Below are 114559 nucleotides of genomic sequence, written 5' to 3'. Positions count from 1 at the left end.
TACTGCTTGATGGCTGCGACACCCAGTCCGCCGGCCGGCTCCAGGATGCTGCGCGTGTCGACGAAGACATCCTTGATCGCGGCACAGACGGCGTCGGTGTCGACCAGGATGTAGTCGTCGACCAGCTCGCGGCAGATGCGGAAGGTTTCCTCGCCGACCAGCTTGACCGCAGTGCCGTCCGAGAAGAGCCCCACGTCGGTCAGCGTGACCCGCTTGCCGGCGCGCACGGAGCGCACCATGGCGTCCGAGTCCTTGGTCTGGACGCCGATGATCTTGATCTCCGGCCGCACGGCCTTGATGTAGGCCGCGACCCCCGAGATCAAACCGCCCCCGCCGATCGCGACGAAGATCGCGTCGATCGGCCCCGGGTGCTGGCGCAGCAACTCCATCGCGATCGTGCCCTGGCCGGCGATGACGTCGGGATCGTCGAACGGGTGGACGAAGCTCAGTCCGTGCTGCTGCTCAAGCTCCAGCGCGTGCCCGTACGCGTCCGTGAAGGACTCCCCGGCCAGCACCACCTCGCCGCCCAGCGCCTGCACGGCGTCGATCTTGACCTTGGGCGTCGTCACCGGCATCACGATGACCGCGCGGCAGCCGAGTTTCTTTGCCGACAGCGCCACGCCCTGGGCATGATTCCCCGCCGATGCGCAAATCACCCCGCGCGCCAATTGCTCGGGCGCGAGATTTGCCATCTTGTTATAGGCACCCCGCAATTTGAAGCTGAATACCGGCTGCTGATCTTCGCGTTTCAGCCAGACTTTGTTGCCGATGCGCTTGGAGAGATTGCGGGCGGCATCGAGGGAGGTTTCCTGCGCGACCTCATACACCTTGGCGTTAAGAATCCGTTGGAGATAACTCTGGTCGGCCGGGAGTAACGCGGGGTGTTGCGCCGATGGGCGCGTCGAGGTGTTCTTGCGCGATGCGCGGCGGGTGCCGGCCATGGAAATCCCTCCAGTTCCCCGTCCCGCGCGGACGCGGCGGGAGTCGGGCGGACGATGATAGCGAGGGTCTGCCCGGGGCGCGGGGACGCCTGAGCGGCGGCGGCTCATGCGCTTTCGCCATTGGAGGAGCGAGCCTTGCGCTGCGGAGCGTGCGCGGACGGACGAAAAAAAGCCCGAGGCTTGTGGCCTCGGGCTGAATCCACCATGGAGGCGGTGGAGGAGACAATCGGTGCGGGGCTGACCCTACAGAGTGGGGTAGCGCTGTCGCATGCCTAGAATTCTAGGGGGATGCATGTTGCGCTGCAATATTTTTCGGGGGGTCCAGCCCTGGAGTCGGGCCTCTAAATGCGCAAAATCACCGCCAGAGTGGGTGACCGTGATGGGCGGTCCCGCAAGAAGTGGGGTCAGATCACCGCCCCGCATGGCTCGAACGGCCCATGGAACGAAGGAACGACGAATGGAATGCACGATCAACTGGATGGGCGCCGACGGCATGAGCTTCATCGCCGAGACCGGCAGCGGCCACATGATCAACATGGACGGCGCGCCGGATGGGGGTGGTCGCAACCTGGCGCCGCGACCGATGGAAACCGTGCTGGCCGGGACTGGCGGTTGCACCGCCTATGACGTGGTGTTGATCCTGAAGCGCGGCCGCCACGATGTGCGCGGTTGCCAGGTCAAGCTGAGTGCCGATCGCGCCGAGGCCGATCCGAAGGTCTTCACCAGGATCCACATGCACTTCGTCGTGACGGGCAAGGGCCTGCCGCAGGCGAGCGTGGAGCGCGCGGTGCAGCTCTCCCACGAGAAGTACTGTTCGGCCAGCATCATGCTGGCGAAGACGGCGGAGATCACCACGTCGGTGGAGATCGTCGAGGTCTGATTCCCGCCCGCCCGCCCGGCGGGCGAGGGCGCACGCTAGAGATGGTGCGCCGTGCGCGTCATGACCTTGGCGGCTAGGCGCATCAAACCCCGTACCGGCGCAGGCAGGTCGACGCCGCCGAGCCCGCGCGCCTCTTCGGCGTGACGGGCCTCCTCTTCCTTCATCTGCGCGACGATCGCTCGCGAACTGTGGTCGCCCGCGGGCAGCCGCTTCAGGTGGCCAGCGAGGTGCGCCTCGACCTGACGCTCGGTCTCGATGACGAAGCCCAGGCTGACCTTGTCCCCGATCAGCCCGGCGACGGAACCGATCGCGAAGGCGCCGCCGTACCAGAGGGGATTGAGCAAGCTCGGGCGGTCGTTCAGCGCACGGAGTCGCCCGGCGCACCAGGCGAGATGGTCGATCTCCTCCTGCGCGGCGTGCTCCAGGTGTTGACGCAGGGCCGCGTCCCTCGTGGTCAGGGCCTGGGCGCGGTAGAGCGCCTGCGCGCAGACCTCGCCGACATGATTGACCCGCATCAGCGACGCGGCGAGCTTGCGCTGCGGCTCATCCAGCGGCTCGTCGGCGGATGCCGCTTCGGGCGCCGGTCTCGCCATCGGCGCGACACCCGCCAGCGTCTTCAGGCTGTGATCCAGCGTGGATATCCACGCGTCCGCTCGAGAAAGTATGCGCGCCGGGCGCTGAGGCTGGGATTCCATCTTGAATGCTCGCGGTGGGCGTGACGCCGCAGTTTAGGAGCGGGGCGTCAAGTGGTTCGGTGGTGCCGGGTGATCCTTTGTGCGAATGCGTGATGACACAATTTTTTAATCCCATACGCGTTGCTTCGATCCAACGAAATCAGGACTTTTACGGGGTGGCTGCTGGTCAGGCGTGATCGGACCTGTTGCAATACACCACAGCTTCATTGCAGGAGCTTGGTTTGCGGGCGATCTACCAACCGCAACCTCATTGAAGATCTAGGAGTCTCTAATGAAGAAATCTCTCGTCGCGCTGGCTGTGCTGGCTGGTTTCGCTGGTGCCGCTGCCGCTCAATCGTCCGTCACGCTGTTTGGCGTGATCGACGTGGCCGCCCGTTACACGAAGGCCAATGGCCAGGACACGAAGCAACTGACGAACGACGGCAGCTCCTCCAGCCGCATCGGCGTCCGTGGCGTCGAAGACCTGGGTGGCGGCCTGAAGGCTGGCTTCTGGCTGGAAGGCGCCCTGGCTGCCGACACCGGCACCGCTGACGCCACCCGCTTCTGGGGCCGTCGCGCTTCCGTGAGCCTGATGGGCGACTTCGGTGAAGTCCGTCTGGGCCGTGGCAAGACCTCGACCCGCCTGGTCGTCGATGATTTCGACGTCTACAGCACCACCGGTCTGGGTGACGTGACCCGCACGTACAGCCTGCTGGGCTCGAACATCGACACGATCAACCGTGCCGACAACCTGGTTCAGTACTTCCTGCCGGCCGACCTGGGCGGCGTGTACGGCTCGTTCGACGTGGCTGCTGGTGAAGGCACCGACGGCAAGAAGTCCTTCGGTGGCCGTCTGGGCTACAAGATCGCCGACTTCAACGTGGCCGGCGGCTACCAGTCGACCGACTCGCTGGGCTCGAAGTTCAAGCAACTGTCGCTGGGCGCCAGCTACGACTTCAAGGTCGTGAAGGTGCAAGGCCTGTTCAGCCAGCTGAAGTTCGGTTCGCGCAAGCAGAACCTGTTCACGGTCGGCGCCGTGGTGCCGGTGACGGCTGCCGGTTCGGTGACCGCTCAGTACACCAAGGCTGAGACCAACGGTGCTGCTGACGCAGTGGTGGCGGCACGCGGCGACGCTCAAGCCTTCACCATCGGCTACCAGCACAACCTGTCCAAGCGCACCGCGCTGTACACGACCGCGTCGATCATCGACAACGACAACTCGAACTTCCGCGTTCAGAACAACGCTGTTGCCGCTGCTCGCGGTGGCAAGTCGGGTGGCCTGGACGTCGGTATCAAGCACAGCTTCTGATCTCCGGATCAGCGCGCTGCGCTACGAAAGCCGCCCCTCGGGGCGGCTTTTTTCGTCTCAACGTTAGCCCGTAGGGAGCCTGTCGCGCAGGTGCCAGGTCTTGCGCCAGTCGATCAAGCACTGTCGTCGCAACGCACTGTTGTAGATTTTGTAGACAGTCTTCGCGGGTTTTCCCTCTGGGAGGGCGTCACAAACTTGACAGGGTTTGCTCGCGTGGGCGATGTGCAACACAAAGCGTCTCCGTCTGGGGGCTTCGCTGAGAATCGATCTCGGCGACCACACCAAACATACAGGAGACATCACATGAAGAAAGCCGCCTTGGCGTTGAGCATCCTCGCAGCGAGCACCAGCGCCGCCTGGGCACAGTCGACCGTGCAGCTCTACGGCATCGTTGACGTAGGTCTGCGCTGGACCAGCAATGCGAACGCCGGAAGCTCCGAGAAGCAGGTGATCCCCGGTGGCATGTCCCAGAGCCGTCTCGGGGTGAACGTGACCGAGGACATGGGCGGCGGGCTGAAGGCCATCGCCAACCTCGAGCACCGTCTGAACTCCGACACCGGCACCGTGGCCGCCGCCGATTTCTGGCGTCAGTCCTGGGTCGGCATCCAGTCGGCCGACTTCGGCCGCCTCACGCTGGGTCGCCAGTACAACATCCTGTTCGACATCTACACGTCGACCTACGCGTCCTTCAAGTACTCGCCCTACATCGAGGCCTACAAGCCCGAGATCGGCCTGTCGATGGGCGCGCGCCAGGACAACATGGTCAAGTACCTGTTCGAGAAGGGCCCCATCCGCGGCGAGGTCCAGGTGTCGGCGGGTGAAGGCAATTCACAGAACAAGTCGTTCGGCGGCCTGCTGCGCTACAACCAGGGCCCCATCGCCTTCGGCGGCGCCTTCCTGCAGGTCGAGGACACCCTGGGCAAGAAGGTCAAGGGCTACACCGCCGGCGGCGCGTACACGAGCGGCCCGTGGTACATCAACCTGTCCTGGGCGACCAACAAGTTCGACCGGGGCGGCTTGCTGGGCGCGGCCTACACGTCCGGCTTGCTGGGCACGGTGCTGAATGCGGCCGCGAATGATGTGAAGAAGCGGGACATGATCTCGGTGGGCGCCGCCTATCAGCTGACCCCGCAACTGAACTTGGGCGCTCACTATTGGTACGCCACGCAGACGCACTACAGCGCTGCTCTGGCCAACACCAAGAGCAAAGGGCACTACGTGGCCTTCGTCGCGGACTACGCTTTCTCCAAGCGCACCGACGCTTACTTCGAGCTGGACTACACCAAGCACGAGGGCGCGGTCCGCTTCGCCAACAACGCCGAGAAGCGTGGTGGTTCGATCGTCGGTATCCGTCACCGCTTCTGATCGTCCTTTGGGAGACGGCGGACCTGACCACCCCGCCGCCGCCTCGCAGCAAACCGCCTTCGGGCGGTTTTTTCGTTCTTGTGCAACGGTCGGGACGACGTCGCGTTCGCGCCGCGTCAAGGGCTAACCCACTTGCCGGTGGGCGTACGCTGCTTGATGATGGTTCCCTTCTGAAGCGCTCCGCCTCCGGGGTCAGGTCGTGCCAGGGCCGATCACAAGTCGCGTCGCCCGAGCCCATGCCGGAGGCCCTCGTCCATGCTGGTTTTCATTCTTCGCCGTCTGGCGCAGGCCGTCGTCGTCATGCTGACGGTGGCCTTCATCGCCTTCATGCTGTTCCAGTACGTCGGGGATCCGGTCAACAACCTGCTCGGCCAGGACGCCACGCCGGAGCAGCGCGAGCAGTTGCGCAAGGATCTGGGGCTCGATCAGAGCTTCATCGTGCAGTTCGCGCATTTCGCCGGCAATGCGGCGCAGGGCGAGTTCGGCGTCAGCCTGAAGCAGGGTCGCAAGGTCTCCGCGCTGATCGCGGAGCGCTTCCCGGCGACGCTCGAGCTGTCTGCGACGGCCGCGCTGATCGCACTGGTGTTCGGCATCCCACTGGGCGTCTACGCGGCGCTGCGGCGCGGGACCTTCGGCTCACAGCTGTTGATGACGCTGTCACTGCTGGGCGTGGCGCTGCCGACCTTCCTCATCGGGATCCTGCTGATCCTGATCTTCGCGGTGCAACTGGCCTGGCTGCCGAGCTATGGCCGGGGCGAAGTCGTGATGCTCGGTGCCTGGAGCACCGGGCTGCTGACCGGCGACGGGTTGCGTCACCTGCTGTTGCCGGGCGTCACGCTGGCGGTGTTCCAGCTGACCTTGATCATGCGCATCGTGCGCGCCGAGATGCTGGAAGTGCTGCGCGCCGACTACATCAAGTTCGCCCGCGCCCGCGGCCTCAGCGACCGGACGATCTACTTCGGGCATGCGTTGAAGAACACGCTGGTGCCGGTCATCACGATCACCGGCCTGCAGCTGGGATCGCTGATTGCCTTTGCGATCATCACCGAGACCGTGTTTCAATGGCCCGGCATGGGATTGCTGTTCATCCAGGCGGTGCAGTTCGCCGACATTCCCGTGATGGCGGCCTACCTCTGCCTGATCTCGCTGATCTTCGTCGTGATCAACCTGGTCGTCGATCTGCTGTACTTCGCTGTCGATCCGCGCTTGCGCGTGAGCGGCGGCGCGCATTGACATGAACGCTCCAGAGCACCTGACCGCCGCCGCGGCCGGCACCTACCAGCGACTCTTCGAGGCGCGCGGAGAGCTTGTTGCGCTGCGCCGCGAACTGCACACGATGCCGGAACTCGGCTTCGAGGAACACCGCACCGCCGCCCGGATCGTGCAGGCGCTGAAGGCCTGCGGCGTCGACGAGATCCACCAGGGCCTGGGCCGCACCGGCATCGTCGCGACCATCCATGGCCAGACGACGCCGGGCACGGCGCCCAGACTTTTCGGGCTGCGCGCCGACATGGATGCGCTGCCGCTGCGCGAGCAGAACGACTTCGCCTGGCGTTCGTCGACGCCCGGCCTGATGCATGCGTGCGGACACGACGGCCACTGCGCGATGCTGGTCGGGACGGCGCGCTACCTGGCGCAGACGCGGCGTTTTGCCGGTACGGCGGTGCTGGTGTTCCAGCCGGGCGAGGAGGGCTATGGCGGCGCGCGCGAGATGATCGCCGACGGCCTGTTCGAGCGTTTCCCGGTGGAATCCATCTACGCGATGCACAACTGGCCGCACCTGCCGCCCGGGAAGATCGGTCTGAACCGTGGCGCGATGATGGCAGCGGCGGACCGCGTGAACATCACGATCCAGGGGCGCGGCGGTCACGGCGCGCATCCGCACCTGAGCGTCGACCCGGTGCTGATCGCCGGCCATGTGATCACCGCGGTGCAAAGCCTGGTGTCGCGCAACATCGCGCCGATCGAGCAGGCGGTCGTCAGCCTCTGTTCGATGCATGCCGGCGAGCCGAGCGCCTTCAGCGTCATCCCCGAGGCCGCGCAGTTGACCGGCACGGTGCGCAGCTTCAAGCCCGAAGTGCAGCAACTGCTCGAGGAGCGGATGACGCGCCTGGTCGAATCGGTCGCCCTGGGTTTCGGGGCGAGCGCCAAGGTCGACTACCAGCGGCTCTATCCCGCGACCGTCAACAGTGCGCGCGAGGCCGACTTCGCGGTGCGCGTCGCGCAGTCGCTGGTCGGCCCGGAGAACGTTGACGACAAACTCGTGCCGAGCATGGGGTCCGAGGACTTTGCCTTCATGCTGCAGGCCCGACCCGGCGCCTATCTGCGGCTGGGACAAGGCGGCCCCTGCGGGCTGCATCAGCCGCGCTACGACTTCAACGACGAGATCCTGCCGCTCGGGTCCGCACTGTTCGCGGCCCTGGTCGAGCAGGGCCTGCCCCTCGCACCGCATTGAGCGGACCTCCGCGTCCCGCCGCCATCGTCCCGACAGCCCGCCCTCCTGATCTCCGAATGACCGCCTCCCTTCCTCCTCCGCCGGCCTCCGGTGCGCCGGCTCCGCGCCCGCCGACCGCGTTGAAGCGCTTCTTCGACGGCGACGTCTGGCACTCGTTCACCCGCTCGCCGTTCGCCATGGTCGCGGCCTTCGTCGCGCTGTGCTGTCTGATCTGCGCGCTGTTCGCGACCTGGATCGCGCCGCACGATCCGTTCGACCTGTCGGCGCTGGAGCTGATGGACTCGCGGCTGCCGCCGGCGTGGATCGAGGGCGGATCGACGAAGTACCTGCTAGGCACCGACGACCAGGGGCGAGATCTGCTGTCCGCGATCATGTACGGCGCGCGGATCTCGCTGCTGGTGGGCGTGGCCTCGGTGATCCTGTCGATGATCATCGGCGTCGGCCTGGGGCTGCTGTCCGGCTTCGTCGGCGGCAAGGTGGATGCGTTCATCATGCGCATCTGCGATGTGATGCTGTCCTTCCCGTCGATCCTGATCGCGCTGCTGATCGACGGCATCGGCCGTGTCGTGTTCAAGGATGCGCACGAGTCGCTGGCTTTCGCGGTGCTGATCCTCGCGATCTCGCTGACCGGGTGGGTGCAGTACGCGCGTACGGTGCGCGGCTCGACGATGGTCGAGCGCAACAAGGAATATGTGCAGGCCGCTCGCGTGATCGGCGTGCAGCCGATGGCCATCATGTGGCGACACGTGCTTCCCAACGTGACCGGTCCGGTGCTGGTGTTGGCGACGCTGCAGGTCGCGTCGGCGATCCTGACGGAGGCGACGCTGTCCTTCCTCGGCGTCGGCGTGCCGCCGACCAGCCCTTCGCTGGGGACGCTGATCCGCGTCGGCAACGACTTCCTGTTCTCCGGCGAATGGTGGATCACGATCTGGCCCAGCACGATGCTGGTGTTGATCACGGTGTCGGTGAACATGCTCGGCGATTGGTTGCGCGATGCGCTCAATCCCCGCCTGCGCTGATTGGATGACGGCCCCATGACCGCCTCTGCTCCCCTGCTGCAAGTCCGCCATCTGCGCGTGGAATTCCCGACCCGGCGTGGCACGCTGCTCGCGCTGGACGACGTGTCCTTCGACATCGCGCCCGGCGAGGTGCTCGGTGTCGTCGGCGAATCCGGCGCCGGCAAGTCGCTGACCGGCGCGGCGATCATTGGCCTGCTCGATCCACCAGGGCGCATCGCCGGTGGAGAGATCCTGCTCGACGGTCGTCGCATCGACAACCTGCCTGCGGACCAGATGCGCCGTGTTCGCGGTCGGCAGATTGGCGCGATCTTCCAGGATCCTCTGACGTCGCTCAATCCGCTGTATACGGTAGGCCGGCAACTGGTCGAGACGATCACGACCCACCTCGGGCTCAGTGCGAAGCAGGCCCGCGCCCGTGCGATCGAGCTGCTGGCGGCGACCGGCATCCCGGCACCCGAGGCCCGAGTGGACCAGTATCCGCACCAGTTCTCGGGTGGCATGCGGCAGCGCGTGGTGATCGCGCTCGCACTCGCGGCAGATCCGAAGCTGATCGTCGCCGACGAGCCGACAACGGCCCTCGACGTGTCGATCCAGGCGCAGATCATTGCCTTGCTCAAGCGTGTGTGCAGGGAGCAGGGCGCGGCGGTCATGCTGGTCACGCACGACATGGGCGTGATCGCCGAGACCTGCGACCGCGTGGCGGTGCTGTATGCCGGGCGCGTGGCCGAGATCGGGCCGGTGCAGGAGGTGATCCATCGCCCGGGCCATCCTTACACGTCGGGGCTGATGGGCTCCATCCCCGCGATGGACGAGGACCGCGAGCGGCTCGTGCAGATCGACGGGGCCATGCCGCGCCTCACGTCGATTCCGACCGGTTGTGCCTTCCATCCGCGCTGTCCGCGGGCCTTCGATCGCTGCCACGAGCAGCGCCCCGAGTTGATGAAGGCGCCTGCGACCCAAGCAGCGTGCTGGTTGCACGCCGCGGATGTCGCTGTCGTGCAGGGAGGCGTCGCATGACTGTGTTGAACGAGACGCCACGCGCGACGGACCCGACGAAATCGGGCGACGGCGAGCGAGCCACAGCCAGCCCCGGTGAGGTGCTGGTTGAGGTGCGTGATCTGGCCAAGACCTTCGACGTGTCGGCCCCGTGGCTGAATCGCGTGATCGAGCGCAAGCCACGGCAGTTCGTCCATGCAGTGGATGGCGTCAGCTTCTCGATCGAGAAGGGCCAGACGCTCGCGCTGGTCGGCGAGTCGGGCTGCGGCAAGAGTACCGTCGCACGCCTGCTCGTCGGGCTCTATGCACCGACGCGCGGCGAGGTGCGCTTTGATGATGCGGACATCGCCACCACGTTGAAGGGACCGGATGCACTGGCCTTGCGACGCCGGATGCAGATGATCTTCCAGGATCCCTATGCGAGTCTCAACCCGCGCTGGAAGGTCCAGGACATCGTCGCCGAACCGCTGCGCGAGCACGGCCTGGTGCGCGACGCGCAAGCACTGAAGCAACGCGTCGGCGAGCTGCTGCAGTCGGTGGGGCTGTCGCCGGTGGACGCGGAGAAGTTTCCGCACCAGTTCTCAGGCGGGCAGAGGCAGCGTATCTCCATCGCCCGCGCGCTGGCGACCGAGCCGGAGTTCCTCGTCTGCGACGAGCCGACGTCGGCGCTCGACGTCTCGGTGCAGGCGCAGGTCCTGAACATCATGAAGGACCTGCAGCGCAAGCAAGGCCTGACCTACCTGTTCATCTCGCACAACCTCGCGGTGGTGCGGCATGTGGCCGACCAGGTGGGCGTGATGTACCTCGGTCGGCTGGTGGAGCAGGCCGACAAGCGCGCGCTGTTCGCGACGCCGCGACATCCGTACACGCGGATGCTGCTCGACGCGATTCCCGACATCCACATGTCGGGTCGCTCTCGCACCCCCGTGCAGGGGGAAGTGCCCAATCCGCTGAATCCCCCGAGCGGGTGCAGCTTCCACCCCCGGTGCCCGCACGCGAACGCGCGTTGCAGCGCGGAGCGGCCACAGCTGCTCGAGTTCCAAGGGATCCGCGTGGCCTGCCACGCGGTGGAGGAAGGGCGGATCTGAGGTCCGCCTCGCGCGGACGCGGCGGCGTCAGTTCGCGGCGCTGGCGGCCGAGGCCGGCGAGGAGGCCGTCGACGCCGACGACGGCGTCGGATGCTTCGCCTGCGGCAACTGGAGCGGTCGCTTCTGGCCACAGGCGCTGACGGCGAGCGCAGCCGCGCACAACATCAGGGTTGTCATGGCCTTGGCGGCGCGGCGGCGGGTCGTCTTGGAGGCAGCGCCTACACTTCGCATCTTCACGTTCTTCATGGGCTCGCAGTCTAGTCTCTCGCGAGCCCGCTCCCGATTGCCCATGACGCCCACGCCACTGACCGATGCCGACTACGACGCCCGCACCGACGCCGTGCTGGCCAGCATCGAATCCGACATCGACACCTGGCTCGACGACGACGTGGTCGACATCGACCAGCATCGCACCGGCGGACTGCTGGAACTGGAGTTCCAGGACCGCAGCAAGATCGTCGTGAACACGCAGCCGCCGCTGCACGAGCTGTGGCTCGCCTCGCGGCGCGGTGGGTATCACTTCAAATTCGTCGACGGGCAATGGATCGACACCAAGGATGGCGTCGCCTTCTTCGCGCGCCTGTCCGAGGAGGCTTCGCATCACGCGGGCAGGCCGCTGGTCTTTTCCGGGAGCTGACTGAGCGAGTCCTGGGCGAGATCGTCCCGACCAGGCGGTCGGGGGAGCTAGCGCTTGAAGAGATCGAGGATGCTCTTCTTCTCTTCCTCGGAGCCGGTGGTCGGCACGTGCTCCTCGTTGCCGAGTGCCTTCACGCCGCTGTTGCCGGCGAATTCGTCGTAGTACCACTCGCCGTTGAAGTTCACCACGCCCTCGGGAGGCTGTATCTCCTGGACCGGCGTGTTGCGCAGGGCGTATTGCATGAACTCGATCCACACCGGCAGGGCGAGCCCACCGCCGGTTTCCCGGTCACCCAGCTTGCGCGGCTGGTCGTAGCCGATCCACACCACCGACACCAACTCCGGCTGGAAACCCGCGAACCAGGCGTCCATCGAGTCGTTGGTCGTGCCGGTCTTGCCGTAGATGTCCGGGCGCTTGAGCGTGGCCTGGGTACGGGCCGCCGTGCCGCTGCGCGCGACTTCCTGGAGCAGGCTGTCCATCAGGTAGGCGTTGCGAGGTTCGATGGCCCGCTGCGAGTCCTCGAACTGCTTGGGTTGCTGCTGGTACAGCACGCGGCCCGCGTGGTCCGTGATGCGCTGGACCAGCTGCGGCGCGATCCGGTACCCGCCGTTGGCGAAGACCGAGTACGCCTGCGCCATCTGCATCGGCGTCACCGACCCGGCGCCCAGTGCCATCGTCAGGTAGGCCGGGTGCTTGTCCGCGTCGAAGCCGAAGCGCGTGATCCAGTCCTGCGCGTACTTCACGCCCACCGATTGCAACACCCGGATCGACACCATGTTCTTTGACTTGGCCAGCGCGCGCCGCAGCGGCATCGGACCGTCGAACTGGCCATCGTAGTTCTTGGGTTCCCAGGGCTGGCTGCCGGTGGTCGTCGCGTCGAAGAACAGCGGCCCGTCGTTGACGATCGTCGCGCCGTTGAACCCCTTCTCCAGCGCGGCTGAATAGATGAACGGCTTGAAGCTCGAGCCCGGCTGCCGCCAGGCCTGAGTGACGTGGTTGAACTTGTTCTTGTTGTAATCGAAGCCGCCGACCAACGCCCGCACACTGCCGTCCTTCGGGCTGAGCGCCACCATCGCGCCCTCGACTTCGGGTAGCTGGGTGATCGTCCACTCGTCCTTGTTGTTCCTGACCAGCTTGATCACACGGATCACCGCGCCACGACGGATGCGGGTCTTCGGGTTGCCCTTGTCGGACAGTCCCGAGGTGGCTGGCTTGAGTCCTTCGCCGGTGATGGTCACCGACTCGCCGCTCTGCAGCGCCGCGATGACCTGCTTCGGACTGGCTTCCAGCACCACGGCTGCCAGCAGTTCGTCGTTGGCCGGATGGTCGGAGAGCGCCTCGGCGATGCGGGTGTCCAGCTCCTTGGGATCGGCCGGCAGGTCCACATAGGCCTCGGGTCCCCGGTACACCTGGCGGCGCTCGTAGTCCATGATCCCGCGGCGCAGGGCGCGGTAGGCACGTTCCTGCTCGTCCGCGTGCAGTGTCAGATAGACATTCAGACCGCGCGTGTAGGCCTCGTCCCCGTACTGGCTGAAGATCAGTTGGCGGGCCAGTTCGGCGACGTACTCGGCGTGGCTGGCGGCTTCCTGCGGCGGCCGGATGCGCAGTTTTTCGGCCTTGGCCTGGGCATGCTGCTCGGGCGTGATGAAGCCCATTTCCAGCATCCGGTCGATGATGTATTGCTGGCGCAACACTGCCCGGCGCGGATTGTTGATCGGGTTGTAAGCAGATGGTGCTTTCGGCAACCCGGCGAGCATCGCCGCCTCGGCGATCGAGAGGTCCTTCAGAGGCTTGCCGAAGTACACCTCGCTGGCCGCCGCGAAGCCGTAGGCGCGGTGCCCCAGGAAGATCTGGTTCATGTAGATCTCGAGGATCTTCTCCTTGGGCAGCGCGCTCTCGATCTTCAGCGCGAGCAGGATCTCGTAGATCTTGCGGGTGAAGGTCTTCTCGGTGGACAGATAGAAGTTGCGCGCCACCTGCATCGTGATGGTCGAGGCGCCCTGGCTCTTGGACTCGCTGACGTTGGCCAGGCCGGCGCGGATCACGCCCAGGTAATCCACGCCGCCGTGCTGATAGAAGCGCGCGTCCTCGATGGCCAGGATCGCGTCCTGCATCAACTTGGGGATCTCTCGGATGTCGGAGTAGCTGCGGCGTTCCTCGCCGTACTCGGCCAGCAACTGACCCTCGCTGGACATCACACGCAGCGGCAGCTTCGGCCGGTAGTCGGTCAGTCCGCTGATGTCGGGCAGTTGGGGGTAGGCGATCGCCAGGGCCATGCCGACCAGCAGCACCACTGCACCCACTCCCGCCAGCACCAGGCCGAAGAGCCAGCCGACCAGCCGCACAAACCAGGGCCGGCGCGGCTTGCCGTCGCCCTGGGGCTTCTTGCGGGTGGAGTTGCTCTTCTCTTTCCTGGATGCGGCGCCCTTGCCCGAATCGGACGGGGCGTCGAAGGAGGGTTCGTTGTCGGAGGAATTCTTCGAGGGCATGGGCCGGAGTGTGCAATCTTGCGTGCCTGGCCGCGCCCTATCAGGGCCTGTACGGGTGACGATGCGGGCCGCGAGCGACGATTATAGGAACGGCCCCCACTGGGGCTTCGCCGGGTCAGTCCGCGACCGCTTGACTGTTACAGGAGTTGTGGGGACTTTCGCGGACACTGCGCGGCTGCCTTTTTCCTCCGCCCGGGACATCCCTCTTGAAGGTGTCCCGGAGGGGATTCGGCAAAGCGGGAATCTGTCGCAAAACCGTTCCGAATGGGGAGTAAAAGGGCCATTTTTTGGCGCTTTACCACCCGTCGGTGGCGTGTATGTTACGCAACGCTGCGTTACTTGCTGTGACCGCTTTGCCTTGGGGCGACAAAGGCTTTGCTGATAGCATTCAAGTAACTTATTAACAAACCGGCGCATGAGCGGCGCGTTGGGGGAACGCATCATGGGGCTGTTGGACCTACTGCGCGGACGTGCGCATCCACCCATGATTGGCCTGGACATCTCGTCGTCCAGTGTCAAGCTTGTGGAATTGAGTCAAAACTCGAATGGCGAATACGTTCTTGAACGTTTCGCCACCGAGCCATTCGAAAAAGGCTGGATTACCGACGGCCAGATCGAGAAATTCGACGAGGTCGCGGACGCCGTCCGTCGGGTGGTCACGCGCAGTGGCAGCAGGACCCGGCAGGCTTCGCTGGCGATGCCGCAAAGTTCGGTGATCACCAAGAAGATCATGCTGCCGGCCGGCCTCCGCGAGGAGGAGCTTGAGCTGCAGGTCGAGGCCGAGGCCAACCAGTACATCCCGTTCTCGCTGGACGAGGTTTCGCTGGACTTCTGTGTCATCGGCCCGAGCCCGACTTCGGTCGGCGACGTCGAAGTGCTGATCGCCGCGTCCCGCAAGGACCGCGTGCAGGATCGTCAGGCGCTGGCGGAAGCTGCCGGCCTCAAGCCGGTCGTGCTGGACATCGAGTCCCACGCGTCGCGGATGGCCGTGGGCCGTCTGGTGGAGACGCTGCCCAACGAAGGCAAGGACGCGCTGGTCGCGCTGTTTGAGATCGGTGCCGACACCACTTCGCTGAAGGTGCTGCGCGACGATGAAATGCTTTACGACCGCGATCAGGCCTTCGGCGGCTCGCAGTTGACTCAGCTGATCTCGCGGCAATACGGTTTCTCCTTCGAGGAGGCGGAGCTGAAGAAGCTCAGTGGCGAATTGCCGGATGACTACGAGACGCAGGTGCTGAATCCCTTCGTCGATTCGCTGTCGCAGGAAATCGGCCGGGCGCTCCAGTACTTCTTTACCAGCACGCCCCATCACAAGGTCCATTACGTGATGCTCGCCGGCGGTACCGCCACCTTGCCTGGCCTCAAGGAGCGGGTGACCGAACTGACGGGCTTCGCCTGCATGGTGGTCAATCCTTTCGAGAACATGGTGCTCGGGTCTGCGGTGCGCGAATCCAAGTTGCGCCGTGAAGCCCCGGCCTATCTGACAGCGTGCGGCCTCGCCATGCGGAGGTTCTTTCAGTGATTCTGATCAACCTGCTCCCGCACCGCGAGGAGAAGCGCAAGCGCCGCAAGGCCGCGTTCTTCGTCGGGCTGGGAATGTCCTTCGCCGTCGGCGTGCTGATCGCCGCCTTCATCTATCTGCTGCTGCAGCAGTTGACCGCCGCGCAGGCGAGCCGCAATGACTATCTGAAGGCCGAGATCACCAAGCTCGACATCCAGATCAAGGACATTGCGACGCTGCGCGCCGAGATCGACGCGTTGCGTGCCCGGCAACGCGCCGTCGAGAACTTGCAGAGCGATCGCAACACTCCGGTGCACCTGCTCAACGAACTGGCGAAGTTCACACCCGAGGGTGTGTTCCTGCAGTCGGTGCGCCAGGTCAACAAGGCGGTGGTGATCGCTGGCGTGGCGGCGTCGAACGAGCGTGTATCCGAGATGCTGCGCAATCTGAGTCGCGCCGAGTGGGTCGAGAACCCCGATCTCGTCGAGATCAAGGCGGCTCCCGTGAATCCGCGTGATCCGCGCCGGCTCTTCGATTTCTCCATCAAGGTCGGGATCAAGAGCGCGACGCCGGAGCCCGCGGCCGGCGCTGCCAGCGGCCCCGGCACCAAGCCGGCCACGAACGCCCCGGCGAAGAAGGCGTGAGGACCCCATGGCAAGCTTGAAAAACCTGGACCTCAACGCCTGGTTCGCAGACTTCTCCGGTCAGTTCCAGAACCTGAACATGCAGGAGCCGGGCCAATGGCCGCCGGCGCCGCGTTATGCCGCCTTCGTCGTGGGGGCGCTACTGACTGTGGTGCTGGGCTGGTTCGCCGTGCTGTCGGACGAGCAATCGGCGCTGGACGCTGAGGTCCAGAAGGAACCGCAGTTGAAGGAAGACTTCAACAACAAGCTGACGCAGGCAGTGAACCTGCCCGAGCTGCGCAAGCAGAAGAGTCAAGTCGAGGAGTACGTCCTGCAGCTTGAAAAGCAGCTGCCGGGCAAGGCCGAGATGGATGCGCTGCTGTCGGACATCAACCAGGCGGGCTTGGGTCGAGGCCTGCAGTTCGAACTGTTCCGTCCTGGCGGCATCGTCATGCGCGACTACTACGCAGAACAGCCGATCGCGATCAAGGTGTCTGGCCGTTATCACGACATCGGCGCCTTCACGGCGGACGTGTCGAATCTGTCGCGGATCGTGACGCTGCACGATCTGGCGATCGTGGTGCCGGGTGTCTCGTCCAACGCGAATACGCCCCCACGCACGGACACCAATGCGGTGTTGTCGATGGAAGCCACGGCTCGGACCTATCGTTACCTCGATCCGGCTGAGGTCGAGGAACAGAGGAAGGCCGCGGCGGCCGCGGAGAAGAAGAAATGACGCGCTTCATTCGCTCCCGCACAGCGTCGCCCGGCGTGGCGACCCCGGATCGAGCGCCTGTGCGTGCGCTCGGCCTGCTTGGCCTGGCGCTGACAGGTGCGTTGCTGACGGGTTGTACCTCCAGCACTGATGAGCTTCAGCAGTGGATGGAAGAGCAGCGCCAGCAGACGCGCCCGACCGTCAAGCCGCTGACACCGCCGAAGACCTTCCAGCCTCAGCCTTACGAAGCGCAGGCGATGGTCGACCCCTTCAGCACGCAAAAGCTGACGGTGGCGTTGCGGCGCGAAGCCACCCAGCCCAGTTCGCTGCTGGCTGCGGAGATGAAGCGCCGTCGCGAGCCGCTGGAGGCCTTCCCGCTGGACTCGATGACGATGGTCGGCAGCGTCTCCAGGGACGGTCGTCCGTACGCGTTGCTGCGGGTGGACAACCTGCTGTACCAGGCGCGGGTCGGTGACTACATGGGGCAGAACTTCGGCCGCATCACCAAGATCAGCGAAACCGAAATCACGTTGCGAGAAGTCGTCCAGGACGCTGCGGGCGAATGGATTGAACGCACCAGTACTCTCCAGCTTCAGGAGCAGGGACGATGAAGAACACTGTTGTGGAGAACGCTTCGATGAGCGTCCGTACGAGGGAACGAGAAGGGCGCGTCAAGCGCTGGCAAGCCTTGGCCTGCGCGGTGGGCCTGGCAGTTCTGCTGCCGGCGCAGGCCTGGGCGCAGAACATGATCCGGTCGATCAGCGCGACGCAGCAATCCGGTACGGACATTGTCCGCATCGAGTTGGCACAGCCGCTGACCGAAGTGCCGCGCGGGTTTGCCGTGCAGGTGCCGCCGCGTATCGCGCTGGATCTGCCTGGCGTATCGAACGGTCTTGGCCGCAGCGCGGTCGAGATCAATTCGGGCAACATGCGTTCGGCCAACGTGGCGCAGGCAGGGGATCGCTCTCGCGTCGTGCTGAACCTGCGTCAGGCGAGCACCTATCGCGCCCAGCTGCAGGACAACTCGCTGCTGATCTTCCTGGATGGCGCGCCCGCCGCGGCAACCGCTGCCGCTGCCGCCACGACGGTCGCGTCTGACCCGGTGCACTTCGCCCCGAGCCAGAATGCCGCCGCGCAGGGCTTGCAAGACATCGACTTCCGTCGCGGCAACGACGGCGCGGGTCGCGTGGTCGTGAACTTGCCGAGCAGCCAGGTCGGTGTGGACATTCAGCAGCAAGGTCAGAATCTGGTTGTCGAGTTCCTTCGCAGCACGCTGCCGGAACGTCTGCGCCGCAAGCTGGACGTCACGGACTTCGGCACGCCGGTCCAGTCGATCACCGCGACTCAGCAGGGCGACCGCGTGCGCCTGATCGTGACGCCGAAGGGCATCTGGGAGCACAGCGCCTACCAGAGCGACAACCAGTTCGTGCTGGAAGTCCGTCCCCAGAAGGTCGACCCGAACAAGCTCACGCAAGGTCCGGGTTATGCCGGTGACAAGCTGAGCCTGAACTTCCAGAACATCGACGTGCGCGCGTTGCTGCAGGTCATCGCCGATTTCACCAACTTCAACGTCGTCACCAGCGACACCGTCACCGGCAATGTGACGCTGCGCCTGAAGGATGTGCCTTGGGACCAGGCGTTGGACATCATTCTGCAGGCCAAGGGCTTGGGCATGCGCAAGTCCGGCAACGTGCTATGGATCGCGCCGAAGGAAGAGCTGGCCAACAAGGAAAAGGCCGAACTGGAGGCCAAGCAGGCAGTCGCGCAGCTGGAGCCGCTGCGCACGCAGTCCTTCCAGATGAACTACACGAAGGCCGAGGAGGTCGCGAAGGGACTGACCGGTCAGAACAACCAGGGTGGTGGCGGCACCACGCAGACCTCGCGCATCCTGTCGCCGCGCGGTAGCGTGATCTGGGAGACGCGTACGAACCAGCTGTTCGTCAGCGACATCCCATCCAAACTGGAAGAGATCCAGGCGCTGATTGCGAAGATCGACGTGCCGGTCCGTCAGGTGTTGATCGAGGCCCGCATCGTCGAGGCTGACGACAAGTTCGGGCGTGCGCTGGGTGTCAAGCTGGGCGCGAGCGACCTGCGCGGACGTCAAGGTGGCATTCCCGGCTATAGCGTTGGTGGCAGCAACTATGTGACGGTTGGCGGGAACTACTCGGCGGTCGGCTCGGCGACCAATCAGCAGACGGCATACAACTATGCGGACTCGCAGTTTGTGAATCTGCCCGCCAACGTGGCTGGCGATGCCTTCGGCGGTGCGACTGCCGCGAACTTCGCACTGTCGCTGTTCAGCGCCACGGCGAACCGGTTCCTGAATCTCGAAATCTCGGCGCTGGAAGCCGATGGTCGCGGCAAGGTGGTGTCCAGCCCGCGTGTCGTCACGGCTGACCAGACCAAGGCGCTGATCGAACAGGGCGAGGAAATCCCCTATCAGCAGTCGACATCGAGCGGCGCGACCTCGATCACATTCAAGAAGGCTGTGCTGAAGCTGGAAGTCACGCCGCAGATCACGCCAGAGGGCAACGTGATCCTGACAGTGGACGTCAACAAGGACAGCCGCGGCACGCTGACCCCGCAGGGTTATGCGATCAACAACAAGCATGTGCAGACGCTGGTGCTGGTCGAAAACGGCGGCACGGTCGTGATCGGCGGCATCTACACGCAGGAAGACCTGGAGAGCGAGAACAAGGTGCCGTACCTTGGCGACATCCCGCTGCTGGGTAACCTGTTCAAGAACAAGTCGCGCAGCACCGCGAAGACGGAACTGCTGATCTTCATTACCCCGAAGGTGGTGAGCGATCGGGTGACGGCGACCACACGCTGAGCGGAGCCGGCGCCTTGCGCCGGCCGCTCGCGGCATGATGCCAAGCAGCTAAGCGCGTTCGCGAGAGAACAGCCGCCACAAGAGCCGGAAAGGGCCGGTGGCGCGAACGCATTTCAGAGAGGATGCCGTGGCCAGGCAAGTGCCGCGGACGCAGGAGTAGCAAGACATGAAGCGAATCGAACGAGTGGCCAGCGTGGGCGGCAAGTCAGTGGTGATGCGCGGCACCGCCCGCCTGGTGTTGACGGGCACGATGGTGGCAGTGCTGGCTGCTTGCGGCGGCGGCGGTGGTGGCGATGCTGGTACGCCGGTGGTCGGGCCGGGTAGCGGCTCGGGCAGCACCCCGACGACGCCGGTGGTGACTGCGCCGACGATGACGCTCAAGCTGACGTCTGTGACTGTCACTGCCAGCGCCCCGGCCACGGTGACCGCCTCGTTGCGGACCGCAACCGGTGCTCCTGTAGCCAACACGGTGGTGACCTTCACGACCGCTGCGGGTCTGGGCAAGTTCGATTCGACGACGGCCCTGACCAACGACAGTGGCGATGCCACGGTGACGCTGAGTCCCGCGAGCGCGACGACAGCGGGTGCGGACACGATCAACGCAACGGCCACGGTGGCGGGAGCGAGCATTACGGCGAGCAGCGGTTTCCAACTTGCGGCGACCAATGTGACGATTGACTCACTGACCTCCGACTTGGCGCTGTCTGCATTGCCCCCGAACGGTGAGACGACCCTGACGGTCGGCCTGTCCTCCACGGCGATCGGTACGCCCGTCAACGTGTCGTTGACGTCCGCCTGTGTCGTGGCTGGAAAGGGCACGCTGACTCCGACCGGCACAGTCACGACGACCACCGGATCGGCCAGCTTCCGTTTCCGTGACAACAGCTGTGGCAGCTTCCAGGGCACGGACACCTACCAGGCCACCATTGTCGGCAGCACTTCGACGCGTCAACTTGTGCTGACTCTGGGCACGCCACAGGCACAAAGCCTGCAGGCCACGGACACGGCGACGAAGACGATCTACCTGAAGGGTTCCGGCTACACCGAATTCGCGAATGTCACGTTCCGCTTGGTCGATGCCGGCGGCAACGGCGTGCCGAACCAACCGATCGATCTGTCGGCCAACGTCTGGTCGGGCGGCTTGACGTTGGATGGCGTCACCGGAGCGACGATCACCAAGAATACGGACACCAACGGCGACGTGGTGGTTCGCATCAATTCTGGCACGGTGCCGACGCCGGTGCGCGTGGCGGCAACGTTGAAGAACACGACCATCTCGACGGTGTCGAGTTCCCTGTCCATCGCTGTCGGCCTGCCGTCGCAGCTGAATTTCTCGCTCGCCCAAGGATCGGCGAACATCGAGGGCGCGGACCGGGACGGTACGCCAAACACCTATTCGATCATCGCGTCGGATCGACTGGGTAATCCGGTGCCGGATGGCACAGCCATCAACTTCGTGTCGGAGGCAGGTCAGGTGGTGAACACGGTGTTCACGGCCAAGGACACCAACGGCATTTCCCGTGCGACCTCCAACTTCGCTGCGGCGGAACCGCGTCCTGCCGATGGCCGTGTGACGGTGCTCGCTTATGCCCTGGGCGAAGAATCGTTCATCGACAAGAACGGCAACAACGTTTACGACGCGGGTGAGCAATTCCAGAATCTGGGTTCTGTGTTCCTGGATCGCCTGTACAACAATAACTACAGCACGACAGACCAGTTCATCAAGCAGAACGACAGCACCGGGACCGGTGTTTGCGCGAACGATCCGAACAACGTTCTGACAGAGCCGGCCAAGTCGCTGTTCGCGTTCGGTTCGTACACGCCTTACGTGCCGGGCACCTGTGACGCCGGGCAAGGTCGCGCTTACGTCCGGCGCGCGGTCGAGACGGTGTTCTCGACTTCCAAGGCCAACATCGTTTGGGGCCTCAAGGCTCCGGGAAATCTCCGCCAGGCTGCTGTCAACGGAACTTGTCCGGACACGCGCAAGCTGATCGATTTCGGCGCTTTCGCAAAGGGGTCGGGTGTTGATGACAACGGCGCTACGGCGAACTGGTGGGGTTATTCGGATGACGGCCGTGACGCACCGAACTGGGTGACGGTGTCGCGAGTCGGCTCCGGCAACAACGTGCTGTACGGCGGCGCTGCCACGATGTCGCTCTACTTCCTGGTGAGCGACAACAACGGGACCGCGTTCAATCCGATGCCCGCAAGCTCCAAGGTGACGGCAACTGGCAGCGACGGTCTGACTGTGACAGTCCAGGCGGGCAGCTCCACTCCGAGCACGCTTGTGCCTACCGGCGCGACGGTGGACGTGAAGTTCGCGGACGCAACGGATAGCGGCACGGTGTACATCACTGTGACATCGCCCGCGGGCCTGGCCACCACCTTCTCGCAAGCGGTGGCCAAGGCTGGACCGACCGGAACGGCGTGCCCCTGACGATCTCCCTGGTCGGCATGCCCGGCGGTGGCAAGTCTACCGTCGGCCGGTTGCTGGCCAGGCAGCTTGATATCGCCTACGTCGACTCCGACGCCGAGATCGAAAAGGATCTCGGCGGCGAGTCGATCAAGGACTACTTCGCCCGTGAGGGCGAAGCGTCGTTTCGGGACCTCGAATCGCGCACCATCGCGCGACTGCTCGACGGCGCGAACAGTGGCCAGGAGCTCATCCTGGCGACTGGCGGCGGCGCGGTGCTGCGCGAGATCAATCGCGATCGACTCAAGGCGCATTCGACAGTCGTGTACCTTCGCTCGTCACCTGAAGAACTCTTCAGACGTCTGAGGCACGATACCCAGCGCCCCCTGCTGCAGGTGGCCAATCCACTGGCGAAGTTGCGCGAACTCTATGCGCAGCGCGATCCGCTCTACCGGCGTTGTGCGCATTTCGTGCTCGAATCGAGTCGTCCATCGGTGCATGGCTTGGCGAACATGATCCTGATGCAGCTGGAGTTGGCGGGGTTGATCGATCCAGCGCGGGTCGCGGCCACCGTGGGGGCGAGCGAGGCCCCGTACACTTCCGGGAATGACCGCTCCGGCTCCTGATCCCACATCCACCGTCGCCATCGACCTCGACGACCGGCGCTACGACATCCTCATCGGCTCGGGTCTCTTCGACGCTTCGTCGTCCTGGTCCGACTTGCCGCATGCCTCCGCTGCGCTGATCGTCACCAACGACGTGGTTGCGCCGCTGTACCTCGAACGCCTCCAGCGACAGCTCGCACCCCATTACTCGCGTGTCGAGACGGTCATCCTGCCGGACGGAGAACAGCACAAGAGCTGGGAGTCGCTCGACGCAGTCATCGACCATCTGCTGGCCGGCGCGGCCGACCGTAAGACGGTACTGTTCGCACTGGGTGGTGGCGTGGTTGGCGACCTGACCGGCTTTGCGGCCGCGATCTACATGCGCGGCGTGCCGTTCGTGCAGGTACCAACGACCTTGCTGGCGCAGGTGGACTCATCCGTCGGCGGCAAGACGGCAATCAATCATCCGCGCGGCAAGAACATGGTCGGCGCGTTCTATCAGCCGGTCCGTGTTGTCGCTGATCTGGACACGCTTGATACGCTGCCGGAGCGCGAACTCTCGGCCGGTCTCGCCGAGATCATCAAGTACGGACCGATCGCCGATGTGTCCTTCCTCGAGTGGATCGAGGACAACCTGGACGCCCTGCTGGCCCGTGACAAGTCAGCGCTCGCTTATGCAGTGAAGCGCAGCTGCGAGATCAAGGCGTGGGTGGTCGGACAGGATGAGCGCGAGGCCGGCCTGCGTGCCATCCTCAATTTCGGCCACACCTTCGGCCATGCGATCGAGACCGGCCTCGGTTACGGTGCATGGTTGCACGGCGAAGGGGTGGGTTGCGGCATGGTGTTGGCCTCCGAGTTGTCGGCCCGGCTGGGGCTGATGCCGGCGTCGTTCGTCGACCGGATGACGCGGCTGATCGAGCGGGCGCACCTGCCGGTGAAGGCCCCCCGGATGCCGATCGATCGCTGGCTGGATCTCATGCGTGTCGACAAGAAGAACGAGGGCGGCGAGATCCGCTTTGTCGTGATCGAGAGCCTTGGCAAGGCGGGCATGAGGGGTGCGTCCGATGTGCTCGTGGCCGAGGTGATCGCCGCTCACACTGAGACAGGGCCCCGTTGAAGGCTTGAACCGACGATGATGATGCTGCGCGCGCCCTTTGCCTCCGATCCCGCGCGCAGCCGCGGTCGACGGCACGTCGAGGTGTCCGCACCGACGCGCAGCGAGTTCCAGCGCGATCGCGACCGCATCGTTCACAGCACGGCGTTCCGCCGGCTGGTCTACAAGACGCAGGTCTTCCTCAACCATGAAGGCGACCTCTTCCGCACGCGGCTGACGCATTCGCTCGAAGTGGCGCAGTTGGGGCGTTCGATCGCGCGTAGCCTGGCATTGGACGAAGACCTCGTCGAGACCATCGCGCTCGCGCACGACCTCGGACATACGCCTTTCGGTCATGCCGGGCAGGACGTGCTGAACGACTGCATGAAGGCGCATGGCGGCTTCGAGCACAACCTGCAATCGCTTCGAGTCGTCGACAAGCTCGAGCAGCGCTACCCGGCATTCGACGGGCTCAACCTCAGTTTCGAAAGCCGCGAGGGCATCCTCAAGCATTGCGGCAAGCGCGACGCCCAGCGCATTGAAGATCGCGAGCCGGGCGGTGTTGCGGCTCGCTTCCTTCACGGCGGGCAGCCGAGCCTTGAAGCGCAACTCTGCAACCTTGCTGACGAGGTCGCCTACAACGCCCACGACGTCGATGACGGCGTGCGATCGGGATTGGTGACGCTGGAGCAACTGGAGCAGGTGCCACTGGTGCATCGTTACCTGCGCGAGACTTTGGCCGCATACCCGGGGCTCGTGGGGAAACGGCTTCTGGCAGAGACCATCCGCCGCATGCTGTCGCAGCAGGTCTACGACATCATTGACGCCACCCGCACCGCGATCGAGACGGCTGATCCCGTCGATGCTGAAGACGCGCGCACGAAGGGGCCGCTGGTGCGTTTCAGCCCTCAGATGCGCCACGCGAGCACCGAGCTCAAGCGATTCCTGTTTGCCAACCTCTATCGCCATCCCATGGTGCAACAGCAGCGCGACCGCGCCGAGCAGGTGCTGCGGGAACTCTTTCAGCTTTACCTCTCAGATCCGGGACACCTGCCCGCGGATTTCGCTGACGACGAAGACCATGCCCGCGCCTGTTCGGACTACATCGCGGGAATGACCGACCGCTTTGCAATCAAGGAACACGAGCGGCTGACCGGGAAGAAGTTGATCCCAGCATAATTGGGGACAGATTACTGCTGTCCCCCTCATGGCAAGACTCCCACGGCTGGCGCTCGCCGGCCATCTGCATCATCTGATCCACCGCGGGCATAACCTGCAGCCCATCGTCGTCGACGACGAGGACCGAAAGGCCTTGCTTGCTGCACTGCAGGACAGCGCCGCCACTCACCGGGTTGCCATCCACGCGTACGTCGTGATGCCGAACCATCTCCACCTGCTGGCCACGCCCTCCTCGGACGACGGCCTGAGTCGAATGATGCAGGCGCTGGGGCGGCGTTACGTGAGCGCTTTCAATCTGCGCCATGGTCGCCTGGGCACGCTCTGGGAGGGGCGTTTCCGCGCCGCACCGCTGGAGGCCGACAGCTACTTGCTGGCCGTCATGCGCAGCATCGAGTTGAACCCGCAGCGCGCCGGCCTGAGTGGGGATCCCGGCGAGTTTGTCTGGTCGTCGGCCGCGCACCATCTCGGTCGACGGCGTGATCCGCTCATCACAGATGCGCCGGGGTTCTGGGCGCTCGGGAACACGCCGTTCGAGCGCGAACTGGCTTGGCGTCGCTGGCTGGAGGAGGGAGAGTCCGAGACGGAGCGCCAGAAGCTGATCGATTCGGCGCTGAAGGGTTGGCCGCTTGGCTCGGCACGTTTCCTGCAGACGCTTGGCGAGATCAGTGCCCGACCGATGAGCCCGCGCCCCCGTGGTCGACCTCGCAAGGAGAAGACACCGAGGACAATTTGACTCTTCCCTTGATCTGTCCCCAATTAACAGGCGCCAATTCGCCACGCATCCATTTAATCGATACTGACCCCGTTTAGTTGTGCTTGTGCCCTTGCGGTACGCGTCTTAATCTGCGCGGGTTTCGTTTTCGAGTTCAGGAGGCCACCGATGTCGGCAGCTCAAGATCCGCGCACCGCGCAACCGTCGTCCAGTATCACGAGCCCGGCAACGATGCCGGCCAGCGGGCCGTCCACCAATGAGATCCGCGAGCTTGCCGCACACGGCCTCTACGACGGCGCCAATGAGAAGGACGCCTGTGGTCTGGGATTTGTCGCTCACATCAAGGGCCAGAAGGCGCACCACATCGTCCAGCAGGGTCTGAAGATTCTGGAAAACCTGGACCACCGCGGCGCGGTCGGCGCGGACAAGCTGATGGGCGACGGTGCTGGCATCCTGATCCAGATCCCGGACGAGTTCTATCGCGCGGAGATGGCCAAGCAAGGTGTCACTTTGCCCCCGCCTGGCGAATACGGCGTCGGCATGATCTTCCTGCCGAAGGAACATGCGTCGCGCCTGGCCTGCGAGCAGGAACTGGCGCGCGCCATCAAGGCCGAGGGTCAGGTGCTGATCGGCTGGCGCGATGTGCCGGTGGATCGCGACATGCCGATGTCGCCCACCGTGCGCGAGAAGGAGCCGATCATCCGGCAGATCTTCATCGGTCGCGGTCCGGACATCATCGTCCCCGACGCGCTCGAGCGGAAGCTGTACGTGATCCGCAAGACCGCCTCCAGCGCGATCCAGGCGCTCAAGCTGACGCACAGCCGCGAGTACTACGTGCCGTCGATGAGCTGTCGCACCGTCATCTACAAGGGCCTGCTGCTGGCCGACCAGGTCGGGAAGTACTACCAGGACCTGGCCGATCCGCGCGTTGTCAGCGCGATCGCGCTGGTGCACCAGCGTTTCTCGACCAACACTTTCCCCGAGTGGCCACTGGCGCATCCGTACCGGATGGTCGCTCACAACGGGGAGATCAATACCGTCAAGGGCAATTTCAACTGGATGCGCGCCCGCGAGGGCGTCATGAAGTCCCCCGTGCTGGGCGACGACCTCAAGAAGCTGTATCCGATCAGCTTTGAGCACCAGTCCGACACGGCCACCTTTGACAACGCCATCGAGTTGTTGACGATGTCGGGGTACCCGCTCGCGCACGCGGCGATGATGATGATCCCCGAAGCCTGGGAGCAACACGAGTGGATGGACGAACGCCGCCGCGCGTTCTACGAGTATCACGCGGCGATGATGGAACCGTGGGACGGTCCGGCCGCGATGGTCTTCACCGATGGCCGTCAGGTCTGCGCCGCACTGGACCGCAACGGCCTGCGCCCGGCCCGCTACTGGGTCACCGACGATGATCTCGTTGTCCTGGCGTCCGAATCCGGCGTCCTGCCGATTCCCGAATCGCGCGTCGTCAAGAAGTGGCGGCTGCAGCCGGGCAAGATGTTCCTGATCGACCTGGAGCAGGGGCGCATCATCGACGACGAGGAGCTCAAGACCCAGTACGCCAACGCTCGTCCGTATCGCCAGTGGATCGAGAACGTCCGCGTCAAGCTCGACGAGATCCCGGCGCCGGAGGTCACCGCGCCCGTGTTCCCTGCCTCCCTCCTGGACCGCCAGCAGGCTTTCGGCTTCACGCAGGAAGACATCAAGTTCCTGCTCGCGCCGATGGCCGCGAACGGCGAGGAAGGCATCGGCTCGATGGGCAACGACAGCCCGCTGGCCGTGCTCTCCGACAAGAACAAGCCGCTCTACAACTACTTCAAGCAGCTGTTCGCACAGGTCACCAACCCTCCGATCGATCCGATCCGCGAGGCGATCGTGATGTCGCTGAACAGCTTCATCGGCCCGAAGCCCAATCTGCTCGACATCAACGCGGTGAACCCGCCGATGCGGCTCGAGGTCACGCAACCCGTGCTGGACTTCGAGTCGATGGCTCGCCTGCGCGCGATCGAGCATCACACCAACGGCAAGTTCAAGCCTTACGAACTCGACATCACCTACCCGCTGGACTGGGGGCGCGAAGGCGTCGAGGCGCAACTCGCGTCGCTGTGCGCCGAGACCGTCGATGCGATCAAGAGTGGACACAACATCCTGATCATCACGGACCGCCACCTGAGCGCGAACCGGGTCGCCATCCCCGCGCTGCTCGCGCTGTCGGCCGTCCACCATCATCTGGTACGCGAGGGCCTGCGCACGACGGCAGGTCTGGTCGTCGAGACCGGCACCGCGCGCGAGGTGCATCACTTCGCCGTGCTGGCCGGCTTCGGCGCCGAAGCGGTCCACCCCTACCTGGCACTGGAAACGCTGCAGGCGATGACGTCGGAACTTCCGGCCTCGCTGTCGGCCGACAAGGCGGTCTACAACTACATCAAGGCGGTGGGCAAGGGCTTGTCGAAGATCATGTCCAAGATGGGCATTTCGACCTACATGTCCTATTGCGGCGCGCAGATCTTCGAGGCCATCGGTCTGAAGGCGGATCTCGTCGCCAAGTACTTCCGAGGCACGCCGACCCAGGTCGGCGGCATCGGCGTTTTCGAGGTCGCCGAAGAGGCGTTGCGCCTGCACCGCGCTGCCTTCGGCGATGACCCGGTCCTGGAGCACATGCTCGACGCTGGCGGCGAGTACGCGTGGCGCGCCCGCGGCGAGGAGCACATGTGGAGCCCCGACGCCATCGCCAAGCTGCAGCACAGCACGCGTTCGGGCAAGTTCGACACGTACAAGGAATACGCTCAACTGATCAACGATCAGAGCAAGCGTCACATGACGCTGCGCGGCCTGTTCGAGTTCAAGTTCGATCCTGGCCAGGCGATTCCGCTGGAGGAGGTCGAATCCGCCGCTGACATCGTCAAGCGCTTTGCCACCGGTGCGATGTCGTTGGGTTCGATCTCCACCGAAGCACACGCGACGCTGGCAGTCGCGATGAATCGCATCGGCGGCAAGAGCAATACCGGCGAAGGCGGCGAGGATCCGGCGCGTTACCGCAACGAGCTCAAGGGCATCAAGATCACGGCCGGCACGAAGATGTCGGACGTCGTTGGCAGCAAGGTGGTCGAGGCCGACTACGAACTGCAGAACGGCGATTCGATGCGCTCGCGCATCAAGCAGGTCGCGTCGGGCCGCTTCGGCGTCACGACGGAGTACCTGGTCAGCGCCGACCAGATCCAGATCAAGATGGCGCAAGGCGCCAAGCCCGGCGAGGGCGGTCAACTGCCTGGCGGCAAGGTTACCGACTACATCGGCTTTCTGCGCCATTCGGTGCCTGGCGTGGGTCTGATCTCGCCGCCGCCGCACCATGACATCTATTCGATCGAGGATCTGGCGCAGCTGATCCACGATCTGAAGAACGTCAATCCGCGTGCCGACGTCTCGGTAAAGCTGGTGTCCGAAGTAGGCGTCGGCACGATTGCGACCGGCGTGGCGAAGGCCAAGGCGGACCACATCGTGATCGCGGGGCACGACGGCGGGACCGGCGCTTCGCCGTGGAGTTCGATCAAGCACTGCGGCACGCCGTGGGAGTTGGGGCTGGCGGAGGCGCAGCAGACATTGGTGCTGAACCGCCTGCGTGGCCGCGTCCGCGTGCAGGCTGACGGTCAGATGAAGACCGGCCGTGACGTCGTCATCGGCGCTTTGCTGGGTGCGGACGAATTCGGCTTCGCGACGGCGCCGTTGGTCGTCGAGGGCTGCATCATGATGCGCAAGTGCCACCTGAATACGTGCCCGGTGGGCGTCGCGACGCAGGATCCGGTGCTGCGCAAGAAGTTCAGCGGCAAGCCCGAGCACGTGGTGAACTACTTCTTCTTCGTCGCGGAAGAGGCGCGCCAGATCATGGCGCAGCTGGGCATCCGCAAGTTCGACGACCTGATCGGCCGCGCCGACCTGCTCGACACGAAGAAGGGCATCAGCCACTGGAAGGCCAAGGGCCTGGATTTCACCCGCGTCTTCCACCGTCCGGAACTGTCGGCTGACGTGGCCCGCCTGCACAACGACCAGCAAGACCATGGACTGGATCGCGCGCTGGACGTCAAGCTGATCGAGAAGTGCCTGCCCGCGTTCGACAAGGGCGAGAAGGTGCGCTTCATGCAGGAGGTGACCAACGTGCGCCGCACCGTTGGCGCCATGTTGTCGGGCGAGCTGATCCGCCGCCGTCCCGAAGGACTCGACGACCAGACCATCTTCATCCAGATGGAAGGCACGGGTGGTCAGAGCTTTGGCGCCTTCCTTGCGCCGGGCATCACCTTCTACCTGATCGGCGACGCCAACGACTACACCGGCAAGGGCTTGTCTGGCGGTCGTATCGTGGTGCGGCCGTCGATCGACTTCCGCGGCGATGCGACGAAGAACATCATCGTTGGCAACACCGTGCTGTACGGCGCGACCAAGGGCGAGGCCTTCTTCCGTGGTGTCGCCGGGGAACGCTTCGCGGTGCGCCTGTCTGGCGCGACGGCGGTCGTCGAGGGCACGGGCGACCACGGATGCGAATACATGACCGGTGGTACTGCGGTCGTGCTGGGTCGGACCGGTCGCAACTTCGCCGCCGGCATGAGCGGAGGGCTCGCGTACGTCTTCGACGAGGACGGTCAATTCGCCAAGCGCTGCAACACCAGCATGGTGTCCCTGGACAAGCTGCTGCCTACGCATGAGCAGGAGGCCACGATGGACAAGGCGCTCTGGCACAAGCTCGGCGATGGGCAGGCCCGCACCGACGAGGCGCTCCTCAAGAAGCTGATCGAGGACCATCACCGCTGGACCGGTAGCCAGCGTGCGCGGGACATCCTGGACCACTGGGCCGAATCTCGCGCCAAGTTCGTCAAGGTGTTCCCGAACGAGTACCGCCGCGCCTTGGGCGAGATGGGTGCCGCCAAGGAAACCGCCGCCACGATTGCCCAAGCCAAGGCGCCCGCCGCCAAGGCCAAGGCCTGATCGTCACCGCATCGAAGATTCAGGAATTCAGGAGCGAGCCGTCATGGGAAAAGTCACCGGCTTCATGGAGTACGAGCGTCTGGAAGAGGGCTATGAGCCCGTCGAGGCGCGACTCAAGAACTACAAGGAATTCGTCATCGGCCTCAATATCGAGCAGGCGAAGCAGCAGGGCGCGCGCTGCATGGACTGCGGCACGCCGTTCTGCAACAGCGGCTGCCCGGTCAACAACATCATTCCGGACTTCAACGATCTGGTGTATCGGGGCGGAGATACGGACTGGAAGAGCGCCATCGCGGTGCTGCACTCGACCAACAACTTCCCCGAGTTCACCGGCCGCATCTGCCCAGCGCCCTGTGAAGCAGCTTGCACGCTGAACGTCAATGACGACGCCGTCGGGATCAAGTCGATCGAGCACGCGATCATTGATCGTGCCTGGGCCGAGGGCTGGGTGCCGCCACGTCCGGCGAAGGTGAAGACGGGGAAGACCGTTGCCATCGTCGGTTCCGGCCCGGCGGGTCTGGCCGCCGCGCAGCAATTGGCGCGCGTCGGGCACAGCGTCACGGTGTTCGAGAAGAACGATCGTGTCGGCGGTCTGCTGCGCTACGGCATCCCCGACTTCAAGATGGAGAAGAGCCACATCGATCGCCGCGTCCAGCAGATGGAGGCGGAGGGCGTGGTCTTCCGGACCGGTGTGATGGTGGCGCATCTGCCGGAGGGGTCCAAGGTCACGAACTGGGCCAAGGACGTGATCACCGCGGACGAGCTGACGCAGCAATTCGACGCTGTGCTGCTCGCCGGCGGCGCGGAACAGTCGCGTGATCTGCCGGTGCCGGGGCGTGACCTGGCCGGCGTGCATTTCGCGATGGAGTTCCTGCCGCAGCAGAACAAGGTCAATGCCGGTGACAAGCTCAAGGGCCAGTTGCGCGCCGACGGCAAGCACGTTGTCGTGATCGGCGGCGGCGATACCGGCAGCGACTGCGTGGGCACCAGCAATCGCCATGGCGCCACGAGCGTGACGCAGTTCGAGTTGATGCCGCAGCCACCCGAAGTCGAGGACCGGCCGATGACCTGGCCCTATTGGCCGATCAAGCTGCGCACCTCGTCCAGCCATGAGGAGGGTTGCGAACGCGAGTTCGCGATCGCAACCAAGGAGTTCCTGGGCGAGAAGGGCAAGGTCACCGGCGTGAAGACGGTGCGCGTGCAATGGGTCAACGGCAAGGTCGTCGAGGTCCCGGGCAGCGAGCAGATCCTGAAGGCTGACCTCGTGCTGCTGGCGATGGGCTTCGTGAGTCCGGTGTCGGCGATCGTCGAAGCATTCGGGGTGACCAAGGACGCACGTGGCAACGCCAAGGCAACGACCGAATTCAACGGCGGCTACAAGACGAACGCAGCCAAGGTCTTTGCTGCCGGAGACATGCGACGTGGTCAGTCGCTGGTGGTCTGGGCCATCCGGGAGGGCCGGCAGGCCGCTCGGGCGATCGATGAGTTTCTGATGGGAGACAGCGCGTTGCCGCGCTGAGCCACGGCGGACGCCCAAGTAGGCTTGCTGCCGCAAGGCAGCGGGCCTTTTCCATTCGTAGCGCGGATCTGCTGCGGCAATGCCTCCGGACAAGTGCCACCCATTCTTCAGGCGCCGACCCCCTTTGTCCCGAGTCTTCACAAAAGATGACCCGTCCCGAATGCGTTGAAACGCCCTAAGCGGCAATCACGCATTGCACAACCAGCTCAACACCGCCGAGTGCGCTGGGCCGCCGTACTCGGCCTTGCGCCCTCTTCCACGTCGGTACGTCCCCTCTTACCTGCGCCACGACAGCCAACTGAAGGCCGTCGTGTATTCGCGCGGCGCTCTACTTCACCCTCGAATCCATAGACATCGCCCTGTTGGGCAGTCCCAGGTGTGAATGTGTGGGGCTAGACGGTCACGCCCGGAAAAAAGCCCGGCGAGGGCCGGGCTTCTAGGGAACGTGGGGATCGTCAAAGGCTGCCGTTGGTCGGGGTCCGCAGCGGAATCTCGCGCCAGTTCAGGATCTTTATGCCGTAGTTCGGATCCTCCCCGGCTTCCTGGTTGCAGGTGATCTGTCCCGGCGGGCAGCAATCCTTGTCGCCCGGCTTGCAGATCTTCTCCACGCACGTGGGATCGTTGGCGGCGCAAGTGTTCTTCGAGCCCGAAGACTCGTTGGCCCCGCCGATCGTCAGCGAGATCTTCTTGTCGCCGCGCGTGAACATCAAATCAGTCACCGAGAAGCCAGGTTCGACGTAGACCGCGTTGTTGGCAAAGCGCGTCTGTCCGCTGCCCAGATCGATCATGTACACGCGACTGGAACCTGACGGGTTGCAGGGATTTTGCGAAGTCGGCAGCGTGGCGGCGAAGGCAACGGTACTCAGGTAATACACCGGATCGTTCAGCACGCGATAGCCACCCGGCAGGTCGAAGTACCAGCCGGCCTTGCTGTTGAAATCGATCACCGCCGGTTGCGATAGATCGGTCAGTTGGACCAGGTTGGCACTGGTGATGGGCAGACTGACGCCGGCTGGCAAATCGGCGCTGGACTCGACAAACTTGCCCAGTGAACCGTCGACCACCGCATACAGGCGCTGCAAATCCGTCGTGTTGATGTCGTTGGCGTTCAGCAGCTTGCCGGTGCCAAAGGCAAGGAATCGGCGGTAGGTCTTGGGATCGACGACCGGGACTACCTGTGTCGTGATTGACTGCGGGGTGCTGTTGGGGCCGACCGCGCGAGCGACCTTGACCATGTTGCTGAAGCCGCCGGATGTGTTGCGGAGATCCGCACGCCAGACGTTGCCCTTCAAGTCGCCGATGTACACGGATTCGACCTGCATGGTCGTCAGATCCTGATAGAAGGTAGACGGCTGGCCCAGGCCGGACGGCGAGGCCGCCGTGCCGTCATCGGTGATGTCGCCGTTGAGGGTGGTGATCAGCGCGCCGGTGCGGGCGTTCAGCACGTAGAGATGCACCTTGCCGGTGGCATTGTTGTATCCGCTCGACACCAGCACCACCCAACCGTATTGCGCGGTCTTCGTGATCACAGGTTCTCCGAACATGAAACCCATGTCGGCGGCGGAGAACTCCCACAGGACCTTGCTCGCAGCCACCGTTTCTGAATTGACGTTCGACAGGTCGGTCAGGTCCAGCGCATAAACGCGCTTGCCGCCCTTGCCCAAGCCGCCGACGACGATGGTGCGCCAGTCGGTGCCCGAGCCGCCGACCGTCTTGCCGAAGTCGACGTCCATGGCGGTCGGACGTGCGTCCACGAAGAAGCGGTGGTTGAAGCTGGGGTTGCCCAGCGAGGCGAGACCGTCCACGCCCGGGGTCGACGGCGTGCTTGGGCCGTCGAAGGCTGCGCCTGGAACATACGAGAAGATCTCGCGACCTGCGGTGTTGCCGGTCAGCGAGCCGTCGATCACGTGCACGACGCCGCTGTTGGTGCCGACCACCAGATAGTTCGGACGGTTTTTCTTCGCCACCACGTAAGCGCCGTAGCCTGGGTTTGCCCCTTCCGACAAGGTGAGCGATGGCGGCGCCACCACGGTGACCTTCGAGTTCACGATGTCACCGACCAGCGAAGAACGCGTGCGATAGGCCTTGGAACTGCCGGCGACGAGGGAACCCTGTTCCTGGCTGGTGTCGCCGCGCAGATAGTTCAGATAGTCCTGGGCATCGTTGCCGCGATACGCGGTGTTCAGCAGGCTGAACTGGGCGGCCGGGATGTTGGCCTTGCGGAACGGCACCCCCACGTTGGTGGTGTTGCTCCAGGTGACCATGTACCGGTTGGTGTCCCAACCGGTACCAGCCAACTGCGTCGCCAGCTTGGTGGAGAAGCGCCAAGCCTCCTCCTGCGTCAGGCTGCTGTTGCCATCGACGGCCTTCAGCGTACTGGCGATGACTTCGCCGGTCCAATCCTTCGCATCGAACTGCGTCGCGTAGCTGGCCACGCCGATCGAGGTGATCTGCTGTTGCGCGGTACTGAAGCCGGTTGAGTAGGCCTTCATCCGCGAGGCGATGCTCGTGAACGCGCTAGCCAAACCGCTGACCATCGTGTCGGCCTTGGCCGCGGTGAAGTACGTGTCCGGGCGCAACTGGCCTCCGACCGTGTCGTTGGCCGGGCCGGTGTGCCACCACGACTGGTTCAAATCGGTGGTGCGGGTCGCCGGATTGAAGTCGGCCGGCAGATTGGCGCCACCATACTTCGTGGCCAGGTAGTACTGGTTGTTAGTCTTGAAGGTCTGCAGCTCCAACACGTCCACCCAGTACGTCTGCACGGTCTGCATACCGGTGGTCTTGATGTCGGACGTGTCGGGACGAATGTCGTTCGTATTGGCCCAGTAGGCCATGCCCGCCATCAGGGCGCCGTTGTTGGTGCAGCAGCCGCCGTAGGGTTGCTGGCCTGCCAGGTTGTTGATGCCGGCCATCGTGCCGACGTAATTGGTGTACGTCGTCGCGTTCAGTGCGGTGTCTGCGGACACTTCAGCCGGCTTGGATGGCTCCGAATTTCCAGTGGCGCCGGGTAGATTGCGGTCCGCGTGAGTGTTGACGTCGCCGATGCCGAGGATGAAGTTCTTCTGGCAGGAGTATTGGATCGGATCATCCCAGGTGGAGATCACCGGGAAGCCATCGGCGTAGGTGGTTTTGGTCGTTGCGTTGGTCGTATTGGGCGCCGACCAGGTTGAGACATTGCCAAGGTTGCGGTAGTAGCGAAGTGCTGCGTAGTAGAGCTCGCCGACCGGGTCATAGGTCTTGTAGCTCTTGGATGCACCGAACTTGTTGAGGTAGTTCATCACCCCGCTGTTGGCGACGGAGCCGAAGATCGCCGAAGTGGCGCTGGCGTCGGCCGCGTCCGGATTGACAACCATCACGCCGGTCATGGCGTCCCACTCTGTGAGGGCATTCGTGGTCGGATCACCGCCCGGTATGGGTTGAGTCGGACCGACGAACTTTTGACGAGCGCGCAGCACGCCGCCGTCGCGCGATAGATTGCCGTCGTTCAGATAGCCGAAGGCGCTGAAGCGGATCTGATTCGAGTATTGCTGGATCAGGCCTTCGGGCTTGTAGCCCGAAGAATAGGGCCTGCAATTGGACTCGAGAAAGCTTGCTCCGAGCGTCGAATCGCAGACGCGCGGCCGAACGGAGACGACCCAAGACGTGGCACCGTTCCAGCTCGTGGCGCTTGGATCGAACGCCGTCGGGTTGCCGGAGTTGTTGTCTCCGCTGTTGGCGAAGCGCAGTTGGACGCCCATGCCCTGCACCCGCAGCTTGAGGCCGTTCCAGGTCGTGCCGTTCGAATTCTTCAGTGGCGTCGCGCCGGCGATCGTCGTGCTGTTGGTGATCGACCGGTCCGGGAAGTTGCCGGTGCCGCCTTGGCCGCTCGCATAGGCCTTTTCCAGCACGGTGGCGTTCGGTGTGTCGAAGACACGGAAGCCGCCCGTCAGTGCCCACCGGAACGGGTCGATGGTCTGCATCGTGGCCCAGTTCAGGAAGTTGCCGCTCCATTTGTTGGAGCAGACGTGTGCTGCCGCCTTGGCTGCGGGCACAAAGTGATCCACGGTGATCGCATTGGCGCCGGTGGCCGCCAGCTTGTAGTCGTAGCACTTGTCCGGGTCGAAGTAGCCCAGGTACGTCGTCGCGGGAGCATAGGTGCTGTCGATGTGCGCGTTGCCGACGGCCGTCGGAAACTCCACGGACAGCGCCAGTGCCAGGTTGCCAGGCACGGAAACCGAAGCCAGGACCGGCTTGTCGGCCAGCACCGTCTGCGCCGCAGCCGGGTACACGGCCACGGCGATCAGCGCCGCCGCGCCCGCGCCGCTCAGGCGCGAAATGAATCGGGAGGTGGACGACATCGAGGACCTCTTAATCCAGGGTGGTGAACGTGCTCTGATAGAACGAGTACGCGTTGTTGGGGCCGGTCACGCGCACGGTGATCCGGTAGGTCGGCTGGGGGGGCGGCGTCGGGGGGCCCTGTCTGCTTCCGAACGAAATGAAGTTGCCGCGCTTCTGGCAGGTGATCGGGTTGAAGGCGCCCGTGTTGATGCAGATCCGGTCGATCAGGTAATGGACGGTGATGCCGTCCGCGGTGGACTTGATCGCATTGCCCGCCGCTCCGAACCCGCCCATGCCGTCCGCATTGGTCATGTTCAGCATGACCAGGGGAATGCCGGAGGCGTCGCTTGGCAACATCCTCGCGCTGTAGTTCTGCGCCGAGTTGTCGTTCCAGCGCGATCCCGTTGCAGACAGCGCGCCGGTGGTCAAGGCGGTCGTGGCGAGACGCAGTCCACGCTCGGCCTGATTGGTCATGTCACGCTTGAAGCCAAAGAAGCCGACGCTGGATAGCGTCACGTTCATTGAACGCATGGCTGCGGCTGCGCCGATCAGCAGCACGGCGAGCGTGATGAGCGCGATCACCATGATCACGCCACGTTCGTGACGCATGCGGCGCGCCTGGTGTTCATGGAAGGAGAGAGTGCGCATCGGTATGTTCTCTGGAGAAGAGTCGGAACAGGCGCTCATGTCGGTGGGATCCGCTTCGGCGCGGAGAGGATCGCGTTGCGGATCGGGATCGAGAGCTCGATCAGCCGATAGTTCCGGCGGCGTTCCTGGTCATCGATGGCGACCGTCCGGGCGAAGCCGGGCAGTGCTGAGAACATCGTCAACGATGTCGGAGCGACACGGGGATCGGACTCTTTTTCGATACGGTCGCCGCGAACGATCAATGACAGCCGCAGCGCCACGATGCTGGCCATGGCCCCCTGTGCTGCTGTCGTGTTGTTGTTCATGGTCGCCGGGTCGAAAGGTGCCGTCGACGGCGCGACCCAGCGGTCGACAATGCCATCTTCGTTGTTGTCGACGCCATACAGCGCGCGCATGTCCATGACGTTCTCGGCCAGCGGCACGGGAACGTCGGAATTGGGGACGTTGTTGAACTGCAGTGCGTCGTAGGCGACGAGCTGCTGGCTGGCATTGATGCCGATCAGTTGGATCTGCGGCTGGTTGCCATTGGCGTTGCCGATCGGCATGACGTTCGCGGCGCCGGTTCTGCCGTAAGCGACGATACTGGTGAGGCCCACCGCTGCGGCGAACCGTGGACCGGCGAGCGGCAGCACCGTCGTCGCGGGAGCAGCAGCGAAGGTGGGGTCGATCTGCACGATGAGGCAGTTCAACGCGGTTTCCTGCATCATCAGCAAGTCTCCGGCGCGAAGTCCCAGCGTGTTGAACAGCGTCATCGAATTGACGGTGACCGTATTCGGCTGGACCTGGAGCGGCGATTCGCTCGTGCCCGAGGCGAAGGTCGTGACCTGAATGAGGTCGGAGCCACCCTGACCGGCGCCAGGAAACACGATGAGCGGAACTGCGCGCAGGTTTACCGGCACGGCAGCAAAGGGGGCGGGGAAGGCTGTCAGCCGAGGCAGGATCTGGGCGCCGTTGCGGGCGGCCGCCAAGGGACAGCCGAAACTTGCCCCTTTGCTCGTGAACATCCCGGAGCCCGCGCTGCGGATCTGCCGATCCAGGTCGTAGGCCATGTAGCCCGTGCCTTGGGCCAGGTCCATGGTCGTCGAGTTCTGGTTCTTGGACTGCTCGAACCTGGCCATGATGATGCCCAGCGCGCCGATCAGCACGAGGCCGATCGTCATCGAGATGAGCAGTTCGATCAGCGTGAAACCGCGCGACGCGCGGCCGGATCGAAGAGAAGGGCGGCGGGAAAGGGTCATGGTCAGTTCAGCCGCACGTTGGTGAAGTAAACGCGGCGGGAAACGTTGACGTCCTTGGCGCCGGCGGCCGTCCAGACGATCGTGATCCGCGCAACGTTCTGTCCTGGAAATGTCACGGTGCCGGTCGCGCCGTTGAGCCCTGATTGGGCCGGCGTCGCGACGCGCGTCTGCCAAGCCGTCTGGGTGGGTGGATTGGTGCTGTTGTAAATCCACATGTCGTTGGCCAACTCCGCAGCCAGCAGCGCAGCGCGCTGGTTGTCATCGGCGCCGGCTGCGGCCTGCGAGGCGCGCGCCATCATGGCGACCAATCCCACGATGCCGATCGTCATGACCAGCATCGCGACCATCAATTCGACGAGCGTCATGCCGCGGGCTGCGCGGCGGGAACGATGTGTCATGACGTGTACCCCTTGTTCGCCGTGGTGCAGCCTTCGGGCGTCGTGTCGGAGATCGCGGTCTCGCGTGCGCAGGTCCGGATCGTGCCGCCGAGCGTCGTCCACACCGACAGCTTGCGCATGTTGTTGACCGTGGCGGAGGAGTCGACCCAGTAGACGATCACGCCGTCCGCGTTGACGTTGCAATTCGCCACGCCGGGAATTGGCCCAGTCACGGGAATCGGACGACCGTTGGGGCCGAAGCAGACCGCGGTCGGGCCGTTGATCGTGAGATTGGCCGTGTTCTCAGTCATCACGCCGCAAAGCGCCGGAGCCTGCGCCGACGGCAGTGTCAAGACCGCATTCGGGATGACCTTGACGACCCAGTACTTGCCGCCTGCGTTCGCGCTGGAGTTCGTCGAGCAGGTGGCGTCGTTCGTACGATAGAAGATCACCGGCTGGTAAGTGCGGATCGCTTCCGCCTGGGCCATACGCAGGCTGGTTGCCAGCGAGCTGGCCGCTGTCTTCACCTGCGCGTTGGCCGACCAGCTGCGCAGTGCCGGAGCAGCCAGCGCCGTTGTGATGCCGACGATCGCCAGCACGATCATCAGTTCGATCAGCGTGAAGCCGCGCGCAGCGCGGTGCCGCGTTGTCAGCATGCTTCGCCCTTGGACATTACCCAGCGAGCGCAAGGCAACGTGTTGGTCCAGCCAGTCGGGGCGTTGACGGTGCTTCGCGTGTCCTGCTGGTTCACCGTGAAGATGAAATCCTTCAGGAGGTTGTCGGTGCTCACCGCCTGGAGTCTGAAGCTGTCGGCTGCGACCATGCCGTTGGCGCCGGTGCAACTGACCACGAACTTTCCGTATTTGGCGCCGGTGGCGCACGGCGGCGTGCCGCCATTTGCGGCCGCGTAGCTGCGGTAGTTCTGGTAATAGGTCTCCATGTCCGCCCGCATCGACGTCAGACCGGTCGCCGCGTCGGTCAGCGAGCCGCGGATCGCATAACTGCGGTAGCTGGGAATGGCGATCGCGGCCAGGACACCGATGATGGCGACCACGATCATCAGCTCGATCAGCGTGAAGCCCCGGCCGCTGTGGGGCCGGCGTTGAGCGGAAGAGGTCTTGAAGGTCCCGAACATGAAGCGCTCCTTGTTTCCGAAATTATCGACAGCGGCCTTCGGAAGGCGAGGCCGCTCGTCGTGCCTTGGATTCCGCCCGTCTCGCGACGACCTCCGAATGTGACGTCTGTCACGCCTGGGCGGCGGACCCCTGGCACGAATGCTCCCGGGGCGCCTCATATATCTGCACCCCGCCCCAGGTGCCCTCCGGCATCAATTCGGGCTTTACCCTATGATCCCGGCTCCCGGACGCCTGCCGCCCGGCATCGTCCCGGATCGATCCCAAGGAAATGGCATTCACTGATCCCAATTCATCCAGAAGCGTCCGCCCACTGATCGAAGTGAAGGATGTGACCGTCGGCTATGGCGACCGGATCATCCTGAAAGACGTCAACGTCACCTTGCCACGCGGCAAGGTGATGGCGCTGATCGGCTCATCGGGCGGCGGCAAGACCACGTTGCTGCGGCTGCTGACCCGGCAATTGCGGCCGCGCTCCGGACAGGTGCTGTTCGATGGGCAGGATCTTGCGCCGATGGACCAGACCCAGCTCTATGCTCAACGTCGCCGGATGGGCATGCTGTTCCAGTTCGGCGCGCTGTTCACCGACTTGAGCGTGTTCGACAACGTCGCGTTCCCGTTGCGCGAGCACACACGGCTGCTTGAACCCATGATCCGCGACCTCGTCCTGATGAAGCTCAACGCGGTCGGGCTGCGCGGTGCCCGCGACCTGATGCCGAACGAGGTGTCCGGCGGCATGGCACGTCGCGTTGCTCTGGCGCGCGCGATCGCCCTGGATCCGGATCTGGTGCTGTACGACGAACCCTTCGCGGGCCTGGACCCGATCTCGCTGGGCGTGACTGCGCGGCTGATCCGCGATCTCAACGACGCGTTGGGCCTGACCAGCGTGATCGTCTCCCATGACATCCACGAGATTTTCGGCATCGCCGATCACGTCGTGATGGTGGCCAACGGCGGTGTCGTCGCCCAGGGGACGCCGGACGAGTTGCGCCACAGCACGGATCCGCTGGTGCATCAGTTCGTCAATGCCGAAGCCGACGGCCCGGTGCGTTTCCACCAGCCCGCCAAGCCTGTCCGCGAGGACTTCGGTCTTCCGCAGGAGGCATCGGCATGATCGGTTTCGCCACTTCGATCGGGCGCGGCCTGCGCCTGAAGCTTGGCGATTGGGGCGCCTCGGCCCGGCTCCTCGGTACGCTGATGCTGCATCTGGGCGCCTGCCTGCGCCGCTTCTCGCTGGTGCGGGAGCAGATCTACTTCCTCGGCAACCGTTCGCTCTCCATCATCGGCGTGTCCGGACTGTTCGTCGGTTTCGTCCTGGCACTGCAGGGCTACTACACGCTGCAGCGCTATGGATCGGCGGAGGCCGTCGGCCTGCTGGTTGCCCTGAGCCTGGTGCGCGAACTCGGCCCGGTCGTGGCGGCTTTGCTGTTCGCTGGCCGCGCTGGGACCTCGTTGACCGCCGAGATCGGCCTGATGAAGGCCGGCGAGCAGCTCAGCGCCATGGAGATGATGGCTGTCGACCCGGTGCAGCGTGTGCTCGCGCCGCGCTTCTGGGCCGGCTTCATTGCGATGCCACTGCTCGCGGCCGTGTTCTCCGCAGTCGGCATCATTGGCGGCTGGCTCGTGGCCGTGCCGCTGATCGGCATCGACGCGGGTTCGTTCTGGTCGCAGATGCAAGGCGGGGTCGACGTGTTCAAGGACGTCGGCAACGGGTTCGTCAAGAGCGTCGTGTTCGGCGTGACAGTCAGCTTCGTCGCCCTGTTGCAGGGATACGCCTGCAAGCCCACGCCCGAGGGGGTGTCCCAGGCGACGACGCGCACCGTGGTGCTGTCGTCGCTGGCGGTGCTGGGTCTGGATTTCATCCTGACCGCCATGATGTTCTCGATCTGACGCGCAGCGCGCGATCCATCGACACCACAATCGAATTCAAGAGATATCTCGGAGTTGCCTGATGCAATCCTCTCGTTATGACGCGCTGGTCGGATTCTTCGTGCTGCTGGGCGGCGCGGCCCTGCTGTTCCTGGCCCTGAAGGCGGGCAACCTGCTGTCGTTGAACTTCCAGGACACGTACACCGTGACGGCCAAGTTCGACAACATCGGCGGACTGAAGCCTGGTGCGGCCGTGAAGAGTGCGGGCGTTGTCGTCGGCCGGGTGGGCACCATCAGCTTTGACGACAAGAGCTTCCAGGCGCGTGTGATCCTGAACATGAACCAGGGCGTCGCGTTTCCGAAGGACAGCTCGGCCAAGATCCTCACGTCCGGCCTGCTGGGCGAGCAATACATCGGCCTCGAGCCGGGTGCGGAAGAAAAGAACCTCGCCACGGGCGACATCATCACGCAGACGCAGTCGGCCGTGGTGCTGGAGAACCTGATCGGCCAGTTCCTCTATAACAAGGCGGCCGATGCGTCCTCGACGCCGGCCTCGGGAGAGAAGCAATGACCACCACCACCACGGTCGGGATCGCCGGAGCGGCCCGGACTGAACTCGCGGCTGCGCTGCTGAGTGCCACGCTGCTAGGCGCGTCGGCACCAGCGATGGCGCAGACGGAGCAACCGCTTGAGCGGCCCCAGACGTTTGCCTTGACGGCGCTGCCCGTCCATCAGGCCATCGAGGAGCAGCAGGCCGTAGAGCAACAGCAGGCTGACGAATCGAAGGCTGCTGAGCCGCAGGCCGACCAGGAAGAGAAGACCCAGGATCAGGCAGCAGTCGCGGCGTCCGCGGCCTCCGCCGCTGCGCCTGCGTCAGGCGCCTCGTCCGCTGAGCCTGCCGCGGCGGGACAAGCCGGCGCGGCTGCGGCTGCGGCCCAGGATGCGCCAGCGCCGGGCCCGCGGGTGCGCAATCGCCTGGACCCCTGGGAAAGCTGGAACCGCAAAGTCTTCAACTTCAACGAGAAGCTCGACGAGAACCTGCTGCGTCCCGTCGCCACGGCGTACTCGGACCTCGTGCCGCAGCCGGCGCGTCAGGCCGTGGACAACTTCTTCGGCAACTTCTCGGACGCCTGGTCGGCGGTCAACCTGTTCCTGCAGGGGCGCTTCAAGACTGGTGCATCCCAGACGATGCGCGTGGCCGTGAACTCGGTGTTCGGCATCGCCGGCCTGATCGACATCGCCACGCCCGCAGGCCTGGAGAAGACCTCCGAGGACCTGGGGCGTACGCTCGGCTACTGGGGCGTCAAGACAGGTCCGTACATCGTGTGGCCCTTGCTGGGGCCCTCGTCGTTGCGTGATTCGGTGACGCTGCCGGCCAACATCTACTACTCGCCGGCCTATCTGTTCGACGATGGCGAATACAAGTTTGCGATCTCGGCGCTTCAGCTGATCAACACCCGCGCCAACCTGCTGCGAGTGACCGACATGCTGGATGGCATCGCGCTGGACAAGTACACCTTCGTGCGTGACGCCTACATGCAGCGTCGCAACGTCAAGACGCACAAGGAACAGGAAGAAGACGATGACTACGAAGTCATCACCCCGGACGAGAAGCCGGTCAACCCTCAAGGCGATCGCTGAGCGACGCGTGAGAGATCGTTGAGTGTCGCAACAACCGGTAACGCCCATTGGGCGCGGCCGGTGAACCGGTACCGAACTTGCCGCGTTGTGATCCGGTCCGTGTCATGAAGAGAAAGAAAGGACAAGCATGAATGCCACCAAACGACTGCTGCTGGGCGCGATCGTCTCGATCGCCGCGCTGAGCCCGCTCGCCTCCTTCGCAGCCGACAGCTCGGCGCCAGATCAGTTGATCCGCGATCTGTCGATCGAAACGCTGGACGCCGTCAAGGGCGACAAGGCCATCCAGGGCGGCGACGTCAACAAGATCATGCAGCTGGTCGACAGCAAGGTGATGCCGCACGTGGACTTCCAGCGCATCACCGCAACGGCGGTGGGCCGCTTCTGGCGCCAGGCGACGCCGGAGCAGAAGCAGCGCCTGCAGGACGAGTTCAAGACCCTGCTGGTGCGCACGTATGCCGGCGCGCTGACGCAGGTCAAGGATCAGACGATCGCGATGAAGCCGATGCGCGCGGCGCCCGAGGACAAGGAAGTCATCGTGCGTACCGAGATCCGCGGCAAGGGTGACCCGATCCAGTTGGACTACCGCCTGGAAAAGCTGGATTCCGGCTGGAAGATCTACGACGTGAATGTTCTGGGCATCTGGCTGGCGGATCAATACAAGAACAGCTTTGCGCAGGAGATCAACGCCAAGGGCATCGACGGCCTGATCAAGTCGCTGGCCGAACGCAACGCGCGTCCCGCGACGGCTGCTTCGGGCGCGAAGAAGGGCTGACGCGATGCTGAAGCTGCCGTCGCGGCTGCGTCTCGAGAACGTGCCTGATGAATGGGTGCGGCTCGAGAGCGCGCTGCGCGCCGAGTTGGCTCAGGTTGGCAATGCCGCCGGACGCAGCGTGACCTTGGATGCCAGCGGGCTGATCGACTTCGATTCGGCGGCGCTGAGCTTGCTGCTCAGCGCGCTGCGTCTGTGCGGTCAGGACGGTTGGCAACTGACGCTTCAGCAGGCGCCGCGCGAGTTGCGCGAGTTGGCGCGCGTGTACGCGCTGGAACATCTGTTCTGGGCCGATGCGACGGCTCCCGCCGAGATGGTGTGACCTTCTGTCGCACTGAATGAAATCGGGCCGCTGATGCGGCCCGATTGTTTTTCAGCGTCGCGTGCCGACGAGCATGGGAGTCACTGTGCGTAACGCTTGGTGCGGAGGTTGCGTTTGATCTCCTGCAGCATTGGACGCAGGTTTTCGCCCAGTCGCAAAGCGACGCCGGTGGTCAGCACGTCCACGACGATCAGGTGCAGCAGCCGCGACACCATTGGGCTGTAGCGGTCGTAGTCTTCCGGGTGATCGACCGCCAGCAGCACCTGGCCCGGCAACTGCCCCATCTGGGCCAGCGGCGAGCCGCTGGCGGTGATGATGATCGTCGTCGCCCCCTTCTTGCGGGCGATCTCGGCGGCATCCATCAGGTCGCGGCTGCGTCCCGAGTTGGAAATGATCACCGCGCAGTCGCCCGAGCCCAGCATCGTTGCGCTCATCAGCTGCACGTGGCCATCGCTGCAGGCGAAAGTATTGGCCCCGAGCCGGAAGAACTTGTGCTGCGCGTCCTGCGCCACGATCCCGGAGTTGCCGACGCCGTAGAACTCGATGCGCTGACGCTGACGGGCCGTCTCGGACAGTGCCGCAATGGCGCGTTCGAAGGCGTGGCTGGCGGCGTCGTTGCGGTAGTGGAGCAACGCCGCGACCGCGTTGTCGACGACCTTCACGATCAGGTCGCCGGGCTTGTCGTCCTCGTCGACGGCGCGGTGCACGAAGGGCACGCCTTCATTGACGCTGCCGGCGAGCTTCAGCTTGAAGTCGGCCAGGCCGTCATAGCCGACACTGCGGCAGAAGCGCACGACGGTCGGCTTGCTGACATGGGAACGATCAGCGAGTTCGCTGACCGGCAAGCTCGCGAACGAGCGCGGATCGGCCAGCAGCAGCTTGGCGACCCGCTGTTCGGCGGGCGGCAGCGCGGGCAGCGCGGCCTTGACTCGTTCGAGCATGCTCATCGCTTCAGCATTCCTCGATCCAGGAGTGGCCGTCGCGCGCCACGAGCGCGCTCGAGGCGGGAGGGCCCCAACTTCCGGCGACGTAGGTGCGTGGTCCGGTGCTGTCCTGCTTCCAGAAGTTCAGGATCGGCTCGACCCAGCGCCAGGCCTGCTCCTGCTCGTCGCTGCGGACGAAGAGGTTGAGGCGTCCGGCGATGGCGTCCAGCAGCAGCCGTTCGTAAGCGCCGACACGGGTGTGGGCGAAGGCCTTGTCGAAGTCCAGGTCCAACGAGACAGGGCTCAGGGCCTCTGTGCTGGAGCCGCCCTTGTTGGCCATCAACTGCAGCTCCAGGCCGTCCTCGGGCTGCAGCTTGATGATCAAGCGGTTGGGACAGCTGCTGCCCGGGAAGATCGGATGTGGCACCGGGCGGAAGTTGATGACGATCTGCGCGTCCCGCGCGGCGAGGCGTTTGCCGGTGCGCAGGTAGAAGGGAACGCCTGCCCAACGCCAGTTCTGGATCTCCGTCTTCAGGGCGACGAAGGTCTCGGTGTGGCTGTCCGCGGGGATCTTGCCCTCGTCCAGATAACCCGGCACCGGCTTGCCCTCGGCGTTACCGGCACGGTACTGGCCACGCACCACGTCGCGCGCGACGCTCTCCGCGGTGAACGGCTTGAGCGCGCGCAGCACCTTCAACTTCTCGTCGCGGATCGCATCGGCGTCGTTGCTGGAGGGGGCCTCCATCGCAATCATCGTCAGCAGTTGCAGCGCATGGTTCTGGATCATGTCGCGCAGCGCGCCGGTGCCGTCATAGAACGGACCGCGTGTGCCCACGCCCAAGCCTTCGGCCAGCGTGATCTGGATGTTGGCGATGCTCTCGCGTCGCCACAGCGGTTCGAACAGCGCGTTGCCGAAGCGCAGCGCCATCAGGTTCTGCACCGAAGGCTTGCCCAGGTAGTGATCGATACGGAAGGCCTGCGTCTCCGAAAACACCGAACGCACGACGCGGTTGATCTCCTGCGCGCTGGACAGATCGTGGCCCAGCGGCTTCTCCAGCACGACGCGCACGTTCGCGCCGTTGAGGCCCGCGGCGCCGAGCTGCTGGCAGATCTGCGTGAACAGGTGGGGACTCGTCGCCAGATAGAACACGACGGTGTCTGCGTTGCGCTCGCCCAGCCACTCCTTCAGCCGCGCATAGTGGTCGGGCTGGGACAGGTCCATGCGGCGGTAATGCACCAGCTCGGAGAACCGGGCGAATTCTTCGTCGTTCGGCCGCTTGCCGGCCTCGACCTCCTGGAAGCGCTCCTTGAGCCATTCGCGATAGCGCTCGTCGGATTGCTCGTCGCGGGCGACGGCCAGGATGCGGCCGCCTTCGGGCAGCTTGCCGTGGCGGAACGCCTGGAAGAGCGCGGGCATCAGCTTGCGCCAGGTCAGGTCACCAGTGCCACCAAAGAAGACGAGGTCGAAGGACATGAGCGCGGCACCCCGCATCGGGGCGTAAGAGTTGTTGGCGATGGCTTGATGTAACGAAGTTACCGGAATTATGATGCCCCAGTTTCTTGGGCCGGTCAACGGCGCGGCACCTCGGAAGGCGGGCGCCGCAAGCAGTTCTAATACGGGTTTCCCTGTCGTCGTCGAGGGGCAAAGCCCATGCCTCCGACGCGTCCCGTCCGTTCTCGATCGCCTCAGGCGCCTACGCTCATGAACCAGCTCGAACAACTCAAGGCCTTCACCACCGTCGTCGCCGACACCGGCAATTTCAAGCAGCTGGCGCAGTTCACGCCGCGCGATGCCACGACGAATCCGTCGCTGATCCTGAAGGCGGTGCAGTCGCCGGACTACGCCCATCTGCTGGAGGACACCGTCGCCGCCAGCAAGACCGATGCGCTGGACTTGATCGTCGACAAGGTGCTGGTGGCCTTCGGCCTGGAGATCCTCAAGGTCGTCCCGGGCCGCGTGTCGACCGAGGTCGACGCCCGACTGAGCTTCGACACCGTCGCCACGCTGGCGCGCGCGCGCCGCCTGATCCAGATGTATGAGGACGCGGGCATCGGCCGCGACCGCGTGCTGATCAAGGTCGCGTCGACCTGGGAAGGGATCCAGGCCGCGCGCGAGCTGGAGCTCGAAGGCATCCACACCAACCTGACGCTGCTGTTCTCCTTCTGCCAGGCGGTGGCCTGCGGCGAAAACGGCATCCAGCTGATCTCGCCCTTTGTCGGCCGCATCTACGACTGGTACAAGAAGGCTGCCGGCCCGAACTGGGACGAAGCCGCCAATGCCGGCGTCAACGACCCTGGCGTGAAGTCGGTCGCCGCGATCTACAACTACTTCAAGAAGCACGGCATCCAGACCGAGGTGATGGGTGCAAGCTTCCGCAACATCGGGCAGATCCAGGCGCTCGCCGGCTGCGACCTGTTGACGATCAGCCCCGATCTGCTCGCCCAGCTGCAGGGCAGCGAAGCGCCGCTGGCGCGTGCGCTCGACGCCGACGCCGCCAAGGTCCAGGACTTGCCCAAGGTCTCCTTCAACGAGGCGGCCTTCCGCTTCGCCCTCAACCAGGACGCCATGGCCACCGAGAAGCTGGCCGAAGGCATCCGCCTGTTTGCCGTCGATGCCGGCAAGCTGGACCAGATGATCGAAAGCCTGCGATGACCGAGTTCCCGCGTTGCGACCGCAGCCCGACCTGGGCGGCCTTGCAAAGTCATTTCCAGCAATCCGGGCGCGCGTTCGACGTGCGCCAGGCCTTCGCGACCGATGAGGGCCGCTTCGCGGCCTGGTCGCTGCAGGCGCCGGAAGTGTTTGCGGATCTGTCGAAGAGCCGCATCGACGCTCGCACGCTGGAACTGCTGCTGACGCTGGCCCGGGACGTTCAGCTGGAGTCGCAGCGCGAGGCGCTGTTCAACGGTGATCCCATCAACGCGACCGAAGGCCGCGCCGTGCTGCACACGGCGCTGCGTGCGCCGGCGGGGCTGGGGCCGCACTCGGACGAGGTGCAGGCTTCACTCGCGCGCATGCTGGCCTTCGCCGACTCGGTCCGCGATCAGGCGAGGAGCGGCATCACCGACATCGTCCACATCGGCATCGGTGGCTCGGACCTCGGGCCGGCCATGGTCGTGCAGGCCCTGCAGTCGTATGTGCCGGCTGGCCTGACGCTGCATTTCGTGTCGAACGTCGACGGGCACGACCTGGCCCCGGTGCTGCGCGGTCTGGACCCGAAGACGACACAATTCGTCGTCGCCTCCAAGACCTTCACGACGCAGGAGACGCTGGCCAACGCGATGGCAGCCAAGGCCTGGTTCCAGCAGAACGGTGGTACCGACATCGCGAAGCACTTCGCCGCCACGACCAGCAATGCGAAGGCCGCCGCCGAGTTCGGCATCACGACGACCTTCGGTTTCTGGGACTGGGTCGGTGGGCGCTACTCGCTGTGGTCGGTGATCGGGCTGCCGATCGCGATCGCGGTGGGCTCGGCCCACTTCCGCGCGCTGCTGGCCGGTGCGCATGCCATGGACCAGCACTTCCGCAGCGCTCCGCTGGAAAAGAACCTGCCGGTGCTGCTGGGCCTGCTGGACGTCTGGTACCGCAACTTCCACGGTTTCACGAGCCGCTCGGTGGCGCCGTACCACCAGGGGCTGCGCCGGCTTCCGGCCTATCTGCAGCAGCTGGAGATGGAAAGCAACGGCAAGGGTGTCGATCGCGCGGGCAATCCGCTGAGCTTCGCGACCAGTCCGGTCGTCTGGGGCGAGGCTGGCACCAATGGCCAGCATGCCTACTTCCAGATGCTGCACCAGGGGACCGATGTGATCCCGGTGGAGTTCATCGCCGTGAAGACGCCGAACTTCGGCCCGGAGGTCGGCGGCGAGCTCCTGGACAAGCTCAAGGATCAGCACGTGAAGCTGCTGGCGAACTGCCTCGCGCAATCGCAGGCGCTGATGCAGGGCAAGACCGCGGAGGCCGCGCGTGCGGAGAAGGCGCCGACCGCGTCGCAGGATCTTGATCCGGACGTCTTGGCACGGCATCGGAGCTTCACCGGCAACCGGCCGAGCACGACGCTGCTGCTCGATGCGCTGACGCCATCGTCGCTGGGCGCGTTGATCGCGCTGTACGAGCACCGCGTGTTCGTCAGCGGTGCCGTGTGGAACATCAACAGCTTCGACCAGTGGGGCGTGGAGCTGGGCAAGGCGCTGTGCAACAGCCTGCTGCCGCGCTTGACCAGCGGCGATGTGTCGGGCTTGGATGCCTCCACGGCCGGACTGCTCGCCAAGGTGCGCGGCTGACCTACCTTCCCGATTCCCACGCAGTAGAGAACCCGTCAGATGAAGATCGTTTTTGATTTCGGCGCGGTGCTGTTCCGCTGGCACCCGCCGAGTTTCCTGGCCCGCGTCTGGGCCCACCGTGTCGCCGACGAAGTCGAAGGCGCGGCCATCGCCAAGGACTTCTTCCAGGCCTACAGCGGCGATTGGGGGGCGTTCGACCAGGGTCTGGCCGATGCGCCGACCACGGCCGATCGCATCCATGCGCGCACCGGCTGGTCGCGCGAGGACATCGTCGCCGTGATGGAGGCGGTGCCGTCGGAGCTCAAGCTCATCGAAGGGACCGCGGCGCTGATCCAGGAGTTGAAGGCACAGGGTCACACGCTGCACTTCCTCTCCAACATGCCGGAGCCTTATGCCGACTACCTCGAGCAGAGCTTCCCGCTGAAGGAGTGGTTCGTCTCGGGTGTCTTCTCGGGCCGCGTGAAGCAGTCGAAGCCGTCACGCGAGATCTTCGACCTCGCGCTTGAACAGTTCGGCGCCAAGCCCGAAGAGGTGCTGTTCCTCGACGATCATCCGGCCAACATTGCGGCAGCAAAGGAACTCGGCTGGCACACACACCTGTTCACGACGCCGGAACTGGCGCGGGAAGACCTGGTGCGTCGGGAACTGCTTCCGGCTTGAAGGACGTCGGCTGGCGCGCAGCCCGCGCGTGAAGCGGCCTACTTCGAGGCGTCGTCCTCGTCGATCGTCGTCGGCGGCGCGGCCACGCGGAAAGATTCGTCGGACCAGTGGCCCAGATCGATCTGGCGGCATCGCTCGCTGCAGAACGGGCGCCAGAGATTGCTTGGTGCGAACAGGCTGTCACCGCCGCAGGTCGGGCAGGGCACGATGCGGGGCGCCGGCGTGGCGGGGATGAATTTCTCGGTCATGACGAATTCGGAACTGCGGCGTGCGGCGGGGCGCATTCAGCGCCGAGCGCACCAGGTCAGGAACACAGGGTCAGTTCGAAGGTGGCGTCCACGGGCGCTGGTTTCAAGCGTCCGTCCTCGTCCTGGCGCATCAGCCGGATCGAGACCATCAGACGGTGGCCGCTGATCTCCGGAATCAGGCCCAGGCTGGGGTCGATGCGCATGCGCAGCATGTGGAAGCTGCGCCCCGGCGGCAGGCTCTGCTGGTACTGGCCGCCGTGGGCGGCCACCTTGTGCGGCGAGCCGCTGTCCCGCAGCAGGCCCAGCAGCACGTTCAGCGCTTCGGCCAACGGCATCAGCGTCTGTGCCCACTGCATCAGGTCGTTACGGCGACGCACTGGCAGCAGCTGCTGCCACGCGTAGTAGGCGGGCAGGTCGAACTCGCAGGTGCCGCCCGGGATCGAAATCCGGCTGCGGATGCTCATCAGCCACTCGTTGGTCGTGAGCGCATGACCGGCCTTGCCGGGCAACTGGTTGAGCTTGTCGAAGGCGGCATCGATGCGGCCGACCACCTCGTCCAGCACGGCTTCAGACACCGCGGGATTGCCGCGGTAGCTGTTGAACTGCGTGCGGTGGCGCTCCAGCTCCTTGAGCAGGTCGGCCTTGAGGTCGGCACGCGAGGCGACGTCCATCACCTCGAAGATGGTGGCCAACGCGAAGTGGTGATCCATCGCGGTGTCGCGCGCCATCAACTGACCGAGCCGATCGAACAGGTGTTCGAGTCTGAGCATCGTGCGGATGCTCTCGTTGAACGGGTATTCGTAGAGGACCAAGTCGACATCCCTTTGCGGCAAGTGACCATTGTTCCACAGTGTCACAGTGCCCCCCGATCCGGTAGCGGGGTCAGAGCAGGGGACTGGTCAGCAGCATGCGGACTTCTTCTTTCAACTGTTCGAGCGTGAGACCGTCGTTGTGGATGACCGCGTCCGCGGCGGCTCGGCGTTGAGCGCGCGTCGCCTGCTGCGCCAGGATGGCGCGCACGGCCGGCTCGCTCAGGCCTGATCGCGCGATCACGCGGGCGAGCTGAGTCTCTTCCTGGCAGTCGACGACCAGCACGCGGTCGACCAGGCGCCGCCAACGGCCGGATTCGACCAGCAGCGGCACATCGAACACGACCCGTTGCCCCGGCGTCGCGAGCGCTGCCTGCCGCGCCGTTTCCGCGCCGATCATCGGATGCAGGATGGCTTCGAGCGCGCGTTTGGCCTCCGGGTCCTGGAAGGCCAGTTCCCGCATCGCGGCCCGGTCCAGCGCACCGTCAGGCGCGACGAAGGTCGGACCGAATCGCATCGCGATGGCCGGCATCGCGCCGCCGTCAGGCAGGGTGAGTGCGCGGGAAATCGCGTCGGTGTCGATCAGCAGCGCGCCGCCCAGCGCCACCAGTGCCGACGCCACGGTGCTCTTGCCGCTGCCGATGCCGCCGGTGAGACCGATGCGCACGAGTTGCTCCGAGGAGAGATCAGACTGGCTGAAGTCCCAGCCAGACCGCGACCTTGGCGGTCCCGATGAGCAGCACCGCGAGTCCGCCGCCGGTCAGGAACGGACCGAACGGCACATAGCGACCCTCGCGCAATCCCCCTCGGAGTTTCAGTCCGATGCCCACGAAGGCGCCGATCAGCGAGGCGAACAGCGCGACCGGCAGCACCATCTGCCAGCCCAGCCACACCCCCAGGGCTGCCAGCAGCTTGAAGTCGCCGTAGCCCATGCCTTCCTTGCCGGTGGCGAGCTTGAACACCCAGTAGATGGACCATAGCGAGAGATAACCCACGAGCGCCCCGATCAACGCATCGGTCAGCGAGACCGGAATCCATCCGGCGTACGCCGCGATCAGGCCGGCCCACAGCAGGGGCTGGTTGATGCTGTCGGGCAGCAGCGTGGTGTCCCAGTCGATGCCGGCCAACGCCACCAGCGCCGCGGCGAAACCGCAATACAACAGGCTGGTCGGCTGAGGGCCCAGGCGCCAGGCGATGCCCGCGAACAGAAGGCCGGTGAGCAGCTCGACGAACGGGTAACGCGCGGAGATCGGCGCCTTGCAGGACGCGCATTTCCCACCCAATCGCAGCCATCCGAGCAGTGGCAGATTTTCGTGCCAGCGCAACTGGTGGCCGCAATGCGGGCATCGCGATGGCGGCCGGACCAGCGAGAACGCGGGCTGGCGATCGAGCGACTCCCGCAAGGGGCCCGCCGCGGCCGCCAGGTGACGCGCCGCGGCCTCGTCGAGCCCGGCGTGGGTGCGCAGGTCGCTCTCCAGCGCCAGTTGGTCAGCGCAGTCGGACAGCCACTCGCGGTGCAGCATCACCGGCAACCGGTAGATGACGACGTTGAGGAAGCTGCCGACACACAGGCCGATGAGGCCGAGGAACGCGGGCGAGAGCAGCGCGTCCAGCAGAGCCGGGTCCAGCACTTACACCACCGCGCCCAGCTTGAAGATCGGCAGGTACATCGAGATCACGATGCCGCCGATCAACGTGCCCAGGAACACGATGATGATGGGTTCCATCAGGCTGGACAGCGCCTTGACGGCGTCATCCACCTCTTCTTCATAGAAGTCGGCCGCCTTGCCCAGCATGTGGTCCAGCGAGCCGGATTCCTCGCCGATCGACGACATCTGCAGGACCATGATCGGGAAGATGCCGGTCGTCTGCATCGATGTGGTCAGCGAAGCGCCGGTCGACACGTCGCGCTGGATCTTTTCGGTCGCCTCGACGAATACCGCATTGCCGGAAGCGCCCCCCACCGAGTCCAGGGCCTCCACCAGCGGCACGCCCGCGGCGAACATCGTTGCCAGCGTGCGTGTCCAACGTGCGACCGCCGACTTGTAGATCAACTGGCCGAACACCGGGATTTTCAGCAGGAGCCGGTCCATGAACTTCTGCATCTTCTCCGAGCGTTTCCAGCTCTGGAAGAAGAAGTACAGGCCACCGCCGATGACGCCGAAGATCAGCCACCAGTACGCGACGAAGATCTCCGACATCGCCATCACGAACAGCGTCGGAGCCGGGAGGTCAGCACCGAAGGACTTGAACACGTCCTTGAAGGCCGGGATCACGAAGATCATGATCACGGCCGTCACGACGAAGGCCACGATCAGCACCGCGATCGGGTAGGTCAGGGCCGACTTGATCTTGCCCTTCAACGCAACGGTCTTTTCCTGGTAGATCGCCAGACGGTCCAGCAGGGCTTCCAGGATACCGCCCTGCTCGCCGGCCTCGACCAGGTTGCAGTAGAGCGCGTCGAAGTAGAGCGGGTGCTTGCGGAAAGCGGCCGACAGCGAAGTGCCGGTCTCGACGTCCTGACGGATGTCGGTCAGCAGCTTGGTCAGGCGGGGATTCGGGCTGCCGCGGGCGACGATGTCGAACGACTGCAGCAGCGGGACGCCCGCGCGCATCATCGTCGCGAGCTGACGTGTGAAGACCGAGATGTCCTTCTGCTTGATGGACTTGCCGCCGGAGCTGCGCCGCTTCTTGATCTTGCTGACCAGGATGCCCTGGCGCCGCAGCGACGCGCTGATGACGGCTTCGCCGCCGGCCCGCATCTCTCCGCGAACGATCTTGCCGTTGCGGTCCTTGCCTTCCCATTCGAAGACGTATTCCTTGATGCCCTTGGCCGCGCTCTTGGCGCCTGCGGTGGTCGTCGCCATATCACCTCCTGCCGTCGCGCCAGACGAGTGGCGCTCCCAATCTTTGACTCGTTCGATCAGTCCTGGTGACCTGACGCCGGACATGCGAACGCGGCGCCCGAGGACGCCGCGTCATGCTCCCAGTGTCATTCGTTGGTGGCCGCCAGCACCTCTTCCAGTGTCGTGACGCCCGCCCGGACCTTGACCAGCCCGGACTGCCGCAAGTCCCGCACGCCATCCGCGCGGGCTTGCTGGGCGATGTCCACGGCCGTTCCCTCGGACAGGATGATCCGCTGGATCGCCTCCGTGATGGGCATCACTTGGTAAAGGCCGACGCGTCCACGATAACCATTGTTGCAATTCGAGCAGCCGACGGCCCGATAAGGCTTCCAGCTGCCGTCGAGGTCCGACTCCACGAAGCCGGCGCGAAGCAGTGCTTCGCGCGGATATTCGGCCGGCGCCTTGCAGTTCTCGCACAAGCGGCGCGCCAATCGCTGTGCGGTGATCAGCAGCACGCTCGAGGCGATGTTGAATGGCGCGACGCCCATGTTCAGCAGGCGGGTCAGCGTTGTCGGCGCGTCGTTGGTGTGCAACGTCGACATCACCATGTGACCGGTCTGTGCAGCCTTGATGGCGATGTCCGCCGTCTCCAGATCCCGGATTTCACCGACCATGATGATGTCGGGATCCTGGCGCAGGAAGGCCTTGAGCGCGGCCGAGAAGGTCAGCCCCGCCTTGTCGTTGACGTTGACCTGGTTGATGCCGGGCAGGTTGATTTCCGCCGGATCCTCGACGGTGGAGATGTTGGTGCCGGGAACGTTCAGGATGTTCAGGCAGGTGTACAGCGACACCGTCTTGCCCGAGCCGGTCGGCCCGGTGACCAGGATCATTCCGTAGGGCCGCTGGATGCAATGCAGCAGCCGTTCTTTTTCAATCTTCTCGTAACCCAGGGCCTCGATGCCGAGCTTGGCCGAGGAGGGGTCCAGGATCCGGATCACGATCTTCTCGCCGAACAGCGTCGGCAGCGTCGAGACCCGGAAGTCGATCGCCTTGGAGCCGAACTTCAGCTTCATCCGGCCGTCCTGGGGGACGCGGCGTTCGGAAATGTCCATCCGCGAGATCACCTTGATCCGCGATGAGAGCTTGTCCTTGATCGCGATCGGCGGCTGCGTGATCTCGCGCAGCTCGCCGTCGACCCGGAACCGGACGCGGTAGTGGTATTCGAACGGCTCGAAGTGCAGGTCCGAGGCCCGCATGTTGATGGCGTCCACCAGCATCTTCTGGAGGAAGCGCACGACCGGCGCATCCTCGACGTCGGTGATTTCCTGCGTTTCCTCGGGCGGTGGTGCGTCGTCCTCGGCGATGTCGAAGTCGAAGTCCTCGCCGGAGATCGCCTCCAGGGCCTCGGCGGTCGAAGCGGCGGCGATGCCCAGCAGTTTCGTGAGCTTGTCGTGCTCGACGATGATCCATTCAGGTGTCAGCTGGGTGGCGAATTTGATGCGCTCGACGACTTCCTGCTCGGTCGGATCCGCCCCGCCGATGAACAGCCGGTTGCCACGGCGCGCCAGTACCACGACCTGATACTGCGCCGCGAGCTTCGCGTCGATGATGTTCTGCGGCAGCTTGTGCCCGTCGACCGCATTCAGATCCAGCAACGGCAAGGCGAGCGCATGCGACAGCGTGTGGGCGAGGTCCGTCGGCGAGACGGTGCCCGAGGCCATGACCGCATTGATGAAGCTGGTCTTCTTTTCCCGCGCGAGTTTGACCAGGTCCTCGGCCGCCTGCGGCTTGAGCTTGCCGGCGTGCACGAGCACGCGGGCAACGCCTGACAGGGCGGACTGAGGGGGTTCGGCCAGAGTGGTGTCCACGGATATCGCCATCGGGTAGGGTCTTGCCGGATGCCGGCGCGCGCGCCGGAGCAGCCCCTCACTTTACCCCCATGAACGGAGGGCCGGCAGCAGGGGCTGTCCTGGCTTTCACTGAAGTCAGACGCTTCGTGCAATTTCGGCCTTGGTCACTGGAAATTGAGCGCGAAATGTGCGAGACATCCCACTGCCGCCGGCTTCTGCGCAAGGCCTGACCCTCGGATCGTCGGAGCATTGCGCGACGACGCCTTGCGTGGCGTGATCTGGCGCGCAAAGAAAAACGCCGCGAATCTTGCGATTCGCGGCGTCATCGATGTGCCTGGTCGGGGTGAGAGGATTCGAACCTCCGGCCTCTACGTCCCGAACGTAGCGCTCTACCAGGCTAAGCTACACCCCGTTTTGTCACTCGATCGAGAGTCTGTTCAAGAACTTCTCTCCACCGACTGAGCCGCAAATTCTAGCAGGCTTTCTTTCCACTTGGAAAGAGGCAGTGCGGACAAATGTTGTCTCGCCTGTGCGACTTCCGCGCGGGCGGCTTCGCGCGTCGCTTCCAGCGCGCCGGTGCGGCGCACGATCGCGACGATGTCCTGCAGGCGCTCGACCTCGCCGTGCTCGATGGCGTGGCGGATCAGCGCGCGGTCGTCCTCGGTGCCGCGCTCCATCGCGATGAGCAACGGCAGCGTGGGCTTGCCCTCTCGCAGGTCGTCGCCGACGTTCTTGCCCAGCGATTCGCTGGTGCCTTCGTAATCCAGCGTGTCGTCGATCAGCTGGAAGGCTGTGCCCAGGGCGCGGCCATAGCCGGCGCAGGCTTCCTCCAGCGCGGGCGGGGCATCGGCCAGCACCGCGCCGAGGCGCGCACTGGCCTCGAACAGCTTGGCCGTCTTGTAGCGGATGACACGCAGATAGCTGTCCACCGCGACGTCCGGATCATGCATGTTCATCAACTGCAGGACTTCGCCTTCGGCGATCACGTTGGTCGCGTCCGCCAGCACTTCCAGCACGCGCATCCGGTTCACGGACACCATCATCTGGAAGGCGCGCGAATACAGGAAGTCGCCCACCAGCACGCTCGCCGCGTTGCCGAACAGCGCGTTGGCGGTCTGCTTGCCGCGACGCAGCGCGGACTCGTCGACGACGTCGTCATGCAACAGCGTCGCGGTGTGGATGAACTCCACGACCGCGGCGAGTTCCCGGCTGGCGGGAGAGTCGGCATCCAGTGCGTTGGCGAACATCAACACCAGCTTGGGCCGCATCCGCTTGCCACCGGCGTGGATGATGTAGGCGGAGATCTGGTTGATCAGGGCGACGTCCGAGCGAAGCCGCTGCGCGATCACGGCGTCGACTTCATTCATCTGCGCATTCAGCGCCTCGAGGACCTCGGTAACTGGGGTAGAGGCAATGGGCTGCACTCTGGACTCACTGTGAGGGGAAGCGCGGATTATAGGAAGGTGCGGACGCAGGCCCGTCCGTGAAGTCCACGCCTTCGCACGGGCGCGTCGTCGTTGCCGGTGGGGCGGGTTCCGGCGCGTGTCGCAGCGGCCGCGGATTTCCGCGGACGCGCTGCGGAAGGCCGGTGGTTGCGGGCTTTGCGGCTGCCCAGGGTTTGCATCAGTGCAGCAGGTTGTGCTACATTCTTGGGCTCCGCATCTTTGTGCGGTGTTTTTTCTTGGGCGGTCGGCAGGCGCTTCTGGCACCTGATGCGCCGCTCTCATGTGAAAGGGCTGATATGTACGCGGTCATAAAAACCGGCGGCAAGCAATACAAAGTTGCTGCTGGCGAAAAGATCAAGGTAGAACAGATTGCTGCGGACGTTGGCCAAGAGATCGTGATTGACCAGGTGCTGGCCGTCGGAAACGGCGCGGACCTGAAGATCGGGACTCCCTTGGTTGCGGGTGCAAGCGTCAAGGCCACTGTGGTGGCTCACGGCAAGCACGACAAGGTGCGCATCTTCAAGCTGCGTCGTCGCAAGCACTACAAGAAGAGCCAAGGCCATCGCCAGACGTTCACCGAGCTGGAAATCAGCGCGGTCAACGGCTGATTCCCTGACTCTCTCGTAATCTGATCAAGGAGTAATCCATGGCACAGAAAAAGGGCGGCGGCTCGACACGAAACGGCCGCGACTCGAAGCCGAAGATGCTTGGCGTCAAGGTGTACGGCGGCCAGACCATCTCGGCTGGCTCGATCATCGTCCGCCAACGCGGCACGAAGTTCCACGCTGGTACCAACGTGGGCATGGGCAAGGACCACACGCTGTTCGCGCTGATCGACGGCACGGTGTCCTTCACCGTCAAGGGCGAAAACAGCCGCTCCACGGTCGTCGTCACGGCGATCTGAGCGACTTGATGTCCTGACGCCGCGACGCGGGAGACCTGGTCTCCCGTGTTCGGCGGACCCAGAGCCCCGGCATCGTCCGGGGCTTTGTTTTTCTCGGTGCCTGATACCGTCGGGCGCCGCGCCGACCGCGAGTCCCGGCGAAACCTGACTCGCTCCGATTCAAAGCATGGCCTTGCGCGGGAGCGCGGGGGCGTGAATTACGATAGCCCCGCTCCGGGACTGAAGGCCATCCATGAAGTTCGTTGACGAAGCCACCATCGATATCGCCGCCGGCAACGGCGGGGCGGGCTGCGCCAGTTTCCGCCGCGAGAAGTTCATTCCGTTCGGCGGTCCGGACGGCGGGGATGGCGGCCGCGGCGGCAGCGTCTTCGCGGTGGCCGACCGCAACCTGAACACGCTGATCGACTACCGCTACGCGCGCCGCCATGAGGCCCGCAACGGCGAGGCTGGCCGTGGCTCGGACCAGTTCGGCGCTGCCGCGGACGACATCACGCTGAAGGTGCCGGTGGGCACCATCGTGCGCGACCTGGAGACCGACGAGATCATTGCCGAGCTGCTCGAGCCCGACGTGCCGGTGCTGCTGGCCAAGGGCGGCGACGGCGGCTTCGGCAACCTGCACTTCAAGACCTCGACGAACCGGGCGCCGCGTCAGAAGACGCCCGGCTGGCCCGGCGAGATCAAGAAGGTGAAGATGGAGTTGCGCGTGCTGGCCGACGTCGGCCTGCTGGGCCAGCCCAACGCCGGCAAGTCGACGCTGATCGCGGCTGTGTCGAACGCACGTCCGAAGATCGCCGACTACCCGTTCACGACCCTCTACCCGAATCTGGGCGTGGTGCGTGTGGGTCCGGAGAAGAGCTTCGTCATCGCCGACATCCCGGGCCTGATCGAAGGTGCCGCAGAAGGCGCCGGCCTGGGCCATCAGTTCCTGCGTCACCTGCAGCGCACGCGCGTGCTGCTGCACGTGGTCGACCTGGCGCCGTTCAACCCGGACGTGGACCCGGTGGCCGAGGCCAAGGCCATCGTCAAGGAACTGAAGAAGTACGACGAGGCGCTGTACGAGAAGCCGCGCTGGCTGGTGCTGAACAAGCTGGACATGGTGCCCGCGGAAGAGCGCGCCGCCCGTGTGAAGGACTTCGTGAAGCGCTACAAGTGGAAGGGCCCCGTCTTTGAGATCTCCGCGCTGACGCGCGAGGGCTGCGAGCCGCTGATCCGCGCCATCTACGAGCACGTGGCAGCGATCCAGTCACCGCCGGTGGAAGACCCGGATGCACGGTTCGACGCACCGACGATCGATCCGCCCAAGGCCTTCCAGGAAACGCGCAAGACGCGCGCCACGAAGGCCAAGGTGATCAAGGCAGCGAAGGCTGAGAAGGCCGACAAGGCGGAAAAGCCGCCCGAGCGCGACCCGCGCTTCGATCCGCTGCCCTGACTTCCGTCTTCGACCTCACGGCACCCTGATCCTCCGCGCATGAGCAACGACAACTTGAACGGCCACTCGACGGGTGTCTTGAAGGACGCACGACGCATCGTCGTGAAGGTCGGCTCGAGCCTGGTGACCAATGAAGGCCGTGGCGTCGACGCCGAGGCCATCGGCAACTGGTGTCGGCAGCTCGCGGAACTCGCCCGCGAAGGGCGGGAAGTGGTGATGGTGTCCAGCGGCGCGATCGCCGAGGGCATGAAGCGCCTGGGCTGGGCGAGCCGGCCCAAGGAACTGCACGAACTGCAGGCTGCGGCGGCCGTCGGCCAGATGGGCCTCGCGCAGATGTACGAGACCAAGCTTCGTGAGCAAGGCTTGACGAGCGCGCAGGTGCTGCTGACGCACGCCGACCTGGCCGACCGCGAGCGCTATCTGAACGCGCGTTCGACATTGCTGGCCTTGCTGCAGCATCGCGTGCTGCCGGTGATCAACGAGAACGACACCGTCGTCAACGACGAGATCAAGTTCGGCGACAACGACACGCTGGGCGCGCTGGTCGCGAACCTGGTCGAGGCGGACGCGCTGGTGATCCTCACGGACCAGAAGGGCCTGTACTCGGCGGACCCGCGCAAGGATCCGAACGCCCGCTTCATCGATCGTGCGACGGCGGGCAAGCCCGAGCTCGAAGAGATGGCCGGCGGCGCGGGCACCAGCATCGGGCGCGGCGGCATGATCACGAAGATCCTGGCCGCCAAGCGCGCGGCCAGCAGCGGTGCCAACACCGTGATCGCCTGGGGTCGCGAGCCCGATGTCCTGCTCCGCCTGGCGGCTGGCGAGGCCATCGGTACGGCGCTGATGGCATCGACCGCGAAACTCGCGGCGCGCAAGCAATGGATGGTCGATCACCTGCAGTTGCGCGGGAAGGTCGTCGTCGACGCGGGCGCGGCGATCAAGTTGCGGGAAGAGGGCAAGAGCCTGCTGCCGATCGGCGTGCAGGAGGTGTCGGGTGAATTCCATCGCGGCGACGTCATCGCGATCGTTGATCTGGCCGGGCAGGAGCTCGCACGTGGCCTGACCAACTACGGCAGTGCGGAGGCCCGGCTGATCGCGCGCAAGCCGTCGTTCGACATCGAGCGCGTGCTGGGTTACGCGGCCGAGCCCGAGCTGATCCACCGCGACAACCTGGTGCTGCGCTGACGCAGCGTCGATGCGGCGCCGAAGCGCGAACACCAAGAACAATGGCGCCCGAGGGCGCCATTTTCATTCCCACAGCAAGGGTCGCGGGCCGTCAGTCCTTCGCGGGCTCCACCGGACCACCATGGGCCGCCGCGGGCGGTGCGACTTCACGGGCATCGCGCGATTCCTGATGGGAAACCTCCGCATGCGCGGTGCCGTCGTGCTCATGGGGCCGGTGATCGAAGCGCTCATGCCGGTGATGGTCCTGATCTCCATGGTCGCCATGTCCGCCCTGGCGGTCGCCGCGCGGAGGCGGCCGCATGCCGGCGCGCAGGTAGCGGTTGTGGTGATTCAGGCGCGGCAGGAAACGCGCCAGTTCAGTCAGCGCCATCTGATACACGCCGCGCTTGAATTCGATCACGGCCTCCAGCGGCACCCAGTACTCGTTCCACCGCCAGGCATCGAACTCGGGATGGTCGGTGGCGCGCAGGTTCATGTCGCTGTCACGCCCCATCATCTGCAGCAGGAACCAGATCTGTTTCTGCCCGCGGTAATGACCGCGCGCGTCGCGCCGGATGAAGTGGTCGGGAACCTCGTAACGGAGCCAGTCCCGCGTGCGCGCGATGATGCGCACGTGGTCCGCAGTGAGGCCAACTTCCTCATGCAGCTCCCTGAACATCGCCTGCTCGGGCGTCTCTCCATGCTTGATGCCCCCTTGGGGGAACTGCCAAGAATGGGTGCGTATGCGCTTGCCCCAGAACACCTCGTTCTTGTGGTTGAGCAGGATGATGCCGACGTTGGGCCGGAAGCCTTCACGGTCGAGCATAATCAACCTTCAAATCATTCGTTGGATTGATTATTGCACCGGGGCTGCAACCCGGCGCGATCATCGCTAACCCTCGGTGATGCACGGTTTTTTCCGCGGCGGCCTGGCTGACCGCGGACTTTTATTTTCTGCGCCCATGAAAGCCTCCCAGTTCTTCATCTCCACGCTCAAGGAAGCGCCCGCCGATGCGGAAATCGTCAGCCACAAACTGATGATGCGGGCCGGCATGATCAAGCGCCTGGGCGCGGGCATCTACAACTACATGCCGATGGGCCTGCGGGTGATCCGCAAGGTCGAGAACATCATCCGCGGCGAGATGAACCGCGCTGGCGCGGTCGAACTGCTGATGCCGGTCGTGCAACCGGCCGAGCTGTGGCAGGAGACGGGCCGCTTCGACAAGATGGGCCCGGAGTTGCTGCGCGTGAAGGATCGCCACGGGCGTGACTTCATCATCCAGCCGACGTCGGAGGAGGTCATCACCGACATCGCGCGCCAGGAGCTCCGCAGCTACAAGCAGCTGCCGAAGAATTTCTATCACATCCAGACGAAGTTCCGCGACGAGCGCCGCCCCCGCTTCGGGATCATGCGCGGCCGCGAGTTCACGATGAAGGATGCGTACTCGTTCGACCGCGACAAGGAGGCGGCCGGTCGCAGCTACGACGCCATGTACACGGCCTACGGCAGGATCTTCGACCGCCTGGGTCTGCAGTACCGCGCGGTGGCGGCGGACACCGGCGCGATCGGTGGCGATCGCTCGCATGAGTTCCAGGTCATCGCCGAGACCGGCGAGGACGCGATCATCTATTGCCCGACCAGCGACTACGCGGCCAACATCGAGTTGGCCGAGGCGCTCTCGCTGATCGCCACGCGCGGCGCCGCGACGCAGACGCTGGCGAAGACGCCGACGCCCGGCAAGGCCACCTGCGCCGATGTCGCCGAGCTGCTGAAGCTGCCGCTGTCGCAGACGGTGAAGTCGCTGGTGCTGGCGACCGACGAACTCGACGAGCACGGCACGATCGTCAAGTCGCAGGTCTGGCTGCTGCTGGTTCGCGGCGATCACGACCTGAACGAGGTGAAGGTCGGCAAGCTCGAGGGCCTGAAAGGCGGTTTCCGCTTCGCGACCGCCGCGGAGATCGACGCCCACTTCGGCTGCAAGCCCGGCTACCTCGGCCCGATCGGCCTGAAGCAGCCGCTGAAGATCATCGCCGACCGGACCGTCGCCAACATGGCGGACTTCGTCTGCGGTGCCAACGAGGCCGACTTCCATTTCACCGGTGCGAACTGGGGCCGTGACCTGCCCGAGCCCGAGCTGGTGGCCGACATCCGCAACGTCGTCGAAGGTGATCCCTCGCCGGATGGCAAGGGCGTGCTGGCGATCCAGCGCGGCATCGAGGTCGGCCACGTCTTCTATCTCGGCACGAAGTATTCGGCCGCGATGAACGCGAGCTACCTCGACGAGAACGGCAAGCCGCAGCTGATGGAGATGGGTTGCTACGGCATCGGCGTGACCCGGATCCTGGGTGCGGCGATCGAGCAGAACCATGACGAGCGCGGCATCGTCTGGCCCGACGCGATCGCGCCCTTCACCGTGGTGGTCTGCCCGATCGGCATGGATCGCAGCGACGATGTGAAGGCGGCCGCGACCAAGCTGCACGAAGAGCTGCTGGATCTTGGCATCGACGTGCTGCTGGACGACCGCGGCGAGCGCCCCGGCGCGATGTTCGCGGACTGGGAGCTGGTCGGCGTGCCGCATCGCGTGGTGATCTCCGATCGCGGCCTCAAGGAAGGCCAGGTCGAGTATCAAGGCCGCCGCGATGCCACCGCGACCAAGCTGCCGCTGGCTGAGGTCGTCGCTCATCTGAAGCAACGCCTGGCGTGAATCCGGCCCGTCCGCCGCAGCGCGTCGCGGCGGTGGACGCGCTGCGCGCGATCGCACTTTTCCCGGTGATCGCCGTCAACTGGGTCGGTTACCCGGCCCTGCCGGATGCCGGACCGCTCAGCCCGCCATCGCCGGCCGATGGGATCGTGGCCCAGGTGATCTCCTGGTTCCTGCATGCGCTCATCGCGGGCAAGGGCATCGCGCTGCTCGCCTTCCTGTTCGGCTACAGCCAGGGGCTGTCCCAGTCGCGGGGCGATGAGGCCTTGGGCAAGCGCCGGCGTCGGCTGGTCAAGATGCTGACGCTCGGCCTGCTGCACGGGACCTTTCTCTACATGGGCGACATCCTGACGCTCTACGCCGTCGCCGGCGCGGTGCTGGCGATCTGGGCCGGGCATTCGATGGCGATGCTGAAGGTTCGACTGCGCGTGTTGATCGCGCTGGAACTCGCGGTGATCGCGCTCACCGTCCTGATGGCCAGCATGCCGCTGTCAGGCGAGCCGTCGATGCCGCTGTCGGCGCCGGCGTCATGGGGCGACTGGACGCTGCGCAACGCGGGACACTTCCTCGCGTCGACCATCGCCTTCGCCACCCTGGGTCTGCCGACGCCGCTGCTCTTGATGACCGCGGGATTGATGGCGGCACGCTTGCGGCTGTTGTCCCACCCGCGCTGGGAGCCTGCGCTACGGCGTTGGTCGCGCCGCTGGCTCTGGCCGGCGGTGGCGACGAACATCGCGTTCGCCACGCTGCTCTGGCCCGGGCTGCGAGATGGCGACACCTCCGTCACCAGCCGCTACGCGATCTTCTATCTCTATCCGACGATGCTGCTGTTGAGCGCCGCCGTGCCCGCGCTGGTGCTGCGGTTGCGCGGCAATCCGCGACTGCTGAACGCGCTCGCGCCGCTGGGGCGGCACACGCTCACGCTGTATCTCTCCAGTTCGGTCCTGAGCTTTGGGCTGTTCGGCGGTGCCGGCCTGGCGTGGCAGCCGGGGACGGTGGTGGTGGCCGGTCTCGCGCTCGCGTACTGGACCGGGGGCCTGCTGCTCGCACGGGCGCGCGGTCCGAGACCTTTGCCGCTGGAGCGCTGGCTGTCCCGCTGACGGCGGCGGCTCGCGCCGTTATGCTGCCGCGCCTCTTCCTTCCGCATTCCGATCGATACCGATCCCGCTGTTCCCGTGACTGATCCTGGCTTCAAGACGATTGCCCCGACTTCGCGCCGCGCGCTGCTGCTCGCTGGCGCGGCCGTCTGCCTGCCGCGCCAGGCGCTCGCCGGCGCCCAGGTGGAGGAGCCGTTGGCCGACGCGGTCCGCTCCGCGCTGTCCGCGGCGATCGCCTCGGACGCGCCGCCCAAGCCGCATTTCGATTCGATCGAGCCGCGCCTGGCTTACCTGCGCTGGCTCGGCGAAATGAGCGAGCGCATGAAGCGCAAGAAGAGCGAGACGCAGACGCGGATCGAGTTTCTCGAGACCATCTGGTACGAGAGCGCCCGCGCGGGCCTTGAGACGGCGCTGGTGCTGGGACTGGTGCAGGTGGAGAGCGGTTTCCGCAAGTACGCGATCAGCGTCGCGGGCGCGCGCGGCTACATGCAGGTGATGCCGTTCTGGACGCGCTCGATCGGCGATGGACAGGTCTCGCGGCTGTTCCACATGCAGACCAACCTGCGCTTCGGCTGCGTGATCCTGCGGCACTATCTCGACCGCGAGAAGGGGGACCTTTTCCTCGCGCTGGGACGCTACAACGGCAGCCGTGGACGGCCCGAATACCCCAACATGGTGATGGGCGCCCGCAAGGCCTGGCTGATGCCTGGGCAGACCTGACGCCAGGTCAGGCCCGATCTCAGATCAGGATTGAGGCCGCAGGCCCAGCCACGCCTGCGGCGTCGCGCCGGGCAGTTGCGCCAGTTCGAGCACGCGCTCGACGGTTTCCGCCACCATCTCGTCGATCGACTTCGGCTTCAGGTACAGCGCCGGCAGCGGCGGAAAGATGATGCCGCCCATCTCGGTCACCGCGGTCATGTTGCGCAGGTGGGCGAGGTTGAACGGCGTCTCCCGCACCATCAGGATCAGCCGCCGGCGTTCCTTGAGCGTGACGTCGGCGGCGCGGGTCATGAGGTTGTCCGACAGCCCGTGCGCGACCGCGGCCAGCGTGCGCATCGAACAGGGCGCGACAACCATCGCGGCGGTCGGGAAGCTGCCGCTGGCGACACAGGCACCGACGTCGCCGGGCGCGTAAGCGAAGTCCGCCTCGCGCTCCAGCGCGTCGCGTGCGAGCCCCAGTTCATGGTGGGCGTTGAGCACGCCGGCGGGGCTGAGGATCAGGTGGGTCTCAGCGCCGATCGCCCGGGCCCGGCGCAGCAGTTGCAGCCCGTAGGCGGCGCCGGTCGCGCCGGTGATGCCGACGATCAGGCGTGGCCGAGGCGCCGCAGCTGCCGTCATCAGGCCTTGGCCAGCAACTGCTGCAGCTCGCCGCTCTCGTACATCTCCATCATGATGTCGGAGCCGCCGACGAATTCGCCGTCGATGTAGAGCTGCGGGATCGTGGGCCAGTTGGCGTAGTCCTTGATGCCCTGGCGGACGCTTTCGTCCTCGAGCACGTTGAAAGTCTTCAACTCGCTGGCACCGCTGGCCTTGAGGATCTGGATCGCGCGCCCGGAGAAGCCGCACATCGGGAACTGCGCAGTCCCTTTCATGAAGAGCACGATGCGGTTGCCCTTGACCAGGTCGTCGATGCGTTGCTGAACGTCGCTCATGGCGGAGATCCTCTGAAAGCTGATGCGGGAAGGCGTATGCGCTGCACGGCAGGATCCGTTCCGGGCTACGGAGCCTGGGCCGGCGCAGTGCCGCGCGATTCGTGGATTATCAAGCAGCGCGCAAGCCCGCGCTGCGCAGGGCTCAAGTCGCTCGCGCGGCGTCTGGCCAGCGGGAGAGGATCAGAAGCTGTAGCTGACGCCGAACTGGACGACCGGCTTGTAGCGCAGGTCCTGCGACAACTCGCCTTGCGGGGCGCTGTTGCCCAGGCGAAGGCTGGAAGCACCACCGCCCACCACGCCGACGTCGGCGCTGAAACCCCAGCCGCCGCGCAGCGAGTAGCTGGTGTAGCCGACGCCCACGTAGGACAGCGACAAGTTGGGCTCGCGCTCCGGTCCGGTGAGCAGACTGAGGCTCCGACGGCCGGCCGACAGCGATGGCGAGACCGCCGCGCTCTGGCCCAGTGCCAGGCCGGAACTGCTCTGCAGCAACGACATCGGGCCGAGCATCAGCCCGCCGGTGGCCCGCAGGCCGCCCCGCGTGCCGGCGCCCAGGCCGGATCCGGTGAGGTAATAGTCCGCCAGCAGGTTCGCGCTCAGCAGGCGACTGCCATTGCGGGCGTCGAAGGAGAGACTGCCGCTGTCCTGGCTCTGGCTCAGCTGAAGCCGGCCTTGCCAGTTGGTGAACGCCTTGCGATCCGGTTTCAATTGCAGGCCCTGTTGGGCCCAGGCGGCGCCAGCCATGCAGACACTGCCGGCCAGGACCACGGCAACGCGCAGGAGCAAGGGGGCGGCGCTCATGACAGGTCTCCCAGACAGACGACGAACCCGTTTCAAGATGGATCAAAACGGGCACCAAGTCAGACCATGCTACGCCCGCCCCGATGACCGCGCCAGATCGAGTTGAGGGGGATTCCCGGCACTGTTGCGGATTCCCGGCGCGGTTTCTCGCAGTGTGGAAACAGTCTGTGAGCCGCGCCACATTCCTGTGAGGCGCGGCACATTCCTTACGCCGTCCAGCGGCCGCCGGTGGCGCGGGCTTGGCCGCCCAGGTCGCGGCGGTTCTCCACGTCGACGAAGCCGCGTGCGCTCAGCAGATCGGCCACCGCGTCGGCCTGGTCATACCCGTGTTCGAGGAGCAGCCATCCGTTGGCGCGCAGCCAGACCGGGCCTCCCTCGATCAGTCGCCGCAGATCGGCCAGCCCGTCGCCTTCCGGCGTCAGCGCCATGCGCGGCTCGTGCCGCAGGGCGTTGAGGTGATGATCGTCGCCGGCAACGTACGGCGGGTTACTGATGATCAGGTCGAACGCCAATTGACCCGCCAGCGGCTCATACCAGCTGCCGAGATGCGCGTCGACCGACAAGCCCAGCCTGCGCGCGTTGTCCTGGGCGACGGCGAGGGCCCCGGCGCTAGCGTCGACCATCCGGACGTCCGCTTCGGGGCGTCGCGACTTGATTGACAGCGCGATCGCACCGGTGCCCGTGCCCAGGTCGACAACTCTCGGCGCGGGCAGGTCGGCGATCCGTTCGAGGGCCCATTCCACGAGCACCTCGGTGTCCGGCCGCGGGATCAGCGTGTCCGGCGTGACGCGCAGCGTCAGGCCGAAGAATTCCTTTTCGCCGCTCAGGTAGGCGAGCGGCACGCCGTCGAGGCGGCGGGCGAGCCATTCCTGGAAGCGCTCGCGCAGCGAAGCATCGAGCGGATCCGTGTCGTGTGCGATCAGCCAGGCGCGCGAGACGCCCAGCAGCGCCTGCAGCAGGTATTGCGCCTCGCCGCGGGGCAAGCCAGCGGTGATCGCGGCGCGTTCGGCTGCTGCAACCGTCATCGCATCGTTGGAAGCGCTCATCCCTGGCCGCCTTCCAGCGCCGCGAGCTGTTCCGCGGCTTGTGCCTGTTGCAGGCCGAGCAGCACGTCGGCGAGATCGCCGTCCATGATCGCGCCGAGCTTGTAGAGCGTCAGATTGATCCGATGGTCGGTCAACCGTCCCTGAGGGAAGTTGTAGGTGCGGATGCGGTCGCTGCGGTCGCCGCTGCCGATCAGGCTCTTGCGCTGCGCGGCTTCCTTGGCGGCACGCTCGTTGCGGTCCTTGTCGCGCAGCCGCGCGGCGAGCACCGCCATCGCCTTGGCCTTGTTGCGGTGCTGGCTGCGGTCGTCCTGGCACTCGGCGACCAGGCCGGTCGGCAAGTGGGTGATCCGGATCGCGCTGTCGGTCTTGTTCACGTGCTGCCCGCCCGCGCCGCTCGCGCGGAAGGTGTCGATGCGCAGCTCGGCGGGGTTGAGCTGGATCTCCTCGGCCTCGTCGGGCTCCGGCATCACCGCGACCGTGCAGGCGCTGGTGTGGATGCGGCCCTGCGACTCGGTGGCGGGCACCCGCTGCACGCGGTGGCCGCCCGACTCGAACTTCATCTGCCCGTACACGCCGTCACCGTCCAGGCGCATCACGATTTCCTTGTAGCCCCCGAGGTCCGATTCGCTCGCCGACAGCACCTCGCAGCGCCAGCCCCGGTCCTCGGCGAAGCGCGTGTACATGCGGGTCAGGTCGCCCGCGAAGAGCGCGGATTCGTCGCCGCCGGCGCCGGCGCGGATCTCGAGGAACGCGGGCCGATCGTCGTCAGGATCCTTGGGGATCAGCGCGAGCTGCAGTTCCTGATCGAGTTGCGCCAGATCCGCTTCGGCGCCGGCGATCTCCTCGCGCGCCATCTCGATCATGTCGGCGTCGCCGCTGTCGAGCAGCTCGCGGGCGGCGGCAAGGTCCTGCTCGCGCTGGACATAGCGGCGGTAGCGCTCGACCAGCGACGACACCTCCGACTGCTCGCGCGTCAACGCGCGATAGCGCTTCATGTCGGCGGCGACGCTGCCGTCGGCGAGCGTGCTGTCGAGTTCCGCCAGCCGATAACCGAGGCGGTCGAACTTCTGGCGCAGGGCGTCTTTCATGGGCGTGGGCAGGGGAAAAGCGGAGGGACGACGGTGCGGTCCGTGGACCGCGAGCGGAAAGGCACGGCGTGCCCCGAAAAGAGCGACCGGAGCCGGTCGCCCGTGCGCGAGGAACGCGCCGCTACGAATCCGCTTCGTCGCCGAGTGCGTCCGGACGGGCGCCCGACGCTTTTGCGCTGCCGCGCAGGAACAGGCGCGACACCGTCTGCGCCATCTGCAGCCGCTGCTCGCCATCGCTGCCGTTGAGCTCGGCCATCGCGCCGTGCAGCATCTTCTGGGTGAGGCCGCGTGCCAGCGCGTCCAGCACATCGTCGATGTCCTCGCCCTTGGCGATCAGCTTGCGTGCGCGCTGGATCTCGGCCTGCCGCCAACTGTCGGCCTGCTGGTGCAGGGCCTGGATCAGCGGTACCGTGTGGCGCTGGCCCAGCCAGTGGACGAAGCTCTGGACGCCGGTCTCGATGATGGCCTCGGCCTGCTGGACCGCGGCCTGGCGCTTCTCGCCGGCGGTCTGGACCAGCTTGGACAGGTCGTCCACGGTGTAGAGGTAGACGTCGTCCAGCTTGGCCACTTCCTGCTCGATGTCGCGGGGGACCGCCAGGTCGACCATGAACATCGGCTTGTGGCGGCGCTTCTTCAGGGCGCGCTCGACGGCGCCCAGGCCGATCAGCGGCAGGCTGGACGCGGTGCAGGAGATCACCGCGTCGAATTCGTGCAGGCGGTCGGGCAGGTCCGCCAGCCGGAAGGCTTCACCGCTCAACTGATGGGCGAGCTTCTCGCCGCGCTCCTGCGTGCGGTTGGCAATGGCGATCGCCTTCGGCCCCTTGGCTGCGAAATGCGTGCCGACCAGTTCAATCATCTCGCCCGCGCCGACCAGGAGCACCCTGATGTCAGTGAGGTTCTCGAACAGCTGCGAGGCCAGTCGTACCGAGGCCGCGGCCATGCTGATCGAATGGCTGCCGATCTCCGTGGAGCTCCGGACTTCCTTGGCCACCGAGAAGCTGCGCTGGAACAGCTGGTGCAGCGTCGTGCCGAGCGTGCCGGCCGAATCCGCCTCACGCACGGCCTGCTTGAGCTGGCCGAGGATCTGCGGTTCGCCCAGCACCATCGAGTCCAGCCCGCTGGCGACCCGGAAGGCGTGCCGCGCGGCGGCGCCGTCCTCGACCACGTACGAGTGGTCCATCAGCGTCGAGCTGCCAACCCCGCCGACCTGAGCCAGCCAGTCGACGGCGGGGCGGACCATGTCGGCGTCGCCGGCGACATAGAGTTCGGTGCGGTTGCAGGTCGAGAGGATGGCCGCTTCAGCCGCGGCGGTGCGGCGGCGGTGGGGCGTGCCGATCTGGTCCTGGAAGCGCAGCAGCGTCGGGGCCAGTTGCTCGAGCGTGAACGCGAAACGTCCACGCAGATCGAGCGGCGCGGACGTGTGGTTCAGACCCAGGGCAAAGACGGACATGCAGCGATTATAAAATTCCCGCCCGACCCGTGTCTCGCACGGGCCTTGGCGGCGCGCTCATCGCCCCGGGATGCGTCAAGAATGACGTCGCTCGACCGCCGTCCTGTTACATCTACCCCTCGCGCGGAGCGTACCGACCTGTGGATCCACTCGACGCCGTCTGGCATTTCGGCAACCTGTTCCTGCCCGCCTGGGGTGTCGCGGCGCTGATGGCGTCGGCGCTCAAGCTGATCTGGCGTGAGACCGTCTCCGGCATGCGTTGGCGCACGCTGGCGTCCTGGGGCGGGCTCGGCGGCACGCTGGGCCTCTGCGCCGCGTTGATGCTCACCGGCCGCGACGGCACGATGGCCGGCTACGGCCTGATGCTGATCGGCATCACCGCCACGCAGTGGGGCGTCAGTTACAAGCGCTGAGGGAGCGCGCTACCGCTTTCGAGGGGGGGCTGCCGCCCCTCCAACGCTTCAGCCCGGCAGATCCTCGGTCACCGGCACCTCGCCGCGCAGCGAATGCGCGAAGGCTTCGGTGATGTGCATCGGAATGATCTGGTGCATCAGCCGCTCGTGGCCCTTGAAGTTGACGATGCGGTTGCACTCGGTACGGCCCATCAACTCGGTGGCGTCCTTGCGAGCATGACCTGACACCAGCACAGGCACGGTCTTGCCGACCATGCTGTGGTTGTAGCGGATGGCGGTCGCCTCGATCTCGGCCTGCAGCTCCTGCAGGCGGCGGACCTTCACCTCGTGCGGCGTGTCGTCGGCGAGGTTGGCGGCCGGGGTCCCGGGACGCGGGCTGAAGATGAAGCTGAACGACGCATCGAAGCCGACGTCTCGCACCAGCTGCATGGTCTTGGCGTGCTCCTCGTCGGTCTCGCCAGGGAAACCGACGATGAAGTCCGACGCGATGCGGATGTCCGGTCTCACCGCGCGCAGCTTGCGGACGATGCTCTTGAACTGCAGCGCGGTGTAGCCGCGCTTCATCGCCATCAGGATGCGGTCCGAGCCATGCTGCACCGGCAGGTGCACGTGGTTCACCAGCTTGGAGATCGTGCCGTAGGCGTCGATCAGGCGCTGGCTGAACTCGTTGGGGTGACTGGTCGTGTAGCGGATGCGCTCGATGCCGGGGATCTCGGCGACGTATTCGAGCAGCAGCGCGAAGTCGGCGATCTCGTCGGTGCCGCCCATCGATCCGCGATAGGCGTTGACGTTCTGGCCCAGCAGCGTCACTTCCTTGACGCCCTGGTCGGCCAGTCCGGCGACTTCCTCGAGCACGTCCTCGAAGGGCCGGCTGACCTCCTCGCCGCGGGTGTAGGGCACGACGCAGTAGGAGCAGTACTTCGAGCAGCCTTCCATGATGGACACGAAGGCGGACGCGCCCTCGACCTTGGCCGGCGGCAGGTGGTCGAACTTCTCGATCTCGGGGAAGGAGATGTCCACCTGCGGGCGCAGCTGCTGCTGGCGCTGGGCCAGCATCTGCGGCAGGCGGTGCAGCGTCTGCGGACCGAAGACGACGTCGACGTAGGGGGCGCGTTCGATGATCGCCGCGCCTTCCTGGCTGGCGACGCAACCGCCGACGCCGATCATCACGCCCTTGGCCTTCAGGTGCTTGATGCGGCCGAGGTCGGAGAACACCTTCTCCTGCGCCTTCTCGCGGACGGAGCAGGTGTTGAACAGCACCAGATCGGCCTGCTCGACGTCGGTGGTGGGTTCGTACCCTTCGGCGGCGCGCAGGACGTCGGCCATCTTGTCCGAGTCGTACTCGTTCATCTGGCAGCCGAAGGTCTTGATGAAGACTTTCTTGCTCATGGCTTCAAGGCCTCACGACATCAGGGCTTGCGCCAGACCTGGCTGGCCTGGTCGAACACCAGCTTCGAGGCCTGGTCCGGCGTGGTCGGCCAGGACTTGTTGGCCAGCTCGACCTCGCTCAGCAGCCAGATCTCCATGAGCAGGCCGTTGATGTCGCGCGTGTAGAGCACGGTGGCCTTCTGCTCGTAGAGCGAGCCCGGCGTGGCGACCAGATCGACCGCGTTGCGGATGCGGGCGCCGGGCGCGAGCCGCGCCGGCTTGCCGTTGAGCAGCACGTCGGGCGTGACGCCGAAGACGATCTCGCCGCGCAGCGCGCGCTGCGGGAAATAGCGGTGGCCCGGGGCGATCTGGGCCTGGGCGGACGTCGGCGTCGCGATCGCGGCGACGCCGCCGAACGTGGCGACCAGCGAGAACAGGGCGGTGCTGGCGGCCGCCGCCATCATCGAGCGACGGCGGGGCGGGGCGGGCGGGGCACAGCGGTACATGGTGTAGATCCAGTGGCTGCGGAAATGCGCAAGGGCGCAAGTGTAGCGGGCGTGGTCCCGTCGCCGGCTGGGGCGGGCTCCCGGTTTCCGATGGGGGCCGGGCGGTCCGGAGCGATTCAGAGGGCCGCTCGAAGACGGGCCAGCGGGGGCTCAGGGCGGCCCAGGCGCGGCTCAAAGGCGCCCGCTGGCCGTGTTCTGTGCCACGGCCGCGGAGGCCGGTTCGGGCAGCACGTAGACGACGCCCGGCCCATGGCCGAGCACCGGCGCGACGACGCGGTCGAAGAAGTCGCCCGTCACGACCACGCAACCCAGCGAGATCCGGTTGTCGTCCGGCGACAGCGAGGCGAGCCGCTCGGCACGGCGCTCGTAGGCCGGGCCCGGGCGCAGACGGTGGATGGCGAATGCGGCGTCGTAATCGACCCAGATGACGGTCTCGCCCTTCAGATTGGGACCGGGTTGGCTGTCGTAGCGACCGGAAGGGGTGGTCCGCAGATCCGGCGGGATGCCGGTGCTCACCATCTGACCCACGCCGGGCGCGACCGTGTCGCCGCGAGCCAGGCCCAGCAGCGCCGATGCGGCACCGATCAGATGGCCATCGGCGCTGAAGACGAAGAGTTTGGCTTCCTTCTTGTCGACGACGGCGAAGGGCAGGCCCTTGGCGTCGGCGTGTTCGAAGGCGACCCGGGCCATGGCGCGGGCCTCGGGCGACGCCGCTTCGCCGTGGAAGTCGACGGTGGCCGGCGCCATCTGCGCAGAAGGCTGCGACAGCTGCGTCTGGAGTGCGGGCTCGGCGTTGACGCCCGGAGTGACCGTCGACAGTGCGACGGCCGCTGCCATCGCCATCCATGCCTGTACCGCTTGTTTGGACTGAACCAACGACCCGATCGACTTCATGCTGCCCGATGTCTTTCTGGCGGACGGTCTTGCTTGCTCCGGCTGGGGCCGGGCGGGTCCGCTGGGGCCGCATATTAAGGAGCAACCGGGTGTTTCAACGGTCGATCTGTCGGCAAAAACGGCAGGACTTTCCCGGGAATTTGTAAGGCGTGCGCGTTGCGGCACGAGTTGGCGTACGTTAGGTACGAGATAGGAACTTTCGTCCGGTCGCCGCCCGCTTTTGCGACAGGTTTCGCACCACCTCGATGCCTGCCGCCCAAACGCGGGGTGCGATCCCCCGTACGCGTACGGTCATTACCGATCAGCAATACAGGGGGGCGCGTCGACACACAAAATCCGCGCTCTGCATGACCGGGAAACGGTCAAAGAAGAGAGCAACGATGACACCGATCGTGGGAACCCGTCCATGCTGATGGCCGCCGTGCGCGTCGCGCTGCGACGTCCTTACACCTTCTTCGTGCTGGCGCTGCTGCTGCTGATCCTGGGCCCGCTGGCAGCCCTGCGCACGCCGACGGACATCTTCCCGGAGATCCGGGTGCCGGTCATCGCGGTCGCCTGGCAGTACACCGGGCTGCCGCCGGACCAGATGGCCGGGCGCATCTCGACGCTGTTCCAGCGCACGCTGACGACCACCGTCAACGACATCGAGCACATCGAGGCCAACACCTATCCTGGTGTCTCGGTGGTGAAGATCTTCTTCCAGCCGGGTGTGAACATTGCGGTGGCCAACGCGCAGGTCACCGCGGTCGCGCAGGTCGCCGTGCGGCAGATGCCGGCCGGCACGACGCCGCCGCTGATCCTGAACTACAACGCCGCCACGGTGCCCATCCTGCAGCTGGCGCTCTCGGGCAAGGGGCTGTCGGAGCAGCAGCTCTTCGACCTTGGCTTCAATACCATCCGCACGCCGCTGGTGACGGTGCCGGGCGCGGCGATCCCGCTGCCCTACGGCGGCAAGCAGCGCCAGGTGCAGATCGACGTCAACCCGGCCGCGCTGCAGGCGCGCGGGCTGTCTGCGCAGGACGTGGCCACCGCGCTGGCGACACAGAACGTGCTCACGCCGATCGGCACGCAGAAGATCGGCGAACTCGAATACACGCTGCAGCTCAACAGCGCGCCGTCGGCGATCGAGGAACTGGGCCGGCTGCCCGTGAAGGTGGTCAACGGCTCGACCATCTACCTGCGCGACGTGGCCGACGTGCACGACGGCAATGCGCCGCAGACCAACATCGTCCATGTGGACGGCGGGCGCTCGGTGCTGATGTCGGTGCTGAAGAACGGCGCGGCGTCGACGCTGGCGATCGTCGACGGCGTGCGCGCCAAGCTCGGCGAGTTGCGGCCCTCGCTGCCCGACGAGCTCGAGGTCAAGCCGATCAACGACCAGTCGGTCTTCGTGCGCGCCGCCATCAAGGGCGTCGCGATCGAGGGCGCCATCGCCGCGGCGCTGACCAGCGCGATGATCCTGCTGTTCCTGGGCAGCTGGCGTTCGACGGTGATCATCGCGGTGTCGATCCCGCTGTCGATCCTCGGGTCGATCATCGGCCTGGCGGCGATCGGCGAGACGCTGAACCTGATGACGCTGGGCGGATTGGCGCTGGCGGTGGGCATCCTGGTCGACGACGCGACGGTGACCATCGAGAACATCAACTGGCACCTGGAGCATGGCAAGGGCGTCGAGGAGTCGATCATGGACGGCGCGCGCCAGATCGTGACGCCGGCCTTCGTCTCGCTGCTGTGCATCTGCATCGTGTTCATCCCGATGTTCTTCCTGGAAGGCGTGTCGCGCTTCCTGTTCGTGCCGATGGCCGAGGCGGTGATCTTCGCGATGGTGTGCTCGTTCATCCTGTCGCGCACGCTGGTGCCGACGATGGCGAAGTACCTGCTGCAACCGCACGCGCCGCTGACCGACGGCCACGGGCATCTGGCGCAGGCGCCGTCGCGCAATCCGCTGGTGCGCTTCCAACGCAATTTCGAAGCGCGCTTCGAACGCGTGCGCGAGGGCTACCGCCGGATGCTCGAGACCGCGCTGGGCAGCAAGAAGCCCTTCCTGATCGGCTTCGCGGCGGTGGTGCTGCTGTCCTTCGCGCTGGTGCCCTTCATCGGAAGCAACTTCTTCCCGCAGGTCGATTCCGGCCAGATCCTGATGCACGCGCGGGTGCCGGTGGGCACGCGCGTCGAGGAGACCGCCGCGCGCTTCGCGAAGATCGAGCAGGCGATCCGCCGCGTGATCCCGTCCGAGAAGATCGAGACGATGGTCGACAACATCGGTCTGCCGCCGTCGTCGATCAACCTGACCTACAACAACACCGGCGTGCTGGGCACGTCCGACGGTGACTTCCAGATCGCGCTGAGGGAAGGTCACGCGCCCACGGCCGACTACGTGAGGCAGCTGCGCCAGATCCTGCCGCGCGAGTTCCCGGACACGACCTTCTCCTTCCCGCCGGCCGACATCGTCAGCCAGATCCTGAACTTCGGCGCGCCCGCGCCGATCGACGTGCAGGTGCGCGGACGCGATGTCGAGTCCAACTTCGCCTACGCGCAGCAGCTGCTCAAGCGCATCAAGGCGATCCCCGGCGTGGCCGATGCGCGCATCCAGCAGTCCAACAAGGCGCCGACCTTCAATGTCGACGTCGACCGCACGCAGGCGCAGCTGCTGGGACTGACCACGCGCGACGTGGCCAACAGCCTGGTCGTGAACCTCGCCGGCAGCAGCCAGGTCGCGCCGACCTTCTGGCTGAATCCGCAGAACGGCGTGAGCTATTCGATCGTGATGCAGACGCCGCAGCACCAGCTCGATTCGCTGGCCTCGCTGAGCAATCTGCCGATCGGCAACGGCAACCAGGCGGGCACGTCGACGCTCGGCGGCCTGGCGAGCTTCCAGCGCGTCAACAGCCCGGCGCTGATCAGCCAGTACGACGTTGCGACGATGGTGCAGATCCATGCGACGACGCAGGACCGCGACCTCGGCGCCGTCGCGCGCGACATCCGCAAGGTGCTCGCCGACACGCAGGCCGACGTGCCCAAGGGCTCGAACGTGCAACTGCTCGGCCAGGTGCGCACGATGGACCGCGCGTTCTCGGGGCTGCTGTTCGGGCTGCTCGGCGCGGTGGTGCTGATCTACCTGCTGATCGTCGTGAACTTCCAGTCCTGGCTGGATCCGGCGGTGATCGTGTCGGCGCTGCCGGCGGCGCTGGCGGGCATCGTGTGGATGCTCTTCGCGACGGGGACGACGCTGTCGGTGCCCGCGCTGACCGGGGCGATCATGTGCATGGGTGTGGCCACCGCCAACAGCGTGCTGGTGATCAGCTTCGCGCGGGAGCGGCTTGAGGAACTCGGCGACGCAACCGCCGCCGCGATGGAAGCCGGCTTCGTGCGTTTCCGGCCGGTGCTGATGACGGCGCTGGCGATGGTCATCGGCATGCTGCCGATGGCGCTGGGCCTGGGTGAGGGCGGCGAGCAGAACGCGCCGCTGGGACGCGCCGTGATCGGCGGACTGGTCTTCGCCACCTTCGCGACGCTGGTCTTCGTGCCGGTCGTGTTCAGCATCGTGCACCGACACCACCGCAAGACCGGTCCTGCTTCCGACCTTTCCGAATCGAACGACTTGACTGCCGGTGCCGCGACTGCGCTGCCCGGGGCCGGAGATCCTTCCCATGCGAACTGATGCCGACAACGCCGTTGTGTCTTCCCGTCCTCCCGCGCGCTTCAAGCTTGCCGCGACCGTCGCGGTCGTGATCGCGATCGCGGTGGTGGCGGCAGGCCTGTGGGCCCGCAAGTCCAACGCCGAGCAACTGCAGACCACGGCGGACGAACGCGGTCAGCCGAGCGTCGCGCTGGTCACGCCGCAACCCTTGACCGAAGGCGGCCTCGAGCTGCCCGCGCGGATCGAGGCCTGGTCGCGCGCGCCGATCTATGCGCGGGTCAGCGGCTACCTGAAGCGCTGGAACGTGGACATCGGTGGCAAGGTCAAGACCGGGCAGCAGCTCGCCGAAATCGAGACGCCCGACCTCGATCAGCAACTGATGCAGGCCAAGGCCGAGCTGGCGACCGCGCGCAGCAACGCCGCGCTGGCGGCGAGCACCGCCAAGCGCTGGCAGGGGCTCCTGGAGTCGGACTCCGTGTCCAAGCAGGAGGTCGACGAGCGCACCGGCGACATGACCGCCAAGCAGTCGCAGGTCAATGCGCTGCAGGCCAACGTCGATCGCATCGAGGCGCTGAAACGCTTCACGCAGTTGACGGCGCCGTTCGACGGCGTCGTCACCGCGCGCAATACCGACGTCGGCGCGCTGATCAACATCGGCGGTGCGCCGGGCAGCGAACTGTTCGTCGTTTCCGACATGCGCAAGCTGCGCGTCTACGTCAATGTGCCGCAGCGCCAGGTGGCGCAGGTCCGTGCCGGCGGCAAGGCTGTGCTGACGGTGCCCGAGCGGCCCGGCCAGCGTTTCGCCGCGACGGTGCAGTCGACCTCGCAGGCCATCAACACGGCCAGCGGCTCGATGCTGGTGCAACTGGCCGTCGACAACGAGAAGGATGAATTGCTCCCGGGCGGTTTCGCGACGGTGCGCTTCGACGGCGCGGCCTCGGCCGGCGCTGACGCGCCGGCGAATGCCGCTGTCTCGCTGCCGCCGGGCGCCGTGATCATCAACAAGGACGGCGTGCAGGTCGCGACCGTCGACGCGAGCAATCGCGTGAAGCTGCGCAAGGTCACGATCGCGCGCGACATGGGCACGAGGATCGAGCTTGGCGGCGGGCTGACCGCCTCGGATCGCGTTATCGCGAATCCGCCGGACGGCATCGCCGATGGCGACGTGGTGCGCGTCGCGCAGCCCGCGGCCGCGTCGGGTGCTGCGGCTTCGGCGAAGGGGCGTTCATGATGGAGCGCCGGTCAACCCGCCAGGCCGTGCACGTTGCTCGTGGCGTCTCGCTCGCCGCTGGCACCTTGATGGCCGCGCTGATCGCGGGCTGCGCCCAGCCGCCGAAGACGGCGTTGCCCGAGGTGCCGATGACGACGGCCTTCAAGGAAGCCCGTGGTCCCTGGGTCGAGGCTGGCGCCTCGGCCGCCGCGCCGATCGCGTTCGACGGTTGGTGGAAGGGCTATGGCGACCCCGAGCTCGACGCGCTGCAGCAGCGCCTGGTCGAGAACAGCCCTGACCTCGCCTCCGCGCTCGCCCGCTACCAGCAGGCGAAGGCGGCGACAGACAGTCTGCGTTCGGCGCAGTCGCCGACGCTGAACAGCTCGCTCAATGGCCAGCGCGACCGGCAGTCGGAGCGTCGCCCGTTGCGGGTGCTCGGACCGACCTCGCCGGATTGGTACAACAGCGCGACGCTCGGCCTGGACCTGAGCTACGAAGTCGACCTGTGGGGCCGCATTTCGGAACAGGTCCGCGCGGGCCTGGCGACGGAGCGGGCGGCTGCCGCGGACCTCGCCGCCGCGCGACTCGCGCTGCAGGCGCAGCTCGCGGATTCGCTGCTGCAGCTGCGGGGCCTGGATCGCGACAACGCGCTGCTCGCCGATGCCGAAGAGGCCTACACGCGTGCCTTCGATCTGATTTCTCGCCGGCATCAGGCCGGCATCGCGTCGGGCCTGGATCAGGCGCGGGCCGAGGGCCAGCTCGAATCGGCGCGCTCGCAGCGCCGGCAGTCGCAGGCACAGCGCGCGGTGCTGGAGCACGCGATTGCCGCGTTGGTCGGGGCCAACGCGTCGAGCTTCCGCATCGAGCCGGCTCCGTCATTGGATCTGGCGATGCCGGTGGTGCCGCCGGGGCTGCCCTCGACCTTGCTGGAGCGCCGTCCCGACATCGCGGCGGCGCAACAGCGCGTGGTGGCGGCGACCGCGACGCTGGGTGTGGCGAAGACGGCGTTCTTTCCGTCCGTCGTGCTGAGCGCGCAGGGCGGATTCCAGAGCAGCGACTTCGGCCGCTTCCTCGAAGCACCGAACCTGTTCTGGGCCATCGGTCCGACGCTGGCCTACAACCTGTTCGACGGCGGCCGCCGCAAGGCCGAGGAAGCGCGCGCGAGCGCGGCGCTGGAGGAATCGGCGCAGCGTTATCGTGGGACCGTGCTCGCGGCGTTCCAGCAGGTCGAAGACCAGCTGGTCCTGCTCGATCGATACGGCGAGGCGCTGGTGGCGGAGAACAAGTCGGTCGACGCGGCGGAGCGCTCGCTCGCGCTGGCGACGAACCGCTATCGCGCCGGTGCGGCGGCCTACCTGGAGGTGGTCACCTCGCAGACGGCGGGACTGCAGGCGCGGCGCAGCGCGGTGGATCTCGCGACGCGGCAACGCCGCGCGACGGTGGCGCTCGTGAGGGCGCTGGGCGGCGGATGGAATGCGCCGATGGAGATGAAGGCGGACGCGCAACGCTGAGCGCCCCGCGCGAGTCAGGTGAAGTCAGGCCGGCTGCATCGGCATGGCCACCAGGCGCAAGCCCAGCGCCGCGCAGACCTTGCTGACGGTATCGAAGCGGGGCGAGGCGCCTGGCCGCAGGGCCTTGTACAGCGCCTCGCGGGTGATCCCGGAGTCCTTGGCGATCTGCGTCATCCCGCGAGCGCGGGCAATGTCGCCGAGCGCTGCCGCCAGCAGCGCGGAATCGTTCTCTTCGAGCACCACCGTGAGATAGATGGCGATGTCTTCTTCGGAGGTCAGATATTCGGCGGCGTCGAATTCCTGAAGGTCTGAAATCTTGATCTTCTCGCTCACGGCTCACTCCTCAAGTTGGGTCGCCACTTGAATGGCCCGCTGGATGTCGGCCTGCTGCGTGCACTTCTCGCCGCCGCCCAGCATCCAGATCGCCGTGCTGCTCCGACGCACGTAGTACATGCGCCAGCCGGGACCGAAGTGCTCACGCATTTCATGGATCACGCCGCCGCCGACAGGCGCCACGTCACCCAGGTTGCCGAACTGGACTTTGCGCAGGCGGTTGGTCAGACGCAGCCGGGTGGTCGGGTCTTCGCAGGCTCCGGAGCCAGTGCGAGAACTCGTTCACCTGCATGACCGTATAAGACATGCGCGAAGTGTAATCGAACGATGACACTCACCAGGTCGGTGCGGCGTTTGATAGCGATCCGTAACGCCAGATCGGCAAATGTAAAACGGCTTTTCGAAAATTCGCGTTCTCGTTAGTCTGCGCCCGTTGTCGACGTGGCCGCGCCTGCGCGCTGGCGCATCGACACGTGGCCTGTGCCGACGGCCACCGTCCCCGACGCGGATCCTGCAGGTCCGTGCCGTGCGAGGCGGAGGAAACGGCGTTGGGTTCCCGAACATTTTTTGATTCACCGCTGACCGGTGAGGGCGGAGCCATGTCCGCGCCGGTCGCTTCAACGACTTTGGGAGACATTCGATGAAGAGCACCCGTAATGACGAGTCCGGCGCGCTGATCGCGCCGAAGCCGCCTACCTCTGGCGCGCTGCGCGCGCCGAGCCCGCGGCAGGGACTGATGGCGATGGCGGTCGTGGTCGGCGCCGTTGCGCCGATCGGCGCGGCCCACGCGGTCGATTGGCCGTCCGGCTATTCCAAGTGCGCGGACGAAGGCGGCACCTGCAAGGTGGGCGACACGGCGCGTCAGGTGTCCTTCGGCGTGAAGGACAAGTGGGTCATCAAGACGTTGAGCGGCAACGTGGCCTGCGCGTCGGCCACCTTCGGCGGCGCGGATCCGAATCCGGGCAAGGCGGAGAAGTGCGCGGTGGGACCGGCCGGTTCGCCCGCGCCATCGCCGTCTCCGGCACCGTCTCCCTCGCCGGCGCCTTCCCCTGCGCCTTCACCCGCGCCGTCGCCTTCTCCCGCACCGGCCCCGGCGGGTCATAGCGGCGGCTACGCGGGGCAGGTCACCGGCGGCGGCTCGGCAACGCCGATCACCGTCACGACCGCCGCGCAGATGCAAGCCGCGATTGATGCCTACAGCGGCACCGGTGGCCTGGTGATCCGCTACGCGGGGACCTTCGATTTCGGCACGATCCCCGATCCCTGCGCGCAGTGGAAGAAGGCGGCAGGCGCCGTCGTCGAGGTCAAGAACAAGAGCAACGTCACGATCGAGGGCGTCAACGGTTCGGCGGCCAACTTCGGGCTCGCGATCAAGGCCGCGGCGACCAACATCATCATCCGCAACATGACGATCGGGCTGCTGCCCGGATCCATCGATGCCATCGGCATCGAAGGCCAGAGCGGCAAGTTCCCGGGCTACGTCTGGATCGACCACAACACGCTGTTCAGCTCGACGGCCGAATGCTCCGGCGCCGGCGACCTGGAGTTCGACGGCCTCATCGACAGCAAGGCGGGTGCGCATCACATCACCTACTCGTACAACTACATCCATGACCACCACAAGGTCGGCCTGATCGGCTCGAGCGACAGCGACGCGAGCGACCGCTACATCACCTTCCACCACAACGTGTACAGCAACGTCGGCTCGCGGCTGCCGCTGCAGCGCGGGGGCTACACGCACCTGTACAACAACCTGTACTCGGGCGTGCTGACCTCCGGCGCCAACATCCGGATGGGGGGCTACTCGCTGATCGAAGGCAACTACTTCGAGAACGCGCAGAACCCGGTGACCTCGCGGGACAGCTCGTCGATCGGCTATTGGGAACTGCGCAACAACAACGTGCGCAGCCCCGCCGACTTCGCGACCTATGGGATCAAGTGGGTGGCCAGCGGTTCGAGCCCGTCGCGCGACGCAAGCGATTGGACGACGACGGCCAACTTCCCCGTCGGCATCCCGTATGCGTACACGGTGCATGCGCCGGCCTGCGTGAAGCAGAAGCTGCTCACCGTGGCGGGGGCGGGGAAGAACTACGCGACCTTGAGCTGCAATTGAGCTGCCGTTGATCAGTCATTGAGTGGCTGACCATGAAGGGGCCGTCGCGACGCGATGGCCCCTTGTCGCTGATGGGTGCTGGAGACACCGATCCGGCCATCCCCAACCGGCGACCCCAAACGGAAAACCCCGCAGAACTTGCGTTCTGCGGGGTTTCGTATTTGGTGGCGCTTCAGGGATTCGAACCCCGGACCTGCGGATTATGATTCCGTCGCTCTAACCGGCTGAGCTAAAGCGCCTTGCGAAGACAGCGACTATAGCAAAGTTTTCGCAGACAATGCAAGCCCCGCCGATCACGGCATCGACAGTTCGGCGCGCGAGTCCCACTCGACCCCCTCCATGTTCAGCTTCCTCAAGAAAAAACTGGGCTTCGGCTCCGCCGAACCCACGCCGGCTCCCGCTCCCGAAGCGGCGCCTGTCGTCGATACGGCGCCTCCGCTGGCCCCAGCCCCGGCCGTTGTGCCGTCGCCGGTCCCGGCCCCTACGCCCGCAGCGCCGCAAACCCTGACCCCAGCGCCCGCGGCCGTTCCGGTCGCCGCCCCGGTCGTGGCGCCGCCCCCCGTTGCTCCCGCGCCTGTCGCAGCGCCGACACAACCCAGGGTCCCGCTCGCCGCAGCGCCGGTCCCTGCGCCCGCACCGGCGCCTGCAACGCCGCCGGCCGTCGAGGTGGCGCCGCGCAAGAGCTGGATGGACAAGCTCCGCCAGGGACTGCGCAAGACCGGGTCCAGCATCTCCCAGGTCTTCACCGGCACGCAGATCGACGACGCGCTGTATGAAGAGCTGGAGGCCGCGTTGCTGATGGCCGACGCGGGCGTGAAGGCGACCGAGTTCCTCCTCGAGGACCTGAAGCGCCGCGTGAAAGACGCCAAGGCCACCGAGCCGGCCGCCGTGCGGCAGTTGCTTGTGGACGCGCTGACCGAGCTGCTGCAGCCGCTGCAGCGTCAGCTCGTGATCGGCGAGCACTCGCCGACGGTGATGATGGTGGTCGGCGTCAACGGCGCCGGCAAGACGACCAGCATCGGCAAGCTCACGCGCCACCTGGCCGATGCCGAGGCCAACGTGCTGCTGGCCGCGGCGGACACCTTCCGCGCGGCGGCGCGCGAGCAGCTCGCCGTGTGGGCGGACCGCAACCGCGTGCAGATCGTCAGCCAGGAGGGTGGTGATCCGTCCGCGGTGACCTTCGACGCGGTCGTCGCCGGCAAGGCGCGCGGCTGTGACGTCGTCATTGCCGACACCGCCGGCCGGCTGCCGACGCAGCTCCACCTGATGGAGGAGCTCAAGAAGATCAAGCGTGTGATTGCCAAGGCCCAGGAGACGGCGCCGCACGAAGTGCTGCTGGTCGTCGACGGCAACACCGGCCAGAACGCGCTGACGCAGGTGAAGGCCTTCGACGACGCGCTCGGCCTTACCGGCCTGATCGTCACCAAGCTTGACGGCACGGCGAAGGGGGGCGTGCTTGCGGCGATCGCGCGCGAGCGTCCGATCCCGGTGTACTTCATCGGCGTCGGCGAGAAGCTCGAGGACCTCCAGACCTTCGACGCGCGCGAGTTCGCGCAGGCGCTGCTGGAATGAAAATCGGCTCCCTCGGGAGCCGATTTCCATTGGTGGGTGGGGTTGGGTTACATCGGGAACCCACCGCCCCCACCGCCCATGAGGTTCTTGAGCCCGCCCATCTTCTTCATCATCTTCATCAGCCCGCCCCCCTTCATCTTCTTCATCATCCCCTGCATCTGGTCGAACTGATTGAGCAGGCGGTTGACTTCCTGGATGTGGACGCCGGCGCCCGCGGCGATGCGGCGCTTGCGGCTGGCCTTGGACTTGCCGTCCATCAGCAGCGACGGCTGGCGGCGCTCCTTGGCGGTCATGGCGTTGAGGATGCCTTCCATGCGCTTCATGTCGCGCTCGGCCTTGTCCATGTCGGGCTGGCCGGCCTTGGCGGTCATCTGGGTGGGCAGCTTGTCCATCAAGCCGGACAGCCCCCCCATCTTCTTCATCTGCGAGATCTGCGCGAGGAAGTCGTTCAGGTCGAAGCCGTCGCCGGACTTGAGCTTCTCGGCCAGCTTCTGCGCCGCCTCGACGTCGACGCCCTTCTGGACTTCCTCGACCAGCGCGACGATGTCGCCCATGCCGAGCACGCGGCCCGCGTGGCGGTCGGCGTCGAAGACCTCGAGGCCGTCGATCTTCTCGGACACGCCCGCGAACTTGATCGGCGCGCCGGTGATCTGCTTCACCGACAGCGCCGCGCCACCGCGCGAGTCACCATCCAGCTTGGTCAGCACGATGCCGGTCAGCGGCAGCGCTTCCTTGAAGGCCTTGGCGGTGTTGATCGCGTCCTGACCCTGCATCGCGTCGACGACGAACAGCGTCTCCACCGGCTTGAGCGTCGCGTGCAGGTCGCGGATCTCGGCCATCAGCGCCTCGTCGATCGCGAGCCGGCCGGCCGTGTCGACCAGCAGCACGTCGAAGAAGTGGCGCTTCGCATGATCGAGCGCCGCCAGCGCGATGTCGTGCGGCTTCTGGTCCGGCGCCGACGGGAACCATTCGGCGCCCGCCTGCTTGGTCACCGTCTTGAGCTGCTCGATCGCGGCGGGGCGGTACACGTCCGCGGAGACCGTCAGCACCTTCTTCTTGCGCTTCTCGGTCAGGTGCTTGGCGAGCTTGGCGGTCGTCGTCGTCTTGCCGGCGCCCTGCAGGCCGGCCATCAGGATGATGGCGGGCGGCTGCGCGGCGAGGTTGATGTCGGCGACGCCTTCGCCCATCGTCGCGGCCAGTTCCTTGTGGACCACCGAGACCAGCACCTGGCCCGGATTCAGCGAGGCGACCACCTCCTGGCCCAGCGCCTTCTCCTTCACGCGGGCGATGAAGTCGCGCACCACGGGCAGCGCGACGTCGGCCTCCAGCAGCGCCATGCGTACCTCGCGCAGCATGTCCTGCACGTTGGACTCGGTGATGCGGGCTTGGCCCCGCATGGTCTTGACGAGCCGGCTCAGTCGATCGGTCAGGGTGGATGCCATCGTTTCGGCGCCGCGCAAGCGGGCGCGCCTCATTACACTTTGCGGATGATTTTATCGTCCGCCTCCGCCGAGCCCAGCGGCCTGCTCCTCGCCGCCCTCAGCGCCGCCGGGGCGTTGGCCTATGCCGCCGCCGCCGTCTTCGCCCACCGGCGGCCTCGCACCTGGCGCGCGGTGCTGGTCCTGGCCTGGCTGCTGCACTTGGCCGCGCTGGTCGTGGACATCGGCGGCATCGGGGCCGAGCCGGTCAACGGCGGTCATGCCGCGCGCTTCGGGTTCGCGCCGTCGCTGTCGATGACGATCTGGCTGATGATCGGCGTCTATCTGGTCGAGAGCCGCTTCCTGCCGCTTCCGTCGGCGCAACGGCTGCTCAGCGTGCTGGGGCTGGTCGTGATGATGGTGGCCTGGGCCTTCCCCGGCGAATACCGGCCGCAGGCGGGCTCGCCGCTGGCGCCGCTGCACTGGGCGATGGGCCTTGCGTCCTACGGTCTGTGCGGCGTCGCGGTGATGCATGCGGTGATGCTCAACCGCGCCGAGCGCCAGATGCGTTCGCAGAAGGGGCAGGGCGCGCCTGCCTTCGGCACGCCGCTGCTGCGGCTCGAACGTCTGACCTTCCAGTTCGTGGGAGCGGGTGTCGTCGTGCTGTCGATCGCCCTGCTGCTGGGCGTGGCCTTCACGCCGCAATGGCGCTGGGACCACAAGACCTTGTTCGCCGTGCTTGGCTGGATCGTGCTGACCGGGCTGCTCACCGGACGTCGCGTCTTCGGCTGGCGCGGCAGGCGCGCCACGCGGTGGCTGTACTTCGGCGCCGCGCTGCTGCTGCTGTCCTACGCCGGTTCGCGCTTCGTGCTGGAAGTCGTGCTGCAACGTCCGCCGGTCTGATCGCAGATCGCCCCCGTGTTCCTCTCCTCGATCCTCCCGACGCCCTCATCGTGATCAAGCTGCTCTTCTGGATCGTCCTGCTGGCGGTGGTCGCCTTCATGCTCGGCTTCAAGCGCGGGCGGCCGGCCTCGCGCGAGGAGCGCGGCCCGACCGCGCCTCCGCCGTCCGCACCGGCGCCCGCGCCGTCCGCGCGCGAACTCGAGTCCATGGTGAGCTGCGCCGAATGCGGCACGCACCTGCCTGCCGGCGAGGCGGTGCCGGGTCGCGGCGGCCAGTTCTGCAGCGTCGCGCATCGCGCCGCCCATGAAGCGCGTCTGGACGTGGCCGAGGCGGAGCGCGCCCGCGGCGGCGGTTCCGGGACTTGACCGCCGGAGCGCGCATGGCCACCAACGAGGCCCGCGGCGCCATCAGCGCCAGCACCATCCAGCGGCTGTACCGTGCCTTCATGGGCGCGCGCGCCGCGCTCGGCCTGGCCTTGCTGGCCACGCAATCGCTGGCCGGCCTGATGGGCGCGCGGCCGACGGGCTGGGTCGCGCTGCTGGCGCTGATCTACGGCGTGCAGACGGTGCTTGCGTGGCTGCTGCCGCGCTGGTTCGGCGGCGGCGAAGCGCCGCCCAAGGACCGCGCGGGCCTGAGCGCGCGCCAGTTCCTGGTCAGCATCGGGGCCGACCTGCTGCTGTTCACGGGACTGCAGTTGCAGGAACCCGGAGGACCCTACGGCGCGCTGTTCTTCATGCCGGCACTGATGGCCGGGGCGCTCTTGCCGCGCCTGCGGGCGCTGGGCTGCGCCGCGCTGCCGAGCCTGGTGCTGCTGACGCTCTCCGGCTGGGCCGTGCTGAGCGATCGCGACGGCGCGTTGCGTATCAGCCAGGCGGGCCTGCTGGGCTGCGGGCTGTTCGTCGTCACGCTGCTGTCCAACGAGATCGCGTCCCGCCTGGCACGCGAGGAGCGCGCCGCGCGCGGCAGCCTCGAGTACGCCCGCCAGCAGGCCGACCTCAACCGCCTGGTCATCGAGGAGATGGAGGAGGGCGTCCTCGTCGCGGACCGCCGCGGGCTGGTGCGCACCGCCAATCCGGCGGCGCGCGCGTTGCTGGCCGAGGGCGCCGCGCTGCGCTCCGGCGCCTTCCGGCTCGACACGACGCCGGCCTGGAAGCCGCTGCTCCGAGCCATCGAGAAGGCCTTCGGCGGCGAGCAATGGCCCGAGTCCGGCCGCGACCTGCTGCTGGACTTCGGCCGTGGCAAGCAGCGCTCGTTGCGCGCGCGGATGCGCTTCACGCAGCGGCCGGTGGACGGCGACGACCTGTGCGTCCTCTTCCTCGAGGACAACCGGATGCTCGAGGCCCGCAACCGCCAGGAGAAGCTCGCCGCGATGGGGCGCGTGTCGGCGGGCATCGCGCACGAGATCCGCAATCCGCTGACCGCGATCGCGCAGGCCAATGCGCTGATGGCCGAGGACCTCGCGGACGACCCGCGGCTGGAGCCGCTGACCCGCATGGTGAGCTCCAACGTGGAGCGCCTCAAGCGGCTGGTCGAGGACGTGATGGAGGTCGCGCCCGGCATCGCGCCGGTGTCGCTGACGCTGGCCGCCGCGCCGCTGGTGCGCGAGTACTGCGCCGACTGGGCCGTGACGCAACGCCTGCCCGAGGGCGACGCCAGCCCCTTGCGCATCGAGATCTGGCGTGACGGGCTGTTCATCAGCTTCGAGCCCGAGCATCTGCGTCGCGTGCTGATCAACCTGCTCGACAACGGTCTGCGCCACGCCCGGCCCGGGCCCGGCGCGCTGCGCGTGCAACTGGCCGAGTCGGACGAGTGGGTGCGACTGTCGGTGTTCAGCCGCGCGGAGGCGATCCCGCCGGAAGTCGAACGACATCTGTTCGAGCCCTTCTTCTCGACGCGCAGCCGTGGGTCGGGTCTCGGCCTGTACATTTGCCGCGAGCTGTGCGAGCGCTACGGCGCCCGCATCAGTTACCACCGCCATGCCGCGCCCACGGGCGGCCCGGCGGATGCCGAAGCCAACGAATTCCGCGTGCTGCTGCCGCGGCCGGCGACGCCGGCCGGCGTGCTGGCCTCGATCCCGTCCGCGGGGCCGGACTCCTACTTCCCTGACACCGAACTCCATGAGCGCTGATCCCCGCCTGCTGGTCGTCGACGACGAGCCCGACCTGCGCACCCTCTACGAGATGACGCTGCTGCGCGAGGGCTTCACGCTGGACAGCGCCGGCACCGTCGAGGACGCGCTGGAGCTGCTCGGTTCACGCCGCTACGACGCCGTCATCACCGACATGCGGCTGCCCGACGGCAGCGGGCTGGACATCCTGCGCTGGCTTGAGCAGCAGGGCCGCAGCGAACGCGCGCTGGTGATCACCGCCTACGGCTCGGCCGAGAACGCGGTCGAGGCGCTCAAGGCCGGCGCGTACGACTATCTGACCAAACCGGTCGACCTGCGCCAGTTCCGCATGGTGGTAGCGTCGGCGCTGGGGCGCGCGTCCAAGACCGAAGGCACGGTGCCGAGGCCCTTCTCGTCGGCCCCGCCGGCCGTGGCTGGTGGCCTGTCCGGTGGCGCCTCGCGCGGAGCCGCTGCTGCTGCTGCCGCCGACACCGATGCGGACACCGACGCGTTCGCTCCGACCGCGCCGGCCACCTTCGACGTGCTGCCCCCGGTGGATGCACCCAGGCCCGGGACGCCGGAACGGCGCAAGGCCCCGCGCCCCGCGCCGCCGCTGACCGGGTCGACCTCGGCGCTGGAGCGGCTGGTCGGCGATTCGGCACCGATGCGGCAGGTGCGAGAACTGATCGAGAAGGTGGCCCGCAGCATGGCGCCGGTGCTGATCAACGGCGAGTCCGGCACCGGCAAGGAATTGGTCGCGCGCGCGATCCACGACGTCAGCGCGCGCCGTCCGCAGCCGTTCATTGCGGTGAACTGCGGCGCGATTCCGGAGCAGTTGCTGGAGGCCGAATTCTTCGGCTATCGCAAGGGCGCATTCACCGGCGCGAGCGAGGACCGCGAGGGCTTCTTCCAGGCCGCGCAGAACGGCACGCTGTTCCTCGACGAGATCGGCGACCTGCCGATTGCGATGCAATCCAAGCTGCTGCGCGCGCTGCAGGAGCGTTCCGTGCGTCCGGTCGGCGCGGTGGCCGAGATCCCCGTCAACGTGCGTCTGCTCAGCGCCACGCACAAGGACCTGGCGGCGGAAGTGGCGGGCGGTCGCTTCCGGCAGGACTTGTATTACCGGCTCAACGTCATCCAGATCCGCGTCCCGCCGCTGCGCGAGCGCATGGAGGATCTAGCGCCCATCAGTGCGCGGATCCTGCTGCGCATCGCCGCCGACGCGGGCGTCGCGCCGGTCCCGGTGTTGACGACGGCCGCGCTGGCGACCCTGTCGCGCTACAGCTTCCCCGGCAACGTGCGTGAGCTGGAGAACCTGTTGCATCGCGCGCTGGCGCTGTCCAGCGGCGATGGCATCGATCTCGCGGATCTCGGTCTGCCCGACAGCGTGCTGGGCCCGGACGACGCGCCGGTCGATCCTGCCTTCGGCAGCATGGACCCGTCGCTGGCGGCTGTGCTGCCGGCCGAGGCTGGCGGCGGCGCACCGCTCCCGTCCGATCTCGCGGCCTACCTGGACGAAGTCGAGAAGCAGATCCTGCTGCGCGCGCTCGAGCGCCATCGCAACAACCGCACGGCGGCCGGCGCGAGCCTGGGTCTGTCGCTGCGTCAGATGCGTTACCGCATGGCGCGCCTGGCGATCTCGATCGGCGGCGACGAGTCCTGACCCCCGACTGTCTTCTGCGCGCATTGCGACCATGACCCCACCGCAGGTGGCGACTCAGGGAAGGTCCTCATCGGACTTGTCCTAGCCCCCAGGGACACCCTGCGAAGTCGTCATCGAATTGCCATCGTCGCAAGCGCAGCAACCATGGGCGTTCGCAGCGCATTCGGTCCGCCAGCCCGCGTGGATCCTGGCGCTCCGGACGCGATGCGCGAATCCATCGGACATGTGCGGGGTCAGGTCTTCCGGCTAGCCCAGCGGGTGGCGGACGTCAAGCGGGGAGGACGCTACCGCTAGTTCCTTGAAGGTCCCGGGACCACTAGATATAGTGTTTTGCATGCTATCCTGCTGACTTCGCAAACACGGCGATGAATGCTCCATCAGAAGTCTTGTCCGCAGTGCCGGCCCCCCAGCCGGAGGAGCGGAATCACCAAGCCAAGGCGCATCTTCAGCATCGCGAGCACCACCTGACCCCCTGATCGTTTGGCCCTTCGGAAAAGCCGGGCCGGGCGCAGCATTTTTTGTTTTCCAGACCAGAACGAGGATCCCATGCAGACAGTCGCCGCCACACCGACCGCTGAAACGGGCCTGGCGCAGGCTCCCCGCGAGTCCGCCGCCGCTTCGGCCAGCTTCCCGCAGCACCAGATCATCCGCCGCAACGGCGCGGTGGTGCACTTCGAGCCGAGCAAGGTGGCGGTGGCGATGATGAAGGCGTTCCTCGCGGTGCACGGCACCAGCGGCGCCGCCTCCGCGAGCGTGCGCGAGACCGTCGACGCGCTGACCGACTCCGTGACCCGCGGCCTGCTGCGCTCGCGTCCGGCCGGCGGCACCTTCCACATCGAGGACGTGCAGGACCACGTCGAGCTGGCGCTGATGCGCGGCGGTCACCATGAAGTGGCGCGCGCCTACGTGCTGTACCGCGAGCGCCGCACGCAGGAGCGTGCCCGCCAGGGTGAACAGCAGCAGGCCGCCGTGCTGGAGTCCGGCATCTCGGTGACCGAGAACGGCGTGCGCGTCCCGCTCGACCTGAACAAGCTGGCCGCGCTGATCGCGTCGAGCTGCGAGAACCTGGGCGCCGACGTCAAGCCGGACCCGATCCTGGCCGAAACGAAGCGCAACCTGTACGACGGCGTGCCGATCGACGAGGTCTACAAGGCCGCCATCCTGGCCGCCCGCACGCTGATCGAGAAGGACCCCGGCTACACGCGCGCCACCGCGCGTCTGCTGATGCACACGATCCGCCGCGAGATCCTGGGCGAGGACGCGACGCAGGCCGAGATGGCCACCAAGTACGCCGACTACTTCCCTGGCTTCATCAAGAAGGGCGTGCAGGCCGAGCTGCTCGACGAGAAGCTGCAGCAGTACGACCTGGCCCGGCTGGGCGCCGCGCTGAAGGCCGAACGCGACCTGCAGTTCGACTACCTGGGCCTGCAGACGCTGTTCGACCGCTACTTCCTGCACGTCGACGGCACCCGCATCGAACTGCCGCAGGCGTTCTTCATGCGCGTCGCGATGGGCCTGGCCCTGGGCGAGATCGACCGCGAAGCCCGCGCCATCGAGTTCTACGAAGTCCTGTCGACCTTCGACTTCATGAGCTCCACGCCGACGCTGTTCAACGCCGGCACGCGCCGCTCGCAGCTGTCGAGCTGCTACCTGACGACGGTGGCCGACGACCTGGACGGCATCTATGAAGCGCTGAAGGAAAACGCGCTGCTGTCGAAGTTCGCCGGCGGCCTGGGCAACGACTGGACGCCGGTCCGCGCGCTGGGTTCGCACATCAAGGGCACGAACGGCAAGTCGCAAGGCGTGGTCCCGTTCCTGAAGGTGGTCAACGACACGGCCGTCGCCGTGAACCAGGGCGGCAAGCGCAAGGGCGCCGTCTGCGCCTATCTGGAGACGTGGCATCTGGACATCGAGGAATTCCTCGAGCTGCGCAAGAACACCGGCGACGACCGCCGCCGCACGCACGACATGAACACGGCGAACTGGATTCCCGACCTGTTCATGAAGCGCGTCATCGAGGGCGGCGACTGGACGCTGTTCAGCCCGTCGACCTGCCCGGACCTGCACGACCTGTTCGGCAAGGCCTTCCAGACCGCCTACGAGGCGTACGAAGCCAAGGTCGACCGCGGCGAGCTCAAGCTCTACAAGCGCATGCCGGCCCGCGACCTGTGGCGCAAGATGCTGACGATGCTGTTCGAGACCGGCCATCCCTGGATCACGTTCAAGGACGCCTGCAACGTCCGCAGCCCGCAGCAGCACGTGGGCGTGGTGCACTCGTCCAACCTGTGCACCGAGATCACGCTGAACACCAACGACAACGAGATCGCGGTCTGCAACCTCGGCTCCGTCAACCTGGCGCAGCACGTCAAGGACGGCCAGATCGACCAGGAGAAGCTGAAGAAGACGGTGTCGACGGCGATGCGCATGCTCGACAACGTCATCGACATCAACTACTACGCGGTCAAGAAGGCACGCGACTCGAACCTGCGCCACCGTCCGGTGGGCCTGGGCATCATGGGCTTCCAGGACGCGCTGTACCAGCTGCGCGTGCCTTACGCCTCCGACGCCGCGGTGGAGTTCGCCGACCGTTCGATGGAAGCCGTCTGCTACCACGCCTACTGGGCCTCGACCGAGCTGGCCGCCGAACGTGGCCGCTACAGCAGCTATCGCGGTTCGCTGTGGGACCGCGGCATCCTGCCGATCGACTCGCTGGACCTGCTGGCCGAAGCCCGCGGCGGCTTCGTCGACGTGGACCGTTCGTCGACGCTGGACTGGGACGCGCTGCGCGCCAAGATCGCCCGCGACGGCATGCGCAACAGCAACTGCGTGGCGATCGCGCCGACGGCGACGATCTCCAACATCATCGGCGTCGACGCGTCGATCGAGCCCTGCTTCGGCAACCTGTCGGTGAAGTCCAACCTGTCGGGCGAGTTCACCGTGGTGAACGAGCACCTGGTCCGCGACCTCAAGAAGCTGGGCCTGTGGGACGACGTGATGGTCATGGACCTCAAGCACTTCGACGGTTCGCTGCGCCGCATCGACCGCGTGCCTGAAGAGCTCAAGCAGCTCTACGCGACCGCGTTCGAAGTCGACACCGTGTGGCTGGTGGAAGCCGCCGCGCGCCGTCAGAAGTGGATCGACCAGGCGCAGAGCCTGAACATCTACATGGCCGGCGCGTCGGGCAAGCGCCTGGACGACACCTACAAGCTGGCGTGGCAGCGCGGTCTGAAGACCACCTACTACCTCCGCACGATGGGTGCGACGCACGCCGAGAAGAGCACGGTGCAGAACGCCGGTCAGCTCAACTCGGTGAGCAGCGGCGGCAGCGGCGTGAGCGCCGCGCCGGTCGCGGCGGCACCGATCGTCGTCGCTCCGATCGCTGCATCGGCGGCGCCGGAACTGGGGAATGCGACGCCGGCCACCGACGTCACGTTCTGCGCGATCGACGACCCCGGTTGCGAGGCCTGCCAGTAATCGAAACAGGAGGTGTCGGCGTCATGCGCCGACACCTCCGTCGCTCGCGATGCGAGTGTTCATCGATGTTTGCGGCGATCGACGGTTTTTTCCGCGACGCTTGCCGACGATCGATGAACGCTTGATACGACGCCCCGCCGCGCTCATCAGAAGGCGCGCAGCACACGGTCCCACGCCGCCAATGCGATGCGGACCAGCAACAGCGAAGCGGCGTCAAAGTCAAGAAGTCCTTTGTGTTTGAACACAACACTCCGATAATCCGCGACCATAGGAAGACCACCATGCTGGTTTGGGAAGAAGACCGTAAATCCTCGAGCAACGCGCCGCAGTCGGGCGCATCGATCCACGCAGCGACGCCCGCCGTCGCGCGTGATGCCGCCACCGCCGCGGCTGGCTCGGTGTCCTCTTCTGAATCGACGACCAGCACCGCGAGCGAGCGCCGCGTGAACGTCGCCGACAAGCGCATCATCAACGGCCAGACCGACGTCAATCAGCTGGTGCCGTTCAAGTACAAGTGGGCGTGGGAGAAGTACCTCGCCACCTGCGCGAACCATTGGATGCCGCAGGAAGTGAACATGTCGCGCGACATCGCGTTGTGGAAGGACCCGAACGGTCTGACCGACGACGAGCGCCGCCTGATCAAGCGCAATCTGGGCTTCTTCGTCACCGCCGATTCGCTGGCCGCCAACAACATCGTGTTGGGCACCTACCGCCACATCACGGCGCCCGAAGCCCGCCAGTTCCTGCTGCGCCAGGCCTTCGAGGAAGCGATCCACACGCACGCGTACCAGTACATCGTCGAGTCGCTGGGCCTGGACGAGAGCGAGATCTTCAACGCCTATCACGAGGTGAAGTCGATCCGCGACAAGGACGAATTCCTGATCCCGTTCATCGACGCGATCATGGATCCCAACTTCGTCACCGGCACGCCGGAGAACGACCAGACGCTGCTGAAGTCGCTGATCGTCTTCGCGTGCCTGATGGAAGGCCTGTTCTTCTACGTCGGCTTCACGCAGATCCTGGCGCTGGGTCGCCAGAACAAGATGACCGGCGCGGCCGAGCAGTACCAGTACATCCTGCGCGACGAGTCGATGCACTGCAACTTCGGCATCGACCTGATCAACCAGATCAAGCTCGAGAACCCGCACCTGTGGACGCCTGAATTCCGCGCGGAGATCAAGGCGCTGTTCCAGAAGGCCGTGGAGCTCGAGTACCGCTACGCCGAGGACACCATGCCGCGCGGCGTGCTGGGTCTGAACGCGGCCATGTTCAAGGGCTACCTGCGCTACATCGCGAATCGCCGTGCGACGCAGATCGGCCTGGAGCCGCTTTTCCCGAACGAGGAAAACCCGTTCCCGTGGATGAGCGAAATGATTGACCTGAAGAAGGAACGCAACTTCTTCGAGACGAGAGTGATCGAATACCAATCGGGCGGCGCCCTGTCCTGGGACTGAGTTCCAGGCGGAGCGACCTCCGAGCATTGTTTGTTGAAGAAGAGATCAAGCTTGGCGATGCACTTTGAGACCGACGCAGAAGCGGCTCGAGCGCATCGCACCCCGATTCACCGCACCGCGGATCGCAACTCCCGCGAGTCGTGGGCGGTGAATACCTGCACCGGCATCAACCGGTTGATGACGGGCAGGGCTATTTCCACTTGATCAAGGAGAACTGAAATGGCAACTGCGAAGAAGGCCGCTCCGGCCAAGAAGTCGGCTCCGGCCAAGAAGGCCGCCGTGAAGAAGGCTCCGGCCGCGAAGAAGGCCGCTCCGGCCAAGAAGGCTCCGGCCGCCAAGAAGGCCGCTCCGGCCAAGAAGGCTGCGCCGGCGAAGAAGGTCGCTGCGGCGAAGAAGGCTGCTCCGGCAAAGAAGGCCGCTCCGGCGAAGAAGGCTGCTGCCGCGAAGAAGGCGGCTCCGGCGAAGAAGGTTGCAGCGAAGAAGGCTGCACCGGCGAAGAAGGTTGCTGCCGCCAAGAAGGCTGCACCGGCCAAGAAGGTCGCCGCCGCCAAGAAGCCCCCGATCAAGGCCAAGGCTGCGAAGCCCGCCGCGAAGAAGGCTGCTGCTCCGGCGAAGAAGGCCGCTGCTCCGAAGAAGGCTGCTCCGAAGGCCGCCGCCAAGCCTGCTGCGAAGCCGGCCGCCAAGAAGGCTGCTGCTCCGAAGAAGGCTGCCGCCAAGCCTGCCGCTGCCCCTGCCGCGAAGCCTGCCGCTGCTCCGGCGCCTGCCGCGAAGACCGCGCTGAGCCCGCAAGCCGCGTGGCCCTTCCCGACCGGCAACAAGCCCTGAGCTTGAACGATGACCGGGCCTTCGGGTCCGGTCCTCTCCCGAAACCCGGCTCACGCCGGGTTTTTTCTTTTGGGCTCCCGCAAGGGCGCCACAAAAGCGAAGGGCGCCGAAGGCGCCCTGGGAGGATGGAGCGGGGCCTGCGGCGCGCTCAGGGATAGAACAGCTCGACGGAATAGCCGCTGATCTTCTGCGTGCCGCTGTCGAAGACCAGCTGCAGCTGCTGGTCCGCGCCCCCGGGCAGTGCGGTGCGCCCGGCCTGCATCTCCGTCGGCGACAGCATCCGGCGCACGACGAGCACGCCGCTCGCGTCGGTCAGGCTCAGGTCCACCCACGGCTGCGCGACTTCCCAGTTGCTGCGGTTGCGCAGGCTGATGCTGAAGCGGTAGTGGTTGCCGGCGCCGGCCGGATTGAGGCTGCTGCTCTCGACGCTGAGGGCCTCGATGTGCTGCCAGGGCTTGATCTCCTGGCCCATTGCCTGCGCGACGGAGACCAGCACCGGTTTGGCGTCCGGGTACTGTGCGGCGATCGCTTCGCGCGCATGCCACAGCAGTTGGCCCATCAGTCCGAGCGCCAGCACCGTGGCCGTGCCGCCGAGGGCGATGCGCACGCCGGGGCGGCTCCAGCGGCGTGCCGCTTCAGCCTGGCGCATGAAGCTCGGCAACTGGTCCGGCATCACGCTCGGCGAGCCCTGCGCGGAGGCCGCGTCGGCCATTGCCGCGCGGGCGGCCATCAACTCGGACTCGGCGGCGAGCACCGTCATCGTCGTCTCAGGGCTTTCCGTCGTCGTGCGCTCGCTCCGACGTCTGAACAGCGACCACCCGCGGCGCGGCTTGGCGGGTTTCTTCGTCGCTTGCCTTGCCGCTTCCTTGGCGGCTTTCCTCGCCGCGATCTTGGCCGACTTCGCGGCGCGCTTGGCGTCGGTGATCGTGTCCTCGTCCGCCGCCATCATCGAAGAGCTCGGCTCGAGTGACGGCTCCTGGCCTGGCGACAGCTCGCCCGCGCGCAACTGCGCCGCGGTCGCGGGACTCAGTGCGAGTGTCACGTCCGGACGCTCGTCGTCGTCGATCATCGGCGGCGGCAGCTCGTCCTCTTCGAAGCGCATGCCCTTCGGTTCGGGGAGATCCTCGCGGGGATCGGGAACGGCTGGCGCTTCGAGGAAGGGCTCGCGGCGCGCCTCGAACGAAGGCTCGTCGAAGCGCGATGCCGACGCCTGGAAGCGTGCGTCGACGACGTCATCCGTCGGCTCCTCGTCGGGCATGCGACGCGGCGGCGCGAAGGGGTTCAGCGACTCGTCGTCGGCGGCCATCCAGCCGCTGTCGCGCGGCGCTTGATGGTGGGACGGCGGCTCCGGTGCGAAGACCGGCGCGGGCGGCGGCAAGGGAGCGGGGCGGCTCGGTGCGAAGTCGCTCGGATGAGGCGCGTAGGACGGCGCAGGCGGCGTGGGGGCGGGCGGGGACGGGCGACGCTCGATCGGCGCGGGTTCGGCCGGTGCGCTCAGCGGCGGCCAAGGCGGCGGGCTGTCGCGCTCGAGGTCGAACAACTGCTCGCGCGCGTCGAACACCTCGGCGCAACGGCCGCAGCGGACCCAGCCCTCGGAGACGCGCAGCTGGTCCTGCACCACCCGGAAGATGGTGCCGCAGGTCGTGCAGCGGGTCGCGAGATTCATGGACGCGATGATGCCACGAAGCAGGGTCAGTCCTTGCCGCGAACACCCCCAGATTGACACTCGGTCACCGGGTGGGCGAAGGCGGAGAACCGGCTGTTCATCGGGGCTGGCGGGCGGCGGGTCGGCGGTGGATGGGGCGGTGGTGAGGCGGCGGGGGCTGGGTTGTCGTCGTCAGACCGCGCGTCGCGCGGTCATCAGGATCCAGCCGTCCTCGCTGTCCGCGACCTCGAGCTGGACATGCGGCGCGTAGGCCGTCTTCAACTCATCGGCCTGGCGCTCGAGGATGCCGGCCAGCACCAGGTGCGCGCCGGGGCGCAGGTGGTTGCACAGCAGCGGCGCCAGCAGCTTCAGCGGCGTCGCCAGGATGTTGGCGAGCACGACCGGGTACTCGCCCCGGGCGGCGTCCGGCATCGCGGCGTTCAGCGTCACGCCGTTGTCCTTGGCGTTCTGCGTCGAAGCGATCAACGCGGCCGGGTCGATGTCGACGGCGTCGATGGCCTTCGCGCCGAACAGGCCGGCGGCGATCGCGAGGATCCCCGAGCCGCAGCCGTAGTCGAGCACGCGATCCCAGCCGGCCGCCTCGGCGCCGTGGCGCGCGATCCAGCGCAGGCACATGCGCGTCGTCGGATGCGTGCCGGTGCCAAAGGCCAGGCCCGGATCGAGCCGCATCACCTGCTTCGCCTGCGCGGGCGCTTCGTGCCAGGACGGCACGATCCAGAACTCCGGCGTGATCTCGACCGGCGCGAACTGCGACTGCGTCAGCCGGACCCAGTCCTGCTGCGCGATCGTCTGGATCGATTGGACGTGCACGTCCTCCGCCCAGTCCTGCGCGAGCAGCAGCGTCGCGGCCTCGGTCGCCTCCTCTTCGGTGGCGAACAGTGCCTTCACGACCGAACGATCCCAACCCGCGCGCGGCGCCGGCATGCCGGGTTCGCCGAACAGCGCGCGTTCGGCAGGGGTGTCGGCGTCGGCGTCCTCGACCGACACGGCCAGCGAGTCCACCTCCATCAGCGCGTCGCTGACGGTCTCGACGTCCTCTTCGCGGCAGATGAGTACGAGCTCGTGCAGCAGGGGATCGTTGGCGTGGTCTTCGCTCATGGCGGCTCCGGGACTTCGGTGGACTTCTGAAATGGAGAAGCCCTCAAGGCGGACTCGCGTCCACGCCTGAGGGCCTCGGTATTGTCGCTCAACGATCCGTGCCAGCTTCGCTTGGGTGTGGACCCAGCCGAGCCCGTCGAACTGGCTTTGCCAGGCCACCGGGCTCGCCCCTTGAGGGGCCGGCGAAGCCGGTCGGGGTGGTCAACGTTTATGCGCCGCCATCCATTGTTCGAGGTAATGGATGTCGGTGCCACCCTCGATGAACTTCGCATCGGCCATCAGCTCGCGGTGCAGCGGGATGTTGGTCTGGATACCTTCGATGACGGTCTCCGACAGCGCGATCCGCATGCGGGCCAGGGCCTGCTCGCGGGTGTCGCCGTGGACGATGATCTTGCCGATCATCGAGTCGTAGTTCGGCGGCACGAAGTAGTTGGTGTACGCATGCGAGTCCACGCGCACGCCCGGGCCGCCCGGCGGGTGCCACATCGTGATGCGGCCCGGCGACGGGATGAACTTGACCGGATCTTCCGCGTTGATGCGGCACTCGATCGAGTGGCCGCGCATCGTGATGTTGCGCTGCGTGAAGGGGAGCTTCTCGCCGGCGGCGATGCGGATCTGCATCTGCACGATGTCGATGCCGGTCACCAGCTCCGTCACGGGGTGCTCGACCTGCACGCGGGTGTTCATCTCGATGAAGTAGAACTCGCCGTCCTCGTACAGGAACTCGAAGGTGCCCGCGCCGCGGTAGCCCATCTTCTTGCACGCGGCGGCGCAGCGGTCGCCCACGCGCTCGATCAGGCGGCGCGGGATGCCGGGCGCCGGCGCTTCCTCGATGATCTTCTGGTGGCGGCGCTGCATCGAGCAGTCGCGTTCGCCCAGCCAGACGGCGTTCTTCTGCCCGTCGGCCAGCACCTGGATCTCCACGTGACGCGGATGCTCCAGGAACTTCTCCATGTAGACCTGCGGATTGCCGAAGGCCGCGGCCGCCTCGGCCTTGGTCATCTGCACCGCGTTGACCAGGGCGGCCTCGGTGTGGACGACACGCATGCCGCGTCCGCCGCCGCCGCCGGCCGCCTTGATGATGACCGGATAGCCGATCGCGCGGGCGATGCGGACGATCTCCTTCGGGTCATCCGGCAGGGCGCCCTCGGAGCCGGGCACGCAGGGCACGCCGGCCTTGATCATGGCCTGCTTGGCCGAGACCTTGTCGCCCATGGTCCGGATGTTCTCCGGGGTCGGGCCGATGAAGGTGAAGCCGCTACGTTCGACGCGTTCGGCGAAGTCGGCGTTCTCGGACAGGAAGCCGTAACCGGGGTGGATCGCCTCGGCGTCGGTGACTTCGGCCGTCGCGATGATGGCCGGCATCGACAGATAGCTCTGCGCGGACGGCGCGGGGCCGATGCAGACGGCCTCGTCGGCCAGCTTCACGTACTTCGCGTCGCGGTCCGCTTCCGAATACACGACGACCGACTTCACGCCCAGCTCGCGACATGCGCGCTGGATGCGCAACGCAATTTCGCCTCGATTGGCGATCAGGATCTTTTTAAACATCTGCGCCTCGGCTCAACTGCGTTGCCGCGCTGCGCGCGGACTGCGCTGTGGCTTCGCCGCAAGGCCTGCGGCCTTGTCCCCGCGATTCGCGATGAGGATCTTCTTGAACATCTCGGACCGCCTTACTCGATGACGATCAGCGACTGGCCGTATTCCACCGGCTGGCCGTTCTCGGCCAGGATCTTGACGATCGTGCCGGACTTGTCGGCCTCGATCTCGTTCATGATCTTCATCGCCTCGATGATGCAGATGGCGTCGCCTTCCTTGACCTGCTGGCCGATTTCGGCGAACGGCTTGGCATTCGGGCTGGACGCGCGGTAGAAGGTGCCGACCATCGGCGACTTCACGATGTGACCGGTCTCGACGGCCGGCGCCGGAGCGGCGACGGGCGCCGCGGCGGCGGCCGGCTGGGCCGCGACCGGCTGGGCGGCCGCCTGCGGCGCGGCCTGCATCACGGGCATGGCGGCCACGAGGGGCTGGCCATCGGACTTGACGATGCGCACCTTGCCATCGGCCTCGGTGATTTCAAGTTCAGAAATGTTCGACTCGGACACGAGGTCGATCAGGGTCTTGAGCTTGCGCAAATCCATAAGAACTCTCCAACGGGGATCGGTGATCGGTGGTGATCTTCGGTGATGTCTTCCGGTCCGCGACGGGGATCGACGGACCGCGGCGCTCAGGTGGACGAGGCTGGCCGGCTCAACTGCTGGATCGCGAACTGCAGCGCCAGCCGGTAACCGGTCGGGCCCAGGCCGCAGATCACGCCCTCCGCGAGCGCCGACAGGTAGCTGTGATGCCTGAACGGCTCGCGCTTGTGGATATTGGACAGGTGCACCTCGACGAACGGCAGCGCCACCGCCGCCAGCGCATCGCGGATCGCGACGCTGGTGTGGGTGTAGGCCGCCGGATTGATCAGGATGAAGCGCGTTCCATCGCGACCCGCCGCCTGAATGCGGTCCACCAGCGCACCTTCATGGTTGCTCTGATAGCTCTCCAGAGCTACGCCGGCTTCCTGCGCGATTTCGCGAAGATCTGTATCGATCTCCGCCAAAGTGGTCGCGCCATACACCCCAGGCTCGCGGGTGCCGAGCAGATTGAGGTTGGGGCCGTGTAGTACCAGGACTTGCATTCAGCGACCGGTCCCGCCAATTAGAGCGAAGACACTAGAAGCGTAAAAGGGTGGACTTTACGCGTTTTGAGACCAGATCCCGGCAGCAGCCCAAAAATAAAGAGCTTGACCGGCCCTGGGGCGGTCGCTATGGCTGCGGACCGCCGCTTCTAGGGGTTGACCCGGGGTCAGACTTTGCTGGCGCGCGCCATCGCGCGCAGTTCCTCAAGATTCGTCGCACCCAGTTTGCGCCAGATCGGTTCCCCTTGGATACCGAAGGCGACGGTAAATGGCAGACCGCCCTTGGCGTTGCCCAAGGTCTTCGAGAGATCAGTGCCGGTGAATCCCGCCAGCGCCACGGGGAACTTCAGCGGGATCTTCTCCAGGAATCCTCGCACCGGCGTCGGCGCGTCGACGGCCAGACCGAGCACCTGCCAACCCTGCGCGCTGAACTCGTCGTGGAATTGGTTGATCTCGGGCAGCTCCTTGACGCAGGGCGCGCACCACGTTGCCCAGAAGTTCAGCAGCAGCGGCTTGCCGCGCAAATGCGCGGCCGGCTGATAGGTCTGCTGATCGAGGGTGTCGAAGCTGGCATTCCAGAACGCCGCGGCTTCCGCCGACAACGGGCCGGACGGCGCGCCGCCTCCCGGGCCGCCTTTCGCCGCCTGCTTTTCATGATGCAGGGCGAGATACGTGCCCGCGCCAGCCGCCACCAGGCCAGCGGCGCCCAATCCCAGAACAGCGCGTCGTTGCATTCAGTCGTCCTTCGAATTCATCAGTTGGCGCAGCGCGCCGAGGTCGCCGCGTTCGGTCCGGCCACGGGCATCGGGCTTGAGCCCGCCGCGCAGGTCGTCATGGTCCAGGATGGTCAGGGCGATCGCGACGCGTTCGTTCAGCGCGCGACAGGGCGCGTCGAGGATCAGCTGGTCCACCGTCTCGCCCTTCGCATTGCGCGACTGGCCGACGTCGAAATCGATGCCCTGGTTCAGCAGCGCGATCTCCGCCGATTTGCTGTCATCGCAATACAGCTGCAGGTGGATGTGGGACAGCCGCGTCGCCGTGCCGCGCCAGACGGCGCCGGTCAGGTGCGGCCGGAACTCAGCCAAGCGCTCCATCCAGACGGCGGCCAGCTCTCGTAGCGCCTGCAACTCGGCGGGCTGGGTATCGGCGCAGAAGATGTCCAGATACTCGCGGACCTGGTCCTCGAGCTCATCGTTGTTGGGCAGCGCGGTCCGGGGCGGCAGCCCCAGCACCTTCAGCGCGCGGGACTTGGCGGGGCCGTATTCCAGGCCTTCCTCCACCACCAGCCGGGCGGCGGTGGCGGCAATCTCAATCGTCAGTTCGGATGTCATGGCGGTCTCCCGGCCCGGGGTGGGCGGTCCGGAGGGCGCGAACAAAAGCGCCTGAAAGGCGGTCAGGGTACCTCGACCGCGTTCATCCGGGCCTCGATGGTGCCAGCACGACCGAGCACGTAGGGCGAACCTGGGCGTTTCTCGAACCGCTTCGGCGCCGGAAGCATCACCGCCAACCGGGCGGCCTGGTTCGGCCCGAGCCGGGAGGCGTCGATGCGGTAGTAGTGACGCGCCGCCGCCTGGGCGCCGAACACGCCTTCGCCCCACTCGACGTTGTTCAGGTAGATCTCCAGGATGCGCTGCTTGCTGAGCATCGCCTCCAGCATCAGCGTCAGCACCAGTTCCTGACCCTTGCGCGCCAGGTTGCGCTCGGAATTCAGGAAGAGGTTCTTCGCCAACTGCTGCGAGATCGTCGACCCGCCGATGATCTTGGGAACGGGCGGCGGCTTGGCGGGATTGATCCTGGCGAGCCGTGCGGCGCGCTTGTCGGCCTGCTCCTGCGCACGCTGGTTCTTGTCCCAGGCCTTCTCGAGCGCGTCCCAGTCGACGCCACCGTGTTCGTTGAAGCCGGCGTCCTCGCTGGCGATCACGGCGCGCTTGAGGTTGCGGCTGATCAGGGCGTCGTCGACCCACTGCTGGGACCAGAGGATCTGATGCTTCTCGCGCAGCAGCCGCATCGCTTCGGAGCGCTGGAAGGTCGTCGACTGCGGCGACACGACCGCCATCAGCGCGATGCGCGCCGCGAAGAAGAGCTGCAGGCAGAGGACGCTGACCAGCAGCATCCCGGCGAAGCGCCAGAACTGTTTCATGCCTCGAGGCCTCAGTGGGAGACCAGCCGCTGGCGGAGGTCCGCGAGCACGGTCGCGCTGTCGGGGCGCACGCCGCGCCAGAGGAGGAAGGCTTCGGCAGCCTGCTCGACCAGCATGCCCAGGCCGTCGCGCGTCGCGCCGCCGGGGCCGGCTTGATCGGCCGCCCAATTCAGGAACGGCATCGCGGACGGGCCATACATCATGTCGACAGCCAGACCGCCGCGCGCGAGCACCAACGCCTCCGGATCGGGCAGCGGGAGGCCGGCGCCGCTGAGCGAGGCGCTGGTGCCATTGATCAGCACGTCGTGCCGGCCGTCGGGCGCGGCCTCGTCGAGGCCCCCGGCGCTCAGGCGCACGCCGTGCTCGGCGGCCCAGGCGCGATGGCTGTCGGCGAGCGCCAGAGCCTTGTCGGCGTTGCGGTTGATGATGCGGATCACCGCCGGTCGCCCGGTGATCAGACTGCCGAGCACGCCCGCCGACGCGCCGCCGGCGCCGATCAGCAGCACGCGCTGACCCTGCAGCGGACGCGCGGCATTGCGCTCGATGTCGGCGAGGAGACCGGCGCCGTCGGTGTTGTCGCCGAGCCAGCCGCCCGCCGACGCATCGTCGAAGCGGAAGGTGTTGACCGCGCCGGCCAGTTGCGCGCGCGGCGTCCTGCGTGCGGCCAACCGGAAGGCTTCGAACTTGAACGGCACGGTGACATTGCAGCCGCGACCGCCGGCGGCGACGAACGCACGGATCGACGCCTCGAAACCCTCGAGCGGGCAGAGCAGCCGCTCATAGACCAGCGACTGGCCGGTCTGCGCGGCGAAGGTGGCATGGATCTCGGGGGAACGGCTGTGCGCCACCGGATTGCCGGCGACCACGTAGCGGTCGACGCCGGCGCTCTCAGGGGAAGTCGGCTTGGAGGCCGGGCCGGAAGTCGATGCGGATGGATCAACGCTCATGACAGTTCCATGGAAACAGGACGACCGACGTGTTGACGCTCAGGACGGTTGGGAGCTGAGCGTCGTCTCCACGCTTTCATCGCGGTTGAACCGGAAGCGGAAGGTCATCACGAGGACCTCCGCGCCGCGCCGCATCTCCGACGTGAACTGCCCGAACGGCCCGCTCGCCCGCACGATGGCGACGGCGCGGCGGTCCAGCACCGCGTTGCCCGAGCCCTGGACGATTTCCGTCTCGACGACGCGGCCGCGGTAGTCGACCTGGATGTTCATCGTGAGCTCGCCGTAGAGCTTGCGGCCCTGGTAGCTGGGGAAGTCGCGCGTGCCGCGCGCCTCGATCCGACGACGCAGCTGGTCGTAATAGAGCGCATGCACGGTCTCGCGCGTGGCGGGACTCACATAGCGCTTCTTCGGCCTCGCGTTCTCGGTGTTCACGCGCTTCTCGATCTCGGCCAGCGTCTGGACCAACTGCCGGCGGTGTTCGGCGATCTGGCGGCCCTCGGCGGTGCTCTTCTCCCGCGCGGGATCCGGCGGCGGCAGCATGGCCAGCTGCCGGCGCAGCACGGTCAGCAGCTGTTCCTGCGCCTGCTGCAACTGCTGGATCTGGCTCTTCTGGAGCTCGATGCTGTCGCCGGTCTCCTCGATCGGCGAGGGCGCCAGCGGCGAGGTCGCCCGCACGTTGGCGGACATTTCGCCGCCGCCGGCCAGGTTGGCCTGCGCGAGCGCCTGGGCCTTGGACGGCGCTTCCTGGCCGCGCGCGTTGACGAGGATCACCTCGAGCGGCTCGTCCTGGAAGATCCGGTCGAACTGCTCCGGCGCGACCAGCTTCAACGTTCCCAGGCCCAGGTGCACCCCGGCCGAGGCGATCAGCGCGTAGTGCAAAAGGCTGAGCTTGGGCATCTTGAAATGGAAGGATCAGGAAGCGGCGGGCGCGGCCGCGGACGAGGTCGGCGCCGCGCCGTCGCCGCTCTTCGCGGTGTCGGAGCCGTCGTCGTTGACGTCGATCGCCAGCGTCAGCACGCCGCTGGGTTCCTCGTCCTCGTCGGCGCCTTCGTCGGCCTGGGCCGGGGCGGCCTCGGCGTCGAGGCGTTCGACCAGGTTGGCATGCAGATCCAGCGTCAGCTCATCGAGTCCCGTGATGCGCACCTTCACGTGCGCGTTGCGCGGCAGGCTTTCGCAGCCGAGCGCGCGGAACACCAGCGGCAGTTCGTCGGCGCGGACCAGGCCGTCCTTCAGCACGGACGCGGTCAGTTCGGTGATGCCCTGCTGCTGCAGATAACGCAGCGTCCAGTAGCGCTCGATGCCGGACTGGAAACCGTTGTACGCGCTGTACGCCGCGTCGAAGCCCGAGATGACCGAGAACAGCTGCGCGTCCTTCGGCTTGAACGGTGCGGCCAGCGCGGCCGTCTTGCCGTGGCGGGCGCACGCGATGATCTGCCACTGGTTCACCAGGTCGACATAACGGCGCAGCGGCGACGTCGCCCAGGTGTACTGCGCGACGCCCATGCCGGCGTGCGGCGCGGGCTTGGTGCCCATGCGGACCTTGATGCCGGGGGCGAGGCTGGCCTGGCTGCGGTAGATGCCGGGCACGCCGCACTCGGCGAGGAAGCCGCCCCAGCTGGAGTTGGCCAGGATCATCGCCTCGGCCACGATCAGGTCCAGCGCGGTGCCGCGCTTGCGCGTCGTGATGCTGACCTGCTCGGCGCCGGCGGGTTCGATCCCCTCGTTGTCGAGACGGAAGTTGTAGTCGGGCCGGTTGAAGGTCTCGGGCTTGCCGCGCACGACCTCGCGCTTGGCCTTGAGGTCCTTGGCGAGCCGGTAGGCGAAGGCCAGTTCCGGCGCGAAGTCGTAGTCGGCCGGCGCGTCGCCGGTCAGCGTCGCGTCGGTGATGACGTCGTCGAGCTTGTCGTGGCGCAGGTTGGCCGCGATGGGCACGCGGTCGAGCCTGGTCTCACGCGCGGTGATCTCCAGCGTCGCCTCGTCCATCGTCAGGTAGATGCTGACGGCGGGGCAGTCACGGCCCTCGATCAGCGTGTACGCCTGGACGACGTCGTCCGGCAGCATCGTCAGTTTCCAGCCCGGCATGTAGACGGTGGAGAAGCGCTCGCGGGCGACCTTGTCGACCGGCGAATCCGGCTGGATGGCAAGACCGGGCGCGGCGATGTGCACGCCGAAGATCACCGTGCCGGTGCCCAGGCCCTGGACGGACAGCGCGTCGTCGATCTCGGTCGTGGCCGAGTCGTCGATCGAGAAGGCGCGGACCGGAGCGAGCGGCAGCGTGTCCTTGATCTCGGGCGCGGACAGCGCGGGGAAGTTCGTGCCCTTCGGGAAATGCTCGAAGAGGAAGCGCTTCCAGTGGAACTGGTAGGGGCTGGCGATCGCGCCGGCGTCCTTGAGCAGGTCCAGCGGTGCCTTGTGGCTGCGCTTGGCGGCCTCGACGACGGCCTTGTACTCCGGGCCGTTCTTGTCGGGGCGGAACAGGATCTTGTAGATCTGGTCGGCGATCGGCGCCGGGCACTGGCCCTCGGCCAGTTCGGCGGCCCACTGCTCGATCTGCGCGGCGATCTGCTTCTTGCGCTCGATGCCGAGCAGGGCGGCCTTGACGGTCTCGGCCGGCGCCTTCTTGAACTGGCCCTTGCCCATGCGGCGGAAGTAGTGCGGCGCCTCGAACAGCCGGAACAGCGCGCCGGCCTGCTGGGCGAGCGTGGACTTGGCGTCGAAGTAGTCGCGGGCGAGGTCGGCGAAACCGAACTCACCTTCCGGCGCGAACTCCCAGGCCAGATCGAGGTCGATCTCCTCGGCCAGACGCTGTCCGTCCGCGATCAGTTCGGCCGGGGAGGGCTTGTCGAACTTGAGCAGGACATGGGCGGTCTTCACTTTGACGCGCTTCCCGGATTCGAGCTCGATCTGCATCGAGGAATCGGCTTCGGACAGGATGCGGCCGGCGAGGAATTTTCCGGCGTCTTCGAACAGGGCAAACATAGAGGGCGGATTGTCGCTGATCGTGGAGGGGGTGCCGGGTGGGTGCGCGTGGGGGGCGTGTCAATTCGTTGTCAACACGCGGTCACGCCACCGACGCAGACTCGCCGCGCACTCCGCGCGCCCATGCCCCCACGCTTCCACACCCTCATCGCCGCCCAGTTCTTTTCCGCCCTGGCCGACAACGCGCTCCTGATCGTCGGCATCGCGCTGCTGCGCGAGATGGGGCAGCCGGTCTGGTGGGCGCCGCTGCTGAAGCTGTGCTTCACGCTGGCCTACGTGGGGCTGGCGCCGGTGGTCGGGCTGATCGCCGACGCCTGGCCCAAGGTCGCGCTGATGACCTGCATGAATGGCCTGAAGGCGATCGGCGTCGGCGCGATGGCGGCGGGGCTGGATCCGCTGCTCGCGTTCGGGATCGTCGGCACCGCCGCCGCCTGCTACGCGCCGGCGAAGTACGGGTTGATCACCGAGATCGTGCCGCCGACGCGGCTCGTGGCGGCGAACGGCTGGATCGAGGTCTCGGTCGTGTGCTCCGTGCTGCTGGGCACGATGGTCGGCGGGCTGCTGGTCAGCCCCTGGTGGATGGCGGCGATCGGGGAACTGGGCGTCGCCCGGCCACTGACGGCGTCGCTCTGCGCGCTTCTGGGGGTCTATGCGCTGGCCGCGGCGCTGCAGCTCTGGGTGCCGGAGAGCGGCATCGTCTATCCGAAGCCGCCACGCCGCCTGCGCGAGATCCTGCGTGATTTCCGGACCTCGAACCGGGCCTTGTGGCGCGATCGCTTGGGCGGGCGGCTGTCGCTGTCGATGACGACGCTGTTCTGGGGCGCGGGTGCGACTCTGCAGCTGGCGGTCCTCCAATGGGCGCAGGACGTGCTGGGCTTGCGGCTCAACCAGGGCGCCTACCTGCAGGCGACGGTGGCGATCGGCGTCGTCGCGGGGGCAGGTCTTGCGGGACGATGGATCGCGCTGCACCACTCGTTGCGAGTCATGCCGCTCGGTCTGATGCTGGGCGCGCTGATGCTGGCGACGCCGTGGGTGACTTCCTTGGGTTGGGCCTTGCCGGCGATGGTGATGGTCGGCGCGGTCGGGGGAGCCATGGTCGTGCCGATGAATGCACTGCTGCAGCACCGTGGCGTGCAGATCCTGAGCGCCGGCCGGTCGATCGCCGTGCAGGGGTTCAACGAGAACCTGAGCATCCTCCTGATGCTCGGCGTCTACGCACTGCTGCAGGCCATGGGCGTACCGCTGGTCTGGCTGATGAGCGGACTCGGCGTCGTCGTGTTCACGGGCGTGCTGATCTTGATGATCCGCCGTCGTGCGCGGCGTGAAACCCCGTCCGACGACGTTGTGGAAGGTGGGATCGCCGGTTGAGTCGGTGGAGCGGGACGAAGAGCGCCCGGGGCCGGCGGCGTCGTCCGCCTTGGGGCGCCAACTCGCGACGCTCACCTGCGGTTCGCTCTGCTCAAACAGACGGCGCCCAGTCAGATGGGGAAGGCGGACAACGCCGCCGGCCCCGGGCGCCCTTCGTCAGCAGCGAGCGGTTCAGTGCGCGCGGGCTTCGAGACCAGAGAGGTGGGAGCCGGCGCGCAGCGCCACGGAAGTGCCGTCGATCGCGGAGGCGTAGACCTGCTCGATGCCCTGAACGATGCCGTCCCAGTCGAGCGATTCCGCGCTGCCACGTGCCGCGAGGCTCATGGCGCGGAGCCTTGGCAGGTCGTCCAGCAGTGCCAGCGTGCGCGTCTGGAAGCTCGTGGGATCGTTGAACGGCGCAAGCCCGCCGTTGATGCCGTCGCGCACGAGCAATGCCGCCGCGGCGTACTGGTAGGCCATCACCGGCAGGCCGCTGGCCAGCGCCTCTGGCGTGACGTTGCCGTAGGTCTCGGTGATGCTGGGGAAGGCGAACAGGTCGCCGCTGGCGTAGCAGGCGGCGAGGTCCTCGCCGTGTTTCATGCCGGCGAAGACGACGTTGGACGACGGCGGCAGGAGTTGCTGGAAGTCGGCTCGCGCCGGTCCGTCGCCGACCAGCACGAGTCGCGCGCGCGGATGGCGCTGACGGACTGCCGGCCAGAGATCGACGAGCAACTGGAGATTCTTCTCCGCGGCGAGCCGGCCGACGTGCAGCACCACGGGATCGCCGGGCGCTGCGCCCCAGCTGTCGCGCAGCGCGTCGCTGCGGCGCGAGGGGTGGAAGAGCTGCGTGTCGACGCCGCGCGCGATGACGCTGACGTGGCGGAAGCCTTGCGCCATCAGTTCGCCGGCGAGGGCGGCGTTGGGCACCATCGTCGAGTGGCAGCGGTTGTGGAACTTGCGCAGATAGGCGAGCAGCGGCCGGCGCAGCCAGCCGATGCCGTAATGCTGGGCGTAGGCGTGGAAGTTGGTGCGGAACTCCGACACCACGGGCAGCTTGAGCTGCCGCGCGGCCTGGAGCGCGGACCAGCCCATCGGACCTTCGGTCGCGATGTGGACGATGTCGGGGCGCTTGCTGGCCCACAGGTTGACCAGCGTGCGCTTGGACACGACGCCCATGCGAAGGTGCGGGTAGCGCGGCACGGCCAGGCCGCGCATCAGCACCTCGTCGACGGGCGCGTCGGGCACCGGCGGCGTGCCGGCGGGCGCCTGTCGGGGGCGCAGCAGCTGCACCGCGTGGTCGCGGGCCTGGAGGCCCTGGACGACGCAGGCGATGCTGCGCGCCACGCCGTTGACCTCGGGCGGATAGGTCTCCGTCACGACCGCGACGCGGAAATGCCGCTGACGCGTGGGGAGCTCGTCGACTTCGAGTTCGATCGGCGGTGTCGTCATGGCGCGGATGATGGGTCGCGAACGCAACAGTTCTGTGACGGTCCTGTCCGTCACGCGCCTGACACGGCCGATCGACACAGTCGCCACGCGTCCGTCATCGATGCATCACCGGGCCATCACGGCACTGACATCGACCGGCGTCACGCTCACCGCTCATTTCAAGGACGAGGCCCCCATGAAGGACTTTCTGGCACTTCTGAATGAACAGCGTTGGGACGACCACCGCTACTACCACCATTGCCGCATCAACCAGTCGCTGCATCTGCTGAGCGCCTGCTGCTTCGTGGTCGCCTACGGGCTGTTGCTGGTCGATCCCGCGTGGTCGGCGCTGCTGGCGTGGGGCGTGTCGATGACCAGCCGCCAGGCCGGCCATTTCTTCTTCGAGCCCAAGGGCTACGACCACGTCAACCAGGCGACGCACGAGCACAAGGAAGAGATCAAGATCGGCTACAACCTGCGCCGCAAGGTCGTGCTGATGGCGCTGTGGGCCGCCTCGCCGGTCGCGCTGTGGCTGCAGCCGGGCCTGTTCGGCCTGTTCGCGCCGGCCGCCAGCTTCACCGAGTACCTGCATCAGCTCGGCCTCGTGTGGTTCTGGCTGGGCGTCGGCGGTCTGGTGTTCCGCGTCCTGCAGCTGGCGGTGATCCGCGACCTGCGCACCGGGCTGGCCTGGGCGACGAAGATCATCACGGACCCCTTCCACGACATCCAGCTCTATCACCGGGCACCGTTGCAACTGTTGCGCGGTGAGCGGCTGGATCCCGCGTTGTGGCCGCGCGACGATGGGCACAATGCCGGGAACGGCGAACAGGCGGCCTGATCCACCAGGGATGACACGTGCCGCGATCCTCCTTGCGGGGATCGCGCACAGATGCGGGACCGGCCGGTTCGCCGGAAGAAGGAGTTCCCGCATGTGTGGAGTTGAACGGCGCCTTCGGGCGCCGATGTCGTTGGCGGTGGTCCTTGCGACCGCGGCCGCCGTGCTGGCCGGCTGCGCCAGTCCGATGCCGAACACCGGCAACCAGCGGGTCACGGGCGGTCCGATCGTCTTCACGAAGGTGGGTCACGGCGAGCCGACGGTCGTCCTGCAATCGGGGCTCGGCGATGGTCGTGATCCGTGGTCGATGGTGCTGAACGAGCTGCGTGCCGACCACAGCGTGTTCGCCTACGACCGCCCCGGCTACGGCGACAGCACGGCCACGCCGCCGGTGCCGCGCAATCCCTGCGGGATCGCGACCGAACTGCACGGACTGCTGCAGAGCGCCGGCATCAAGCCGCCGTACGTGCTGGTCGGCCATTCGATCGGCGGGCTGTACCAGTACGCGTTCTCGCGGTTGTATCCGGACGAGGTGGCGGGCATCGTGCTCGTCGATGCGACGCATCCGCTGCACCTGCGACGCATGCAGGTCGAGGTACCGGTGATGGCCAACATGCTGGACAGCATGAGCCGGCGGGTGTTCCGGGGCATGATGCAGGCGGAGTTCCTGCAGCAGCAGGACTGCATCGACACGCTGTGGCAGAAGCCGCGGCCGAACGTGCCGGTGCGGGTGTTGACGCGCACGGTCTATTCGCCGACGGAAATGGCGAGCGGGTTCGAGACGATGGTGCACAACCTGGAGCCGAACTGGCTGCCGCTGGTCGGCGGCAAGGAACTTCAGCCGGTCGAGGGATCGGGTCACTACATCCAGCGGGACAAGCCGGAGGTCGTCGTGAAGGCGATCGAGGAGGTGGTCAAGGAGGCGCGGGAGCGCGCTCGTCCTTCCCCGGAAACAGCCCTCGGATCACTCCCAGGAACGCCGCCAGCACGCTGAAAGGAAGCGCAGGGCCAGTCGCGCCGTGGAGAAAGGTGTCCTGGAAGAGCGGGATGCCCTTCTTCTTGAGGCGCCAGGCCTGCGCGAAGAACATGAGCTTCTGAAGCTTCATCGAGTTCAGATCGCGCAGACGACCGTCGAGCGCGCGCCCGATGAAGGCGTTGGCAACGCAAAAGGTGGAATACATGTGACAACTCCCAATGGCATACGCAAATGCGCATGCAAGGCGGAGCAGTCTAGGAATCGCGCGGCGCCCAGGACAACGGGGCGCTCTGACATTCGTCAATGAAGGTCGAGGCGCCCCGCCTTGTGGGGAGTCATTGGGGAGTCATGGGGGATTCGCGGGGGATGCCTGCCGCCCCTGGTCGATGGCTGACTCGCCGTGATCGTCAGCTGTGCAGCCCGAGCGTCTCCATCAGCAGCCGGCGCTTGATCGCCTTGTTGGTCGGCAGCGCCGGGTTGCTCCACCAGCCGCCGTCGCGCATCGCACGGGCCGCGGCGACGATGCGTCGCTGGACTTCGTCGAAGTCCGCGTCGCTGAAGTCCAGGCTGAAGATGAGCCGGCCCGTGCCGACCCAGCTCAGTGCCAGGCCTTGCTCGCGCAGGAAGTACTGCAGCATCCAGTTGTAGCGCGAGGGCTCCGTGTAATAGAGCGTCCAGATCGACGACATGTTGGCCGCGCGCAGCGGCAGCTGTTCTGCCTCGAGCGCCGCGTTCAACCGCGCGCGCCGGCCATCCTGCTGCTCGTCCTGTTCATCGAGCTGACGCAGGCGGTCGGGGTCCTCCAGCGCGTCGAGGAACACCGACATCGCGCCCATCACGTACGGATGCGTGTTGAAGGTGCCGCGCGCGAAGCAGACATCGGCGGGACGTTCGTCGCGGAAGCGCTTCATCCACGCCGCGCGGCCGCAGACCACGCCGACCGGCAGGCCGCCGCCCAGCGTCTTGCCGTAGGTCACCAGGTCCGCCTGCACGCCGAAGTAGGCCTGCGCGCCACCCGCGCCGAGGCGGAAACCCATGAACACCTCGTCGAAGATGAGCGCGATGCCGCGCTCGGTGCAGACCTGCCGCAGCTCGCGCAGCCAGGCGGCATAGGCGGCCTTGTCGTAGGACGCGCGGCGGGAGCTGTCGACCAGCGAGCCGTCGCCCGGCGCCGGCTTGTTGGGATGCAGCGCCTGCAGCGGATTCACCAGCACGCAGGCGATGTCGCGCCGCGTGCGCAGCACCTGCAGGCTGCGTTCATGCATGTCGCGCAGCGTGTAGGTGCGCTCGGCGGGCAAGGGATTGCCGGGACCCGGCTGCGCCTCGTCCCACCAGCCGTGGTACGCGCCGCAGAAGCGCACCAGGTGCGTTTTCCCCGTGTGGTACCGCGCCAGCCGCACCGCCTGCATCACCGCCTCGGTGCCGGACATGTGGAAGGAGAGCTGGTCCATCCGCGCGTGCGACAGGATGCGGCGCACGTTGTCCTCGACCAGCGGGTGATAGACGCCGAGCACCGGTCCCAGCGCGTCCACGCGCGCCGCGCCCTCGGCGATGCAGCGCTGATAGAACGCGTAGCCGAACAGGTTCACGCCGTAGCTCCCGGCCAGGTCGATGAAGCGCTCGCCGTCGAAGTCGGTCAGCCAGTGGCCGTCGCTGGCGACCATCACCGGCCCCAGCGGCAGCTCGCGCTGCACGAGCGGGCTGAACGACGGCGGTACCCGATAGCTGCTGGTGAACTGCAGGTCGGGGAGCGACGGCTTCATCGACTGCGTCGCGGCGATGCTGCGCGCGTGGCGCGTCTTCAGCGTGTGCGACAGCGCGGCGAAGCTGGACCGCCGCGTCGCGACGATGTCGGCCGGCGCGTCGTCGGCGTTGAAGAAGTGCGCGTCGTCGAAGCGCTGCGTCGGCATCAGGCGCGCCAGCCGCACCGCCATGCGCGAGTGACCCGCCAGCGATGGATGCTTCGCGCGGGAGAGCTGCAGGCGTCGCCAGCCGGTCGGCGCGTAGTACAGCGCCAACAGTCCCGCCGCCGCCGCGGCGACGGGCAACAGGTCAAAGGTGAAGAACGTCGTCGACATGGGCATGGGCCTCCGGAGCCTCGTTCAGCTGTCACACAGCGTTGGCAAATTACCGGGGTGTATCCGACGGAATTGACATGTCAATGAAACTGGCCCGCTTTCGCGACCGTCTGACCCAGCAGGAGTCCCTCAACTTCCTCCTCACCAACCGGGTGCCCCGCCTGGCGCTGACCCGCTTCATGGGCCGGTACGCCCGGATCGACAGCCCGGCGTTGACGCGTTTCAGCGTCGCGGTCTGGCGGATGTTCACCGACC

At 66.4% G+C, this 114559-nt stretch carries 100 protein-coding genes and 2 tRNA genes (2 of these 102 only partly in view); 54 read left to right on the top strand and 48 right to left on the bottom strand.

The annotated features are described in order from the left end of the window. On the bottom strand, positions 1–1049 hold the 5' portion of the coding sequence (gene ilvA, locus AC1VNM_RS18495) for a threonine ammonia-lyase, biosynthetic (protein ID WP_483107871.1). The gene continues 646 nt to the left of window position 1, outside the view; 1049 of the gene's 1695 nt are visible here — the first part of the coding sequence; the start codon lies at positions 1047–1049; its stop codon lies beyond the left edge, outside the window. Between the two features lie 349 nt (positions 1050–1398). Here ilvA and AC1VNM_RS18490 point away from each other — a divergent pair, with 349 nt between their 5' ends. Beyond that, the gene (locus AC1VNM_RS18490) at positions 1399–1821 is read left to right on the top strand and encodes an OsmC family protein (RefSeq protein ID WP_483107870.1); all 423 of its coding nucleotides are present in this window, start codon (positions 1399–1401) and stop codon (positions 1819–1821) included. Between the two features lie 35 nt (positions 1822–1856). Here AC1VNM_RS18490 and coq7 read toward each other — a convergent pair whose 3' ends face one another. Further along, positions 1857–2516, bottom strand: a complete 660-nt coding sequence (gene coq7, locus AC1VNM_RS18485; RefSeq protein ID WP_483107869.1) for a 2-polyprenyl-3-methyl-6-methoxy-1,4-benzoquinone monooxygenase — start codon at positions 2514–2516, stop codon at positions 1857–1859. Positions 2517–2787: 271 nt separating this feature from the next. Here coq7 and AC1VNM_RS18480 point away from each other — a divergent pair, with 271 nt between their 5' ends. The 7 genes from AC1VNM_RS18480 (at position 2788) to AC1VNM_RS18450 (ending at position 10727) form a co-directional block, all read left to right on the top strand. Continuing rightward, entirely contained in the window at positions 2788–3804 is a 1017-nt protein-coding gene (locus AC1VNM_RS18480) for a porin (protein WP_377160076.1), read from the top strand. 303 nt (positions 3805–4107) lie between these two features. Further along, on the top strand, positions 4108–5169 hold the full coding sequence (locus tag AC1VNM_RS18475; RefSeq protein WP_377160078.1) for a porin: 1062 nt from the start codon (positions 4108–4110) through the stop codon (positions 5167–5169). 255 nt (positions 5170–5424) lie between these two features. Beyond that, on the top strand, positions 5425–6402 hold the full coding sequence (locus tag AC1VNM_RS18470) for an ABC transporter permease (RefSeq protein WP_483107868.1): 978 nt from the start codon (positions 5425–5427) through the stop codon (positions 6400–6402). 1 nt (position 6403) lies between these two features. Continuing rightward, positions 6404–7624 (top strand): M20 aminoacylase family protein, encoded by a 1221-nt coding sequence (locus AC1VNM_RS18465; RefSeq protein ID WP_377160082.1) that lies wholly within the window; start codon positions 6404–6406, stop codon positions 7622–7624. Positions 7625–7680: 56 nt separating this feature from the next. Further along, positions 7681–8643 carry an ABC transporter permease gene (locus tag AC1VNM_RS18460; RefSeq protein WP_377160085.1) on the top strand — a complete coding sequence of 321 codons (963 nt, stop codon included), beginning with the start codon at positions 7681–7683 and terminating at the stop codon, positions 8641–8643. Between the two features lie 15 nt (positions 8644–8658). Further along, a complete protein-coding gene (locus AC1VNM_RS18455; protein WP_483109306.1) occupies positions 8659–9660 on the top strand; it encodes an ABC transporter ATP-binding protein in 1002 nt (333 codons plus the stop codon). Next, the gene (locus tag AC1VNM_RS18450; RefSeq protein WP_377160089.1) at positions 9657–10727 is read left to right on the top strand and encodes an ABC transporter ATP-binding protein; all 1071 of its coding nucleotides are present in this window, start codon (positions 9657–9659) and stop codon (positions 10725–10727) included. The genes AC1VNM_RS18455 and AC1VNM_RS18450 overlap by 4 nt, the downstream gene beginning before the upstream one ends. A gap of 27 nt (positions 10728–10754) precedes the next feature. On the opposite strand, the gene lptM is transcribed toward AC1VNM_RS18450, so the two are convergent. Next, entirely contained in the window at positions 10755–10973 is a 219-nt protein-coding gene (lptM, locus tag AC1VNM_RS18445; protein ID WP_377160091.1) for an LPS translocon maturation chaperone LptM, read from the bottom strand. A gap of 43 nt (positions 10974–11016) precedes the next feature. Between lptM and cyaY the strand changes: the two genes are divergently transcribed. Next, positions 11017–11364, top strand: coding sequence for an iron donor protein CyaY (cyaY, locus tag AC1VNM_RS18440; protein WP_377160093.1), 348 nt, complete (start codon positions 11017–11019; stop codon positions 11362–11364). A gap of 47 nt (positions 11365–11411) precedes the next feature. On the opposite strand, the gene AC1VNM_RS18435 is transcribed toward cyaY, so the two are convergent. After that, positions 11412–13853: a penicillin-binding protein 1A gene (locus tag AC1VNM_RS18435; RefSeq protein WP_483107867.1), complete on the bottom strand. Its 2442-nt coding sequence runs from the start codon at positions 13851–13853 to the stop codon at positions 11412–11414. A gap of 442 nt (positions 13854–14295) precedes the next feature. On the opposite strand from AC1VNM_RS18435, the gene AC1VNM_RS18430 reads away from it, so the two are divergent. From AC1VNM_RS18430 to AC1VNM_RS18375, 12 genes are all read left to right on the top strand, one after another. Next, a complete protein-coding gene (locus tag AC1VNM_RS18430) occupies positions 14296–15375 on the top strand; it encodes a pilus assembly protein PilM (protein WP_297528858.1) in 1080 nt (359 codons plus the stop codon). Then, positions 15372–15998 carry a PilN domain-containing protein gene (locus AC1VNM_RS18425; RefSeq protein WP_377160097.1) on the top strand — a complete coding sequence of 209 codons (627 nt, stop codon included), beginning with the start codon at positions 15372–15374 and terminating at the stop codon, positions 15996–15998. The genes AC1VNM_RS18430 and AC1VNM_RS18425 overlap by 4 nt, the downstream gene beginning before the upstream one ends. A 7-nt stretch (positions 15999–16005) precedes the next feature. Further along, positions 16006–16713: a type IV pilus inner membrane component PilO gene (locus AC1VNM_RS18420; protein WP_483107866.1), complete on the top strand. Its 708-nt coding sequence runs from the start codon at positions 16006–16008 to the stop codon at positions 16711–16713. Next, positions 16710–17303: a pilus assembly protein PilP gene (locus tag AC1VNM_RS18415; protein ID WP_377160101.1), complete on the top strand. Its 594-nt coding sequence runs from the start codon at positions 16710–16712 to the stop codon at positions 17301–17303. Before AC1VNM_RS18420 ends, AC1VNM_RS18415 begins: the two co-directional genes overlap by 4 nt. Positions 17304–17329: 26 nt before the next feature. Beyond that, positions 17330–19525 carry a type IV pilus secretin PilQ gene (locus AC1VNM_RS18410; protein WP_483109305.1) on the top strand — a complete coding sequence of 732 codons (2196 nt, stop codon included), beginning with the start codon at positions 17330–17332 and terminating at the stop codon, positions 19523–19525. A 166-nt stretch (positions 19526–19691) separates the two neighbouring features. After that, positions 19692–21962, top strand: a complete 2271-nt coding sequence (locus AC1VNM_RS18405; protein WP_377160103.1) for a hypothetical protein — start codon at positions 19692–19694, stop codon at positions 21960–21962. Then, complete coding sequence (locus AC1VNM_RS18400) at positions 21959–22564, top strand: shikimate kinase (protein WP_377161724.1); 606 nt, start codon at positions 21959–21961, stop codon at positions 22562–22564. Before AC1VNM_RS18405 ends, AC1VNM_RS18400 begins: the two co-directional genes overlap by 4 nt. After that, positions 22545–23660, top strand: coding sequence for a 3-dehydroquinate synthase (aroB, locus tag AC1VNM_RS18395; RefSeq protein ID WP_483107865.1), 1116 nt, complete (start codon positions 22545–22547; stop codon positions 23658–23660). Before AC1VNM_RS18400 ends, aroB begins: the two co-directional genes overlap by 20 nt. A gap of 21 nt (positions 23661–23681) precedes the next feature. Continuing rightward, positions 23682–24815: a deoxyguanosinetriphosphate triphosphohydrolase gene (locus tag AC1VNM_RS18390; protein WP_483109304.1), complete on the top strand. Its 1134-nt coding sequence runs from the start codon at positions 23682–23684 to the stop codon at positions 24813–24815. Positions 24816–24843: 28 nt separating this feature from the next. Continuing rightward, complete coding sequence (locus AC1VNM_RS18385) at positions 24844–25548, top strand: transposase (protein WP_483107864.1); 705 nt, start codon at positions 24844–24846, stop codon at positions 25546–25548. Between the two features lie 210 nt (positions 25549–25758). Further along, positions 25759–30504 carry a glutamate synthase-related protein gene (locus tag AC1VNM_RS18380; RefSeq protein ID WP_483109303.1) on the top strand — a complete coding sequence of 1582 codons (4746 nt, stop codon included), beginning with the start codon at positions 25759–25761 and terminating at the stop codon, positions 30502–30504. A 43-nt stretch (positions 30505–30547) separates the two neighbouring features. Then, positions 30548–32023 carry a glutamate synthase subunit beta gene (locus AC1VNM_RS18375; protein WP_483107863.1) on the top strand — a complete coding sequence of 492 codons (1476 nt, stop codon included), beginning with the start codon at positions 30548–30550 and terminating at the stop codon, positions 32021–32023. 455 nt (positions 32024–32478) lie between these two features. On the opposite strand, the gene AC1VNM_RS18370 is transcribed toward AC1VNM_RS18375, so the two are convergent. The 6 genes from AC1VNM_RS18370 to AC1VNM_RS18345 are packed head-to-tail and all read right to left on the bottom strand — an operon-like array spanning position 32479 to position 39738. Beyond that, positions 32479–36360, bottom strand: coding sequence for a pilus assembly protein (locus tag AC1VNM_RS18370; RefSeq protein WP_483107862.1), 3882 nt, complete (start codon positions 36358–36360; stop codon positions 32479–32481). Positions 36361–36370: 10 nt separating this feature from the next. Further along, a complete protein-coding gene (locus tag AC1VNM_RS18365) occupies positions 36371–37027 on the bottom strand; it encodes a pilus assembly PilX family protein (RefSeq protein ID WP_483107861.1) in 657 nt (218 codons plus the stop codon). Then, complete coding sequence (locus AC1VNM_RS18360) at positions 37024–38226, bottom strand: PilW family protein (protein ID WP_483107860.1); 1203 nt, start codon at positions 38224–38226, stop codon at positions 37024–37026. The genes AC1VNM_RS18365 and AC1VNM_RS18360 overlap by 4 nt, the downstream gene beginning before the upstream one ends. Positions 38227–38228: 2 nt before the next feature. Then, positions 38229–38624: a type IV pilus modification PilV family protein gene (locus AC1VNM_RS18355; RefSeq protein ID WP_377160117.1), complete on the bottom strand. Its 396-nt coding sequence runs from the start codon at positions 38622–38624 to the stop codon at positions 38229–38231. Next, positions 38621–39259 carry a GspH/FimT family pseudopilin gene (locus AC1VNM_RS18350; protein WP_431100221.1) on the bottom strand — a complete coding sequence of 213 codons (639 nt, stop codon included), beginning with the start codon at positions 39257–39259 and terminating at the stop codon, positions 38621–38623. The genes AC1VNM_RS18355 and AC1VNM_RS18350 overlap by 4 nt, the downstream gene beginning before the upstream one ends. After that, positions 39253–39738: a type IV pilin protein gene (locus AC1VNM_RS18345; protein WP_483107859.1), complete on the bottom strand. Its 486-nt coding sequence runs from the start codon at positions 39736–39738 to the stop codon at positions 39253–39255. The genes AC1VNM_RS18350 and AC1VNM_RS18345 overlap by 7 nt, the downstream gene beginning before the upstream one ends. Before the next feature lie 269 nt (positions 39739–40007). Between AC1VNM_RS18345 and AC1VNM_RS18340 the strand changes: the two genes are divergently transcribed. The 6 genes from AC1VNM_RS18340 (at position 40008) to AC1VNM_RS18315 (ending at position 44337) form a co-directional block, all read left to right on the top strand. After that, positions 40008–40850 (top strand): ABC transporter ATP-binding protein, encoded by an 843-nt coding sequence (locus tag AC1VNM_RS18340; protein ID WP_483107858.1) that lies wholly within the window; start codon positions 40008–40010, stop codon positions 40848–40850. Next, positions 40847–41626: a lipid asymmetry maintenance ABC transporter permease subunit MlaE gene (gene mlaE, locus AC1VNM_RS18335; protein WP_377160125.1), complete on the top strand. Its 780-nt coding sequence runs from the start codon at positions 40847–40849 to the stop codon at positions 41624–41626. The genes AC1VNM_RS18340 and mlaE overlap by 4 nt, the downstream gene beginning before the upstream one ends. Positions 41627–41687: 61 nt before the next feature. Then, the gene (gene mlaD / locus AC1VNM_RS18330) at positions 41688–42176 is read left to right on the top strand and encodes an outer membrane lipid asymmetry maintenance protein MlaD (RefSeq protein ID WP_377160127.1); all 489 of its coding nucleotides are present in this window, start codon (positions 41688–41690) and stop codon (positions 42174–42176) included. Further along, positions 42173–43246 carry an MlaA family lipoprotein gene (locus AC1VNM_RS18325; RefSeq protein WP_483107857.1) on the top strand — a complete coding sequence of 358 codons (1074 nt, stop codon included), beginning with the start codon at positions 42173–42175 and terminating at the stop codon, positions 43244–43246. Before mlaD ends, AC1VNM_RS18325 begins: the two co-directional genes overlap by 4 nt. 127 nt (positions 43247–43373) lie before the next feature. Then, entirely contained in the window at positions 43374–44018 is a 645-nt protein-coding gene (locus AC1VNM_RS18320) for an MlaC/ttg2D family ABC transporter substrate-binding protein (protein ID WP_483107856.1), read from the top strand. Positions 44019–44022: 4 nt separating this feature from the next. Continuing rightward, the gene (locus AC1VNM_RS18315; RefSeq protein ID WP_377160133.1) at positions 44023–44337 is read left to right on the top strand and encodes an STAS domain-containing protein; all 315 of its coding nucleotides are present in this window, start codon (positions 44023–44025) and stop codon (positions 44335–44337) included. Between the two features lie 80 nt (positions 44338–44417). On the opposite strand, the gene AC1VNM_RS18310 is transcribed toward AC1VNM_RS18315, so the two are convergent. Beyond that, positions 44418–45278, bottom strand: coding sequence for a MurR/RpiR family transcriptional regulator (locus AC1VNM_RS18310; RefSeq protein ID WP_377160135.1), 861 nt, complete (start codon positions 45276–45278; stop codon positions 44418–44420). Between the two features lie 10 nt (positions 45279–45288). After that, positions 45289–46734: a glucose-6-phosphate dehydrogenase gene (gene zwf / locus AC1VNM_RS18305; protein ID WP_483107855.1), complete on the bottom strand. Its 1446-nt coding sequence runs from the start codon at positions 46732–46734 to the stop codon at positions 45289–45291. Positions 46735–46962: 228 nt separating this feature from the next. Here zwf and tal point away from each other — a divergent pair, with 228 nt between their 5' ends. Genes tal through AC1VNM_RS18290 form a run of 3 tightly spaced genes read left to right on the top strand, consistent with a single transcriptional unit; the run spans position 46963 to position 50198 of the window. Further along, positions 46963–47913 (top strand): transaldolase, encoded by a 951-nt coding sequence (tal, locus tag AC1VNM_RS18300; RefSeq protein WP_431100211.1) that lies wholly within the window; start codon positions 46963–46965, stop codon positions 47911–47913. After that, positions 47910–49538: a glucose-6-phosphate isomerase gene (gene pgi, locus AC1VNM_RS18295; protein ID WP_483107854.1), complete on the top strand. Its 1629-nt coding sequence runs from the start codon at positions 47910–47912 to the stop codon at positions 49536–49538. Before tal ends, pgi begins: the two co-directional genes overlap by 4 nt. 39 nt (positions 49539–49577) lie before the next feature. After that, entirely contained in the window at positions 49578–50198 is a 621-nt protein-coding gene (locus AC1VNM_RS18290; protein ID WP_483107853.1) for an HAD family hydrolase, read from the top strand. Between the two features lie 38 nt (positions 50199–50236). On the opposite strand, the gene AC1VNM_RS18285 is transcribed toward AC1VNM_RS18290, so the two are convergent. The 8 genes from AC1VNM_RS18285 to AC1VNM_RS18250 form a co-directional block, all read right to left on the bottom strand. Beyond that, positions 50237–50446 carry a DNA gyrase inhibitor YacG gene (locus AC1VNM_RS18285; RefSeq protein ID WP_377160145.1) on the bottom strand — a complete coding sequence of 70 codons (210 nt, stop codon included), beginning with the start codon at positions 50444–50446 and terminating at the stop codon, positions 50237–50239. Between the two features lie 56 nt (positions 50447–50502). After that, the gene (zapD, locus tag AC1VNM_RS18280) at positions 50503–51258 is read right to left on the bottom strand and encodes a cell division protein ZapD (protein WP_088407952.1); all 756 of its coding nucleotides are present in this window, start codon (positions 51256–51258) and stop codon (positions 50503–50505) included. A gap of 70 nt (positions 51259–51328) precedes the next feature. Further along, the gene (gene coaE / locus AC1VNM_RS18275) at positions 51329–51922 is read right to left on the bottom strand and encodes a dephospho-CoA kinase (protein ID WP_483107852.1); all 594 of its coding nucleotides are present in this window, start codon (positions 51920–51922) and stop codon (positions 51329–51331) included. A 19-nt stretch (positions 51923–51941) separates the two neighbouring features. Then, positions 51942–52886, bottom strand: coding sequence for a prepilin peptidase (locus AC1VNM_RS18270; protein ID WP_483107851.1), 945 nt, complete (start codon positions 52884–52886; stop codon positions 51942–51944). Beyond that, the gene (locus AC1VNM_RS18265; RefSeq protein ID WP_377160151.1) at positions 52887–54122 is read right to left on the bottom strand and encodes a type II secretion system F family protein; all 1236 of its coding nucleotides are present in this window, start codon (positions 54120–54122) and stop codon (positions 52887–52889) included. Between the two features lie 125 nt (positions 54123–54247). Further along, on the bottom strand, positions 54248–55981 hold the full coding sequence (gene pilB, locus AC1VNM_RS18260) for a type IV-A pilus assembly ATPase PilB (RefSeq protein WP_483107850.1): 1734 nt from the start codon (positions 55979–55981) through the stop codon (positions 54248–54250). Between the two features lie 305 nt (positions 55982–56286). After that, a tRNA-Pro gene (locus AC1VNM_RS18255) sits at positions 56287–56363 on the bottom strand. Positions 56364–56388: 25 nt separating this feature from the next. Beyond that, complete coding sequence (locus AC1VNM_RS18250; protein ID WP_431263802.1) at positions 56389–57318, bottom strand: polyprenyl synthetase family protein; 930 nt, start codon at positions 57316–57318, stop codon at positions 56389–56391. Between the two features lie 374 nt (positions 57319–57692). On the opposite strand from AC1VNM_RS18250, the gene rplU reads away from it, so the two are divergent. The 4 genes from rplU (at position 57693) to proB (ending at position 60914) form a co-directional block, all read left to right on the top strand. Beyond that, a complete protein-coding gene (gene rplU / locus AC1VNM_RS18245; protein ID WP_297531896.1) occupies positions 57693–58004 on the top strand; it encodes a 50S ribosomal protein L21 in 312 nt (103 codons plus the stop codon). A gap of 38 nt (positions 58005–58042) precedes the next feature. After that, positions 58043–58300: a 50S ribosomal protein L27 gene (rpmA, locus tag AC1VNM_RS18240; RefSeq protein WP_088407914.1), complete on the top strand. Its 258-nt coding sequence runs from the start codon at positions 58043–58045 to the stop codon at positions 58298–58300. 232 nt (positions 58301–58532) lie between these two features. Beyond that, a complete protein-coding gene (gene cgtA / locus AC1VNM_RS18235) occupies positions 58533–59729 on the top strand; it encodes an Obg family GTPase CgtA (protein ID WP_431100203.1) in 1197 nt (398 codons plus the stop codon). A gap of 39 nt (positions 59730–59768) precedes the next feature. Next, a complete protein-coding gene (proB, locus tag AC1VNM_RS18230) occupies positions 59769–60914 on the top strand; it encodes a glutamate 5-kinase (protein ID WP_377160156.1) in 1146 nt (381 codons plus the stop codon). Between the two features lie 91 nt (positions 60915–61005). Here the strand turns inward: proB and AC1VNM_RS18225 are convergent, their stop codons facing one another. Beyond that, the gene (locus tag AC1VNM_RS18225) at positions 61006–61719 is read right to left on the bottom strand and encodes an RNA pyrophosphohydrolase (RefSeq protein WP_377160158.1); all 714 of its coding nucleotides are present in this window, start codon (positions 61717–61719) and stop codon (positions 61006–61008) included. A gap of 136 nt (positions 61720–61855) precedes the next feature. Here AC1VNM_RS18225 and AC1VNM_RS18220 point away from each other — a divergent pair, with 136 nt between their 5' ends. The 3 genes from AC1VNM_RS18220 to AC1VNM_RS18210 all read left to right on the top strand — a co-directional run bounded on the left by AC1VNM_RS18220 (position 61856) and on the right by AC1VNM_RS18210 (position 65412). Further along, on the top strand, positions 61856–63598 hold the full coding sequence (locus AC1VNM_RS18220; RefSeq protein WP_483107849.1) for a proline--tRNA ligase: 1743 nt from the start codon (positions 61856–61858) through the stop codon (positions 63596–63598). After that, a complete protein-coding gene (locus AC1VNM_RS18215) occupies positions 63595–64695 on the top strand; it encodes a DUF418 domain-containing protein (protein ID WP_483107848.1) in 1101 nt (366 codons plus the stop codon). Before AC1VNM_RS18220 ends, AC1VNM_RS18215 begins: the two co-directional genes overlap by 4 nt. A 75-nt stretch (positions 64696–64770) precedes the next feature. Then, positions 64771–65412 carry a lytic transglycosylase domain-containing protein gene (locus AC1VNM_RS18210; protein WP_483107847.1) on the top strand — a complete coding sequence of 214 codons (642 nt, stop codon included), beginning with the start codon at positions 64771–64773 and terminating at the stop codon, positions 65410–65412. 24 nt (positions 65413–65436) lie between these two features. On the opposite strand, the gene AC1VNM_RS18205 is transcribed toward AC1VNM_RS18210, so the two are convergent. The 6 genes from AC1VNM_RS18205 to hemA all read right to left on the bottom strand — a co-directional run bounded on the left by AC1VNM_RS18205 (position 65437) and on the right by hemA (position 70726). Further along, positions 65437–66030, bottom strand: a complete 594-nt coding sequence (locus AC1VNM_RS18205) for a UbiX family flavin prenyltransferase (RefSeq protein WP_483107846.1) — start codon at positions 66028–66030, stop codon at positions 65437–65439. Beyond that, positions 66030–66344, bottom strand: a complete 315-nt coding sequence (gene grxD, locus AC1VNM_RS18200; protein ID WP_377160166.1) for a Grx4 family monothiol glutaredoxin — start codon at positions 66342–66344, stop codon at positions 66030–66032. The genes AC1VNM_RS18205 and grxD overlap by 1 nt, the downstream gene beginning before the upstream one ends. 180 nt (positions 66345–66524) lie before the next feature. Then, entirely contained in the window at positions 66525–67142 is a 618-nt protein-coding gene (locus AC1VNM_RS18195) for a hypothetical protein (protein WP_377160168.1), read from the bottom strand. Between the two features lie 206 nt (positions 67143–67348). Further along, on the bottom strand, positions 67349–68188 hold the full coding sequence (gene prmC, locus AC1VNM_RS18190) for a peptide chain release factor N(5)-glutamine methyltransferase (RefSeq protein ID WP_483107845.1): 840 nt from the start codon (positions 68186–68188) through the stop codon (positions 67349–67351). Beyond that, a complete protein-coding gene (gene prfA, locus AC1VNM_RS18185) occupies positions 68185–69276 on the bottom strand; it encodes a peptide chain release factor 1 (RefSeq protein WP_377160172.1) in 1092 nt (363 codons plus the stop codon). Before prfA ends, prmC begins: the two co-directional genes overlap by 4 nt. A 121-nt stretch (positions 69277–69397) precedes the next feature. After that, positions 69398–70726, bottom strand: coding sequence for a glutamyl-tRNA reductase (hemA, locus tag AC1VNM_RS18180; RefSeq protein ID WP_431100193.1), 1329 nt, complete (start codon positions 70724–70726; stop codon positions 69398–69400). A gap of 140 nt (positions 70727–70866) precedes the next feature. Here hemA and AC1VNM_RS18175 point away from each other — a divergent pair, with 140 nt between their 5' ends. Beyond that, complete coding sequence (locus AC1VNM_RS18175) at positions 70867–71139, top strand: hypothetical protein (RefSeq protein WP_377160174.1); 273 nt, start codon at positions 70867–70869, stop codon at positions 71137–71139. Positions 71140–71187: 48 nt separating this feature from the next. On the opposite strand, the gene miaB is transcribed toward AC1VNM_RS18175, so the two are convergent. The 3 genes from miaB to AC1VNM_RS18160 form a co-directional block, all read right to left on the bottom strand. Next, positions 71188–72528: a tRNA (N6-isopentenyl adenosine(37)-C2)-methylthiotransferase MiaB gene (gene miaB, locus AC1VNM_RS18170; RefSeq protein ID WP_483107844.1), complete on the bottom strand. Its 1341-nt coding sequence runs from the start codon at positions 72526–72528 to the stop codon at positions 71188–71190. A gap of 20 nt (positions 72529–72548) precedes the next feature. Next, the gene (locus AC1VNM_RS18165; protein ID WP_483107843.1) at positions 72549–73013 is read right to left on the bottom strand and encodes a hypothetical protein; all 465 of its coding nucleotides are present in this window, start codon (positions 73011–73013) and stop codon (positions 72549–72551) included. A 171-nt stretch (positions 73014–73184) separates the two neighbouring features. Next, the gene (locus AC1VNM_RS18160) at positions 73185–73850 is read right to left on the bottom strand and encodes a L,D-transpeptidase (protein WP_483107842.1); all 666 of its coding nucleotides are present in this window, start codon (positions 73848–73850) and stop codon (positions 73185–73187) included. A 466-nt stretch (positions 73851–74316) separates the two neighbouring features. On the opposite strand from AC1VNM_RS18160, the gene AC1VNM_RS18155 reads away from it, so the two are divergent. From AC1VNM_RS18155 to AC1VNM_RS18145, 3 genes are read left to right on the top strand one after another with little or no spacing between them, the layout of a single operon-like run. Continuing rightward, a complete protein-coding gene (locus AC1VNM_RS18155) occupies positions 74317–77568 on the top strand; it encodes an efflux RND transporter permease subunit (RefSeq protein ID WP_483109302.1) in 3252 nt (1083 codons plus the stop codon). Beyond that, positions 77558–78778 carry an efflux RND transporter periplasmic adaptor subunit gene (locus tag AC1VNM_RS18150; RefSeq protein WP_483107841.1) on the top strand — a complete coding sequence of 407 codons (1221 nt, stop codon included), beginning with the start codon at positions 77558–77560 and terminating at the stop codon, positions 78776–78778. The genes AC1VNM_RS18155 and AC1VNM_RS18150 overlap by 11 nt, the downstream gene beginning before the upstream one ends. Positions 78779–78804: 26 nt before the next feature. Beyond that, complete coding sequence (locus AC1VNM_RS18145) at positions 78805–80268, top strand: efflux transporter outer membrane subunit (protein ID WP_483107840.1); 1464 nt, start codon at positions 78805–78807, stop codon at positions 80266–80268. Positions 80269–80292: 24 nt separating this feature from the next. Here AC1VNM_RS18145 and AC1VNM_RS18140 read toward each other — a convergent pair whose 3' ends face one another. Together AC1VNM_RS18140 and AC1VNM_RS18135 are read right to left on the bottom strand one after the other, a co-directional pair. After that, positions 80293–80601 carry an addiction module antidote protein gene (locus tag AC1VNM_RS18140; RefSeq protein ID WP_377160184.1) on the bottom strand — a complete coding sequence of 103 codons (309 nt, stop codon included), beginning with the start codon at positions 80599–80601 and terminating at the stop codon, positions 80293–80295. A 3-nt stretch (positions 80602–80604) separates the two neighbouring features. Beyond that, positions 80605–80793, bottom strand: coding sequence for a type II toxin-antitoxin system RelE/ParE family toxin (locus AC1VNM_RS18135; protein ID WP_483109301.1), 189 nt, complete (start codon positions 80791–80793; stop codon positions 80605–80607). Positions 80794–81241: 448 nt separating this feature from the next. On the opposite strand from AC1VNM_RS18135, the gene AC1VNM_RS18130 reads away from it, so the two are divergent. Beyond that, entirely contained in the window at positions 81242–82714 is a 1473-nt protein-coding gene (locus AC1VNM_RS18130) for a pectate lyase family protein (protein ID WP_483107839.1), read from the top strand. 162 nt (positions 82715–82876) lie between these two features. Here AC1VNM_RS18130 and AC1VNM_RS18125 read toward each other — a convergent pair. Then, a tRNA-Met gene (locus AC1VNM_RS18125) sits at positions 82877–82953 on the bottom strand. 100 nt (positions 82954–83053) lie between these two features. On the opposite strand from AC1VNM_RS18125, the gene ftsY reads away from it, so the two are divergent. After that, complete coding sequence (ftsY, locus tag AC1VNM_RS18120) at positions 83054–84286, top strand: signal recognition particle-docking protein FtsY (RefSeq protein ID WP_483107838.1); 1233 nt, start codon at positions 83054–83056, stop codon at positions 84284–84286. Between the two features lie 47 nt (positions 84287–84333). Here the strand turns inward: ftsY and ffh are convergent, their stop codons facing one another. After that, a complete protein-coding gene (gene ffh / locus AC1VNM_RS18115; RefSeq protein ID WP_377160192.1) occupies positions 84334–85728 on the bottom strand; it encodes a signal recognition particle protein in 1395 nt (464 codons plus the stop codon). A 45-nt stretch (positions 85729–85773) separates the two neighbouring features. Between ffh and AC1VNM_RS18110 the strand changes: the two genes are divergently transcribed. The 7 genes from AC1VNM_RS18110 (at position 85774) to AC1VNM_RS18080 (ending at position 96130) form a co-directional block, all read left to right on the top strand. Beyond that, positions 85774–86607 (top strand): cytochrome C assembly family protein, encoded by an 834-nt coding sequence (locus AC1VNM_RS18110; RefSeq protein ID WP_377160194.1) that lies wholly within the window; start codon positions 85774–85776, stop codon positions 86605–86607. A 50-nt stretch (positions 86608–86657) separates the two neighbouring features. Continuing rightward, positions 86658–86972 (top strand): PP0621 family protein, encoded by a 315-nt coding sequence (locus tag AC1VNM_RS18105; RefSeq protein ID WP_483107837.1) that lies wholly within the window; start codon positions 86658–86660, stop codon positions 86970–86972. 14 nt (positions 86973–86986) lie between these two features. After that, positions 86987–88735, top strand: coding sequence for a sensor histidine kinase (locus AC1VNM_RS18100; protein ID WP_483107836.1), 1749 nt, complete (start codon positions 86987–86989; stop codon positions 88733–88735). After that, a complete protein-coding gene (locus tag AC1VNM_RS18095) occupies positions 88725–90377 on the top strand; it encodes a sigma-54-dependent transcriptional regulator (RefSeq protein ID WP_483107835.1) in 1653 nt (550 codons plus the stop codon). Before AC1VNM_RS18100 ends, AC1VNM_RS18095 begins: the two co-directional genes overlap by 11 nt. 546 nt (positions 90378–90923) lie before the next feature. Next, entirely contained in the window at positions 90924–93851 is a 2928-nt protein-coding gene (locus AC1VNM_RS18090; RefSeq protein WP_377160202.1) for a ribonucleoside-diphosphate reductase subunit alpha, read from the top strand. Positions 93852–94132: 281 nt separating this feature from the next. Next, positions 94133–95305 (top strand): ribonucleotide-diphosphate reductase subunit beta, encoded by a 1173-nt coding sequence (locus AC1VNM_RS18085; RefSeq protein ID WP_377160204.1) that lies wholly within the window; start codon positions 94133–94135, stop codon positions 95303–95305. A gap of 219 nt (positions 95306–95524) precedes the next feature. Next, on the top strand, positions 95525–96130 hold the full coding sequence (locus AC1VNM_RS18080; protein WP_377160206.1) for a histone: 606 nt from the start codon (positions 95525–95527) through the stop codon (positions 96128–96130). 148 nt (positions 96131–96278) lie between these two features. On the opposite strand, the gene AC1VNM_RS18075 is transcribed toward AC1VNM_RS18080, so the two are convergent. The 11 genes from AC1VNM_RS18075 to AC1VNM_RS18025 all read right to left on the bottom strand — a co-directional run bounded on the left by AC1VNM_RS18075 (position 96279) and on the right by AC1VNM_RS18025 (position 107640). Next, positions 96279–97796 (bottom strand): zinc-ribbon and DUF3426 domain-containing protein, encoded by a 1518-nt coding sequence (locus AC1VNM_RS18075; RefSeq protein WP_483107834.1) that lies wholly within the window; start codon positions 97794–97796, stop codon positions 96279–96281. Between the two features lie 171 nt (positions 97797–97967). Then, on the bottom strand, positions 97968–98864 hold the full coding sequence (gene prmA / locus AC1VNM_RS18070) for a 50S ribosomal protein L11 methyltransferase (RefSeq protein WP_377161730.1): 897 nt from the start codon (positions 98862–98864) through the stop codon (positions 97968–97970). Positions 98865–99095: 231 nt separating this feature from the next. Then, a complete protein-coding gene (accC, locus tag AC1VNM_RS18065; protein ID WP_088406404.1) occupies positions 99096–100445 on the bottom strand; it encodes an acetyl-CoA carboxylase biotin carboxylase subunit in 1350 nt (449 codons plus the stop codon). Between the two features lie 122 nt (positions 100446–100567). Further along, positions 100568–101035: an acetyl-CoA carboxylase biotin carboxyl carrier protein gene (accB, locus tag AC1VNM_RS18060; protein ID WP_483107833.1), complete on the bottom strand. Its 468-nt coding sequence runs from the start codon at positions 101033–101035 to the stop codon at positions 100568–100570. 86 nt (positions 101036–101121) lie between these two features. Beyond that, on the bottom strand, positions 101122–101574 hold the full coding sequence (gene aroQ / locus AC1VNM_RS18055; RefSeq protein WP_483107832.1) for a type II 3-dehydroquinate dehydratase: 453 nt from the start codon (positions 101572–101574) through the stop codon (positions 101122–101124). A gap of 167 nt (positions 101575–101741) precedes the next feature. Then, complete coding sequence (locus AC1VNM_RS18050) at positions 101742–102308, bottom strand: TlpA family protein disulfide reductase (RefSeq protein ID WP_483107831.1); 567 nt, start codon at positions 102306–102308, stop codon at positions 101742–101744. Further along, positions 102309–102905 (bottom strand): hypothetical protein, encoded by a 597-nt coding sequence (locus AC1VNM_RS18045; RefSeq protein ID WP_377160217.1) that lies wholly within the window; start codon positions 102903–102905, stop codon positions 102309–102311. It lies immediately after the preceding gene. Between the two features lie 62 nt (positions 102906–102967). After that, positions 102968–103714 carry a transglycosylase domain-containing protein gene (locus tag AC1VNM_RS18040; protein ID WP_483107830.1) on the bottom strand — a complete coding sequence of 249 codons (747 nt, stop codon included), beginning with the start codon at positions 103712–103714 and terminating at the stop codon, positions 102968–102970. An 11-nt stretch (positions 103715–103725) separates the two neighbouring features. Further along, on the bottom strand, positions 103726–104661 hold the full coding sequence (aroE, locus tag AC1VNM_RS18035; protein WP_377160221.1) for a shikimate dehydrogenase: 936 nt from the start codon (positions 104659–104661) through the stop codon (positions 103726–103728). Between the two features lie 39 nt (positions 104662–104700). Further along, positions 104701–105558, bottom strand: coding sequence for an energy transducer TonB (locus tag AC1VNM_RS18030; RefSeq protein ID WP_483107829.1), 858 nt, complete (start codon positions 105556–105558; stop codon positions 104701–104703). 15 nt (positions 105559–105573) lie between these two features. Next, entirely contained in the window at positions 105574–107640 is a 2067-nt protein-coding gene (locus AC1VNM_RS18025; RefSeq protein WP_483107828.1) for a ribonuclease catalytic domain-containing protein, read from the bottom strand. Positions 107641–107763: 123 nt separating this feature from the next. Here AC1VNM_RS18025 and lplT point away from each other — a divergent pair, with 123 nt between their 5' ends. Further along, positions 107764–109008 carry a lysophospholipid transporter LplT gene (lplT, locus tag AC1VNM_RS18020; protein ID WP_483107827.1) on the top strand — a complete coding sequence of 415 codons (1245 nt, stop codon included), beginning with the start codon at positions 107764–107766 and terminating at the stop codon, positions 109006–109008. Positions 109009–109179: 171 nt separating this feature from the next. Here lplT and AC1VNM_RS18015 read toward each other — a convergent pair whose 3' ends face one another. After that, the gene (locus AC1VNM_RS18015) at positions 109180–110436 is read right to left on the bottom strand and encodes a glycosyltransferase family 4 protein (protein WP_377160225.1); all 1257 of its coding nucleotides are present in this window, start codon (positions 110434–110436) and stop codon (positions 109180–109182) included. A gap of 175 nt (positions 110437–110611) precedes the next feature. On the opposite strand from AC1VNM_RS18015, the gene AC1VNM_RS18010 reads away from it, so the two are divergent. Both AC1VNM_RS18010 and AC1VNM_RS18005 read left to right on the top strand, forming a co-directional pair. After that, entirely contained in the window at positions 110612–111253 is a 642-nt protein-coding gene (locus AC1VNM_RS18010) for a hypothetical protein (RefSeq protein WP_377160227.1), read from the top strand. A gap of 91 nt (positions 111254–111344) precedes the next feature. Then, positions 111345–112244: an alpha/beta fold hydrolase gene (locus AC1VNM_RS18005; protein WP_483107826.1), complete on the top strand. Its 900-nt coding sequence runs from the start codon at positions 111345–111347 to the stop codon at positions 112242–112244. On the opposite strand, the gene AC1VNM_RS18000 is transcribed toward AC1VNM_RS18005, so the two are convergent. Together AC1VNM_RS18000 and AC1VNM_RS17995 are read right to left on the bottom strand one after the other, a co-directional pair. Next, positions 112165–112338 (bottom strand): hypothetical protein, encoded by a 174-nt coding sequence (locus AC1VNM_RS18000; protein ID WP_483109300.1) that lies wholly within the window; start codon positions 112336–112338, stop codon positions 112165–112167. The two genes, AC1VNM_RS18005 and AC1VNM_RS18000, sit on opposite strands and share 80 nt — an antisense overlap. Positions 112339–112633: 295 nt before the next feature. Beyond that, positions 112634–114304: an aminotransferase class III-fold pyridoxal phosphate-dependent enzyme gene (locus AC1VNM_RS17995; RefSeq protein ID WP_483107825.1), complete on the bottom strand. Its 1671-nt coding sequence runs from the start codon at positions 114302–114304 to the stop codon at positions 112634–112636. A 77-nt stretch (positions 114305–114381) separates the two neighbouring features. Here AC1VNM_RS17995 and asd point away from each other — a divergent pair, with 77 nt between their 5' ends. Then, positions 114382–114559, top strand: partial view of an archaetidylserine decarboxylase gene (gene asd, locus AC1VNM_RS17990; RefSeq protein ID WP_483107824.1) — the 5' portion only. It continues 716 nt past the right edge of the window; 178 of the gene's 894 nt are visible here — the first part of the coding sequence; it begins with the start codon at positions 114382–114384; its stop codon lies beyond the right edge, outside the window.

The sequence above is a fragment of the Mitsuaria sp. MSU3D genome, from assembly GCF_056867975.1.
This window is presented reverse-complemented; position numbering and strand designations above follow the sequence as displayed.

Coding starts and splice junctions, on each gene's coding strand:
- AC1VNM_RS18490 (WP_483107870.1), top strand. CDS start 1,399: ATGGAATGCACGATCAACTGGATGGGCGCCGACGGCATGAGCTTCATC.
- coq7 (WP_483107869.1), bottom strand. CDS start 2,516: ATGGAATCCCAGCCTCAGCGCCCGGCGCGCATACTTTCTCGAGCGGAC.
- AC1VNM_RS18480 (WP_377160076.1), top strand. CDS start 2,788: ATGAAGAAATCTCTCGTCGCGCTGGCTGTGCTGGCTGGTTTCGCTGGT.
- AC1VNM_RS18475 (WP_377160078.1), top strand. CDS start 4,108: ATGAAGAAAGCCGCCTTGGCGTTGAGCATCCTCGCAGCGAGCACCAGC.
- AC1VNM_RS18470 (WP_483107868.1), top strand. CDS start 5,425: ATGCTGGTTTTCATTCTTCGCCGTCTGGCGCAGGCCGTCGTCGTCATG.
- AC1VNM_RS18465 (WP_377160082.1), top strand. CDS start 6,404: ATGAACGCTCCAGAGCACCTGACCGCCGCCGCGGCCGGCACCTACCAG.
- AC1VNM_RS18460 (WP_377160085.1), top strand. CDS start 7,681: ATGACCGCCTCCCTTCCTCCTCCGCCGGCCTCCGGTGCGCCGGCTCCG.
- AC1VNM_RS18455 (WP_483109306.1), top strand. CDS start 8,659: ATGACCGCCTCTGCTCCCCTGCTGCAAGTCCGCCATCTGCGCGTGGAA.
- AC1VNM_RS18450 (WP_377160089.1), top strand. CDS start 9,657: ATGACTGTGTTGAACGAGACGCCACGCGCGACGGACCCGACGAAATCG.
- lptM (WP_377160091.1), bottom strand. CDS start 10,973: ATGAAGAACGTGAAGATGCGAAGTGTAGGCGCTGCCTCCAAGACGACC.
- cyaY (WP_377160093.1), top strand. CDS start 11,017: ATGACGCCCACGCCACTGACCGATGCCGACTACGACGCCCGCACCGAC.
- AC1VNM_RS18435 (WP_483107867.1), bottom strand. CDS start 13,853: ATGCCCTCGAAGAATTCCTCCGACAACGAACCCTCCTTCGACGCCCCG.
- AC1VNM_RS18430 (WP_297528858.1), top strand. CDS start 14,296: ATGGGGCTGTTGGACCTACTGCGCGGACGTGCGCATCCACCCATGATT.
- AC1VNM_RS18420 (WP_483107866.1), top strand. CDS start 16,006: ATGGCAAGCTTGAAAAACCTGGACCTCAACGCCTGGTTCGCAGACTTC.
- AC1VNM_RS18415 (WP_377160101.1), top strand. CDS start 16,710: ATGACGCGCTTCATTCGCTCCCGCACAGCGTCGCCCGGCGTGGCGACC.
- AC1VNM_RS18410 (WP_483109305.1), top strand. CDS start 17,330: ATGAGCGTCCGTACGAGGGAACGAGAAGGGCGCGTCAAGCGCTGGCAA.
- AC1VNM_RS18405 (WP_377160103.1), top strand. CDS start 19,692: ATGAAGCGAATCGAACGAGTGGCCAGCGTGGGCGGCAAGTCAGTGGTG.
- aroB (WP_483107865.1), top strand. CDS start 22,545: ATGACCGCTCCGGCTCCTGATCCCACATCCACCGTCGCCATCGACCTC.
- AC1VNM_RS18390 (WP_483109304.1), top strand. CDS start 23,682: ATGCTGCGCGCGCCCTTTGCCTCCGATCCCGCGCGCAGCCGCGGTCGA.
- AC1VNM_RS18385 (WP_483107864.1), top strand. CDS start 24,844: ATGGCAAGACTCCCACGGCTGGCGCTCGCCGGCCATCTGCATCATCTG.
- AC1VNM_RS18380 (WP_483109303.1), top strand. CDS start 25,759: ATGCCGGCCAGCGGGCCGTCCACCAATGAGATCCGCGAGCTTGCCGCA.
- AC1VNM_RS18375 (WP_483107863.1), top strand. CDS start 30,548: ATGGGAAAAGTCACCGGCTTCATGGAGTACGAGCGTCTGGAAGAGGGC.
- AC1VNM_RS18370 (WP_483107862.1), bottom strand. CDS start 36,360: ATGTCGTCCACCTCCCGATTCATTTCGCGCCTGAGCGGCGCGGGCGCG.
- AC1VNM_RS18365 (WP_483107861.1), bottom strand. CDS start 37,027: ATGAGCGCCTGTTCCGACTCTTCTCCAGAGAACATACCGATGCGCACT.
- AC1VNM_RS18360 (WP_483107860.1), bottom strand. CDS start 38,226: ATGACCCTTTCCCGCCGCCCTTCTCTTCGATCCGGCCGCGCGTCGCGC.
- AC1VNM_RS18355 (WP_377160117.1), bottom strand. CDS start 38,624: ATGACACATCGTTCCCGCCGCGCAGCCCGCGGCATGACGCTCGTCGAA.
- AC1VNM_RS18350 (WP_431100221.1), bottom strand. CDS start 39,259: ATGCTGACAACGCGGCACCGCGCTGCGCGCGGCTTCACGCTGATCGAA.
- AC1VNM_RS18345 (WP_483107859.1), bottom strand. CDS start 39,738: ATGTTCGGGACCTTCAAGACCTCTTCCGCTCAACGCCGGCCCCACAGC.
- AC1VNM_RS18340 (WP_483107858.1), top strand. CDS start 40,008: ATGGCATTCACTGATCCCAATTCATCCAGAAGCGTCCGCCCACTGATC.
- mlaE (WP_377160125.1), top strand. CDS start 40,847: ATGATCGGTTTCGCCACTTCGATCGGGCGCGGCCTGCGCCTGAAGCTT.
- mlaD (WP_377160127.1), top strand. CDS start 41,688: ATGCAATCCTCTCGTTATGACGCGCTGGTCGGATTCTTCGTGCTGCTG.
- AC1VNM_RS18325 (WP_483107857.1), top strand. CDS start 42,173: ATGACCACCACCACCACGGTCGGGATCGCCGGAGCGGCCCGGACTGAA.
- AC1VNM_RS18320 (WP_483107856.1), top strand. CDS start 43,374: ATGAATGCCACCAAACGACTGCTGCTGGGCGCGATCGTCTCGATCGCC.
- AC1VNM_RS18315 (WP_377160133.1), top strand. CDS start 44,023: ATGCTGAAGCTGCCGTCGCGGCTGCGTCTCGAGAACGTGCCTGATGAA.
- AC1VNM_RS18310 (WP_377160135.1), bottom strand. CDS start 45,278: ATGCTCGAACGAGTCAAGGCCGCGCTGCCCGCGCTGCCGCCCGCCGAA.
- zwf (WP_483107855.1), bottom strand. CDS start 46,734: ATGTCCTTCGACCTCGTCTTCTTTGGTGGCACTGGTGACCTGACCTGG.
- tal (WP_431100211.1), top strand. CDS start 46,963: ATGAACCAGCTCGAACAACTCAAGGCCTTCACCACCGTCGTCGCCGAC.
- pgi (WP_483107854.1), top strand. CDS start 47,910: ATGACCGAGTTCCCGCGTTGCGACCGCAGCCCGACCTGGGCGGCCTTG.
- AC1VNM_RS18290 (WP_483107853.1), top strand. CDS start 49,578: ATGAAGATCGTTTTTGATTTCGGCGCGGTGCTGTTCCGCTGGCACCCG.
- AC1VNM_RS18285 (WP_377160145.1), bottom strand. CDS start 50,446: ATGACCGAGAAATTCATCCCCGCCACGCCGGCGCCCCGCATCGTGCCC.
- AC1VNM_RS18265 (WP_377160151.1), bottom strand. CDS start 54,122: ATGGCGACGACCACCGCAGGCGCCAAGAGCGCGGCCAAGGGCATCAAG.
- pilB (WP_483107850.1), bottom strand. CDS start 55,981: ATGGCGATATCCGTGGACACCACTCTGGCCGAACCCCCTCAGTCCGCC.
- AC1VNM_RS18250 (WP_431263802.1), bottom strand. CDS start 57,318: ATGAATGAAGTCGACGCCGTGATCGCGCAGCGGCTTCGCTCGGACGTC.
- rplU (WP_297531896.1), top strand. CDS start 57,693: ATGTACGCGGTCATAAAAACCGGCGGCAAGCAATACAAAGTTGCTGCT.
- rpmA (WP_088407914.1), top strand. CDS start 58,043: ATGGCACAGAAAAAGGGCGGCGGCTCGACACGAAACGGCCGCGACTCG.
- cgtA (WP_431100203.1), top strand. CDS start 58,533: ATGAAGTTCGTTGACGAAGCCACCATCGATATCGCCGCCGGCAACGGC.
- proB (WP_377160156.1), top strand. CDS start 59,769: ATGAGCAACGACAACTTGAACGGCCACTCGACGGGTGTCTTGAAGGAC.
- AC1VNM_RS18225 (WP_377160158.1), bottom strand. CDS start 61,719: ATGCTCGACCGTGAAGGCTTCCGGCCCAACGTCGGCATCATCCTGCTC.
- AC1VNM_RS18220 (WP_483107849.1), top strand. CDS start 61,856: ATGAAAGCCTCCCAGTTCTTCATCTCCACGCTCAAGGAAGCGCCCGCC.
- AC1VNM_RS18205 (WP_483107846.1), bottom strand. CDS start 66,030: ATGACGGCAGCTGCGGCGCCTCGGCCACGCCTGATCGTCGGCATCACC.
- grxD (WP_377160166.1), bottom strand. CDS start 66,344: ATGAGCGACGTTCAGCAACGCATCGACGACCTGGTCAAGGGCAACCGC.
- AC1VNM_RS18195 (WP_377160168.1), bottom strand. CDS start 67,142: ATGAGCGCCGCCCCCTTGCTCCTGCGCGTTGCCGTGGTCCTGGCCGGC.
- prmC (WP_483107845.1), bottom strand. CDS start 68,188: ATGAGCGCTTCCAACGATGCGATGACGGTTGCAGCAGCCGAACGCGCC.
- prfA (WP_377160172.1), bottom strand. CDS start 69,276: ATGAAAGACGCCCTGCGCCAGAAGTTCGACCGCCTCGGTTATCGGCTG.
- hemA (WP_431100193.1), bottom strand. CDS start 70,726: ATGTCCGTCTTTGCCCTGGGTCTGAACCACACGTCCGCGCCGCTCGAT.
- miaB (WP_483107844.1), bottom strand. CDS start 72,528: ATGAGCAAGAAAGTCTTCATCAAGACCTTCGGCTGCCAGATGAACGAG.
- AC1VNM_RS18165 (WP_483107843.1), bottom strand. CDS start 73,013: ATGTACCGCTGTGCCCCGCCCGCCCCGCCCCGCCGTCGCTCGATGATG.
- AC1VNM_RS18160 (WP_483107842.1), bottom strand. CDS start 73,850: ATGGCAGCGGCCGTCGCACTGTCGACGGTCACTCCGGGCGTCAACGCC.
- AC1VNM_RS18150 (WP_483107841.1), top strand. CDS start 77,558: ATGCGAACTGATGCCGACAACGCCGTTGTGTCTTCCCGTCCTCCCGCG.
- AC1VNM_RS18130 (WP_483107839.1), top strand. CDS start 81,242: ATGAAGAGCACCCGTAATGACGAGTCCGGCGCGCTGATCGCGCCGAAG.
- ftsY (WP_483107838.1), top strand. CDS start 83,054: ATGTTCAGCTTCCTCAAGAAAAAACTGGGCTTCGGCTCCGCCGAACCC.
- ffh (WP_377160192.1), bottom strand. CDS start 85,728: ATGGCATCCACCCTGACCGATCGACTGAGCCGGCTCGTCAAGACCATG.
- AC1VNM_RS18110 (WP_377160194.1), top strand. CDS start 85,774: ATGATTTTATCGTCCGCCTCCGCCGAGCCCAGCGGCCTGCTCCTCGCC.
- AC1VNM_RS18100 (WP_483107836.1), top strand. CDS start 86,987: ATGGCCACCAACGAGGCCCGCGGCGCCATCAGCGCCAGCACCATCCAG.
- AC1VNM_RS18095 (WP_483107835.1), top strand. CDS start 88,725: ATGAGCGCTGATCCCCGCCTGCTGGTCGTCGACGACGAGCCCGACCTG.
- AC1VNM_RS18090 (WP_377160202.1), top strand. CDS start 90,924: ATGCAGACAGTCGCCGCCACACCGACCGCTGAAACGGGCCTGGCGCAG.
- AC1VNM_RS18085 (WP_377160204.1), top strand. CDS start 94,133: ATGCTGGTTTGGGAAGAAGACCGTAAATCCTCGAGCAACGCGCCGCAG.
- AC1VNM_RS18080 (WP_377160206.1), top strand. CDS start 95,525: ATGGCAACTGCGAAGAAGGCCGCTCCGGCCAAGAAGTCGGCTCCGGCC.
- AC1VNM_RS18075 (WP_483107834.1), bottom strand. CDS start 97,796: ATGAATCTCGCGACCCGCTGCACGACCTGCGGCACCATCTTCCGGGTG.
- accC (WP_088406404.1), bottom strand. CDS start 100,445: ATGTTTAAAAAGATCCTGATCGCCAATCGAGGCGAAATTGCGTTGCGC.
- accB (WP_483107833.1), bottom strand. CDS start 101,035: ATGGATTTGCGCAAGCTCAAGACCCTGATCGACCTCGTGTCCGAGTCG.
- aroQ (WP_483107832.1), bottom strand. CDS start 101,574: ATGCAAGTCCTGGTACTACACGGCCCCAACCTCAATCTGCTCGGCACC.
- AC1VNM_RS18050 (WP_483107831.1), bottom strand. CDS start 102,308: ATGCAACGACGCGCTGTTCTGGGATTGGGCGCCGCTGGCCTGGTGGCG.
- AC1VNM_RS18045 (WP_377160217.1), bottom strand. CDS start 102,905: ATGACATCCGAACTGACGATTGAGATTGCCGCCACCGCCGCCCGGCTG.
- AC1VNM_RS18040 (WP_483107830.1), bottom strand. CDS start 103,714: ATGAAACAGTTCTGGCGCTTCGCCGGGATGCTGCTGGTCAGCGTCCTC.
- aroE (WP_377160221.1), bottom strand. CDS start 104,661: ATGAGCGTTGATCCATCCGCATCGACTTCCGGCCCGGCCTCCAAGCCG.
- AC1VNM_RS18030 (WP_483107829.1), bottom strand. CDS start 105,558: ATGCCCAAGCTCAGCCTTTTGCACTACGCGCTGATCGCCTCGGCCGGG.
- AC1VNM_RS18025 (WP_483107828.1), bottom strand. CDS start 107,640: ATGTTTGCCCTGTTCGAAGACGCCGGAAAATTCCTCGCCGGCCGCATC.
- lplT (WP_483107827.1), top strand. CDS start 107,764: ATGCCCCCACGCTTCCACACCCTCATCGCCGCCCAGTTCTTTTCCGCC.
- AC1VNM_RS18015 (WP_377160225.1), bottom strand. CDS start 110,436: ATGACGACACCGCCGATCGAACTCGAAGTCGACGAGCTCCCCACGCGT.
- AC1VNM_RS18010 (WP_377160227.1), top strand. CDS start 110,612: ATGAAGGACTTTCTGGCACTTCTGAATGAACAGCGTTGGGACGACCAC.
- AC1VNM_RS18005 (WP_483107826.1), top strand. CDS start 111,345: ATGTGTGGAGTTGAACGGCGCCTTCGGGCGCCGATGTCGTTGGCGGTG.
- AC1VNM_RS18000 (WP_483109300.1), bottom strand. CDS start 112,338: ATGTTCTTCGCGCAGGCCTGGCGCCTCAAGAAGAAGGGCATCCCGCTC.
- AC1VNM_RS17995 (WP_483107825.1), bottom strand. CDS start 114,304: ATGTCGACGACGTTCTTCACCTTTGACCTGTTGCCCGTCGCCGCGGCG.